The 115,343-nt window shown below is 56.2% G+C and carries 95 protein-coding genes, 2 tRNA genes, 3 rRNA genes, 2 pseudogenes and 1 other annotated feature (2 of these 103 cut by a window edge); of the genes and pseudogenes, 70 read left to right on the forward strand and 32 right to left on the reverse strand.

Features of this window, described 5'->3' with window-relative positions:
• Positions 1–488 carry the 5' portion of a regulatory sequestration protein YfiR gene (yfiR, locus tag EBL_RS04600; protein ID WP_002445493.1) on the reverse strand. 76 nt of this gene lie to the left of the window's left edge, so only the first 488 of its 564 coding nucleotides appear in the window; the start codon lies at positions 486–488; its stop codon lies off the left edge, out of view.
• A gap of 333 nt (positions 489–821) precedes the next feature.
• Here yfiR and aroF point away from each other — a divergent pair, with 333 nt between their 5' ends.
• Together aroF and tyrA are read left to right on the forward strand one after the other, a co-directional pair.
• Entirely contained in the window at positions 822–1,892 is a 1,071-nt protein-coding gene (gene aroF, locus EBL_RS04605) for a 3-deoxy-7-phosphoheptulonate synthase AroF (protein WP_002445491.1), read from the forward strand.
• A gap of 12 nt (positions 1,893–1,904) precedes the next feature.
• Positions 1,905–3,026, forward strand: coding sequence for a bifunctional chorismate mutase/prephenate dehydrogenase (gene tyrA, locus EBL_RS04610; protein ID WP_002445488.1), 1,122 nt, complete (start codon positions 1,905–1,907; stop codon positions 3,024–3,026).
• Between the two features lie 48 nt (positions 3,027–3,074).
• On the opposite strand, the gene pheA is transcribed toward tyrA, so the two are convergent.
• From pheA to bamD, 4 genes are all read right to left on the reverse strand, one after another.
• Entirely contained in the window at positions 3,075–4,238 is a 1,164-nt protein-coding gene (pheA, locus tag EBL_RS04615) for a bifunctional chorismate mutase/prephenate dehydratase (RefSeq protein ID WP_002445486.1), read from the reverse strand.
• Positions 4,239–4,275: 37 nt separating this feature from the next.
• Positions 4,276–4,401: a sequence feature (Phe leader region), on the reverse strand.
• Entirely contained in the window at positions 4,353–4,400 is a 48-nt protein-coding gene (gene pheL / locus EBL_RS20750) for a pheA operon leader peptide PheL (RefSeq protein WP_193364084.1), read from the reverse strand. It overlaps the preceding feature by 48 nt.
• Before the next feature lie 113 nt (positions 4,402–4,514).
• Positions 4,515–4,853, reverse strand: a complete 339-nt coding sequence (gene raiA, locus EBL_RS04620) for a ribosome-associated translation inhibitor RaiA (RefSeq protein ID WP_002445485.1) — start codon at positions 4,851–4,853, stop codon at positions 4,515–4,517.
• A 289-nt stretch (positions 4,854–5,142) separates the two neighbouring features.
• Positions 5,143–5,880, reverse strand: a complete 738-nt coding sequence (gene bamD / locus EBL_RS04625) for an outer membrane protein assembly factor BamD (protein ID WP_002445483.1) — start codon at positions 5,878–5,880, stop codon at positions 5,143–5,145.
• 130 nt (positions 5,881–6,010) lie between these two features.
• On the opposite strand from bamD, the gene rluD reads away from it, so the two are divergent.
• The 9 genes from rluD (at position 6,011) to EBL_RS04670 (ending at position 17,674) form a co-directional block, all read left to right on the forward strand.
• A complete protein-coding gene (gene rluD, locus EBL_RS04630; protein WP_002445481.1) occupies positions 6,011–6,991 on the forward strand; it encodes a 23S rRNA pseudouridine(1911/1915/1917) synthase RluD in 981 nt (326 codons plus the stop codon).
• Positions 6,988–7,719: a purine nucleoside phosphorylase YfiH gene (yfiH, locus tag EBL_RS04635; RefSeq protein WP_002445479.1), complete on the forward strand. Its 732-nt coding sequence runs from the start codon at positions 6,988–6,990 to the stop codon at positions 7,717–7,719. The genes rluD and yfiH overlap by 4 nt, the downstream gene beginning before the upstream one ends.
• 129 nt (positions 7,720–7,848) lie before the next feature.
• Complete coding sequence (gene clpB, locus EBL_RS04640; RefSeq protein WP_002445477.1) at positions 7,849–10,425, forward strand: ATP-dependent chaperone ClpB; 2,577 nt, start codon at positions 7,849–7,851, stop codon at positions 10,423–10,425.
• Between the two features lie 456 nt (positions 10,426–10,881).
• A 16S ribosomal RNA gene (locus tag EBL_RS04645) occupies positions 10,882–12,423 on the forward strand.
• Positions 12,424–12,494: 71 nt separating this feature from the next.
• Positions 12,495–12,571 (forward strand) — tRNA-Ile (locus tag EBL_RS04650).
• A gap of 106 nt (positions 12,572–12,677) precedes the next feature.
• Positions 12,678–12,753 (forward strand) — tRNA-Ala (locus tag EBL_RS04655).
• A 162-nt stretch (positions 12,754–12,915) separates the two neighbouring features.
• Positions 12,916–15,818 (forward strand): 23S ribosomal RNA (locus EBL_RS04660).
• Between the two features lie 211 nt (positions 15,819–16,029).
• A 5S ribosomal RNA gene (rrf, locus tag EBL_RS04665) occupies positions 16,030–16,145 on the forward strand.
• Together the 16S, 23S and 5S rRNA genes with 2 tRNA genes alongside form the textbook arrangement of a ribosomal RNA operon.
• 227 nt (positions 16,146–16,372) lie before the next feature.
• On the forward strand, positions 16,373–17,674 hold the full coding sequence (locus EBL_RS04670) for an MFS family transporter (RefSeq protein ID WP_002441462.1): 1,302 nt from the start codon (positions 16,373–16,375) through the stop codon (positions 17,672–17,674).
• A gap of 4 nt (positions 17,675–17,678) precedes the next feature.
• On the opposite strand, the gene EBL_RS04675 is transcribed toward EBL_RS04670, so the two are convergent.
• From EBL_RS04675 to trxC, 5 genes are all read right to left on the reverse strand, one after another.
• Positions 17,679–18,005, reverse strand: coding sequence for a YfiM family lipoprotein (locus tag EBL_RS04675; RefSeq protein ID WP_002441460.1), 327 nt, complete (start codon positions 18,003–18,005; stop codon positions 17,679–17,681).
• 55 nt (positions 18,006–18,060) lie between these two features.
• Positions 18,061–19,416 (reverse strand): CDP-diacylglycerol--serine O-phosphatidyltransferase, encoded by a 1,356-nt coding sequence (gene pssA / locus EBL_RS04680; RefSeq protein ID WP_002441458.1) that lies wholly within the window; start codon positions 19,414–19,416, stop codon positions 18,061–18,063.
• Between the two features lie 110 nt (positions 19,417–19,526).
• On the reverse strand, positions 19,527–22,193 hold the full coding sequence (locus EBL_RS04685) for a bifunctional acetate--CoA ligase family protein/GNAT family N-acetyltransferase (RefSeq protein WP_002441457.1): 2,667 nt from the start codon (positions 22,191–22,193) through the stop codon (positions 19,527–19,529).
• Positions 22,194–22,226: 33 nt separating this feature from the next.
• Complete coding sequence (locus EBL_RS04690) at positions 22,227–22,928, reverse strand: tRNA-uridine aminocarboxypropyltransferase (RefSeq protein ID WP_002441454.1); 702 nt, start codon at positions 22,926–22,928, stop codon at positions 22,227–22,229.
• A 73-nt stretch (positions 22,929–23,001) separates the two neighbouring features.
• Positions 23,002–23,421, reverse strand: coding sequence for a thioredoxin TrxC (gene trxC, locus EBL_RS04695; RefSeq protein WP_002441453.1), 420 nt, complete (start codon positions 23,419–23,421; stop codon positions 23,002–23,004).
• A gap of 210 nt (positions 23,422–23,631) precedes the next feature.
• On the opposite strand from trxC, the gene EBL_RS04700 reads away from it, so the two are divergent.
• On the forward strand, positions 23,632–24,663 hold the full coding sequence (locus EBL_RS04700) for a tRNA/rRNA methyltransferase (protein ID WP_002441450.1): 1,032 nt from the start codon (positions 23,632–23,634) through the stop codon (positions 24,661–24,663).
• Between the two features lie 45 nt (positions 24,664–24,708).
• Here the strand turns inward: EBL_RS04700 and EBL_RS04705 are convergent, their stop codons facing one another.
• Positions 24,709–27,672, reverse strand: coding sequence for a non-ribosomal peptide synthetase (locus EBL_RS04705; RefSeq protein WP_002441448.1), 2,964 nt, complete (start codon positions 27,670–27,672; stop codon positions 24,709–24,711).
• A 228-nt stretch (positions 27,673–27,900) separates the two neighbouring features.
• Positions 27,901–28,590, reverse strand: a complete 690-nt coding sequence (gene ung / locus EBL_RS04710; protein ID WP_002441445.1) for a uracil-DNA glycosylase — start codon at positions 28,588–28,590, stop codon at positions 27,901–27,903.
• 358 nt (positions 28,591–28,948) lie between these two features.
• Here ung and grcA point away from each other — a divergent pair, with 358 nt between their 5' ends.
• Entirely contained in the window at positions 28,949–29,332 is a 384-nt protein-coding gene (gene grcA, locus EBL_RS04715) for an autonomous glycyl radical cofactor GrcA (protein ID WP_002441444.1), read from the forward strand.
• Positions 29,333–29,447: 115 nt separating this feature from the next.
• On the opposite strand, the gene srmB is transcribed toward grcA, so the two are convergent.
• A complete protein-coding gene (gene srmB / locus EBL_RS04720; RefSeq protein ID WP_002441442.1) occupies positions 29,448–30,770 on the reverse strand; it encodes an ATP-dependent RNA helicase SrmB in 1,323 nt (440 codons plus the stop codon).
• Positions 30,771–30,900: 130 nt separating this feature from the next.
• On the opposite strand from srmB, the gene trmN reads away from it, so the two are divergent.
• Positions 30,901–31,638, forward strand: coding sequence for a tRNA(1)(Val) (adenine(37)-N(6))-methyltransferase TrmN (trmN, locus tag EBL_RS04725; protein ID WP_002441440.1), 738 nt, complete (start codon positions 30,901–30,903; stop codon positions 31,636–31,638).
• Here trmN and nadB read toward each other — a convergent pair.
• On the reverse strand, positions 31,623–33,242 hold the full coding sequence (gene nadB, locus EBL_RS04730; protein ID WP_002441438.1) for an L-aspartate oxidase: 1,620 nt from the start codon (positions 33,240–33,242) through the stop codon (positions 31,623–31,625). The genes trmN and nadB overlap by 16 nt on opposite strands.
• A gap of 417 nt (positions 33,243–33,659) precedes the next feature.
• Between nadB and rpoE the strand changes: the two genes are divergently transcribed.
• The 11 genes from rpoE (at position 33,660) to acpS (ending at position 42,978) form a co-directional block, all read left to right on the forward strand.
• Positions 33,660–34,235: an RNA polymerase sigma factor RpoE gene (gene rpoE, locus EBL_RS04735; protein ID WP_002441435.1), complete on the forward strand. Its 576-nt coding sequence runs from the start codon at positions 33,660–33,662 to the stop codon at positions 34,233–34,235.
• Between the two features lie 31 nt (positions 34,236–34,266).
• Positions 34,267–34,923, forward strand: a complete 657-nt coding sequence (gene rseA / locus EBL_RS04740; RefSeq protein WP_002441433.1) for an anti-sigma-E factor RseA — start codon at positions 34,267–34,269, stop codon at positions 34,921–34,923.
• A complete protein-coding gene (gene rseB, locus EBL_RS04745) occupies positions 34,923–35,888 on the forward strand; it encodes a sigma-E factor regulatory protein RseB (RefSeq protein WP_002441431.1) in 966 nt (321 codons plus the stop codon). The genes rseA and rseB overlap by 1 nt, the downstream gene beginning before the upstream one ends.
• Positions 35,885–36,355: a SoxR-reducing system protein RseC gene (gene rseC / locus EBL_RS04750; protein WP_002441429.1), complete on the forward strand. Its 471-nt coding sequence runs from the start codon at positions 35,885–35,887 to the stop codon at positions 36,353–36,355. The genes rseB and rseC overlap by 4 nt, the downstream gene beginning before the upstream one ends.
• A gap of 144 nt (positions 36,356–36,499) precedes the next feature.
• Positions 36,500–38,299 (forward strand): translation elongation factor 4, encoded by a 1,800-nt coding sequence (gene lepA, locus EBL_RS04755; protein WP_002441427.1) that lies wholly within the window; start codon positions 36,500–36,502, stop codon positions 38,297–38,299.
• A gap of 14 nt (positions 38,300–38,313) precedes the next feature.
• A complete protein-coding gene (lepB, locus tag EBL_RS04760; RefSeq protein WP_002441425.1) occupies positions 38,314–39,276 on the forward strand; it encodes a signal peptidase I in 963 nt (320 codons plus the stop codon).
• A gap of 174 nt (positions 39,277–39,450) precedes the next feature.
• Positions 39,451–40,131, forward strand: a complete 681-nt coding sequence (gene rnc, locus EBL_RS04765; protein ID WP_002441423.1) for a ribonuclease III — start codon at positions 39,451–39,453, stop codon at positions 40,129–40,131.
• Positions 40,128–41,033, forward strand: a complete 906-nt coding sequence (gene era, locus EBL_RS04770; protein WP_002441421.1) for a GTPase Era — start codon at positions 40,128–40,130, stop codon at positions 41,031–41,033. Before rnc ends, era begins: the two co-directional genes overlap by 4 nt.
• Before the next feature lie 12 nt (positions 41,034–41,045).
• Positions 41,046–41,783, forward strand: a complete 738-nt coding sequence (gene recO / locus EBL_RS04775; RefSeq protein WP_002441418.1) for a DNA repair protein RecO — start codon at positions 41,046–41,048, stop codon at positions 41,781–41,783.
• An 83-nt stretch (positions 41,784–41,866) separates the two neighbouring features.
• The gene (gene pdxJ / locus EBL_RS04780) at positions 41,867–42,598 is read left to right on the forward strand and encodes a pyridoxine 5'-phosphate synthase (RefSeq protein ID WP_002441416.1); all 732 of its coding nucleotides are present in this window, start codon (positions 41,867–41,869) and stop codon (positions 42,596–42,598) included.
• A complete protein-coding gene (gene acpS, locus EBL_RS04785) occupies positions 42,598–42,978 on the forward strand; it encodes a holo-ACP synthase (RefSeq protein WP_002441414.1) in 381 nt (126 codons plus the stop codon). Before pdxJ ends, acpS begins: the two co-directional genes overlap by 1 nt.
• Positions 42,979–42,987: 9 nt before the next feature.
• On the opposite strand, the gene EBL_RS04790 is transcribed toward acpS, so the two are convergent.
• Together EBL_RS04790 and EBL_RS04795 are read right to left on the reverse strand one after the other, a co-directional pair.
• The gene (locus tag EBL_RS04790; RefSeq protein WP_002441412.1) at positions 42,988–43,248 is read right to left on the reverse strand and encodes a YfhL family 4Fe-4S dicluster ferredoxin; all 261 of its coding nucleotides are present in this window, start codon (positions 43,246–43,248) and stop codon (positions 42,988–42,990) included.
• Between the two features lie 83 nt (positions 43,249–43,331).
• Positions 43,332–44,180, reverse strand: a complete 849-nt coding sequence (locus tag EBL_RS04795; protein ID WP_002441410.1) for a MurR/RpiR family transcriptional regulator — start codon at positions 44,178–44,180, stop codon at positions 43,332–43,334.
• A gap of 122 nt (positions 44,181–44,302) precedes the next feature.
• Between EBL_RS04795 and murQ the strand changes: the two genes are divergently transcribed.
• The 4 genes and pseudogenes from murQ to tadA all read left to right on the forward strand — a co-directional run.
• Positions 44,303–45,196, forward strand: coding sequence for an N-acetylmuramic acid 6-phosphate etherase (gene murQ / locus EBL_RS04800; RefSeq protein WP_002441408.1), 894 nt, complete (start codon positions 44,303–44,305; stop codon positions 45,194–45,196).
• 11 nt (positions 45,197–45,207) lie between these two features.
• Complete coding sequence (locus tag EBL_RS04805; RefSeq protein ID WP_002441406.1) at positions 45,208–46,572, forward strand: PTS transporter subunit EIIC; 1,365 nt, start codon at positions 45,208–45,210, stop codon at positions 46,570–46,572.
• A gap of 3 nt (positions 46,573–46,575) precedes the next feature.
• Complete coding sequence (gene yfhb / locus EBL_RS04810) at positions 46,576–47,211, forward strand: phosphatidylglycerophosphatase C (RefSeq protein ID WP_002441404.1); 636 nt, start codon at positions 46,576–46,578, stop codon at positions 47,209–47,211.
• 74 nt (positions 47,212–47,285) lie between these two features.
• Positions 47,286–47,795 (forward strand): annotated as a pseudogene (gene tadA / locus EBL_RS19675) (tRNA adenosine(34) deaminase TadA); the annotation flags it as partial.
• On the opposite strand, the gene mltF reads toward tadA, so the two are convergent.
• Positions 47,680–49,233 (reverse strand): membrane-bound lytic murein transglycosylase MltF, encoded by a 1,554-nt coding sequence (gene mltF, locus EBL_RS04815; protein ID WP_002441402.1) that lies wholly within the window; start codon positions 49,231–49,233, stop codon positions 47,680–47,682. The pseudogene tadA and the gene mltF sit on opposite strands and share 116 nt — an antisense overlap.
• 364 nt (positions 49,234–49,597) lie before the next feature.
• Between mltF and purL the strand changes: the two genes are divergently transcribed.
• The 5 genes from purL (at position 49,598) to glnB (ending at position 57,941) form a co-directional block, all read left to right on the forward strand.
• On the forward strand, positions 49,598–53,485 hold the full coding sequence (gene purL / locus EBL_RS04820; RefSeq protein WP_002441401.1) for a phosphoribosylformylglycinamidine synthase: 3,888 nt from the start codon (positions 49,598–49,600) through the stop codon (positions 53,483–53,485).
• Between the two features lie 523 nt (positions 53,486–54,008).
• On the forward strand, positions 54,009–55,442 hold the full coding sequence (locus EBL_RS04825; protein WP_126298291.1) for a sensor histidine kinase: 1,434 nt from the start codon (positions 54,009–54,011) through the stop codon (positions 55,440–55,442).
• A gap of 50 nt (positions 55,443–55,492) precedes the next feature.
• The gene (gene qseG, locus EBL_RS04830) at positions 55,493–56,179 is read left to right on the forward strand and encodes a two-component system QseEF-associated lipoprotein QseG (protein ID WP_002441396.1); all 687 of its coding nucleotides are present in this window, start codon (positions 55,493–55,495) and stop codon (positions 56,177–56,179) included.
• Positions 56,176–57,513, forward strand: a complete 1,338-nt coding sequence (gene glrR, locus EBL_RS04835; RefSeq protein ID WP_002441394.1) for a two-component system response regulator GlrR — start codon at positions 56,176–56,178, stop codon at positions 57,511–57,513. The genes qseG and glrR overlap by 4 nt, the downstream gene beginning before the upstream one ends.
• Positions 57,514–57,602: 89 nt before the next feature.
• Positions 57,603–57,941 (forward strand): nitrogen regulatory protein P-II, encoded by a 339-nt coding sequence (gene glnB / locus EBL_RS04840; protein ID WP_002441393.1) that lies wholly within the window; start codon positions 57,603–57,605, stop codon positions 57,939–57,941.
• A 50-nt stretch (positions 57,942–57,991) separates the two neighbouring features.
• Here glnB and hmpA read toward each other — a convergent pair whose 3' ends face one another.
• Entirely contained in the window at positions 57,992–59,182 is a 1,191-nt protein-coding gene (gene hmpA / locus EBL_RS04845) for an NO-inducible flavohemoprotein (RefSeq protein ID WP_002441391.1), read from the reverse strand.
• Between the two features lie 417 nt (positions 59,183–59,599).
• Between hmpA and glyA the strand changes: the two genes are divergently transcribed.
• Together glyA and EBL_RS04860 are read left to right on the forward strand one after the other, a co-directional pair.
• A complete protein-coding gene (glyA, locus tag EBL_RS04855; RefSeq protein WP_002441389.1) occupies positions 59,600–60,853 on the forward strand; it encodes a serine hydroxymethyltransferase in 1,254 nt (417 codons plus the stop codon).
• Between the two features lie 323 nt (positions 60,854–61,176).
• Positions 61,177–61,821: a response regulator gene (locus tag EBL_RS04860; RefSeq protein ID WP_002441388.1), complete on the forward strand. Its 645-nt coding sequence runs from the start codon at positions 61,177–61,179 to the stop codon at positions 61,819–61,821.
• Between the two features lie 57 nt (positions 61,822–61,878).
• Here the strand turns inward: EBL_RS04860 and EBL_RS04865 are convergent, their stop codons facing one another.
• Entirely contained in the window at positions 61,879–62,487 is a 609-nt protein-coding gene (locus EBL_RS04865) for a response regulator (RefSeq protein ID WP_002441385.1), read from the reverse strand.
• A gap of 342 nt (positions 62,488–62,829) precedes the next feature.
• Here EBL_RS04865 and EBL_RS04870 point away from each other — a divergent pair, with 342 nt between their 5' ends.
• Both EBL_RS04870 and EBL_RS04875 read left to right on the forward strand, forming a co-directional pair.
• Positions 62,830–63,585, forward strand: coding sequence for a YnfC family lipoprotein (locus tag EBL_RS04870; RefSeq protein ID WP_002441383.1), 756 nt, complete (start codon positions 62,830–62,832; stop codon positions 63,583–63,585).
• 172 nt (positions 63,586–63,757) lie between these two features.
• Positions 63,758–64,915 carry a 3-phenylpropionate MFS transporter gene (locus EBL_RS04875; RefSeq protein WP_002441381.1) on the forward strand — a complete coding sequence of 386 codons (1,158 nt, stop codon included), beginning with the start codon at positions 63,758–63,760 and terminating at the stop codon, positions 64,913–64,915.
• Here EBL_RS04875 and csiE read toward each other — a convergent pair.
• Positions 64,899–66,185, reverse strand: a complete 1,287-nt coding sequence (csiE, locus tag EBL_RS04880; RefSeq protein ID WP_002441379.1) for a stationary phase inducible protein CsiE — start codon at positions 66,183–66,185, stop codon at positions 64,899–64,901. The genes EBL_RS04875 and csiE overlap by 17 nt on opposite strands.
• 128 nt (positions 66,186–66,313) lie before the next feature.
• Here csiE and EBL_RS04885 point away from each other — a divergent pair, with 128 nt between their 5' ends.
• Together EBL_RS04885 and EBL_RS04890 are read left to right on the forward strand one after the other, a co-directional pair.
• Entirely contained in the window at positions 66,314–66,952 is a 639-nt protein-coding gene (locus tag EBL_RS04885; RefSeq protein WP_002441377.1) for a DUF1007 family protein, read from the forward strand.
• Complete coding sequence (locus EBL_RS04890) at positions 66,943–67,920, forward strand: nickel/cobalt transporter (protein WP_002441375.1); 978 nt, start codon at positions 66,943–66,945, stop codon at positions 67,918–67,920. The genes EBL_RS04885 and EBL_RS04890 overlap by 10 nt, the downstream gene beginning before the upstream one ends.
• A 758-nt stretch (positions 67,921–68,678) precedes the next feature.
• On the opposite strand, the gene suhB is transcribed toward EBL_RS04890, so the two are convergent.
• Positions 68,679–69,482, reverse strand: a complete 804-nt coding sequence (gene suhB, locus EBL_RS04895) for an inositol-1-monophosphatase (RefSeq protein ID WP_002441370.1) — start codon at positions 69,480–69,482, stop codon at positions 68,679–68,681.
• Positions 69,483–69,605: 123 nt separating this feature from the next.
• On the opposite strand from suhB, the gene trmJ reads away from it, so the two are divergent.
• The 11 genes from trmJ (at position 69,606) to sseB (ending at position 78,379) form a co-directional block, all read left to right on the forward strand.
• A complete protein-coding gene (gene trmJ, locus EBL_RS04900) occupies positions 69,606–70,343 on the forward strand; it encodes a tRNA (cytosine(32)/uridine(32)-2'-O)-methyltransferase TrmJ (protein ID WP_002441368.1) in 738 nt (245 codons plus the stop codon).
• A 236-nt stretch (positions 70,344–70,579) separates the two neighbouring features.
• Positions 70,580–71,068 carry a Fe-S cluster assembly transcriptional regulator IscR gene (gene iscR / locus EBL_RS04905; RefSeq protein WP_002441367.1) on the forward strand — a complete coding sequence of 163 codons (489 nt, stop codon included), beginning with the start codon at positions 70,580–70,582 and terminating at the stop codon, positions 71,066–71,068.
• 193 nt (positions 71,069–71,261) lie between these two features.
• Complete coding sequence (locus tag EBL_RS04910) at positions 71,262–72,476, forward strand: IscS subfamily cysteine desulfurase (protein WP_002441365.1); 1,215 nt, start codon at positions 71,262–71,264, stop codon at positions 72,474–72,476.
• A 27-nt stretch (positions 72,477–72,503) separates the two neighbouring features.
• Positions 72,504–72,890 carry a Fe-S cluster assembly scaffold IscU gene (gene iscU / locus EBL_RS04915; RefSeq protein WP_002441363.1) on the forward strand — a complete coding sequence of 129 codons (387 nt, stop codon included), beginning with the start codon at positions 72,504–72,506 and terminating at the stop codon, positions 72,888–72,890.
• 16 nt (positions 72,891–72,906) lie between these two features.
• Entirely contained in the window at positions 72,907–73,230 is a 324-nt protein-coding gene (gene iscA / locus EBL_RS04920; protein WP_002441361.1) for an iron-sulfur cluster assembly protein IscA, read from the forward strand.
• A gap of 76 nt (positions 73,231–73,306) precedes the next feature.
• Positions 73,307–73,822: a co-chaperone HscB gene (gene hscB, locus EBL_RS04925; RefSeq protein ID WP_002441359.1), complete on the forward strand. Its 516-nt coding sequence runs from the start codon at positions 73,307–73,309 to the stop codon at positions 73,820–73,822.
• A 14-nt stretch (positions 73,823–73,836) separates the two neighbouring features.
• Positions 73,837–75,687: a Fe-S protein assembly chaperone HscA gene (hscA, locus tag EBL_RS04930; protein WP_002441357.1), complete on the forward strand. Its 1,851-nt coding sequence runs from the start codon at positions 73,837–73,839 to the stop codon at positions 75,685–75,687.
• Between the two features lie 6 nt (positions 75,688–75,693).
• Entirely contained in the window at positions 75,694–76,029 is a 336-nt protein-coding gene (fdx, locus tag EBL_RS04935) for an ISC system 2Fe-2S type ferredoxin (protein ID WP_002441356.1), read from the forward strand.
• Positions 76,030–76,056: 27 nt separating this feature from the next.
• Positions 76,057–76,257 (forward strand): Fe-S cluster assembly protein IscX, encoded by a 201-nt coding sequence (gene iscX / locus EBL_RS04940; RefSeq protein WP_002441354.1) that lies wholly within the window; start codon positions 76,057–76,059, stop codon positions 76,255–76,257.
• Between the two features lie 65 nt (positions 76,258–76,322).
• Positions 76,323–77,609: an aminopeptidase PepB gene (pepB, locus tag EBL_RS04945; protein WP_002441352.1), complete on the forward strand. Its 1,287-nt coding sequence runs from the start codon at positions 76,323–76,325 to the stop codon at positions 77,607–77,609.
• Positions 77,610–77,614: 5 nt separating this feature from the next.
• On the forward strand, positions 77,615–78,379 hold the full coding sequence (gene sseB, locus EBL_RS04950; protein WP_002441350.1) for an enhanced serine sensitivity protein SseB: 765 nt from the start codon (positions 77,615–77,617) through the stop codon (positions 78,377–78,379).
• Positions 78,380–78,415: 36 nt separating this feature from the next.
• On the opposite strand, the gene sseA is transcribed toward sseB, so the two are convergent.
• Complete coding sequence (gene sseA / locus EBL_RS04955) at positions 78,416–79,261, reverse strand: 3-mercaptopyruvate sulfurtransferase (RefSeq protein WP_002441349.1); 846 nt, start codon at positions 79,259–79,261, stop codon at positions 78,416–78,418.
• A 373-nt stretch (positions 79,262–79,634) separates the two neighbouring features.
• On the opposite strand from sseA, the gene ndk reads away from it, so the two are divergent.
• The 8 genes from ndk (at position 79,635) to der (ending at position 88,770) form a co-directional block, all read left to right on the forward strand.
• Positions 79,635–80,066, forward strand: coding sequence for a nucleoside-diphosphate kinase (gene ndk, locus EBL_RS04960; protein WP_002441347.1), 432 nt, complete (start codon positions 79,635–79,637; stop codon positions 80,064–80,066).
• 179 nt (positions 80,067–80,245) lie between these two features.
• On the forward strand, positions 80,246–81,412 hold the full coding sequence (gene rlmN, locus EBL_RS04965) for a dual-specificity RNA methyltransferase RlmN (RefSeq protein ID WP_002441346.1): 1,167 nt from the start codon (positions 80,246–80,248) through the stop codon (positions 81,410–81,412).
• A 295-nt stretch (positions 81,413–81,707) separates the two neighbouring features.
• Positions 81,708–82,733, forward strand: coding sequence for a cytoskeleton protein RodZ (gene rodZ / locus EBL_RS04970; RefSeq protein ID WP_002441343.1), 1,026 nt, complete (start codon positions 81,708–81,710; stop codon positions 82,731–82,733).
• A gap of 26 nt (positions 82,734–82,759) precedes the next feature.
• Positions 82,760–83,878 carry a flavodoxin-dependent (E)-4-hydroxy-3-methylbut-2-enyl-diphosphate synthase gene (gene ispG / locus EBL_RS04975; RefSeq protein ID WP_002441341.1) on the forward strand — a complete coding sequence of 373 codons (1,119 nt, stop codon included), beginning with the start codon at positions 82,760–82,762 and terminating at the stop codon, positions 83,876–83,878.
• A 138-nt stretch (positions 83,879–84,016) separates the two neighbouring features.
• Entirely contained in the window at positions 84,017–85,291 is a 1,275-nt protein-coding gene (gene hisS, locus EBL_RS04980; RefSeq protein ID WP_002441339.1) for a histidine--tRNA ligase, read from the forward strand.
• A 39-nt stretch (positions 85,292–85,330) separates the two neighbouring features.
• Positions 85,331–85,951, forward strand: a complete 621-nt coding sequence (locus tag EBL_RS04985) for a YfgM family protein (RefSeq protein WP_002441337.1) — start codon at positions 85,331–85,333, stop codon at positions 85,949–85,951.
• 9 nt (positions 85,952–85,960) lie between these two features.
• Positions 85,961–87,142 (forward strand): outer membrane protein assembly factor BamB, encoded by a 1,182-nt coding sequence (bamB, locus tag EBL_RS04990; RefSeq protein ID WP_002441335.1) that lies wholly within the window; start codon positions 85,961–85,963, stop codon positions 87,140–87,142.
• Between the two features lie 143 nt (positions 87,143–87,285).
• Entirely contained in the window at positions 87,286–88,770 is a 1,485-nt protein-coding gene (gene der, locus EBL_RS04995) for a ribosome biogenesis GTPase Der (protein WP_002441333.1), read from the forward strand.
• Between the two features lie 44 nt (positions 88,771–88,814).
• Here der and dgcJ read toward each other — a convergent pair whose 3' ends face one another.
• Positions 88,815–90,335 carry a diguanylate cyclase DgcJ gene (dgcJ, locus tag EBL_RS05000; protein WP_002441331.1) on the reverse strand — a complete coding sequence of 507 codons (1,521 nt, stop codon included), beginning with the start codon at positions 90,333–90,335 and terminating at the stop codon, positions 88,815–88,817.
• 216 nt (positions 90,336–90,551) lie between these two features.
• Entirely contained in the window at positions 90,552–91,286 is a 735-nt protein-coding gene (locus tag EBL_RS05005) for an SDR family oxidoreductase (RefSeq protein ID WP_002441330.1), read from the reverse strand.
• Positions 91,287–91,394: 108 nt separating this feature from the next.
• Between EBL_RS05005 and EBL_RS05010 the strand changes: the two genes are divergently transcribed.
• The 3 genes and pseudogenes from EBL_RS05010 (at position 91,395) to EBL_RS05020 (ending at position 93,157) form a co-directional block, all read left to right on the forward strand.
• Complete coding sequence (locus EBL_RS05010; protein ID WP_002441328.1) at positions 91,395–92,225, forward strand: LysR family transcriptional regulator; 831 nt, start codon at positions 91,395–91,397, stop codon at positions 92,223–92,225.
• A 95-nt stretch (positions 92,226–92,320) separates the two neighbouring features.
• Positions 92,321–92,710, forward strand: a pseudogene (locus tag EBL_RS05015) (hypothetical protein); the annotation flags it as partial.
• Positions 92,711–92,932: 222 nt separating this feature from the next.
• Positions 92,933–93,157: a zinc ribbon domain-containing protein gene (locus tag EBL_RS05020; RefSeq protein WP_002441325.1), complete on the forward strand. Its 225-nt coding sequence runs from the start codon at positions 92,933–92,935 to the stop codon at positions 93,155–93,157.
• 3 nt (positions 93,158–93,160) lie between these two features.
• Here EBL_RS05020 and xseA read toward each other — a convergent pair whose 3' ends face one another.
• Positions 93,161–94,543 carry an exodeoxyribonuclease VII large subunit gene (gene xseA / locus EBL_RS05025; protein WP_002441323.1) on the reverse strand — a complete coding sequence of 461 codons (1,383 nt, stop codon included), beginning with the start codon at positions 94,541–94,543 and terminating at the stop codon, positions 93,161–93,163.
• Positions 94,544–94,711: 168 nt separating this feature from the next.
• On the opposite strand from xseA, the gene guaB reads away from it, so the two are divergent.
• From guaB to EBL_RS05045, 4 genes are all read left to right on the forward strand, one after another.
• Complete coding sequence (gene guaB, locus EBL_RS05030) at positions 94,712–96,178, forward strand: IMP dehydrogenase (protein ID WP_002441321.1); 1,467 nt, start codon at positions 94,712–94,714, stop codon at positions 96,176–96,178.
• A 69-nt stretch (positions 96,179–96,247) separates the two neighbouring features.
• The gene (gene guaA, locus EBL_RS05035) at positions 96,248–97,825 is read left to right on the forward strand and encodes a glutamine-hydrolyzing GMP synthase (protein ID WP_002441319.1); all 1,578 of its coding nucleotides are present in this window, start codon (positions 96,248–96,250) and stop codon (positions 97,823–97,825) included.
• Between the two features lie 385 nt (positions 97,826–98,210).
• Positions 98,211–99,491 carry a DUF262 domain-containing protein gene (locus EBL_RS05040; protein WP_002441316.1) on the forward strand — a complete coding sequence of 427 codons (1,281 nt, stop codon included), beginning with the start codon at positions 98,211–98,213 and terminating at the stop codon, positions 99,489–99,491.
• Complete coding sequence (locus EBL_RS05045; RefSeq protein ID WP_002441315.1) at positions 99,488–101,440, forward strand: DUF262 domain-containing protein; 1,953 nt, start codon at positions 99,488–99,490, stop codon at positions 101,438–101,440. The genes EBL_RS05040 and EBL_RS05045 overlap by 4 nt, the downstream gene beginning before the upstream one ends.
• A 432-nt stretch (positions 101,441–101,872) precedes the next feature.
• Here EBL_RS05045 and EBL_RS05050 read toward each other — a convergent pair whose 3' ends face one another.
• Entirely contained in the window at positions 101,873–102,058 is a 186-nt protein-coding gene (locus tag EBL_RS05050; protein WP_162138170.1) for a YfgG family protein, read from the reverse strand.
• Between the two features lie 396 nt (positions 102,059–102,454).
• Here EBL_RS05050 and EBL_RS05055 point away from each other — a divergent pair, with 396 nt between their 5' ends.
• The gene (locus EBL_RS05055; protein ID WP_002441311.1) at positions 102,455–104,668 is read left to right on the forward strand and encodes a sensor domain-containing phosphodiesterase; all 2,214 of its coding nucleotides are present in this window, start codon (positions 102,455–102,457) and stop codon (positions 104,666–104,668) included.
• A gap of 15 nt (positions 104,669–104,683) precedes the next feature.
• Here the strand turns inward: EBL_RS05055 and ppx are convergent, their stop codons facing one another.
• From ppx to purM, 4 genes are all read right to left on the reverse strand, one after another.
• Positions 104,684–106,225, reverse strand: a complete 1,542-nt coding sequence (ppx, locus tag EBL_RS05060; protein WP_002441309.1) for an exopolyphosphatase — start codon at positions 106,223–106,225, stop codon at positions 104,684–104,686.
• A gap of 6 nt (positions 106,226–106,231) precedes the next feature.
• Complete coding sequence (gene ppk1, locus EBL_RS05065) at positions 106,232–108,292, reverse strand: polyphosphate kinase 1 (protein ID WP_002441307.1); 2,061 nt, start codon at positions 108,290–108,292, stop codon at positions 106,232–106,234.
• 183 nt (positions 108,293–108,475) lie between these two features.
• The gene (gene purN, locus EBL_RS05070; protein ID WP_002441305.1) at positions 108,476–109,117 is read right to left on the reverse strand and encodes a phosphoribosylglycinamide formyltransferase; all 642 of its coding nucleotides are present in this window, start codon (positions 109,115–109,117) and stop codon (positions 108,476–108,478) included.
• Positions 109,118–110,155 (reverse strand): phosphoribosylformylglycinamidine cyclo-ligase, encoded by a 1,038-nt coding sequence (purM, locus tag EBL_RS05075; protein WP_002441303.1) that lies wholly within the window; start codon positions 110,153–110,155, stop codon positions 109,118–109,120.
• Positions 110,156–110,377: 222 nt separating this feature from the next.
• Between purM and upp the strand changes: the two genes are divergently transcribed.
• The 3 genes from upp (at position 110,378) to EBL_RS05090 (ending at position 113,145) form a co-directional block, all read left to right on the forward strand.
• Positions 110,378–111,004, forward strand: coding sequence for a uracil phosphoribosyltransferase (gene upp / locus EBL_RS05080; protein WP_002441301.1), 627 nt, complete (start codon positions 110,378–110,380; stop codon positions 111,002–111,004).
• Between the two features lie 74 nt (positions 111,005–111,078).
• On the forward strand, positions 111,079–112,359 hold the full coding sequence (uraA, locus tag EBL_RS05085; RefSeq protein WP_002441299.1) for a uracil permease: 1,281 nt from the start codon (positions 111,079–111,081) through the stop codon (positions 112,357–112,359).
• Between the two features lie 84 nt (positions 112,360–112,443).
• Positions 112,444–113,145, forward strand: a complete 702-nt coding sequence (locus EBL_RS05090) for a DnaA inactivator Hda (protein WP_217995385.1) — start codon at positions 112,444–112,446, stop codon at positions 113,143–113,145.
• A 903-nt stretch (positions 113,146–114,048) separates the two neighbouring features.
• On the opposite strand, the gene arsC is transcribed toward EBL_RS05090, so the two are convergent.
• Together arsC and bepA are read right to left on the reverse strand one after the other, a co-directional pair.
• On the reverse strand, positions 114,049–114,405 hold the full coding sequence (gene arsC, locus EBL_RS05095) for an arsenate reductase (glutaredoxin) (RefSeq protein WP_002441295.1): 357 nt from the start codon (positions 114,403–114,405) through the stop codon (positions 114,049–114,051).
• Positions 114,402–115,343, reverse strand: the 3' portion of a protein-coding gene (gene bepA, locus EBL_RS05100) for a beta-barrel assembly-enhancing protease (RefSeq protein ID WP_002441294.1). It continues 543 nt past the right edge of the window; only the last 942 of its 1,485 coding nucleotides appear in the window; its start codon lies beyond the right edge, outside the window; the stop codon is at positions 114,402–114,404. Before bepA ends, arsC begins: the two co-directional genes overlap by 4 nt.

Consider the following 115,343-nt stretch of genomic DNA (forward strand, 5'->3'; position numbering starts at 1 on the left):
GAATCAAGGTTGACGGAAAAACTGATCTTCTTATCCGTGATATTCAGGCAAAAAACGCTGCCTGCTGAACAATCGGGGTTTTGCTCGGCAATATAAAGCTGAGGTTTGCCATGGTACTGCTCTCTCAGCGCTATTTGCTGCTGCACACTCTCGTGACCGAAATAAACCGCGTCACAATTCTCCCGGAGTGCCTGATCGGTATTCGCCACAATCACGGGCGTAAATACGGGCCTGTTTTGTTCCCGGGCCAGCTGGCTGGCTGAGGTGGCGCTCGAAAAAATACACAATCTGGGCAGGCCATTTAACTGTGGCCAGCGGGTGTAGCTAATGATCCCGTTAACAATAGAGTTAACCGGGCTTAATGCTACCTCTGAGGGAGACTCTTCCCCCGGGCTGCGGGCAGGAAGCAGGAGCGCAGAGACGCCAAGCGCAAGGAGCATGCCCTTGCGCCAGTATAAAATGCTACCGGTAAAGCCCCTTTTTTTCACCTGTTATCCTGTTATTTCGCGACGGCCCGGGATTTTATCATTTCAGTGTCCCGGGTGTCATTATATCGGCCAGGGCTTATATTTTGTTGCGCGGCCAGATGGTCGTGGCTATTGCTGGAAGCGGCTTTTTTGTTGTGTAAAATTATTTGTACACTGTGTCGAGTGGGGTGTCATGCAATACATCCCGCTATATTTCAGATGCGTTGACTGGAATACTGCGGGTGTAAATTAAAATTTACGGATTGCGGATTGATTTCTTTACTGTCTCTGGTAAGGTATATCCCACCTGATACAGGTACGACTATCGACAGACGAGCTAACAGGATTTTAACCATGCAAAAAGACGCGCTGAACAATATTAATATCGCCGCTGAACAGGTAATGATTACCCCGGACCAGTTAAAGGCTGAATTCCCGTTAACCACAGCCCAGACACAGCAAATAGCGCAATCCCGTAAAACCATATCAGACATTATTGCCGGGCGCGATCCGCGCCTGCTGGTGGTGTGTGGACCTTGCTCAATCCACGATCCGCAAACAGCGCTGGAATATGCCCGTCGGTTTAAAACTCTGTCTGAACAGGTGAGTGATAGTCTCTACCTTGTTATGCGCGTCTATTTTGAAAAGCCCCGCACCACCGTTGGCTGGAAAGGGCTGATTAACGATCCTCATATGGATGGCTCGTTTGATATTGAAACCGGGCTGAAGACTGCCCGTAATCTGCTGGTGGAGCTGGTCAGCATGGGGCTGCCGCTGGCAACTGAGGCGCTGGATCCGAACAGCCCTCAGTACCTGGGCGATCTGTTCAGCTGGGCGGCCATTGGTGCCCGCACTACAGAATCCCAGACTCACCGGGAGATGGCCTCTGGCCTGTCAATGCCGGTTGGTTTTAAAAACGGGACCGACGGGAGCCTGGCGACCGCCATTAACGCCATGCGCGCAGCGGCAATGCCGCACCGTTTTGTGGGGATCAACCAGGCCGGGCAGGTGAGCCTGCTGCAAACCCGCGGTAATCCGGATGGTCATGTGATCCTGCGCGGCGGTAAAGCGCCCAATTACAGCCCGGCAGATGTTGAACAGTGTGAAAAAGAGATGTCCGGCGCTGGCCTGCGCCCGGCGCTGATGGTGGACTGCAGCCACGGCAACTCAAACAAAGATTACCGCCGCCAGCCTGCGGTTGCTGAGTCTGTTATTGCACAAATTAAGGATGGTAATCGCTCCATTATTGGCCTGATGATAGAGAGCAATATCCACGAAGGTAACCAGTCTTCAGAACAACCGCGCAGCCAGATGCAATACGGGGTTTCCGTGACCGATGCCTGCATCAGCTGGGAAACAACCCAGGCACTGTTAAGTGAAATTCATCAGGATTTATCTGCGCATCTGAAGGCGCGTCTGGCTTAAGAGGTTTTTGTTATGGTGGCTGAGTTGACCGCATTACGCGATCAAATCGATGAAGTAGACAAGGCGCTGCTGGGGTTGCTGGCGCGCCGCCTGGAGCTGGTGGCTGAGGTTGGCGAAGTTAAAAGCCGCTACGGGCTGCCGATCTACGTGCCGGAGCGAGAAGCGTCTATGCTGGCCTCCCGGCGAGCGGAGGCGGAAAAGCTGGGTGTCCCCCCGGAGCTTATCGAAGATGTGCTGCGCCGGGTGATGCGTGAATCCTACTCCAGTGAAAACGACAAAGGCTTTAAAACACTGCACCCTGAGCTGCGCCCGGTGGTGATTGTGGGGGGGCAGGGCCAGATGGGGCGGCTGTTCAGCAAAATGCTGGCGCTTTCCGGCTACCAGGTGCGCTCCCTGGAGCAGGAAGACTGGCCGCAGGCGGAAGAGATCTTAAAAGACGCCGGGATGGTGATAGTCAGTGTGCCCATTCATCTGACGGAGCAGGTGATAGCCCGGCTGCCACCGCTGCCGGAGGATTGCATTCTGGCGGATCTGGCATCCGTGAAAGCAGCACCGCTTGAGGCGATGCTGGCGGCGCACCCGGGGCCGGTGCTCGGGCTGCACCCGATGTTCGGGCCAGACAGCGGCAGCCTGGCAAAACAGGTTGTTGTGTGGTGCGATGGCCGCAAGCCGGAGGCCTATCAGTGGTTTCTGGAGCAGATTCAGGTCTGGGGGGCGCGGATCCACCGGATAAGCGCCGTAGAGCACGATCAGAATATGGCGTTTATCCAGGCGCTGCGCCACTTTGCCACCTTTGCCTACGGGCTGCACCTGGCGGAAGAAAATGTACAGCTGGAGCAGCTGCTGGCGCTCTCTTCCCCCATTTACCGCCTTGAGCTGGCAATGGTCGGGCGGCTATTTGCCCAGGATCCTCAGCTGTATGCCGATATTATTATGTCCTCGGAAGATAATCTGGCGCTGATTAAGCGCTACTACAGGCGCTTTGGTGAGGCGATAGGCCTGCTGGAGCAGGGTGATAAACAGGCGTTTATCGACAGTTTCCGCAAAGTAGAGCACTGGTTCGGGGATTATGCCCGCCGTTTCCAGAGCGAAAGCCGGACACTCTTACGCCAGGCGAACGACAGCCGGTTGTAATCCATGTGGTAAACGGGCAAGCCGGAGTGATACCGGCTTGCCGTGCTGTTACCGGGCCGGATCTACCGGCACCACATTCTCACTGGGGTAGCATCCCAGCACTTTCAGCGAGCGGGCGGTTTCGGTCATTTCACGCAGCGCCTGCTGCATGGCCGCATCCTGCACGTTGGCCTGAATATCCAGATAAAACATCTCTTCCCACGGGTTACCGTTGATCGGGCGTGATTCCAGTTTGGTCATGATCAGGTTGTGATTGCGCAGTACCAGCAGGGCTTCAACCAGTGAGCCCGCCTGCTGGCCGGTCGCCATCAGCAGGGTGGTTTTTGCCGGAACCTGGTCTGAGACATTCACCGCCTTGCGGGCCAGCACCAGGAAGCGGGTAATATTCTGTGTCTGGTTTGCCAGGTTGCGCTCCAGCACCTGCAGGCCATACAGGGCGCCACCGGCTTCACTGCCCAGTGCCGCCACCCGCGGCGAGTTTGCCTGTTTGACTTTTTCCATCGCGGCGGAGGTGCTTTCGCAGTATTCGATCTTCCAGTGCGGGTAGCGGGCAATAAAGTGGCTGCACTGCTGGAAGGGCTGCGGGTGGCTGTAAATCGTCTCTATCTGGTCGAGGGCGGTAGTGGTGGCAACCAGCACGCAGTGGTCGATAGGCACCGTCATTTCACCCACGATGGCCAGCGATGTGTGCTGCAGCAGGTCGTATACGTCGTTAATCGCCCCGGAGCTGGTGTTTTCAATCGGCACCACGGCGTAGTCTGCCTGGCCGGTCTCTACCTGGCTGAAGATATCACTAAAGCGCGTACAGCCGCTTTCCTGGAACTGCTCAAAGTGGCGCGCTGCGTACTGGCGGGCCGCAAGGTGTGAATAAGAGCCTTTCGGGCCGAGGAAGGCCACCCGGGCAGAGGCGGGGTTGGTCTGGTTCAGATGCTGTTGCAGCAGTGCCTGCTGGGTCAGTACGGAGTCTTCGATAATTAACTGGAATAGCCGGGTGATGTAGTGGGCGTCAAGATGGTGGGCTTTGCCCAGCGCTATCAGGCGCTCCAGGAGGTCTTTTTCCCGGTCGATGTCGCGCACGGGCCGGTGGGATGCCAGTTTTGCCTTACCCACTTCCACGGCCAGCTGGCGCCGTTTGCCGAGCAGCTCCAGTAACTGAGCGTCCAGGGCGCTGATTTTGTCTCGCAAGTCCAGTAACGGGTTTTCCGCTGTCATAGAGCTACCTTTTGTCATGTCTTTATTATTGCCGGAAATAAAAAAGGCCCCCCGGTTTGGGAGGCCCTGGTGTTCGTCTTCGCATTCTCTGTCACACGACGAATTGCCTCCCGTTCAGGGGAAGGTAAAAAAGAATGCGAAGAAAAACGGTTGCCGGGTCATATCAGATTCCTGTGGTGTCAGACAGTTAAAGTACCTGTACTCTTTTCGCTCTGTCAACAAAAACAAAAAACGCGCCCTGGGGCGCGTTTATCAGCGTGTTACCGGTGTCAGGCTTTATTCCTCTTCTTCGGCTGCCAGGGTGGTATCTTTCACTGATGTGGCGGCACGGCGTGCTTCGCCTTTGTGCTGCACTTTGTTCAGCTGGCGTTCCAGCTTGTTGATCAGTTCGTTGATTGCCGCATACATATCCACATTAGTGGCGCTGGCAATCAGCTGCCCGTTCGGGGTGTTGATGTTCGCATCGGCCACGTAGCCCTGTGGCTCTTTAGACAAGATAATATGCGGGTTGATCAGGTGAGTTTGCCATTTTTCCAGTTTGGTGAGACGGCTTTCGACATGCTGGCGGATGGCCGGGGTGATTTCCATTTGTTTGCTGGTAATGTTCACTGTCATAAATGTTACCTCTTGTCTTTACCGTCTTGGTGAATTCAGCATACCTCGCTGAATGTTAAAATGTGTGATTTTAATCACGTTATTTTGTCGGTTTTTGTCAGTCAGCTCTTTTTGTGAGACAGGGCATGATACCGCCAGATTTTTCTTGAGAAGTCACCAGACAGGGGCCATATTGAACAGGATCAGTCGCCGCTAAAGCGATTCAGTGGCGGCTAAAATTGCAACAGCAAACCGTATTTACAAAAAAAACGGCAACCCGCGGGTTGCCGTTTTTGCTGTCTGGCTGCGATCAGCTGTTGATGTTGTTCGCAGCGATAATTTTCGCCACTTTGTCTGCCTGTGCGTTCATCTGCAGCTCGCGGTAGGCGTTTTCCATCAGCGGCAGTGCGTCGCGGGTGGCTTTGGTATCCGGGTAGTTACGCAGCATACCCTCAACCCGGTTAACCACAGCGACCCAGGCACCGCGATCGGTGTAGTATTGCGCGACCGACAGCTCATACTTGGAGAGACGGTCTTTCAGGTAGACCAGGCGCTTGGTCGCGTCGGTGCTGTACTGGCTGTTCGGGTAGTTACGCACCAGACGGGAGAAGTCGTTAAATGCGTCGCGGGCGTGTTGCGGATCGCGATCGGAACGATCTACACCAAAGAAGCCCTGTAATGCGCTATCATCTAGCGCCATGTTGGTCAGCCCGCGCATGTAGACCACATAGTCGATGTTCGGGTGAGTCGGGTTCAGACGCATGAACCGGTCAATCGCCGCCTGCGCGAGAGGTAAATCGGCATTTTTGTAGTAGGCGTAGATCAGGTCCAGTTGCACCTGCTGGGAATAGGGGCCAAACGGATAGCGATTATCCAGTGCTTCCAGTTGCGTTATTGCCGCTTTCCAGTTACCGTCCTGCAGTTTTTGCTGTGCTGTCGCGTATATTTCAGAAGGCGGATTATCAGGAACCTCTTCTTTGGAACCGGAGCAACCAGCCAAGGCCAGGCTTAACGTGGCTGCGGCCACCAGATATTTCATGCGCGTCATGACGTTTTGACTTTCCTCAGAATGTTATTCCGGGAGGCTCTCCGTTAAGCTCCCGATAAAGACCAGCTACAATAGCACACTATATTAAACGGCAAAGCCGTAAAACCCAACGTTAACGAAGAAGCTGTCTATGGCACAACTAGTACAACTCACCGCAACGGTGTCCGAATCTCAACTCGGTCAACGCTTAGATCAGGCTTTGGCCGAATTGTTCCCGGATTATTCTCGTTCGCGCATAAAAGAATGGATTCTTGACCAGCGCGTACTGGTTAACGGCAACATTTGCAGCACCCCGAAGGAAAAAGTCTTCGGCGGGGAAAGCGTTGCCATCAATGCCGAGATCGACGAAAACATTCGCTTTGAACCTCAGGATATCCCCCTGGATATCGTCTATGAAGACGATGATATCATTGTTATTAATAAACCTCGCGGTCTGGTTGTTCACCCCGGGGCCGGGAACCCGGATGGCACCGTACTGAATGCACTGCTGCACTACTACCCGCCGATTGTCGATGTTCCCCGCGCCGGTATTGTTCACCGCCTGGATAAAGACACCACCGGTCTGATGGTCGTCGCCAAGACGGTACCGGCCCAGACACGGCTGGTTGAATCCCTGCAACTGCGCGAAATCACCCGTGAGTATGAAGCGGTCGCTATCGGCCATATGACCGCTGGCGGAACCGTCAGCGAGCCTATCAGCCGCCACCCGACTAAACGTACCCAGATGGCTGTCCACCCGATGGGGAAACCTGCAGTCACCCACTACCGTATTATGGAACATTTTCGCGTGCATACCCGGCTGCGGCTGCGCCTGGAAACCGGGCGTACGCACCAGATTCGTGTACACATGGCCCATATTACTCACCCGCTGGTGGGGGATCCGGTTTACGGTGGCCGTCCGCGTCCGCCGAAACACGCCTCTGATAAATTTATTGACGTGCTGCGCCGCTTTGACCGCCAGGCGCTGCACGCCACTATGCTGCGCTTATACCATCCGGTAAGTGGTATTCAGATGGAGTGGCATGCGCCAATTCCTGACGACATGGTGGAGCTTATCGCCGCGCTGCAGGAAGATTTTGAAGAGCATAAGGATGAGGTGGACTGGTTATGACGCAATTGATTATTCCTCAGTGGCCATTACCCGCTAACGTACGGGCCTGTAGCAGCACCCGCACAGGGGGGGTAAGCGAAGGCGCTTACCGGTCGATGAATCTGGGGGCACACTGTGGGGATAATCCTGCGCATGTGGAAGAGAACCGCCAGCGTTTGTATACGGCGGCCGGTATGCCCTCACGCCCGGTCTGGCTGGAGCAGGTCCACGGGAAAGCGGTACTCCAGCTGGATGGTGGCCCTTATACCTCTAAAAGGGCCGATGCCTCATGGACATGTAAACCGGCAACGGTTTGTGCTGTGATGACAGCAGATTGTTTACCGGTGCTATTCTGTAATAGCGCTGGTACTGAGATTGCTGCTGCTCATGCTGGCTGGCGCGGGCTATGTGAAGGTGTGCTGGAAGAGACAATCGCGTGCTTTGCGGATCAGCCTGAAAATATTATGGCCTGGCTGGGGCCCGCTATCGGCCCACAGGCTTTTGAGGTGGGGCCGGAAGTTCGCGAAGCGTTTATGGCGAAAGATGCGGCGGCCGGTGCGGCTTTTCGTCCGGCGGGGCTTAAGTATTACGCTGATATCTATCAGCTGGCCCGCCAGCGACTGGCGCGGGCCGGGGTTACCCGGATCTTTGGCGGTGAACACTGTACCTGGACTGAGTCTGATACGTTCTTTTCTTATCGTCGTGACAAGGTTACCGGCCGTATGGCAAGTTTCATCTGGCTGATATAACCTATAGAATCAAGACGATCCAGCGCGTATAGCTGCCTTCGCATATATTTATGGTCATTAACCTTGAATATTTGAGGGATGACCTCATTTAATCTCCAGTAGCAATTTTGACCTGTTATGGGAGGAGTTATGCGCCTGGATCGTCTTACTAATAAGTTCCAGCAAGCACTCGCCGATGCCCAGTCCCTCGCTCTCGGGCACGACAACCAATATATCGAACCTCTTCACCTGATGAGCGCTCTGCTCAGCCAGGAAGGGGGATCTGTTGCCCCGTTACTTACCACTGCCGGCGTGAATGTCGGGCAGTTACGTACCGCTATTGATGAAGCGCTGAAGCGCCTGCCCCAGGTTGAAGGGACCGGTGGTGATGTTCAGCCGTCTCAGGATCTGGTGCGAGCCTTAAATCTGTGCGACAAGCTGGCACAGAAACAGGGTGACAATTTTATTTCATCAGAGCTGTTTGTTCTGGCGGCGCTTGAGACCCGCGGGTCCCTGGCCGATTTACTGAAAAATGCCGGACTGACGACAGCCAACGTAACGCAGGCCATTGAGCAACTGCGTGGAGGCGAAAGCGTGAATGATCAGAATGCCGAGGATCAACGGCAGGCATTGAAAAAATTTACCGTGGATCTGACCGAGCGGGCCGAGCAGGGCAAGCTGGATCCCGTTATCGGGCGTGATGAAGAGATCCGCCGCACTATTCAGGTACTGCAGCGCCGGACCAAAAACAACCCGGTACTGATTGGTGAGCCTGGCGTGGGTAAAACCGCCATTGTGGAAGGGCTGGCCCAGCGTATTGTTAATGGCGAAGTGCCGGAAGGGCTGAAAGGCCGCCGGGTACTGGCGCTGGATATGGGGGCGCTGGTGGCCGGGGCGAAATACCGCGGTGAATTCGAAGAGCGCCTCAAAGGGGTGCTTAACGATCTGGCCAAACAGGAAGGCAATGTCATCCTGTTTATTGACGAGCTGCACACTATGGTGGGGGCAGGTAAAGCAGACGGCGCCATGGATGCCGGGAATATGCTGAAACCGGCGCTGGCCCGTGGTGAGCTGCACTGCGTGGGTGCCACCACACTGGATGAGTATCGACAGTATATTGAAAAAGACGCCGCCCTGGAGCGTCGTTTCCAGAAAGTATTTGTGGCGGAGCCGAGCGTTGAAGATACCATCGCGATTCTGCGTGGCCTGAAAGAGCGCTATGAATTGCACCACCATGTGCAAATCACGGACCCGGCAATCGTGGCGGCGGCAACGTTGTCCCACCGCTATATTGCTGACCGGCAGTTGCCGGATAAAGCCATCGACCTTATCGATGAAGCGGCGTCCAGCATCCGTATGCAGATAGACTCCAAACCCGAAGAGCTCGATCGTCTGGACCGGCGTATTATCCAGTTAAAACTGGAGCAGCAGGCCCTGCGTAAAGAAGCAGACGAAGCCAGTAAAAAACGGCTGGATATGCTGGAAGAAGAGCTCGCCGATAAAGAGCGCCAGTATTCCGTGCTGGAAGAAGAGTGGAAAGCGGAAAAAGCCTCGCTGTCCGGTACACAGACTATCAAAGCGGAGCTGGAGCAGGCGAAGATTGCCATTGAGCAGGCGCGCCGTAACGGCGACCTGGCCCGCATGTCTGAGCTGCAATACGGGAAAATCCCTGAACTGGAAAAACAGCTGGCGGCGGCCACCCAGTCTGAAGGGAAAACCATGCGTCTGCTGCGTAACAAAGTGACCGACGCGGAAATTGCGGAAGTGCTGGCTCGCTGGACCGGTATTCCGGTCTCCAGAATGATGGAGAGCGAGCGCGATAAACTGCTGCGTATGGAAGAGCAACTGCACGATCGTGTTATCGGCCAGAATGAAGCAGTTGAAGCGGTATCTAACGCGATTCGCCGTAGCCGTGCGGGCCTTGCGGATCCTAACCGGCCGATTGGCTCCTTCCTGTTCCTTGGGCCGACCGGGGTTGGTAAGACCGAATTGTGTAAGGCGCTGGCTAACTTTATGTTCGACAGCGACGACGCGATGATCCGTATCGACATGTCCGAGTTTATGGAGAAACACTCGGTATCGCGTCTGGTGGGGGCACCTCCGGGATATGTGGGTTATGAAGAAGGGGGCTACCTCACGGAAGCCGTGCGGCGGCGTCCTTATTCCGTCATCCTGCTGGATGAAGTGGAAAAAGCGCACCCGGATGTCTTTAATATCCTGCTGCAGGTGCTGGATGACGGGCGCCTGACAGACGGGCAGGGGAGAACGGTCGACTTTCGCAATACGGTCGTGATTATGACCTCTAACCTGGGGTCTGATCTTATTCAGGAGCGTTTTGGCGAGCTTAACTATGGCAGCATGAAAGACCTGGTTCTGGAGGTTGTCAGCCATAATTTCCGCCCGGAATTCATTAACCGTATTGATGAAGTGGTGGTATTCCACCCGCTGGGCCAGCAGCATATTGCTTCTATTGCCCAGATCCAGCTGCAGCGGTTGTACAAACGCCTGGAAGAGCGCGGCTACAGCGTGCATATCTCTGCCGAGGCGCTCAACCTGCTGAGTGAAAATGGCTTTGATCCGGTATATGGCGCGCGTCCGCTGAAACGCGCTATCCAGCAGCAGATTGAAAACCCGCTGGCTCAGCAGATCCTGTCTGGTGAACTGGTGCCGGGGAAAACCATCGAGCTGGTGGACAAAGACGGCACGATTGTGGCGACCCAGTCATAATTATTGCGAATGCTAAAGGCCCTGCGGGGCCTTTTTTGTTGCATAAACCACCAGAATGGCGGTGTTACATACAGTATTGCCTGGAAAATAATCACTCGGTAAAGTTTTTTAAAAACAGGGGTTGCCAGCGGCCAGGAACTCCCTATAATGCGCTCCCACTGACACGGCACAGCGGCTTCACGGTCCAGCCAGTCAGGCGAAGTAAAACGAATTATCAGTAGCGAATGGCGAAAATAAACGTTGACTTCGAAGCGGGGAGGCGTAATATGCACACCCCGCGCCGCAGAGAAAAACGCGCGGCACTGCTCTTTAACAATTTATCAGACAATCTGTGTGGGCACTCTAAGGCACTGATATCTTAACGTCGCAAGACGAAAAATGATTATCAAGTCTCAAGAGTGACTAACAGTTAATTCATTACGAATAAACAGTTTAATTCTTTGAGCATCAAACTTTGAATTGAAGAGTTTGATCATGGCTCAGATTGAACGCTGGCGGCAGGCTTAACACATGCAAGTCGAACGGTAACAGGAATCAGCTTGCTGATTCGCTGACGAGTGGCGGACGGGTGAGTAATGTCTGGGAAACTGCCTGATGGAGGGGGATAACTACTGGAAACGGTAGCTAATACCGCATAATGTCGCAAGACCAAAGTGGGGGACCTTCGGGCCTCATACCATCGGATGTGCCCAGATGGGATTAGCTAGTAGGTGGGGTAACGGCTCACCTAGGCGACGATCCCTAGCTGGTCTGAGAGGATGACCAGCCACACTGGAACTGAGACACGGTCCAGACTCCTACGGGAGGCAGCAGTGGGGAATATTGCACAATGGGCGCAAGCCTGATGCAGCCATGCCGCGTGTATGAAGAAGGCCTTCGGGTTGTAAAGTACTTTCAGCGGGGAGGAAGGTGTTGAGGTTAATAACCTCAGCAATTGACGTTACCCGCAGAAGAAGCACCGGCTAACTCCGTGCCAGCAGCCGCGGTAATACGGAGGGTGCAAGCGTTAATCGGAATTACTGGGCGTAAAGCGCACGCAGGCGGTTGATTAAGTCAGATGTGAAATCCCCGGGCTTAACCTGGGAACTGCATTTGAAACTGGTCAGCTTGAGTCTCGTAGAGGGGGGTAGAATTCCAGGTGTAGCGGTGAAATGCGTAGAGATCTGGAGGAATACCGGTGGCGAAGGCGGCCCCCTGGACGAAGACTGACGCTCAGGTGCGAAAGCGTGGGGAGCAAACAGGATTAGATACCCTGGTAGTCCACGCCGTAAACGATGTCAACTTGGAAGTTGTGGTCTTGAACCGTGGCTTCCGGAGCTAACGCGTTAAGTTGACCGCCTGGGGAGTACGGCCGCAAGGTTAAAACTCAAATGAATTGACGGGGGCCCGCACAAGCGGTGGAGCATGTGGTTTAATTCGATGCAACGCGAAGAACCTTACCTGGTCTTGACATCCATAGAACTTGGCAGAGATGCCTTGGTGCCTTCGGGAGCTATGAGACAGGTGCTGCATGGCTGTCGTCAGCTCGTGTTGTGAAATGTTGGGTTAAGTCCCGCAACGAGCGCAACCCCTATCCTCTGTTGCCAGCACTTCGGGTGGGAACTCAGGGGAGACTGCCAGTGATAAACTGGAGGAAGGTGGGGATGACGTCAAGTCATCATGGCCCTTACGACCAGGGCTACACACGTGCTACAATGGCGCATACAAAGAGAAGCGACCTCGCGAGAGCAAGCGGATCTCATAAAGTGCGTCGTAGTCCGGATTGGAGTCTGCAACTCGACTCCATGAAGTCGGAATCGCTAGTAATCGTGGATCAGAATGCCACGGTGAATACGTTCCCGGGCCTTGTACACACCGCCCGTCACACCATGGGAGTGGGTTGCAAAAGAAGTAGGTAGCTTAACCTTCGGGAGGGCGCTTACCACTTTGTGATTCATGACTGGGGTGAAGTCGTAACAAGGTAACCGTAGGGGAACCTGCGGTTGGATCACCTCCTTACCTTAAAGATACAACCTTTCAGTGCTCACACAGATTGTCTGATAGAAAATAACGAGCAGTAATACTCCGGCAGGCTTGTAGCTCAGGTGGTTAGAGCGCACCCCTGATAAGGGTGAGGTCGGTGGTTCGAGTCCACTCAGGCCTACCAATTTACTCCCTGACTTTGTTGTAGCAAAGCTCGCATACTTCAGTATGCTTCGCTTCACTACGCCGCGTCAGTCAGCAAATTAGGTTCACGGGGTTGTTGCTACGATGGGGCTATAGCTCAGCTGGGAGAGCGCCTGCTTTGCACGCAGGAGGTCTGCGGTTCGATCCCGCATAGCTCCACCATCGTCTGCTCGGAAATAAAAAAACTTCAGAACATACTGAATAAGTGTGTTGCGAAGTTTTGCTCTTTAAAAATCTGGAACAAGCTGAAAATTGAAACAATAAACGCGTAAGCGTTTATGAGTCTCTCAAATTATCACACCTGAAGACATCTTCGGGTTGTGAGGTTAAGCGACTAAGCGTACACGGTGGATGCCCTGGCAGTCAGAGGCGATGAAGGACGTGCTAATCTGCGAAAAGCGCCGGCGAGGTGATATGAACCTTTGACCCGGCGATGTCCGAATGGGGAAACCCAGTGTGTTTCGACACACTATCGTTAGCTGAATACATAGGCTAACGAGGCGAACCGGGGGAACTGAAACATCTAAGTACCCCGAGGAAAAGAAATCAACCGAGATTCCCCCAGTAGCGGCGAGCGAACGGGGAGCAGCCCAGAGTCTGAATCAGCGTGTGTGTTAGTGGAAGCGTCTGGAAAGTCGCGCGATACAGGGTGAAAGCCCCGTACACGAAAATGCACATGTTGTGAACTCGATGAGTAGGGCGGGACACGTGATATCCTGTCTGAAGATGGGGGGACCATCCTCCAAGGCTAAATACTCCTGACTGACCGATAGTGAACCAGTACCGTGAGGGAAAGGCGAAAAGAACCCCGGCGAGGGGAGTGAAAAAGAACCTGAAACCGTGTACGTACAAGCAGTGGGAGCATCCTTCGGGGTGTGACTGCGTACCTTTTGTATAATGGGTCAGCGACTTATATTCTGTAGCAAGGTTAACCGGATAGGGGAGCCGCAGGGAAACCGAGTCTTAACTGGGCGTTAAGTTGCAGGGTATAGACCCGAAACCCGGTGATCTAGCCATGGGCAGGTTGAAGGTTGGGTAACACTAACTGGAGGACCGAACCGACTAATGTTGAAAAATTAGCGGATGACTTGTGGCTGGGGGTGAAAGGCCAATCAAACCGGGAGATAGCTGGTTCTCCCCGAAAGCTATTTAGGTAGCGCCTCGTGAACTCATCTGTGGGGGTAGAGCACTGTTTCGGCTAGGGGGTCATCCCGACTTACCAACCCGATGCAAACTACGAATACCACAGAATGTTATCACGGGAGACACACGGCGGGTGCTAACGTCCGTCGTGAAGAGGGAAACAACCCAGACCGCCAGCTAAGGTCCCAAAGTCACAGTTAAGTGGGAAACGATGTGGGAAGGCCCAGACAGCCAGGATGTTGGCTTAGAAGCAGCCATCATTTAAAGAAAGCGTAATAGCTCACTGGTCGAGTCGGCCTGCGCGGAAGATGTAACGGGGCTAAACTGTGCACCGAAGCTGCGGCAGCGACACTGTGTGTTGTTGGGTAGGGGAGCGTTCTGTAAGCCGTTGAAGGTGGTCTGTGAGGGCTGCTGGAGGTATCAGAAGTGCGAATGCTGACATAAGTAACGATAATGCGGGTGAAAAACCCGCACGCCGGAAGACCAAGGGTTCCTGTCCAACGTTAATCGGGGCAGGGTGAGTCGACCCCTAAGGCGAGGCCGAAAGGCGTAGTCGATGGGAAACAGGTTAATATTCCTGTACTTGGTGTTACTGCGAAGGGGGGACGGAGAAGGCTATGTTATCCGGGCGACGGTCGTCCCGGTTTAAGCGTGTAGGTGTGTGGACCAGGCAAATCCGGTTCACTTTAACACTGAGGCGTGATGACGAGGCACTACGGTGCTGAAGTAACAAATGCCCTGCTTCCAGGAAAAGCCTCTAAGCATCAGGTAACATCAAATCGTACCCCAAACCGACACAGGTGGTCAGGTAGAGAATACCAAGGCGCTTGAGAGAACTCGGGTGAAGGAACTAGGCAAAATGGTGCCGTAACTTCGGGAGAAGGCACGCTGACATGTAGGTGAAGCCCCTGCGGGTGGAGCTGAAGTCAGTCGAAGATACCAGCTGGCTGCAACTGTTTATTAAAAACACAGCACTGTGCAAACACGAAAGTGGACGTATACGGTGTGACGCCTGCCCGGTGCCGGAAGGTTAATTGATGGGGTCAGCGCAAGCGAAGCTCCTGATCGAAGCCCCGGTAAACGGCGGCCGTAACTATAACGGTCCTAAGGTAGCGAAATTCCTTGTCGGGTAAGTTCCGACCTGCACGAATGGCGTAATGATGGCCAGGCTGTCTCCACCCGAGACTCAGTGAAATTGAACTCGCTGTGAAGATGCAGTGTACCCGCGGCAAGACGGAAAGACCCCGTGAACCTTTACTATAGCTTGACACTGAACATTGAGCCTTGATGTGTAGGATAGGTGGGAGGCTTTGAAGTGTGGACGCCAGTCTGCATGGAGCCAACCTTGAAATACCACCCTTTAATGTTTGATGTTCTAACGTAGACCCGTAATCCGGGTTGCGGACAGTGTCTGGTGGGTAGTTTGACTGGGGCGGTCTCCTCCCAAAGAGTAACGGAGGAGCACGAAGGTTAGCTAATCCTGGTCGGACATCAGGAGGTTAGTGCAAAGGCATAAGCTAGCTTGACTGCGAGAGTGACGGCTCGAGCAGGTGCGAAAGCAGGTCTTAGTGATCCGGTGGTTCTGAATGGAAGGGCCATCGCTCAACGGATAAAAGGTACTCCGGGGATAACAGGCTGATACCGCCCAAGAGTTCATATCGACGGCGGTGTTTGGCACCTCGATGTCGGCTCATCACATCCTGGGGCTGAAGTAGGTCCCAAGGGTATGGCTGTTCGCCATTTAAAGTGGTACGCGAGCTGGGTTTAGAACGTCGTGAGACAGTTCGGTCCCTATCTGCCGTGGGCGCTGGAGAACTGAGGGGGGCTGCTCCTAGTACGAGAGGACCGGAGTGGACGCATCACTGGTGTTCGGGTTGTCATGCCAATGGCATTGCCCGGTAGCTACATGCGGAAGAGATAAGTGCTGAAAGCATCTAAGCACGAAACTTGCCCCGAGATGAGTTCTCCCTGAGACTTAAAGTCTCCTGAAGGAACGTTGAAGACGACGACGTTGATAGGCCGGGTGTGTAAGTGCAGCGATGCATTGAGCTAACCGGTACTAATGAACCGTGAGGCTTAACCTTACAACGCCAAAGATGTTTTGGTGTGAAGAGAGAGACGATATTCAGCTTGTTACCGGATAGATGATGTAAGTCTTTTCGATTTTGTGCCACAGCAAGGCGGCAAGAGAACGAGACGACAGGAGCTTACTGAAGTAAGTGACTGTTGCGAGCGAGCGCAGCCAACGCGGGTGTGGTGCAAAAGAAAAAGACGGACATGAGCACAAAGAATATGCCTGGCGGCCGTAGCGCGGTGGTCCCACCTGACCCCATGCCGAACTCAGAAGTGAAACGCCGTAGCGCCGATGGTAGTGTGGGGTCTCCCCATGCGAGAGTAGGGAACTGCCAGGCTTTAATTAAACGAAAGAGCCCTGTCGGAAGACAGGGCTCTTTTGCGTCTGTGCACCGTACAAACCTGAGTGCGGCGGGCATCCTTCGGACTTTTCTGGCTTCCTGTCTGAAAACTTTATCTCCATCACAAATAACAAAAACATAAACTTCATAACACTTTATTTACAACGAGATCTGGCTCACTCTACGTCTTTCCCTCTATGGGTTGTCCTGGCAGGAGAGAAACAATGACTGAAGTAACAGCCGCAGAGCACAAGACGGCATACGGTAATAACAGTACCCGGCAACGGATATGGGCGATTGTTGGCGCCTCATCCGGGAATCTGGTTGAGTGGTTTGATTTTTATGTTTACTCATTCTGCTCGCTGTATTTTGCCCACATATTCTTCCCATCCGGTAATACCACCACCCAGTTGCTGCAAACCGCTGGCGTATTCGCTGCCGGCTTCCTGATGCGCCCCATTGGCGGCTGGCTATTTGGCCGCATTGCCGATAAGCACGGGCGGCGTCGCTCCATGCTTATCTCCGTGTGTATGATGTGCTTCGGCTCACTGGTTATCGCCTGCTTACCGGGCTATGCCGAAATTGGTACATGGGCTCCGGCATTACTGCTGCTGGCGCGCCTGTTTCAGGGGCTCTCTGTCGGGGGGGAGTATGGCACCAGCGCGACCTATATGAGCGAGGTCGCCATTGAAGGGCGCAAAGGCTTTTATGCCTCTTTCCAGTATGTCACGCTGATTGGCGGGCAACTGCTGGCCCTGCTGGTTGTGGTGATTTTGCAGCAGGTTCTCAGCGAAAGTGATTTGAGAGCCTGGGGCTGGCGTATTCCCTTTGTCCTTGGGGCTCTGCTGGCGGTTGTTGCCCTGTGGCTGCGCCGCTCCCTGAATGAGACCGCCCAGGCGGAAAGCCGCGCCTTAAAAGAAGCAGGCACCTTAAAAGGGCTGTGGCGGCATCGCCGGGCATTTATTATGGTGCTGGGCTTCACTGCGGCAGGCTCCCTGAGCTTCTATACCTTCACCACATATATGCAGAAATATCTGGTCAACACTGTGGGCATGCATGCAAAGCCCGCCAGTGCATTAATGACCGGGGCCCTGTTTATTTACATGCTGATGCAGCCTTTCTTTGGTGCCCTGTCTGACCGTATCGGCCGCCGCTCATCCATGCTCTGCTTTAGCCTGTTGCTGACGCTGTGCACGGTTCCGATTCTGACGGCGTTGCAGTATGTCACGTCGTCCTGGGCGGCTCTGGGGCTGGTGCTGATAGCGCTGCTGATTGTCAGCTTCTATACCTCTATCAGCGGCATTCTGAAGGCAGAAATGTTCCCGCCCCATATCCGGGCGCTGGGGGTCGGGCTGTCTTATGCGGTGGCGAATGCCCTGTTTGGTGGTTCGGCTGAATATGTGGCGTTAATGCTGAAGTCCATTGGCGCGGAAACCGTCTTCTTCTGGTATGTTTCGGCGATGGGGGTGATTGCTTTCCTGGTGTCGCTGATGCTGCACCGTAAAGGGGGCGGCAGCAAACTCTGATAAATCAGCGGGCCAGTTGCCAGAGCGTGTATCCGGTGGCTGCGCCCGCGACATCCCAGGCAAAATCCTTCCAGCTCCAGCCGCTTCCGGCAGGGCGGCTGTCCCAGAGCTCTTTTCCGGCACCGAGACTCGTTGAGAACATCAGCCCGAATGTGGCGCTGCGGTCATGACTCCAGCCCTGATGCTGGCCGTACTCATTACCGGCGGCAGAGAGCATGGCAGAGGCGATAAAATGCTGCGCTTTGTCCTGGCCTGTCCATGAGTCCTGCGCCTGGTGGCTACAGGCTGTTGTCAGCAAAGGAATAAGAAACGCGGTAACGGACAGTTTCATCTTACCTCCTTTGAAAAAGCCCCGTTAAACACGGGGCCAGACGGTAGCGCCGCAATTAAAGAATGCGGCTGATAAGCCTGTCGACCCGTATACGCCGTAAGCGACGGATCAGTTTGCGTACTTTGACCGGGTATTCGGCAATACTCTGCAGATCCCGGTAATGATGAACCACGGTGGTATGCTGGCGAATTGTCGCGAGCTCTTTTTCCCGGGTGGCGGCGAGCTGATGCTGCGGATCATGGATAAGAATCGCGTTTTCCAGATCCAGACGCCAGGCCCGGGGATTGAGGTTATTCCCCGTCAGCAGGATCCACTCGTCATCAACCCACATGCCTTTCAGGTGATAGCTGTTGTCGTCATCTTTCCACAGCCGGATGATCAATTGCCCGCTGTTGACATAATATTGCAGGCGGCTCATAAAACGGCGCAGATTAATTTCATACAGATAAGGCAGGGCGCCAATAATTTTAAACGGCTGATCCTGCGGAATATAGAAATCATTCGCGGTTTTATCGCCAACAATAATCTCGACCTGTTTCCCGTCGCGTAGCAGCTGGATAATGCTGCGCACCAGCACGGCAGGCAGGTTGAAGTAAGGCGTGCAGATAGTCAGCTTATGCTCGGTACAGGGCATAAGATGAAAAATCGCTTTATTCAGCGGGCTGGTCTTCCCAAGCCCCACTAACGGCGTGACCGCCAGCTCTTCGTTACCGGCATCGCCCTGGAAGTTATAGCTGCTGGAGCGCAGATCCTGGCGGTACTGGCGAATCTCATTTTTGATCTCCGGGCTTTTTGGCCGCGCGGGATCATCGAGCCGGTAAACGGCTTTGCCCTGAACCAGATTAAGCTGGATCCAGTCATACATAATATCGCTAAGCCGCGGGTTGCGGATCAGCTGATAGCGGTCATAGCGGTATTTATCATGCTGATGCAGATAGACATCATTGATACTGGCACCGCTGTAGAGCACGGCGTCATCGATGATAAAACCTTTAAAATGCAGAACGCCAAGCGCTTCCCGGGTATTGACCGGAACGCCATATACCGGCACCAGGACGTCCGGGTGCTCCTGGGCCATGCGACAGTACCAGTCTGCATTAGTATTGGCGGCTGTGTCACCAATGCGTCCCCGCTGAGCCCGGTGCCAGTCTACCAGCACGGATATCTCCAGCTCAGGGCGTTGCTTTTTGGCCTCATACAGCGCAGAAAGTATGGCGCGCCCGGCGTCATCCTGCTCCATATACAGTGCGACAATACAAATACGCCGGGTGGCAGAGGCGATTTTCTGCAGCAATATTTTCCGGCAATCCGCCGGTTCGAAAAAGACCGTAACATCATCAACGGACTGAGCAAGTTTCGGTAATAGTGCAAGGTGCTGTTGATGTTTGTTACGCTTAAATTTGGACAACATCACTGTGCTTATCTTCTCTATACATTTGATGGTTTTCTGCTCTGGTGGCTCGACAGAAGTGGTGGATAATACCACTACTGTTGCGCGTTGTGGGTAAGATTTCCAACACGTTACTCACGTTCCTGTTGTTTAGTCAGCGCCAGTGACAGGCTGACAATGCCATCCTCAAGCTGAATATCGACCCGGAACCCCAGTTTGCGGGCCAGGGCTATCATCCCCTGGTTGTTGGGCATGGTGATGCCGTTGAGTTTTTGCAGGCCGTATTCCCGGGTATAACCAATCAGTTTTTCCATCAGCTGGCGGCCCAGTCCAAGCCCTTTAAGATCAGAACGCACCAGCACGGCGAATTCGGCGTCGATATTATCCGGATCGGAGATAGCCCGGGTCACGCCGATAATCTCCTCTTTGCCGTCGGCTCCGGGGCGGACCGCCACGAATGCCATCTCCCGATCGTAATCGATCTGCGTCATATTGGCGAAATCATCATGGGTAAACTCATTAATTTCGCTGAAATAACGATAATAGAGATCTTCTCTGGTCACCCGGGAGATAAAACGCTGTAGCTGGGGTTCATCTTCAGGCAGGATCGGGCGGAACAGGCAGTGATCCCCGTTCTTCATGGTGACCTGCTGCTCAAGATGGTGCGGATACGGGCGGATCGCCAGGCGGCTTTCAGGATCCCCGCTAAAGGGGGCTAAATCCAGCGTAACGTCCAGCAGTGTAAATTCACTGCCGGATACCAGCAGCGGGTGAATATCCAGCCGGCGAATCTCCGGGCATTCAATGATCAGGTTTGACACCCTCACCAGCACCTGGCTGAGCCCGGTAATATCCAGCGGGCGCAGGGCGCTGCGTCCACGGATCTTGCGGCTTTTAATCGCCTGAATGATCAGATAGCGGGACAGGTTCATGTTCAGCGGCGGAAGGGCCACCGCCGCATGATCGCCGGACTGCCACTCCACGCTGCCTTCCCCCAGCATAATAAGCGGGCCGAAAATCGGATCGTGCTCCACAACAATACGCAACTCCTGGGCACCTGCACGGTTGGCCATGCTTTGCACCAGCAAACCCTGAACCCGGGCATGGGGCCAGGTCATGGCCACCCGGTCGAAAATGGCATCTGCCGCCTGTTGTACTTCGGCCGGGGTACGCAGATACAGCATCACCCCCTGAACCTCAGATTTATGGGGAATATCCGGCGAGCGCAGTTTCAGCGCTACCGGGTAGCCTATCTGCTCCGCAATGTGTACGGCCTCTGCGCTGTCCTCTGCAATCCAGGTGGGGAGCGTATTCAGGCCATAGCTTGCCAGCACCGGGCGCACTTCGTGGGTGTCCAGGGAGGTGATTCCCCGCTCCAGCGCCTGGCCGAGCAGTTCATGGGCGATAGCGGTATCCGCCTTCAGGTTGACCGGCAGGGCCGGTGTTTCCCGCAACTGCTTCTGGTTACGGTGATATTCCACCATGTGCATAAACGCGGTGATGGTGCCTTCCGGGGTGCGGTAAGTCGGGATCCCGGCATCGCTGAACAGGCGCCGGGCCTCGCGGGAGGAGAACTCGCCGCACCAGTTGGTGATCACGGTGACCATTTTGCCCCGCGGGTGGCGCTTTAACAGATCAATAATCTGCGCGGCATTGTCGGTTGCCGGGGCAACGGCGCTGGGGGCGTGGATGATCATCAGGGCATCCACTTCATGGCTGTCCAGCAGGATCTCCAGGGTTTGCAGATAACGCCCGGTTGAGGCGTCATCGTGGAGATCCAGCGGGTTACCTATCTCTGTTACCCCGCCGAGCAGCGCCTCCAGCCGCTGTTGCGTTTCGGGGCGGAATTCCGCCAGTTTGCCGTTTTTCTGCTCCAGCTCGTCCAGGGCAAGTGCCGCCGGGGCCGCCCCGTTACTGATAATGACCAGCTTCTCCCCCCGCAGGGCCCGCATATGGCTCAGGGTTTCTACGGCGGAGAACAGCTCATGGGTATCCCTGACACGCAACAAACCGGCACGCTGGATGGCCGCATCCCATGCGGCGTCCAGGCCCGGGCGGGTTTTCAGCAGGAGCTGGGCCCGGGTGCTGCGGCCGCTTTTAATGACCAGAACAGGCTTATTACGGGACGCACTACGGGCGGCGGACACAAACCGGCGGGCATCGCTTAACTGCTCAAGGTACAGCAGGATGGCGCTGGTGCGGGTATCCCTGGCGAGAAAGTCCAGCAGTTCATCCACATTAATATCGAGGCTGTCGCCAAGGGCGATAAAGAATGAAAAACCGATTTCCCGCTGCTGCGCCCAGTCAAGAATGGTGTTCGATACCGCGGCAGACTGGGAAATAAACGCCAGTTTGCCTTTTTTGATCGGCACGGGTGAGAAGCTGGCATTCAGCCCCTGCCAGGGGGCGAGTAACCCCAGGCTGTTTGGCCCCAGCAGCCGCATGTTCCAGCGGCGGGCAATGGCCAGCAATTCCGGGTGCTGTTCCGGCTGAGCGGAGAGGATAATACAGGTTTTGCAGCCCCGCAGGCCCAGAGACTCCAGTAATTCAGGGTTACGCCGGGCATGGGTGCAGAGTACGGCCAGATCCGGGGGAAAGGGCAGGCTGGCCACATCCGGCCAGGTCATCACACCGCATACCGCTTTCCAGGCCGGGGTCACCGGGAGCACCGGGCCGTTAAAGCCGCCCGCCAGCAGGTTGCGCATCATCAGGTAACCGGCGCGCTGGGGCTTCATGGATGCCCCAATCACCGCAATAGATTTTGGCCGTAATAGTGCTTCTAACCCGCGCTGGCTCATGGTGCTCTCCCTGAACAAAAAGTTAGCGTTAGTTTAAACGCTTTCTTCAGGTGCCGCTGTGATGACCTGCTGAAGGTTAGCCTTTCCCGCCAGATACCGCTCACGAAAAAGCATAAAATGATCGCTAAGCCCCCGGGCGGCCTGGCTGTCGCCTGCCTGCTCCAGTAACGCGCAGGCCACTTCTGCCGTGCAATACTGGCCATCGGCATGGACTTCGCGCAACTGATACGCAGAGGTTTTTGACAAATCCACGGAGATCAGCGGCAGGTTATCCAGCCACGGGCTTTTGCGGAACATTTTGCGCGCCTCAGGCCAGGTGCCGTCCAGCATGATAAACAGCGGTGGTTTACCGTGGTCAGGCGGCTGGCTGAGCACTTCGCGGTCTGCGTCAGCGTAGGAGGCCGGGAACACGACCATCGGCTGCCAGTCCGGGCTGTTGACCAGGGCGAGGAGTGCCTCTGGTGGCTCGGTGCGTGACCACTGAAAGGCGGTGGTGCCCGGCAGAATATCGGCAATCAGGCGCCCGGTATTGCTGGGTTTCATGGGCTCGGTGTCGTACATCACCAGGCAGAACTGGCTTCTTGCCGCCACCGGTTTAATGGTGGCGCACAGGCACTGGCGCAGGGGTAACAGGCAGCGCTGGCAGCGGCGCACCCGGTTGCCTCTGGCAAGAAAAGGGCGGGTCGCGCGGGCCAGGCGTTCGGCGCGGAGATGCAAAACGGCGTTATCAGTCATGGGAGCTTCAGGGGATAAAAACCGCTAGTTTACTGCACCCGGTAGGGCGGGCACCAGCAACGGTGCCCGGAGATCACAGGTTTTCGTCGATCCAGCCGTTAAATGGCGCTTTGGGCATGGCGCCGCTCAGGATGTCGACCATTTCGCCTTTTTTAAACATCATAATGGTCGGAATACTGCGGATACGGAAGCGGGCGCTCAGTTCGGGCTCGGCTTCGGTGTTGACTTTGACAAAGCGCACTTTGCCGCTGCGCTCTTCGGCGACATCGTCAAACACCGGGGCAAAGTTAACGCACGGGCCGCACCAGGGGGCCCAGAAATCGATCACTACCGGCAGGTCGTCTTTAAGCAGGGTGTCGAGCGTACTGCTGGTGGCATGAATGACTTCGCCGTCAAACAACGCGTGTCCGCAGCGTCCGCATTTTGCGCCCTCCTGAGTATGTCCGTCAGGCAGGCGATTAATGGCGTGGCAGGAGGCACAAACGGTATTCATAACAAACCTCGGATCAGTAGGGTAGGGCTGGGGATAGCGCAGTTAACTGTTGTGTAATTGTTAAATATTATCCGCATAAAAAAATCATCCGACAATCTGGTTTATTCAATGGGTACAATAGATAGTAGCTTTTGGATAAAGATAATGGCTTAGCGCCGGGACATCAGGTAATCTGCGCCCTTCGCGCAGAGCTAGCTGGTGGAGAAAAGCATGAACGACGAATTAAAAGGTAAGAGCGGCAAGGTCAAAGTGATGTATGTCCGCAGTGATGACGAATCCGAAACACGCGGCCATAACCCACGTACCGGAAAGGGCGGCGGACGTAATACGCCTCGCCAGGAAGGGGGCCGCCGCGGTTCTCGCGATGATAAATCAGCCGGACGTGACCGTAAACGTGAGACCTCTCCGTGGCGCACCGTTTCCCGGGCTCCGGGTGACGAGGCCAACGACACCCCGGATCACGGCGGCATCAGTGGTAAAAGCTATATTGATCCCGAGATTCTGCGCCGCCAGCGCGCGGAAGAGACGCGGGTATATGGCGAAAATGCCTGCCAGTCACTGTTTCGTAACCGTCCGGAATCCATTGTTCGCGCCTGGTTTATCCAGAGTGTGACCCCGCGCTTTAAAGAAGCACTGCGCTGGATGGCCGCCAACCGCAAAGCCTACCACGTGGTGGATGACGCTGAACTGGCCAAAGCCTCCGGCACCGAGCGCCACGGCGGCGTATGCTTCCTGATCAAAAAGCGCAATGGCATGGCGGTTGAGCAGTGGATTGACAATGCCCCGGCCGATGACTGTGTACTGGCGCTGGAAGATATCGGCAACCCGCATAATGTGGGGGCAATGCTGCGCACCTGTGCACACTTCGGCGCGAAGGGCGTATTAGTGCCCGATGCAGCGGTGCTGGAGTCCGGTGCGGCGGTGCGTACTGCCGAAGGCGGCGCGGAGCATGTGCAGGCGATTACCGGAGCCAGCTTTGCCGCGGCGCTGGATCAGTTCCGCGAGGCGGGCTATACGGTGGTAAGTACTGTTACCGGTGCCGGGCTGCCGCTGTTTAAAACCCAGCTGCCGCAGAAGATGGTGCTGGTGCCGGGTTTTGAGCGTGAAGAGCAAGAGTCTGACGCGTTGAACCACAGCGATATGCTGGTGTCGGTGAATGGCACCGGTGATGTGGATGGCCTGAATGTCTCGGTGGCGACCGGTGTTGTGCTGGCCGAGTGGTGGCGACAGCATAAAGCCTGATACCCGGACAAACAAAAACGCCTGCGGATGCAGGCGTTTTTGTTTTTACAGACCGGCATACCCGATAGAGTGCTGCAGGTAGCGGGCCAGTAATTCACGGGTGAAGACGGGCTCCCGGATACCACTGTTGTGCAGGAAGCGTTTCACGTTACTGCAGTCCCACTTGTAGGTATTCTGATACAGCTGCACGGTGGATTGCCCGGCCACCATATTGTCCTTAAACAGGCTGAGCAGCGGGTACAGGGGGGCGGTCATGTCGTTCTCCCACTGGGCGCACCAGTGCGCAAAGGGGAGGCGGCGGAACGTAAACCCGAAGTGTGTCTCAAGCAGGTTGAAAAACGCGTTCAGTGTCAGGTTATTTTGCTGTTCGTGGATCAGGTTAAATTTATGGCCCAGAGCCTGTGGATTACGGGAGATCCAGGCAATGGCATTCGTCATGTAGTCCACGGTTGTCAGCCCTTCACGTAAGTTTTGCAGTTCCGGAACCGTGCCGGAATCAAGACAGGTTTTGACCAGCCGCCCCCACCACTGGTAATCGGCGCTGACACCGGTCTGGCTGTGAGTGGTGGCATAACCCAGGCGGAATGTCATCAGCGGCAGGCCACGGGAGGCGGCCAGGTCGGCAATTTTCTCCATCACCCACTTACTGCGAACGTATCCGATATCGGTAATAACCGCAGGCAGGTTCTGATCAATATCATCATGCTCATGCATCACCTCCTTACCCGTATGGAGATGCCCCCAGCTGTACACGGAAATGGTGGAAAGCAGGATTAACGGCGCGGTTTTGCCGGTACAGGCGAAGCGAATAATTTCCCGCAGACCCTGCACATTATCGCGCTTCATCCAGGAGTAGGGCTGGATAAAATTAACCGCACTGGCAGAGTGATAGACGATATCGCATGTCTGGCATAGCTGCTGGTACAGGGTGTTTTCGAGGGCGAAACCGGGCTCGGCCACATCACCGGCTAGCGGGCGGATACGCTGGCGCACCTCCCGGGAAAGGGAGATGGAGTAACGGGCCAGGGTCGCGTCTATTTTCTGCGCTGCCCGGGCGGGTGTTCTGGCGCGCACCAGGCAGTAAATCACCGCCTGGGTTGTCTGCAGCAGATCAGCCAGCAGGTGTGAACCGATAAACCCCGTCGCCCCGGTCAGAAAGATGGTACGCGGCGCGCGGATCTGCTGCTCATCAATCTGCCCACAGGCAGGCAGATCCTGCGGCAGGAAAATATCGTCCTGCAGTATGCGCAGCGGCTCGTTATCGGCCACGGCAGGCTCTGCGTGGCTGCGCTCTTCCAGCAGTGTGGCGAGGGTTCTTATTGTGGGGGCATCATAGATATCGCGCACATAGGCGCGAACCTGTGTCTGTGCGGTGATAGCCGATGCCAGTCTGGCTGCCAGCAGCGAGTGTCCGCCGAGATCGAAAAAGTTATCATCAGGGCCGGGAATGGGGCGGTCTAACAACGTTTCCCAGATGCGGGCCAGTTCAGATTCCCGCCCGCGGAATGCCGCACCAGGCTGTGCCACAGTGTGGGCCTGATATGCCGCTAACAGGGCCTGTTTATCGGTTTTCCCGTTGGGGGTTTGCGGCAGGCCCGGCAGGATAAGGATATCGGCCGGCATACACCAGGCTGGCAGATCCCCGGCTAGCCTGTTACGCAGCGTTTCCCGGCTGACGTTCCCGGTAACAACAAAAGCCAGTATTTTCTTTTCTTCTGTAGCACTGCCTGTAGTGAGCAGCACGACAGCGCTTTTTACGCCAGCTTCGCGCATCAGTACGTTTTCAATCTCGGCCAGCTCTATCCGGTTGCCCCTGATTTTTACCTGATCATCCAGGCGGCCAAGGTACTGGATCCGCCCGTCGGCCAGCCAGCGGGCGCGGTCGCCGCTGCGGTACAGGCGCTTTCCCGGGGCAAAAGGAAGGGTCAGAAACTTTTCCCGGGTCTGTTGCGGATTGTTCAGGTAGCCGCGGGCTAAGCCCGGCCCGGAAATAAAAATCTCCCCGGGTTCATCCCCGCAAATGGGGCGGAGCTGCTCATCAAGAATAAATATCTCAGCACCGGCGACGGGCCTTCCAATACTGGGCTCCGGGTTCTGGCTGGCACAGATAACCGGGTTACAGGTCGTAAAAATGGTGGCTTCGGTTGGACCATAGTAATCAATCAGCCGGTAGCGGATCTTGCCCAGTACCACAGGGTTGAGTTTCTCCCCGGCGGTAAAAAGATAACGCAGTGCCAGAGTATCTGGCTGGGGCTGGCGGATAAACTCCGCCACCAGAACGGTGGGAATAAAAGCGTGGGTGATATTGCGGGCCGCGAAGAAATGCATCAGGGATTCCGCCTGTAAACGAATGTCTTCGTTATCCGGCAGGATAAGCGTAGCGCCGCAAATTAACGGTGACCAGATTTCCCATTGCGCCACATCGAAACTAATACCGGCGATCAGTGTGCTGCGGGTCTGGTCGGTGACATCAAACTGCCCATTATGCCAGGCGATAAGGTTATAGAGTGACGCGTGGGATACCATCACCCCTTTGGGAATACCGGTTGTGCCGGAGGTGAAAATCACATAGGCCGTATCTTCAGGGGCGGGGGCCGTGACAGGGGCCGGTGTGACATCATCGTCGGGGATATCATCAATGGCAATAATATGTTTTGTCGTTTCCCCTGCGGCCCCGGTAAAAGCCCGGTGGCTGATTAAAATAACCGGGGAACCACTTTGTTCGGTTATTTGTTTAATACGTTTTTGGGGGTAGTGAATATCCACCGGAATGTAACTGGCGCCGGATTTTATAATAGCAAGTATGCCAATAATATATTCTGGCGCGCGCAGCGTAATCAGGGGGATAACATCCCCCGGTGAGACTCCGGCCTGCTGTAGCTGGTGGCACAGACGATCGCTTTGCTGCTCAACATACTGGTATGTCAGTGTTTTATTGTTGTGAATAATGGCAATATTATCAGGGTGCTGCCGGGCCTGTTGGCGAAATGCGGTTAAAACATTTTGCATGAGTATACCCTATGGCTTGACAGAATACGGAGAGATGTATTTAACGCTGAAAGCCTTAAGTATAGTTTTTAATATATTAAACGGTGTTAAATTAGCGGTGGAGAATGGTAAATAAAAATAAATGAAAAATCATCTTTATATTCATAAAGATAAAATGAGATCTACGATAAATATTATTTCTGTTACCGGTTCAGGCGGCAGCGTGGTTTTTGCGCTGCCGCCGGAGGGTTACGCCTGTGGCCCGGGCAGTACGGGGGTCCAGTCGATAACCGGCTGCCCCTGTTCGGCAAGCCAGCTGTTGGTCCGGGTAAAGTGGCCGCAGCCAAAGAACCCGCGATGCGCAGAAAGCGGTGACGGGTGCGGCGCCTGGAGCACAACATGGCGCTGGCGGTCAATAATGCGCCCCTTCTTCTGGGCATGGGCGCCCCAGAGTAAAAACACCACCCCCTGGCGGTGTTCGTTAATCAGGCTGATAACTTTATCGGTAAAGGTTTCCCAGCCCAGATTAGCGTGGGAGTGGGCCTGGCCTGCTTCTACTGTGAGCACTGTGTTGAGCAGCAGCACCCCCTGGCGGGCCCAGCTTTCCAGATACCCATGCTGCGGGCGTACAAACCCCGGGACTGAGCCTTCCAGCTCTTTATACATATTTAATAAAGAAGGGGGGATGGCGATTCCGGGCTGTACAGAAAAAGCCAGACCGTGTGCCTGCCCGGCACCGTGGTAAGGATCCTGGCCGAGGATCACCACCCGGACATCCGCCAGTTCGGTATAGCGAAACGCGTTAAAAACATCCTTTTGCGGGGGGTATACGGTAACGCCTTCAGCCCGGCGCTGCGCAACGGCCTGCAGGGTATGAATAAAGTAAGGTTGTTGTTTTTCGTCCGCCAGCACATCGTGCCAGGTGAGAGGTGTGCCCATCTCGCGCTCCTGAAGAATTGTTTAGCCGTAGCTTAACTGCTTATCAGACAAGAATAAAATCGGGCGTGCGGCGAAAAGGTGTATGGTCAAAAAATAGCCAATAATTTACAAAATAAACGGCAGGCGGCGATCTGGCTAAGTTGATGTAAAACAAATAAATGAATTTTCGGTGCTTTGGTGTCCTGGGTTTTTATTGATTTTAATCAAAGAATGACGCCCGTACGACTGGTATATAAACAACATCGAAACAATGGTTTTACCAATTGGCCAGAAGTGGCCGGGAATGGTTACCCCACCGCCGTGAGCATTCAGGCGACGACCGGTGAGGGAACACAGCATAAGCCTTAGGGAGGCATTTATGATTACTGGTATTCAGATTACTAAAGCAGCAAACGACGATCTTCTGAACTCTTTCTGGCTGCTGGACAGCGAGAAAAACGAAGCGCGCTGCATCTGTGCAAAAGGTGGTTTTGCTGAAGATGAAATTGTTCCGGTCAGCAAACTGGGCCAGATTGAATACCGTGAAGTTCCGATGGATATCAAACCGGAAGTGCGTGTTGAAGGTGGCCAGCACCTGAACGTAAACGTGCTGCGCCGTGAAACACTGGAAGACGCAGTAAAACATCCGGAAAAATACCCGCAGCTGACCATCCGTGTTTCCGGCTATGCGGTGCGCTTCAACTCTCTGACTCCGGAGCAGCAGCGCGACGTTATCGCCCGTACCTTTACTGAAAGCCTGTAATATTCCGGGCTGATTCAGCAGACAAAAAACCGCCGGAGACGGCGGTTTTTTTATGGGCGGAAGCGGGCAAAAGGGTAAAAAAACGCCGGTTTCCCGGCGTTCTGATGATAAGGTTTTATTCTGTTACCGGCCCGGTTGCGCTGGGTTTGCGGCGCTTGCCGATATTTTTCTTCACCCGGTGGCGGTCTTTGGTCCGGTGCTGGTCTTTTTCCTGCGCTTTTTTCTTTTCTTCCCGTTTTGCCAGCGTTTTTTTGGAAGGCTTGCCTTTGAGTTTGACACTCGGGGCGCGGGTGGTGGGGCGCAGCTCGTCGATTACGCGGGCTTTCAGCGGCTCCTGAATATAGCGGCCGATCTTTTCCAGCAGCAGGTAGTCGTGGGCTTCAACCAGCGAGATTGCCGTTCCTTTACGACCAGCGCGGCCGGTACGGCCAATCCGGTGCAGATAGGTATCACCACTGCGCGGCATGTCGAAGTTAAACACATGGCTGACATCCGCAATATCAATGCCGCGGGCGGCAACATCCGTCGCAACCAGCACATTAACCCGGCCATCGGTCAGGCGTTTGATGGCTTCGTTGCGCTTCGCCTGCACCATTTCCCCTTCCAGGTAGCAGCACTCGATACCGGCTTCACGCAGCCACTGGGCCACTTCATGCACCCGCTCGCGTTTGCGCACAAAGACAATAGAGCGGCTCATCTCCGGCTGTTTTAGCATATGCACCAGCAGAGCGGTTTTGTGCTCGGTGGTGTCTGCCCGGTAGTACCACTGGTGGATTTTCTTCCGCTCGCGGGTGGATGGGGTAGCAGAAACCTGTACCGGATCCTCCAGCAGGCGCTGTGAGAAGTCGATAATCGCGCTGCCTTCCAGCGTGGCGGAGAACAGCATCGTCTGTTTGCGCCAGCGGGTTTCACCGGCAATATGTTCGATATCCTGCGCAAAACCCATGTCCAGCATGCGGTCTGCTTCGTCAAGGATCAGCGTTTCTACTGCCCGGCAGTCAAAGTTTTCTTCTTTTATGTACTGCAGCAGACGGCCCGTTGTTGCCACCACGATATCCTGGTTTTCACTGAAAACCTCCGCGTGGTTCATATAGGCCACCCCCCCGGTGATGGTGGCAATATCCAGATGGGTATTTTTTGCCAGCTCACGGGCATGGTCAGCCACCTGCATTGCCAGCTCACGGGTTGGCGTCAGGATAAGAATGCGTGGTGGCCCGGACTTTTTGCGAGGGAAATCGAGCAGATGCTGTAACGCAGGCAGCAAATAAGCGGCAGTTTTCCCGGTTCCGGTTGGCGCGGAGCCTAAAACGTCACGCCCTTCCAGGGCAGGGGGAATAGCGGCGGCCTGAATAGCCGTGGGGCGAGTGAACCCCTTGTCCTGCAATGCGTCCAGCAGGCTATCGTCAAGTTCGAGTTCGGAAAAAGTGGTTACAGTCATGATCTACCTCTGTGTGGGGCGCAGATTATAGACGCTTCGTGATAAATCTTCATCTGTTTGTCGCATGATGCCCTTGGAGAGCGCGCGGCTTTACCCTATGCTACGACGAATTCTCTGGTGAGCTGTCGATATGCCATTACAAAAAAAACCACTGCCGCGCAATGGCTTTACCTTCAAACAATTTTTTGTCGCCCATGATCGCTGCGCCATGAAAGTGGGCACCGACGGGATCCTGCTCGGGGCCTGGGCCCCGGTAACCCACCCGCGCCGCATACTGGATATTGGCACCGGGAGTGGCCTGCTGGCCCTGATGCTGGCCCAGCGGGCGCAGCCCGGCGTGCAGATTGATGCGGTTGAGCTGGATGCCAGCGCCGCACAACAGGCCCGGGAGAATGTGGCCGCCTCTCCCTGGGCCGGGCAGATCCACATCCACGAGGATGACATTGATCACTGGAGCCGCCAGCAACAGTCGCGTTACGATTTGATAATCAGCAACCCTCCTTATTATGAGCCGGGAGTAGCCTGCGCAACAGATGCCAGAGAGATGGCGCGCTATACCGGCTCCCTGGATTATGCGGCACTGCTGCGCTGTGCGGCCCGGAACATCACCGAAGAGGGCTTTTTTTGTGTGGTATTACCCCAGTTGCAGGGGGAGCAGTTTATTGCCCTGGCCTGCGAGCAGGGCTGGCACTTACGGCTTCGTACCGATGTCTGTGAAATGGAAGAGCGCCCCTCACACCGGGTATTGCTGGGGGTATCACCCGCCGGTGGTGAATGCTTCCACGACCGGCTGGTGATCCGTGGGCCAAACCAGCAGTATTCGCCGGAATTCTGCGCCCTGACCGGGGGGTTCTATCTGTTTATGTAGTTTTCCGGGGCCAGAATCGTAGGCCCTGACTGGGCCTGCGCCCGGGGGTAGTCCAGCGTAAAGTGCAGCCCGCGGCTCTCTTTGCGGGCCTGAGCACAGGCGACCATCAGCCCGGCAACCTGAATCAGGTTACGCAGCTCCAGCAGGCGGGGGGTCATGTGCCGGTGACTGTAGTAGCGGGAATACTCCTGCTCCAGCAGCGTAATGCGCCGCACGGCGCGCTCCAGGCGGCTGGTGGTGCGGACAATCCCCATATAGTCCCACATACACTGGCGCAGCTCCTGGCTGTTATGCAGGATCACGGCGTCTTCATTCGGGCTCAGCTCGCTGCCCTGCTGCCAGCCGGGCAATGCGGGTGGGGGCGCAATATCGTCAATACGCTGGCGGATATCCTCAGCGGCAGACCAGCCGTACACCACACACTCCAGCAATGAGTTAGACGCCAGACGGTTTGCACCGTGCAGGCCGGTGTAGCTCACCTCGCCGACGGCATACAGGCCGGGGAGATCGGTCTGGCCGTTATCGTCGACCATCACGCCGCCGCAGGTGTAATGGGCCGCCGGCACAATGGGGATCGGCTCCCGGGTAATATCAATCCCCAGGCCGAGCAGTTTTTCATAAATGGTCGGGAAATGGTGGCGGATAAATTCAGCCGGTTTATGGCTGATATCCAGATACATACACTCCGCGCCAAGGCGTTTGATTTCATGATCAATCGCCCGGGCGACAATGTCCCTTGGGGCAAGCTCAGCCCGGGGGTCAATGTCCGGCATAAAGCGTGTGCCGTCCGGGCGGGTGAGCCACGCGCCTTCCCCGCGCAGCGCCTCGGTCAGTAAAAAATTACGCGCCCCGTAGTGGTGCAGTGCCGTCGGGTGGAACTGGTTAAACTCCAGGTTTGCCACCCGGCACCCGGCGCGCCAGGCCATGGCAACGCCATCGCCGCAGGCGATTTCCGGGTTGGTTGTATAGGGGTATACCCGGGCGGCTCCTCCGGTTGCCAGCACGACAACCTTCGCCCGGCAGGGCTGAATATCCCCGCTCTGATTATCGAGGATCCATGCCCCCTGAACCTGGCGACTGCCTGGCTGCCCGGTATGTTCCGTGGTGATCAGGTCCACCGCGCTGCGGTGCTCCATAATCCGGATCCCCGGGTGGTTTTTCGCCAGGCTGACGAGGGTGGTTTCTACGGTTTTACCGGTGGCATCTGCCGCGTGAAGGATACGACGGTGGCTGTGCCCGCCCTCCCGGGTGAGGTGGTAGCATTCATTGCCCTGCGCGTCTGGCTGGGTGTCAAACAGGACCCCCTGGTCTATCAGCCACTCCACACAGTGGCGGGCGTGGCTGGCGACAAAGCGCACCGCATGGGGATCGCAAATTCCCGCCCCGGCGACCAGCGTATCATCAACATGTAAATCAATACTGTCAGACTCATCAAAGACAGCCGCAATGCCGCCCTGGGCATAGAAGGTAGAGCCTTCTGCCAGCGGGCCTTTACTGAGCACTATCACATTCCGGGTTTCGGCAAGACGCAGAGCGACGGAAAGACCCGCAGCACCGCTGCCAATGATCAACACATCGCAGGAGAGTTGAGAAGCTGTGTTCATGATGTTGTGTTTAATTTACTAAACAATGTTTGCTGAGCATAGCACCTGAATCGTGCAAATAGCACGTTTTTTTGTCTCTTGTTTAGCAGCCACTAAACAAACGGTGGCGGGGTGGTGTGGGGTAAAAAATGGGAAACCCGGACAGGAGTGTTATTTGGTGATGAAAAACCGCGATGCATGCGATACTCTGCATGATGTACATTTAACAATGCGTTAGAGTAACTGTGTTAGCCTCACGGGCCGCGAAACGAACAACGACACAAAAATGAGCATTTCGCGAAATCTATCGGCAAAACTAAAAGCGTAAATGAACTTTACCAGCAATCGAGACTCATATACCTGCTTGCTCATGATGGCGCAGGGTTAAGTGGTAGTTCAATTACGCGTGGCAATTGGTTTGGGGAGACTTTACCTCGGATGAGCGAGCAGTTAACGGATCAGGTTCTTGTTGAGCGGGTCCAGAAGGGAGATCAGAAATCGTTCAACCTACTGGTAGTCCGCTATCAGAATAAAGTGGCGAGTCTGGTTTCCCGCTATGTGCCTTCAGGAGACGTGCCTGACGTGGTTCAGGAGTCTTTTATCAAGGCTTATCGGGCGCTGGATTCGTTCCGCGGCGATAGTGCGTTTTACACCTGGCTGTATCGTATTGCTGTCAATACGGCAAAAAATTACCTGGTTGCTCAGGGGCGTCGTCCGCCAGCAAGTGATGTTGATGCCAATGAGGCTGAAAACTTTGAAAGTGGCGGGGCACTGAAAGAAATTTCGAACCCTGAGAATTTAATGTTGTCAGAGGAACTGAGACAAATCGTTTTCCGTACAATTGAGTCCCTCCCGGAAGATTTACGTATGGCAATTACCCTACGGGAGCTTGATGGTTTAAGCTATGAAGAGATAGCAGCCATTATGGACTGCCCGGTGGGAACAGTGCGCTCCCGCATTTTCCGGGCGCGGGAAGCGATTGATAATAAAGTTCAACCGCTTATCCGGCGTTGACGATAGCGGGATACTGGAAAAGGTATTAGGTATGCAGAAAGAGAAACTTTCCGCTTTAATGGATGGAGAAAACCTCGACCCTGAACTGCTGAATGCGCTGTCTGAAGACGCGTCGCTCCAGCAATCGTGGGCGAGTTACCACCTGATCCGCGATACAATGCGGGGTGATACCGGCGATGTTATCCATCTTGATATCTCGGCCAATGTGATGGCCGCTATCCAGGATGAGCCAAAACACCGGGTTTCCCCGGTCATTCCTGAGCAGCAACCCGCACCGCATCAGTGGCAAAAAATGCCGTTCTGGCAGAAAATTCGCCCGTGGGCCAGTCAGATTACCCAGATTGGCGTCGCGGCCTGTGTGTCGCTGGCAGTCATTGTGGGGGTCCAGCACTACAACGCCCCGGCCGGTTCTGCCGCACAGTCTGATACACCCGCCTTTAACACCATGCCTATGATGGGCAAAGCCAGCCCGGTTAGCCTTGGGGTACCGGTAGATGGCACGGCTACGGCCGCAGCAGGGAATCAGCAGCAACTTCAGGAACAGCGGCGTAGAATTAATGCTATGTTGCAGGACTATGAATTGCAGCGTCGCCTCCACGCAGAGCAGCTGCAGATAGAGAACGCACAAACGCAGCAGGCCGCGCTCCAGGTACCAGGAAATCAGACTTTAGGAACCATATCGCAGTAATGAAGCAACTTTGGTGTGCCGTCTCCTTACTCGCTGGCAGCCTGTTCTTCTCAAGTAACGCCCCGGCAGATACGATTTCATCCGGGGCGTTATTGCAGCAGATGAACGTGGCAAGCCAGTCGCTCAACTATGAACTGGCGTTCATCAGCATCAATAAACAGGGGGTTGAATCCCTGCGTTATCGTCATGCCCGCCTGGCAAGCAAAACCTATGCGCAGTTACTGCAAATGGACGGGCCGCGCCGGGAAGTGGTGCAGCGCGGTGGCGAGATAAGCTACTTTGAACCCGGGCTCGAGCCGTTTACGCTGACCGGCGACTACATTGTCGATTCGCTGCCTTCTGTGGTTTACGCAGATTTTAAAAAACTCTCCTCCTCCTATGATTTTATCGCTGTGGGCCGCACCCGCATTGCCGACCGGCTGTGTGAAGTGATCCGCGTGGTCTCCCGGGACGGCACGCGCTACAGCTATATCGTATGGATGGACACGGAAACCAAACTGCCGCTGCGGGTGGACTTACTGGATCGCGACGGTGAAACCCTGGAGCAGTTCCGGGTTATCTCTTTTGCCGTTAACCAGATGAACCCCTCCATCCAGGCGCTGGAGAAAGCCAACCTGCCACCGCTACTGGCGGTGCCGGATGATAAAAACGTGAATTTCGCCTGGGCGCCGTCCTGGCTCCCACAGGGCTTTAAAGCCGTCTCAAGCAGCAAACGCCCGCTGCCCGGTATGGAGCTGCCGGTTGAATCCCGCCTGTATACAGACGGGCTGTTCAGCTTCTCGGTTAATGTCAGCCGCGCCGGTACAGCGGGAGCCACCAGCAGCGGTGAGCAACTGCTGCGTAATGGCCGCCGCACGGTAAGCACCGAAGTGCGCGACAATATGGAAATAACCGTGGTGGGCGAGCTTCCGCCGCAGACGGCAAAACGTATTGCCGACAGCGTAACCTCCAGGGCTACCCGATGATGCGCGAATGGGCCACGGTGGTGTCGTGGCAAAATGGTGAAGCGCTGGTGCGTTGCGATGTCAAAACCGCTTGCAACAGCTGTGCGTCACGTTCCGGTTGCGGAACCCGGGTGCTGAATAAACTGGGGCCCGAAACTGAACACACCATCGCCGTGCGCTGGGATTCCCCCCTGGCGGCAGGCCAGAAAGTGGAGCTTGGGATCACCGAATCAAGCCTGCTGGGCTCTGCAATGCTGGTCTATTTATCGCCGCTACTGGGGTTGTTCCTGGTCGCGGGCCTGTTCCAGCTCTGTTTTGGTAGCGATGCCGCTGCATTTTGCGGTGCGCTGCTGGGCGGGGTAGGTGGTTTTCTGGTTGCCAGAGGGTTTTCTGCACGGGTCGCCGCGCGGGAGAGCTGGCAACCGGTGATTCTTAATGTGGCGCTCACCGCCGATCAGCTACAGGTCGACGATGTCAGCAGCCGCTGACGACAATGAACATCTGCTGACTCAACCTCTTGTACAGTGTAATATGCTCGCCATTATTAATGGATGGCGTGTCAACAAGGGGTTCCCTTCACGGCGCGCCATTCCCACGTAATTTACGGACAGTGATCCAATAACTTATTAAATATGAAGAATATACGAAATTTCTCTATCATTGCCCACATTGACCACGGTAAGTCCACACTCTCTGACCGTATCATCCAGATTTGCGGTGGCCTGTCCGATCGCGAAATGGCAGCCCAGGTGCTTGACTCCATGGACCTGGAGCGCGAGCGCGGTATCACTATCAAAGCACAGAGTGTGACCCTGGATTACAAAGCCTCCGACGGGGAGACATACCAGCTTAACTTTATCGACACCCCGGGCCACGTTGACTTCTCTTATGAAGTGTCCCGCTCTCTGGCGGCCTGCGAAGGGGCGCTGCTGGTGGTGGATGCCGGCCAGGGTGTAGAAGCCCAGACCGTGGCGAACTGCTATACCGCCATTGAGATGGATCTGGAAGTGGTGCCGGTACTCAATAAAATCGACCTGCCTGCTGCCGATCCGGAGCGGGTGAGCGAAGAGATTGAAGATATCGTCGGGATCGACGCCACCGATGCGGTGCGCTGCTCGGCGAAAACCGGCATTGGCGTGCAGGATGTGCTTGAGCGCCTGGTGCGCGACATCCCGCCGCCGGAAGGGGATCCGGACGCACCGCTGCAGGCGCTGATTATTGACTCCTGGTTTGATAACTACCTCGGGGTTGTCTCTCTGGTGCGAATCAAAAACGGCACGCTGCGCAAAGGTGACAAAATCAAAGTGATGAGCACCGGGCAGGTGTATAACGCCGATCGCCTGGGGATCTTCACTCCGAAACAGATAGACCGGGATGTGCTGAACTGCGGCGAAGTTGGCTGGCTGGTGTGTGCGATTAAAGACATCCTCGGGGCCCCGGTGGGGGATACGCTGACCCTGTCCCGCAACCCGGCACAAAGCCCGCTGCCCGGCTTTAAGAAAGTTAAACCTCAGGTTTATGCGGGCCTGTTCCCGGTCAGCTCTGATGACTACGAAGGCTTTCGCGACGCACTGGGCAAACTGAGCCTTAACGACGCCTCGCTGTTCTACGAGCCGGAGAGCTCCTCTGCGCTGGGCTTTGGCTTCCGCTGTGGCTTCCTTGGCCTGCTGCATATGGAAATCATCCAGGAGCGCCTGGAGCGCGAATATGATCTGGATCTTATCACCACTGCGCCAACGGTAATTTACGAAGTGGCGACCACGGCCGGGGAGGTGATTTACGTTGACAGCCCGTCTAAGTTACCTGCGGTAAACAATATTGCGGAATTACGCGAGCCGATTGCCGAGTGCCATATGCTGCTGCCTCAGGAGTTTCTGGGCAACGTTATCACCCTGTGTATCGAGAAGCGTGGCGTGCAGACCAATATGGTGTACCACGGTAACCAGGTCGCGCTGACCTACGAGATCCCCATGGCGGAAGTGGTGCTCGACTTCTTCGACCGGCTGAAGTCCACCTCCCGTGGTTATGCGTCGCTGGATTATAACTTCAAGCGTTTCCAGGCCTCTAAAATGGTGCGCGTGGATATTCTGATCAACGGTGAGCGGGTCGATGCGCTGGCTCTGATCACCCACAGCGATAACGCACCGTATCGCGGGCGCGAGCTGGTTGAGAAGATGAAAGAGCTTATCCCGCGCCAGATGTTTGATATTGCCATTCAGGCGGCTATCGGCACCCATGTGATTGCGCGCTCCACAGTGAAACAGCTGCGTAAAAACGTACTGGCCAAATGTTACGGCGGCGATATCAGCCGTAAGAAAAAGCTGCTGCAGAAGCAGAAAGAGGGTAAGAAACGCATGAAACAGGTGGGCAACGTTGAGCTGCCGCAGGAAGCGTTCCTGGCCATTCTGCACGTCGGTAAAGACGGTAAATAACTAAAGGAATCGTTATGGCTAATATGTTTGCCCTTATCCTGGTCATTGCCACCCTGGTCACCGGGGTGCTGTGGTGCCTGGATAAATTTGTCTTCGCGGCAAAGCGTCGTGAAAAACGCGCCGCCGCGCAGGCAGCAGCCGGGAACAGCCTGGACAAAGCCGCACTGGCCAGAGTGGGGGCGAAACCTGGCTTGCTGGAGACGACCGCATCGGTCTTTCCGGTGCTGGCGGTGGTGCTGATTGTCCGCTCATTTATTTTTGAGCCCTTTCAGATCCCCTCCGGCTCCATGATGCCGACCCTGCTCATTGGCGATTTCATTCTGGTTGAGAAATATGCCTACGGCATTAAAGATCCGGTCTACCAGAAAACCCTTATCGAAACGGGCCACCCTGAGCGCGGGGATATCGCGGTATTTAAATACCCCGGTGATCCGCAGCTGGACTACATCAAGCGGGTGGTGGGGCTGCCTGGCGATCGGGTGAGCTACGATCCCATCGCCAAAGAAGTGACCGTTGAGCCGAATTGCAGCTCAGGCCAGGCCTGTGATGACCCACTGCCGATCACCTACTCAAATATTGAACCCAGTGTATTTGAACAAGTGATCCCGAGTTATTACAACGCGGAAGCCGCCAGCGGTTTCTACCAGGTGCCCCTGGACCAGAGCATGGACGGTGCCGAGCGTATGCAGCAGCGTAGCGAAACGCTGGGCAAGGTGGCGCATCAGATCCTGATTCTGCCCATTGCCAGCGACCGCGTCTCTGAGTATTACCACAATACGCACACCTGGATTGTGCCGCCGGGACACTATTTTATGATGGGTGATAACCGCGACAACAGCGCCGACAGCCGCTACTGGGGCTTTGTGCCTGAGCAAAATCTGGTCGGTAAAGCGGTGGCTATCTGGATGAGCTTTGAAAAACAGCAGGGTGAATGGCCAACCGGTGTGCGTTTAAACCGTATTGGCGGAATTCATTAATAAATTATCCCTAATCACTAACGACATCCCCTGTCGTTGTGTATAGAATATTTCCCCGAGTTTTGGCTGGCTCCCGTAAGGGAGCCACAGCACACGAAACAGTGTTGAATCATCGGAGCCTGTCAGGTCTGTTCCGTGTGCTGAATTTTTGACGCATTCACATATTGGTATCGCATGAACCCCATAGTAATTAACCGTCTCCAGCGTAAGCTGGGCTACACTTTTCAACATCAGGATTTGTTGCAACAGGCATTGACCCACCGTAGCGCCAGCAGCAAACATAATGAACGACTGGAGTTTCTGGGTGACTCCATTCTCAGCTTCGTGATTGCCAATGCGCTGTATCACCGCTTCCCGCGTGTGGACGAGGGCGATATGAGCCGGATGCGCGCCACGCTGGTTCGCGGTAACACGCTGGCAGAAATTGCCCGCGAGTTCGAACTGGGTGAATGCCTGCGCCTGGGGCCTGGCGAGCTGAAAAGCGGCGGGTTCCGCCGTGAGTCAATTCTGGCCGATACCGTAGAGGCGCTGATTGGCGGGATCTTCCTGGATAGCGATATCCAGAACATTGAGCGGCTGATCCTCACCTGGTATCAGACCCGTCTTGACGAGATCAGCCCGGGCGATAAGCAAAAAGATCCGAAAACCCGCCTGCAGGAGTATCTGCAGGGCAGACACCTGCCGCTGCCGTCCTATCTGGTTGTTCAGGTTCGCGGTGAGGCCCATGATCAAGAATTTACTATCCATTGTCAGGTAAGTGGCCTGAGTGAACCTGTTATTGGTATAGGTTCCAGCCGCCGTAAAGCGGAGCAGGCAGCCGCTGAAATGGCGCTGAAAAAGCTGGAGCTGGAATGAGTGAAGAGAAGAGTTACTGTGGATTTGTGGCGATTGTCGGGCGACCGAACGTCGGGAAATCCACCCTGCTGAACCAGCTACTGGGGCAGAAGATATCCATTACCTCGCGCAAGGCGCAGACCACCCGGCACCGGATTGTGGGCATCCACACGGAAGGGCCTTACCAGGCCATTTATGTGGATACCCCGGGGCTGCACATGGAAGAAAAGCGCGCCATCAACCGCCTGATGAACCGCGCCGCCAGCAGCTCGATTGGCGATGTTGAGCTGGTTATCTTCGTGGTGGAAGGCACCCGCTGGACCGCCGATGACGAAATGGTGCTCAACAAACTGCGTGACGGCAAAGCCCCGGTAATTCTGGCGGTCAACAAAGTGGATAACATCCAGGAAAAAGCCGACCTGCTGCCGCACCTGCAGTTCCTGGGCAGCCAGATGAACTTCCTGGATATTGTGCCCATGTCCGCAGAGACCGGGCTGAATGTTGATACTATCGCCGGAATTGTGCGCAAGCACCTGCCGGAGGCGATTCACCACTTCCCGGAAGACTACATTACGGACCGCTCCCAGCGCTTTATGGCCTCCGAAATTATCCGCGAAAAGCTGATGCGTTTCCTCGGGGCGGAGCTGCCCTATTCGGTGACCGTGGAAATTGAACGCTTCGTGAGCAATGAGCGCGGCGGTTACGATATTAACGGTCTGATTCTGGTTGAGCGTGAAGGCCAGAAAAAGATGGTTATCGGCAACAAAGGCTCGAAGATCAAAACCATCGGTATTGAAGCCCGCCGGGATATGGAAGAGATGTTCGAAGCTAAAGTTCACCTTGAGCTGTGGGTGAAAGTGAAATCTGGCTGGGCGGATGACGAACGTGCGCTGCGCAGCCTGGGCTACGGCGAAGATCTGTAACAGGGCTCCCTGATGGAAGGCTGGCAGCGGGCATTTGTACTGCATAGTCGCCCCTGGAGCGAAACCAGCCTGCTGCTCGATCTGTTCAGCGAAACCTCAGGGCGCGTGCGCCTGGTTGCTAAAGGCGCGCGGGCCCGGCGTTCAACCCTGAAAGGCACGCTACAGCCATTTACCCCTCTGCTGGTGCGCTGGGGGGGGCGGGGTGAGGTTAAAACCCTGCGTAACGCCGAAGCCGTCTCTCTGGCATTACCGCTGAGCGGTATCCCCTTATACAGCGGTCTTTATGTGAACGAGCTCCTGTCGCGGGTTCTGGAACAAGAGATCAGCTTCTCTGAACTGTTCTTTGATTATCTTTACTGCCTGCAGGCACTGGCCGGGACCTCCGGCTCGCCTGAGCCGGCCCTGCGCCGCTTTGAGCTGGCGCTGCTGGGCCACCTTGGCTACGGGGTGGATTTTCTGCACTGTGCCGGTAGCGGTGAAGAGGTTGCCGATACCATGACCTACCGCTACCGGGAAGAGAAAGGCTTTATTGCCAGCCTGGTGGTGGATAACCGCAGCTTTACCGGCCGCCAGTTGCGCGCCCTGTATGCCCGGGAGTTCCCGGACCAGGAGACACTGCGGGCCGCCAAACGCTTTACCCGCATCGCCCTGAAGCCCTACCTGGGGGGGAAACCGCTGAAAAGCCGCGAGCTCTTCCGCCAGTTTATTCCGCGTAAAAGCCTGCCGCCCGCCGGGGAAGGGGAACAGTAATACACGAATTTCTCTGCCGTACAGGCAGTTTTTTCCGTAGCGGTGTAAACTGCTGTCACTTTGTTTTCTGACCGAGGAATATCATGGCTGGTTTACTTTTAGGGGTTAATATCGATCATATCGCGACCCTGCGTAATGCGCGCGGCACGGCATACCCGGATCCGGTGCAGGCAGCGTTTATTGCCGAGCAGGCCGGGGCAGACGGTATCACTGTTCATCTGCGTGAAGACCGCCGCCATATCACCGATCGCGACGTGCGCATTCTGCGCCAGACCCTGCACACCCGCATGAACCTGGAAATGGCGGTGACCGATGAAATGGTCGCCATTGCCTGTGAAACCCGGCCGCATTTTTGCTGCCTGGTACCGGAAAAACGCCAGGAAGTCACCACCGAAGGCGGGCTGGATGTGGCCGGCCAGCTGGAGAAAATGCACGCCGCCTGCCAGAAACTGGCTGCGGCCGGTATCCAGGTGTCACTGTTTATTGATCCGCAAGAGCAGCAAATCGATGCGGCCGTTGCCGTGGGGGCGCCCTATATTGAGCTGCACACCGGCTGCTACGCCGATGCCCCCGACGAGGCGACCCAGCGTGCCGAGCTGGCGCGCATTGCTCACGCCGCCCGCTATGCGGTCAGCAAGGGGCTGAAAGTGAATGCCGGTCACGGCCTGAACTACCATAACGTGCAGGCCATTGCCGCACTGCCTGAGATGCACGAGCTGAATATCGGCCACGCTATCATTGGCCGGGCGGTGATGTCCGGGCTGAAAGAGGCGGTAGCAGAAATGAAACGCCTGATGCTGGAAGGCCGCGGCTAATGGCTATCCTTGGCCTTGGCACGGACATTGTTGAAATCGCCCGCATTGAGGCCGTTGTTGCCCGTTCCGGTGAGCGTCTTGCCCGCCGGATCCTCAGCGACAACGAATGGCTACAGTATCAGCAACACCAGCAGCCGGTCCGCTTTCTGGCAAAACGCTTTGCGGTAAAAGAAGCCGCGGCGAAAGCGCTGGGAACCGGTATCCGCAACGGTCTGGCGTTTAACCAGTTTGAAGTGGGTAACAATCCGTTAGGAAAGCCGGAGCTATTTTTTCACGGTGTGGCCCGGCAAATGGCGGACCAGCTGGGGGTTGCCTCAGTACATGTGACCCTGGCAGATGAGCGGCACTACGCCTGCGCCACGGTGATTATTGAAGGGTAGCTTTGGGGATCAGATTTTATCTGCATGGTGCAGCTGAACAAACTTATCCCACAGCTGCTCTTCGCTCTCGGTATGCGCGGGATCCTTAATAATCGTATTCGGGATAGGGCAGACCTTCTGGCAGGTTGGCGTCTCATAGTGGCCGATGCACTCCGTGCAGCGCGCACTGTTTATCTCATAAATCGCATCCCCCATGGAAATCGCTTCATTCGGGCACTCGGGCTCGCACATATCGCAATTAATACATTTTTTGGTAATCAGTAGTGCCATGGGGGTATCTCGGTAAAGCGGAACAGGGGCGGCATTATACGCGCCTTTTGCCCCCGGAGCACCCCCCAGGTCGCCTGTGCGGTTCAGGTCAGCTTTTTCATCAGGGCTTCGCTCTGGCGAATGCGCTCCGGCGCATGTTCAAGATCCTGCTGGATCAACGCCATAAAGAGCAGATCTGTCAGCATCATCTGCGCGCTGGTTGACGAGATAGCCGCGCTGCGCGTGGCCTGCTCTTCGGCAATGGTGTACAGGCAGTGGCTGGCCCGCTGCTGCAAAGCATTGGGGTGAAAACCGGTTAACGCCAGGATCTGTGCCCCTGCGCGCCGGGCTTCATCGGCGGCGAGGTTTATCTCCCGCCGCTCACCGCTGTAGGAGATAGCCAGCAGCACATCGCTGGTGCTCATCGCCTGCACGGTTGCCAGCAGGGCGTGCATATCCTGCTCCGCCACGGCGTTAAAACCAATTTTCATGAGTTTCCATGAGAAGTTCTTAGCCACCAGCCCGGAAGCCCCGATCCCGACCAGCAAAATGCGCCGGGCGTTACGCAGCATCGCCACACTGTGCAGCAGTTTATCCTCACTATTAACATCCAGGGTGGCGCGCATAGCGGCCAGATTCTCTTTGATGAGCTTCTCACCCACCATGCGCAGCGGGTCGTCGCCCAGAATCGCATTATGCACGGATACCGACTGGGGCGACGGGGTGCTGGCCAGCGCTTCGCTTAGGGCGATTTTCAGCATCGGGTAGCCTTTGTAGCCCAGCTTCTGGGAAAACTTCACCACGCTGGACTGGCTGACCCCGGCGGCAGCGGCCAGCTGCTGGGAGCTCATATGGAGTGCCTGGGCCGGATTATCCAGAATGTATTTCGCCAGTTTGCGGTCGCTCTGGGCCAGTGAGGGATAGCGCTGGCGGATGCGTGTCAGGCAGTTCATCTCATTCTCCGGAAATTAAGTAATGTGATCCTGATGGCTGGCTGGCGCAAATGTTCTCGCCATAACTAATTTTATATTCCATCATACGTCCTGATTATGAATTAAATATTCAAAGGTGCAAAATGAATCTCGGCTCACTGATCTCTGAAACCCGTAACCCAGACACAATGGATCTCGACGCGCTGCCCACCCTGGCGCTGGTGGAGCGCTTTAACCAGCAGGACGCGCTGGTTGCTGAAGCGGTAAAAGCCACCCTGCCGGATGTTGCCCGTGCGGTGGATGCTGCGGCCCTGGCCCTGAAGCAGGGCGGGCGCCTGATTTATATGGGGGCCGGTACCAGCGGGCGCCTGGGCGTGCTGGATGCCTCTGAATGCCCGCCCACTTTCGGGGTGCCGCACGGCCTGGTTATCGGGCTGATTGCCGGAGGCCCGGGGGCGATGCTCAAAGCGGTTGAAGGGGCGGAAGATAGCGAAGCGCTCGGGGAGCAGGACTTACGGGATTTGCAGCTCAGCGACCGGGATCTGGTGGTGGGGCTGGCGGCATCCGGGCGCACGCCTTATGTGGCAGGCGGCCTGAAATTTGCCCGCGCGACCGGCTGCACCACGGTGGCCGTCTCCTGTAATCCGGACTCGGTCATCGCCCGGCTGGCAGACATTGCGATTTCTCCGCTGGTCGGCCCCGAAGCGCTGACCGGATCCACCCGGATGAAAAGCGGCACCGCCCAGAAGCTGGTACTGAACATGATCTCCACCGGGGCGATGGTGAAGTGCGGCAAGGTGTACCAGAACCTGATGGTGGATATGCAGGCCACCAACGTGAAGCTGGTGGATCGCGCCTGCCGTATGGTGGTTGAGGCCACCGGAGTGAGCCGCGAAGAGGCGGAAAACGCGCTGAAGCAGACCAGCTTCGCTGTGAAACCCGCCATTCTGATGGTGTTAACCGGGCTGGATGCCGATGCGGCGCGCGCGCGTCTGGCACAGCATGATGGCTTCCTGCGCGCGGCAATCACGGGGTAAAGGAGCAGGGCATGGGGAAAAACACAACGCTTGCGGGCGATATTCTGCGGGGCGTGGGCGGCAGCGCTAATATTCGCCGCCTGGAAAATTGCATGACCCGGGTGCGGGTAGAGCTGGCGGACGAATCACAGCTGGATGTGGCGCAGCTCAGGGCGTTGCCCGGCATCAGCGGTTATGTTAAACAGGGCGAACAGCACCAGTTTATTGTCGGCCCGGGTAAAGCGGCAAAAGTGGTGGATGATATGCGCGCGCTGGTCGCAAAAGCGCCCCCTTCCGGGGCCGTACCGGATGCAGAACAGGTCCGCACCGCCGCGAAGGCCCGCTATAAAGCGCCGCTGAGTGACGGGCTGCGTAAGCTGGCGAATGTGTTTATCCCGCTTATCCCGGCGTTTATTGCCTCGGGCTTAATTACCGGTATTGTGAATCTGCTGAGCCGGCCGGATGTGGTGGGGGATTTCGCGACCGCCTACCCGAACGCGCTCGGGCTGCTGGGGATTTTTGGCAGCGCCGTCTTCGCCATTATGAATATCCTGGTCGGGGTGAATACCGCCAAAGTGTTTGGCGGCTCCCTGGCTATGGGGGGTGTGATGGCGGGCATTTTATCCAGCCCGCAGCTGGCTTCGGTTACCCTGTTTGGTGAAGCGCTCCAGCCCGGGCGCGGCGGGGTCATTGCCGTGCTGCTGGTGGTGGCGCTGATGTGCTATATCGAGCAGTGGCTGCGCCGGGTGCTGCCGGAATCACTGGAGCTTATCCTTAACCCGTTGCTGACCACGCTTATCACCGCATCACTGGCGATTGTGGTATTACAACCGCTGGGGGGCTGGATTTCGGACGCCATCGCCCATGGGGCGAACCTGGCTATTGATCAGGGCGGGGCGGTCATGGGGGCGGTGCTGTCGGCGGTTTTCCTGCCTCTGGTACTGACGGGGCTGCATCAGGGGCTGGTGCCTATCCACGTGGAGCTGGTTCAGGCCCACGGTATGAACCCGCTGTTGCCGATCCTCGCCATGGCCGGTGTGGGGCAGATTGGCGCGGCGCTGGCGGTGCTGGTCAAAACCCGCAATGCCCGGTTGAAAACCGTGATTAAAGGCGCGCTGCCGGTCGGGCTGCTGGGAATTGGCGAGCCGCTGATTTTTGGCGTGACCTTACCGCTGGGCAAGCCGTTTATTGCCGCCTGCCTTGGCGGGGCGGTCGGGGGCGCGCTGGTGTGTTACTGGAAGGTGGCCACGGTGATTACTTTCGGGCTTTCCGGGCTGCCCCTGGCGCTGACCATGATAGCCGGGAAAGTTATCCCCTATCTGCTGGGGTATCTGGCCGCGGTGATTGCCGGGTTTATTTTTACATGGGGTCTGGGGTTTACCGATCCGCAGGAGTAGCCGTTGACACAACAGACACGACGCGTGGTTTTTTTTGATCTGGATGGCACCTTACATCGCCAGGATATGCTGGGCGCATTTATCTGGTGGCTGCTGCGGCGCTCACCCCTGAACGGGGTGCTGGTTCTGCTGCTGTTACCGGTGGTGATAGCGGGCCTGCTGATCCGCGGGGTGTCTGCCCGCTGGCCGATCAGCCTGCTGCTGTGGGCCACAACAGCAGGCCACAGCGAGGCGTGGCTTAACGCCCGCCAGGCGGCATTTATTGCCTGGTTTCGGGCGCGGGTTGTTGTCTTCCCGGCGGTAGAGCAGCGCCTGAACCAGTACCTGTCCAGTGCCGATGTGGATGTCTGGCTGATTACCGGCTCCCCGGAGTCGCTGGTCAGAGGGGTATACCAGGATGCCCCCTGGCTGGCGCAGGTGAATATCATCACCAGCCAGATGTCCCGCTATAATGGCGGCTGGATCCTGCCGCTGCGCTGTTTTGGTCAGGTGAAGGTGGCTGAGCTGGCCCGGCGGATCGGCGCGCCGCTGCGCCTGTACAGCGGCTACAGCGACAGCGACCACGATAATCCGTTACTGGCCTGCTGTGAGCACTGCTGGCGGGTAACACCCGGCGGCGAATTAAAACAGACGAAATAACCCCTGCTACTATTTTACCGGGCCGGGTATATAATGCGCGGCCCCGTAAGTCTTATCTGCCGAGAGTAATCAACGTGACAACACCAGCCCTGACCCATGAATACTGGATGAACTATGCCCTTACCCTGGCCCGCCGCGCCTGGGATGAAGGCGAAGTCCCGGTCGGGGCGGTGCTGGTTTACGACAACCGGGTCATTGGCGAAGGCTGGAACCGGTCAATAGGTAAACACGACCCGACAGCCCACGCGGAAATTATGGCACTGCGCCAGGGGGGCATGGTGCAGCAAAACTACCGCCTGCTGGATACAACCCTCTATGTGACCCTGGAGCCGTGCGTAATGTGCGCCGGGGCGATGATCCACAGCCGCATCGGGACACTGGTGTTCGGCGCCCGGGATGCCAAAACCGGTGCCGTGGGATCACAGATGGATATTCTGAACCACCCGGGAATGAACCATCAGGTGCAGATTATTGAGGGTGTGCTGGCGCCGCAGTGTTCCGCGCTGCTGAGTGATTTTTTCCGAATGCGACGTAAGGAGAAAAAAGCACTGAAAATAGCGAGCCGCGATCCTCACCCAGCAGCTCCTCAGCGTTGACGACCGGATAACTTCCGGCCAGTTGCCGGCTGGCGGCGGCTTTCTTCTGGCGCTCCTGCAGGTAGCCCACCAGGCTCTGGTGATACTTACGGATATTTTCCACATAGGCATAGGCTTCGTGGCCCCGGGCATACCCGTATGTGGTCTTGCTGTACCACTTTTTCTGGCTCAGTAATGGCAGGCGGTTTTTGACATCGGCCCAGCTGTCCGGGTTGCCTTTCTGTTTTGCCGTCAGGGCTCTGGCGTCCAGCATATGGGCATAGCCCATGTTATAGGCGGCCAGGGCGAACCAGATACGCTCACCTTCCGGGACGGTTTCCGGCACTTTGCTTATCATCTCCTGTAAATACTGCGCGCCGCCGCGAATGCTTTGTTCTGCATCCAGCCGGTCAGAAACGCCAAGGCTCTGGGCCGTATTACGGGTCAGCATCATCAGCCCGCGCACCCCGGTGGGGGAGGAGGCCTGCGCATCCCAGTGGGACTCCTGGTACGACACGGCAGCCAGCATGTGCCAGTCAAAATGGGCGGCATATTTTTCAAACAGGGGCTGCAGCTCCGGCAATACGCTGTCTACCGAGCGCAGGAAGGTGCGGGTATCCACATAATCGAACCCGCCCACATGGCCGAGGTATTTCTCTTCCAGCCGGGCGAGCACGCCGCTACCGTTAACGTTGTTAAAGAACCCGAGTAATGCCGCGCTCAGACTGTCGTCATTATCCCGGCGGCTAAACCAGGTCACGGGCTGCTCATCGGTAATGTCCATAGCCACGGCAATTTGCGGGTGAATGCGCTGGAAGATGGCAATGGCAACGGAATCGGCGATGGTGTAGTCCAGCTCGCCATCCGCCACCTGGCGCAGTAAATGGCTGCTGGCACCAGCGGAGAGGACCTGCCAGCTCAGCGCGGGATAGCGGGTGGCTTTCAGGTGCTCCAGCTGGCTGATGGCGGAGGTACCGGGGGCAACCGCCAGCTGGCCTGGCGCGATGTCTTCCAGGGTGCGGGGGCGCTTATTACCAACCCGGTACACCACCTGCTGGGATACAGAGTAAAACGCCGGGCCCGGGCGATACGACTGGCTGCGTTCGTGGTTATAGACCAGCCCCGCCGCCAGCAGATCTGCCCGGTCGCTGTCCAGATCGTCGAACACCTGTGAAATATTGTCGCGCACGGTGACGCGCAGCTTCACCCCCAGCCAGGCGGCAAAGCGGCGGGCCAGTTCATAGTCCAGCCCGCCGGTTTCGCCACTGGCCTGGCGGGACCAGGTCAGCGGGGTACTGACGGTGCTGATGCGTAACTCCCCCCGGGACTGGATAGCGGCAATCCGGTTATCGTCCGGGCTCATCCAGGAGACAGCAGGCCAGAGCGCCAGCGCCAGCAGCGCCGCGACAATAGCGGTCAGCAGATAATTAACTTTCAGTTTTTTCACTTAATGTCATCTCTGTCTGGCAAATTACGGGGAGGAAGAGCCGTGTCTACTGCACTACAGGGGAACGAATCAGGTGGCAAAGCGTACCTGTCATGGGGAAATCAGCAATGCTGATAACCGCCAAATCAGCGGTGCGTTGACCAAACTTGTATTTTGCCAGCCCGGGGAATCACGTGGGTACTGGCCTGAATGGCCGGCATTTTGCTTAATTTTGCGACATCTGGCAACTGTCTGGCGCAATGAGTGCACAGATAGCTTAACGTGCGGGGGCGGTTTTATTTCTACGCAAACGGTTTCGTCGCGGCGCGGTATTCTCTATAATGGCGCTCGTTTTCCCCCTTGCGCCCTGAAGACGAGAGATCTGATGATGGAAATTCTGCGTGGTTCGCCCGCTTTGTCTGCCTTCCGTATTAATAAGCTGCTGGCCGGTTTTCAGGCGGCCAGCCTTCCGGTAAACGCGATTTATGCGGAGTATGTTCACTTTGCCGGGCTGGATGGTGCCCTGACACAGGAAGAGCACACCCGGCTCCAGCGGCTGCTGAAATATGGCCCGAGCCTGGCCGAACACACACCGGCCGGAAAACTGATTCTGGTCACCCCCCGTCCGGGTACTATCTCCCCCTGGTCTTCTAAAGCGACGGATATCGCCCACAACTGCGGCCTGGTGCAGATCCAGCGTCTTGAGCGCGGCGTTGCCTGGTATGTGGATGCCCCGCAACTGACCGACGGGCAGTGGCAGCAGGTGAGTGCGATGCTGCATGACCGGATGATGGAAACCGTATTTAGCGACATGGCCCAGGCAGAGCAGCTGTTCCGCCACCGGGAGCCTGCGCCGGTGCAGAGTGTGGATATTCAGGGAGAGGGGCGCCAGGCACTGGTTGAGGCAAACCTGCGCCTGGGGCTGGCGCTGGCGGATGATGAAATCGACTACCTGCTGGATGCCTTTACCACCCTGGGCCGCAACCCTAACGATATTGAGCTGTATATGTTCGCCCAGGCGAACTCTGAACACTGCCGGCATAAAATCTTTAACGCCGACTGGGTGATCGACGGCCAGCAACAGCCTAAGTCGCTGTTCAAAATGATTAAGAATACGTTTGAGAAAACACCGGACCACGTGTTGTCTGCCTATAAAGACAACGCCGCGGTGATGGAAGGCTCAGACGTTGGCCGCTTCTTTGCCAGCCACGACGGGCAGCACTATGACTACCACCAGGAAGCGGCGCATATCCTGATGAAAGTCGAAACCCACAACCACCCGACCGCCATATCACCGTGGCCGGGGGCGGCGACCGGTTCCGGCGGCGAAATCCGTGACGAAGGCGCCACCGGCCGCGGGGCGAAGCCGAAAGCCGGGCTGGTGGGCTTCTCCGTGTCTAACCTGCGGATCCCGGGCTTTGAGCAGCCCTGGGAAGAGGACTTCGGAAAGCCGGATCGCATTGTGTCCGCACTGGACATCATGACGGAAGGCCCGCTGGGGGGCGCTGCGTTTAACAACGAATTTGGCCGCCCGGCACTGACCGGCTATTTCCGTACCTATGAAGAGCGGGTGGATAGCCATAACGGCCACGAGCTGCGCGGTTATCACAAGCCAATTATGCTGGCGGGTGGTATCGGCAATATCCGGGCAGAGCACGTACAGAAAGGCGAGATCCCGGCCGGTGCAAAACTGATTGTGCTGGGTGGCCCGGCGATGAATATCGGCCTGGGTGGCGGTGCCGCCTCGTCGATGGCGTCCGGCCAGTCTGATGCGGATCTGGATTTTGCCTCCGTACAGCGGGATAACCCGGAAATGGAGCGCCGTTGCCAGGAGGTGATTGACCGCTGCTGGCAGCTGGGTGAAGCCAACCCGATTCTGTTTATCCACGACGTGGGAGCAGGCGGTTTGTCGAACGCGATGCCTGAACTGGTCAGCGATGGCGGGCGCGGCGGGCGTTTTGAACTGCGCGATATTCTCAGCGACGAGCCGGGAATGAGCCCCCTGGAAGTGTGGTGTAACGAATCACAAGAGCGCTATGTGCTGGCCGTAGCACCAGAGCAGCTGGCGCTGTTTGACGCCCTGTGCCGCCGGGAGCGCGCCCCTTATGCGGTGATCGGTGAAGCCACCGAAGCACAGCACCTGACCCTTAACGACAGCTACTTCAATAACCAGCCCATTGATATGCCGCTGGATGTGTTGCTGGGCAAAACACCGAAAATGACCCGCGACGTGACGCGCCTGCAGGCCAAAGGGCAGCCGCTTGATCGTGCAGATATTACGCTCAAAGACGCCGTAAACCGGGTGCTGCATTTACCGGCGGTGGCGGAAAAAACCTTCCTGATAACCATTGGCGATCGCAGCGTGACCGGGATGGTGGCGCGGGATCAGATGGTCGGGCCCTGGCAGATCCCGGTGGCAGACTGCGCGGTAACCACCGCAAGCCTGGACAGCTACTACGGTGAGGCGATGGCCATTGGCGAGCGCGCACCGGTTGCGCTGCTTGATTTCGCCGCCTCTGCGCGCCTGGCGGTGGGGGAAGCGTTAACCAACATCGCCGCCACCCGGATTGGCGATATTAAGCAGATTAAGCTGTCGGCAAACTGGATGGCGGCAGCCGGACACCCGGGGGAAGATGCCGGGCTCTATGAGGCGGTTAAGGCCATCGGTGAGGAGCTGTGCCCGCAACTGGGGCTGACTATCCCGGTGGGCAAAGACTCTATGTCGATGAAAACCCGCTGGCAGCAGGGCGAAGAGCAGCGCGAGATGACCTCGCCCCTGTCGCTGGTTATCTCTGCCTTTGCCCGGGTGGAAGATGCCCGCCATACCGTGACGCCGCAGCTTTCCGTTGATGACAACGCACTGCTGCTGATTGATCTGGGCAAAGGCCACAATGGGCTGGGCGCCACCGCGCTGGCCCAGGTCTACCGCCAGTTAGGGGATAAACCCGCCGACGTGCGCGATGTGGCGCAGCTGAAAGGCTTTTACGATGCCATCCAGGCCCTGGTGGCCCAGCAGAAACTGCTGGCTTACCACGACCGTGGCGATGGCGGCCTGCTGGTGACCCTGGCGGAAATGGCTTTTGCCGGTCACTGCGCTGTTGATGTGGATATCGCAGCGCTGGGAGAGGACCATCTGGCTGCTCTGTTTAACGAAGAGCTGGGGGCCGTTATCCAGGTGGCGGCGCAGGATCAGGACGCGGTCATGAGCATTCTGCAGGCCCACGGGCTTGGCGACTGCTGCCACTGGCTGGGCCGTGCGCTGCCCGGCGACAGCTTCACCCTGCGTGCCGGTGAACAGACACTGTTTAACGAGCCGCGCAGTACGCTGCGCCTGTGGTGGGCGGAAACCACCTGGCAGATGCAGCGCCTGCGCGACAACCCGGAGTGTGCCGATCAGGAGCACGACGCGAAGAAAGACGAGCAGGATCCGGGGCTCAATGTGGTGCTGAGCTACGATATCGGGGCGGATATTGCCGCGCCGTTTATCGCCACCGGCGCACGCCCGAAAGTTGCCGTCCTGCGCGAGCAGGGGGTGAACTCTCATGTGGAGATGGCGGCGGCGTTCCACCGGGCCGGTTTTGACGCAATCGACGTCCATATGAGTGATTTGCTGGCCGGTCAGCGCGGGCTGGCGGAGTTCCAGGCGCTGGTTGCCTGTGGCGGCTTCTCCTACGGGGATGTGCTGGGTGCCGGTGAAGGGTGGGCGAAGTCTATTCTGTTTAACTCACGGGTACGCGATGAGTTTGCGGCCTTCTTCAGCCGCCCGCAGACGCTGGCCCTCGGGGTATGTAATGGCTGCCAGATGATGTCTAACCTGCGGGAGCTTATCCCGGGCAGTGAGCTGTGGCCGCGCTTTGTGCGTAATACCTCCGACCGTTTTGAAGCCCGCTTCAGCCTGGTGGAAGTGGCGGCAAGCCCGTCCCTGCTGTTACAGGGGATGGAAGGCTCACGGATGCCGATCGCCGTTTCTCACGGGGAAGGGCGGGTCGAAGTGCGCGACGCCGCGCATCTGGCGGCGCTGGAAAGCCAGGGGCTGGTGGCGCTGCGCTATATGGATAACCACGGCCAGGCGACCGAACGCTACCCGGCCAACCCGAACGGCTCGCCAAACGGTATTACGGCGGTCACATCTCAGGGCGGCAGGGTAACGATTATGATGCCGCACCCGGAGCGGGTATTCCGCACTGTGAGTAACTCCTGGCACCCGGCGCAGTGGGGCGAGGATAGCCCGTGGATGCGCATCTTCCGCAACGCCCGTAAACAACTGGGCTGACCGGTAACCTGAGCAGGCGCGCCGTGGTGTGCCTGCTCAGGGGATGGCCGGTGTCTGGCAGTGACGACAGTCCGTCATATGAATGTCTCCATATGGCGACACTTAACCCCATGAAATAGCGTGAGTTATATTTTTATGAGTGTAGTTGTCTCTGTATGGCGACAGTTTCCCGCCCGCGCTATCCGCACTGGCTGAGTAATGCATTTAAAAACAGAGAGTTAAAAAACTGGCACGCAATGTGCTATATCCTGAACAGTGGCTCATTCACCCAATTATGTCAGCCCCGGATCTTCCGGCTGTTGCTACATAAAACACCGAATGACGCACTCAAAGGTGCCTGCCGTCCAGCTTCTGATAAGCGATTTATCAGCCATCGGGCGAAACGTTGAGTAAGGCACCGCCTGTTTCCACAATAAAGGCAGCGCCCGGGCGCTGCCTTTATTGTTTCTGTATTGTTTCTGCGCTTTTCTCTTCCCGGTCACTCAGTTAGCATCGTCCTGTCTGAATTGCTGAGGCTCCGATGTTGAAACGCTGGTCGCTCTTCCCCCGTTCGTTACGCCAGATGGTGATGATGGCGTTCATCCTGGTGCTGGCCCCTTTACTGGTGCTGGCCTGGCAGGCATGGCAAAGCCTGAATACCCTGAGCGATCAGGCGGCCCGGACCAACCGGATGACCCTGGTCGAGGCCCGGCGTAGTGAGGCCATGACCAACGCGGCACTGGAAATGGAGCGCAGCTACCGCCAGTTCTGTGTGCTGGATGACGCGACCTTTGCCAAAGTCTACCAGGATCAGCGCCGCCGCTACGGGCAGATGCTGGATGCCCAGGCGGGCATGCTGCCCGATAACCGCATCTGGCAGACGCTGCGTGACAACCTGGATAATCTGGCGGAGCTGAAGTGTGTTAACAGCGGGCCCACGGCTGCCGCCTCCGCCCAGCTGGAGCAGTTTGCCGCCACCAACGTGCAAATGGTCCAGGCGATGCGGGCGGTGGTGTACTCACACGGCCAGCAGCTACAGCAGGCGATTGCCCAACGCGGGCAATTTTTTGGCTGGCAGGCGCTGGTACTGTTTCTGATAACCCTCGGCCTGATGATGCTGTTTACCCGGATGATCACCGGCCCGGTTAAGGCCATTGAGTCGATGATTAACCGGCTGGGGGAGGGGGAGTCCCTGGGGCAGAATATCCATTTTAAAGGGCCCAGAGAGCTGAGATCGGTAGGGAAGCGTATTATCTGGCTGGGGGAGCGCCTGGCCTGGCTCGAATCCCAGCGCCACCAGTTTTTACGCCATATTTCCCATGAGCTGAAAACCCCGCTGGCCAGCATGCGTGAAGGCACCGAGCTGCTGCTGGACCAGGTGGTGGGGCCACTGACGCTGGAACAAAAAGAGGTGGTGACGATTCTGGACGACAGCAGCCGCAATCTGCAAAAGCTGATTGAGCAACTGCTGGACTATAATCGCAAGCTGGCTAATGGGGCCGTGCAACTGGAGCCGGTGGCGTTAGCCCCCCTGGTGGAGCAGGTGATTGCCGCCAATAGCCTTCCGGCGCGGGCAAAAGCCATGCAGACCCACTGCAATCTGGCGCAACAGCCTTGTCTGGCGCAGCCGCAGCTATTACTGAGCGTGCTGGATAATCTCTACTCTAACGCGGTGCACTATGGCAGTGAATCCGGTACTATCGGCATCCGCAGTCAGGTGGTGGATAACCAGTTGCAAATCGATATAACAAACACCGGTAATCCTGTCTCTGCGGCAGAAAGAGAAATGATTTTTGAGCCTTTTTTCCAGGGAAGCCAACAACGTAAAGGGGCAGTGAAAGGAAGTGGCCTGGGGCTGAGTATTGCCCGGGACTGTGTGCGGCGTATGCACGGCACGCTCGCCCTGGTGGATGTCGATGATGCTGACGTCTGTTTCCGGATCCTGCTACCCGTTTACCTCGGGAATAAAACGAAATGATACCCATATTTACTGTTTTGTCGCGCGCTTGCCGGGCGTGGCGGCGAATGATGACCTGCGGGGCGGTGGTGATTGCGTCATCCCTGGCAGGCGGCTGTGTGCCTGACAGCGTTCACAGCGTGATTCACCCTAAAGACGAGCTACCGCAGCCCCGCCAGCAGCTGGATGACTATTTAACCGTCGGCTGTACCCGGATCTGGCAATTAGCGGAGCCTGCTTCAGAAAATAATCCGCTGTACTGGCTGCGGGCGATGGATTGCGCTCGCTCGCTCTCCCCGGCGGAGGCGCGGGTCATTGCCCACCGCCACGAAGAGCCGACCTGGCAGGAGGCATTCCGGCGGGGGATCCTGCTGGCCGATGCCCGGATCACGCCCCAGGAGCGTCAGCGCTATATGACCACCCTGGACGCCACCGCAGACAGCGTTCCCCCCCATGTGCAGCCGCTCTACCAGGTGTGGCGGGCCGGGCAGCAGTTGCAGCTGAAGCTGGTTGCCGAACGGGGGCGCTACAATAAGCTGCGCCAGACCACGGATACCGAGCTGGAAGGCATGCGCGTACAGCAAACCCATTTGCAAAGCCAGCTGGAGGCCACCACCCGGAAGCTAAAAAGCCTGACCGATATTGAGCGCCAGCTCTCTACCCGCAAACCCTCCGCAGGCTACTTGCCTGACGCCAGCCAGGTCAGCAGCGAGGGCGCCGCCGCCCCTGACAGCCACTCAGTGAAGGAGAAACAATGACCACTGCCAAATCAGCCCGTCTGCTGCTGGTAGATGATGATCCGGGGTTGCTTAAACTGCTGGGGCTGCGCCTGACCAGCGAAGGCTACCTGGTGACCACCGCCCCCAGCGGCCACGATGCCTTGCGGGCACTGGGCAGGGAGCAAATTGATCTGGTTATCAGCGATCTGCGTATGGATGAGATGGACGGCATGCAGCTTTTTAGCGAGATCCAGAAGCTGCAACCCGGCCTGCCGGTGATTATCCTCACGGCTCACGGTTCGATACCCGATGCGGTCGCCGCGACACAGCAGGGGGTGTTTGGCTTTCTGACCAAACCGGTCGATAAAGACGCCCTGTACAGCGCCATTAATGATGCGCTGGCCCATTCGGCCACCGGGGGGGATGAACAGTGGCACGGCAGTATCGTCACCCGCAGCCCGGTAATGCTGCGCCTGCTGGAGCAGGCGCGGCTGGTGGCCCAGTCGGATGTCAGCGTGCTGATTAACGGCGCCAGCGGCACCGGTAAAGAGGTGCTGGCCCGGGCCATTCATAACGCCAGCCCGCGCAGTAAAAAGCCGTTTGTGGCGATAAACTGCGGGGCGCTGCCTGAGCAGCTACTGGAGTCGGAGCTGTTTGGCCACGCCCGGGGAGCATTTACCGGGGCGGTCAGCAGCCGTGAGGGGCTGTTTCAGGCCGCCCAGGGCGGCACGCTGTTTCTGGATGAGATAGGCGATATGCCCGCCCCGCTTCAGGTTAAGCTGCTGCGGGTGCTGCAGGAGCGCAAAGTGCGCCCGCTGGGGAGCAATAACGATATCGACATTGATGTGCGGGTGATTTCGGCCACCCACCGGGATCTGCCTAAAGCCATGGCGCGCAATGAATTCCGGGAAGATCTCTACTACCGGCTCAATGTTGTCAGCCTGAAACTCCCGGCATTACAGGAGCGGGCAGAGGATATCCCGCTGCTGGCAAACTACCTGCTGCGCCAGACGGCCGATCGCAGTAAGCCCCAGGTGCGCAGCTTTTCCACCGATGCGATGAAACGGCTGATGACCGCCTCCTGGCCGGGTAATGTTCGCCAACTGGTCAACGTGATAGAGCAGTGCGTGGCGCTGACCTCAGCCCCGGTGATTAATGATGCCCTGGTCGAGCAGGCGCTGGACGGGGAAAATACCGTATTGCCCACCTTCGCTGAGGCAAGAAACCAGTTTGAACTCAATTATTTAAGAAAGATTTTACAGATAACCAAAGGGAATGTGACCCAGGCGGCGAGAATGGCCGGGCGTAACCGCACCGAGTTCTATAAACTGTTAGGGCGTCACGAACTGGATGCCAACGACTTTAAAGAGTAGTTTGTTGCCGCAATGACGGGAAGAATATGGTAATTTGTGCGCCCAGAGCTGCGTTCTTCTGCCCCGCGGGCAGTTTTTAAGGATCCACCATGAAAAAAATTGATGCGATAATTAAGCCTTTCAAACTGGATGATGTGCGCGAAGCGCTTGCGGAAGTTGGCATTACCGGGATGACGGTAACGGAAGTTAAGGGTTTTGGTCGCCAGAAAGGGCATACCGAACTCTACCGTGGTGCGGAGTATATGGTGGATTTTCTGCCGAAGGTGAAGATTGAAATTGTCGTGCCTGACGACATTATGGATATCTGTGTCGACACCATTATCCGCACGGCCCAGACCGGGAAAATCGGCGACGGGAAAATCTTCGTGTTTGATGTGGCCCGGGTTGTCAGAATCCGTACCGGTGAAGAGGACGACGCGGCCATTTAAGCCACGGCAGACAGAACGAAAAAAGGCGGGAAATCCCGCCTTTTTTGCGTTTACATCACCTTGTGAGGGCCAAAGCACTCATAGTGAATGCGTGTGGGCTCCACGCCTGCTGCCGTTAACTGCTGTGCCACCATCTGCATAAATGGCAGCGGGCCGCACATCCAGTATTGCATATCCGGATCCCGGAGCTGCTCGCCAAGGCTGGTAACGTCCATCAGCCCCTGATGGGTGTAGCGCGGGCTGAGCCTGTCCTGCTCGTCGGGCTGCCGGTACCAGATTTTGCTGGTAAAGTGCGCAAGCCTGGCGCCTTGCTCTGCCACTTCACTGGCGAAGGCATGGGCCGCGCCGTTTTCTGCCGCGTGCAGCCAGTTGACCTGCCCCTGGTGCCCGCTGCTGGCCAGCGTATCCAGCATGGCCAGCATGGGTGTCTGGCCCACACCGGCTGAAATCAGCGTCACTGGCGTGTTGCTCTCCACCTGCATAAAGAAATCCCCGGCCGGTGCAACCAGGCTCACCACATCACCCACATTTGCGCTATCGTGCAGCCAGCCTGAGACCAGGCCGCCATTTTCCCGTTTTACGGCGATCCGGTAGCCTTTGCCATCCGGCTTGCGGGTCAGTGAATACTGGCGAATCTCCTGCCAGGCGAAGTTTTCCGGTTTGATCCAGATCCCCAGATACTGGCCCGGCTGGTAATCCGCTACCGCAAGGCCATCTACCGGCTCGAACTCGAAGCTGGTAATCACGCTGCTGCGGGCGGTTTTTTTCGCCAGGCGGAAAGGGCGGGTGCCGCGCCAGCCGCCGGTTTTCTCCGCAGAGGCCTGGTAGATGTCTGCTTCCCGGTTAATAAAGATATCCGCCAGTACGCCATAGGCTTTTCCCCAGGCATCCAGCACCTCCTGCCCCGGGTGGTACAGTTCATCCAGAGTAGCCAGTAAATGCTTACCAACAATCTGATACTGCTCAGGTTTTATCTGAAAACTGGTGTGTTTCTGGGCGATTTTTTCAACGGCCGGCAGCAGCGCCGGAAGGTTATCAATATTGCCGGCATAAGCGGCGATGGCGTTAAACAGAGCTTCGCGCTGGTCGCCATTGCGCTGGTTGCTCATATTGAAAATGTCCTGCAGTTCCGGGTTATACCGGAACATGCGATCATAAAAATGTGCGGTCAGTTTCGGCCCGGTGGCGGCCAGTAACGGCAGAGTGGATTTTACTGTTGCGATGGTCTGGGGATCTAACATAGCGCTTACCTTCTTACGGATTTTACATAAATTTAATGATGTATTTTAAATGCATCTTATTTGTTTAACATTATCCTGTAAATGGTTTTTATCTTTAACATTTGGCTGTTTTGTAAGCCTATGAATAAACCGCATGATAATCATGAAAAAATGTCGCTCCAGCTCGTAATGATAAACGGGTATAAATTCAGTAATAGCAGCAAGCCAAACGTTTGCGTAAAAACCTTTGGCAACAGCAGGCTTCCCGGTTTACACTGTGGCCCGCTGAATAATTTCATACCATGATCCCGCAGGTAGCGCGCCGTTTTTGCCGTGATGTATTGAAAAATCAATATGATAAGCAAAAAAAGCGCAGTCAGTGCGATCGCCGGGGTATAAATTGCGTCAATTTACTGTTAGCTGAGCCAGGAGATGCGGATGTTAAAGCGAGAAATGAACATAGCCGATTATGATGCCGAACTGTGGCAGGCCATGGAGCAAGAAAAAGTACGTCAGGAAGAGCACATCGAACTGATCGCCTCCGAAAACTACACCAGCCCGCGCGTTATGCAGGCTCAGGGTTCTCAGCTGACCAATAAGTATGCTGAAGGTTACCCGGGTAAGCGCTATTACGGCGGCTGCGAATATGTGGATATCGTTGAACAGCTGGCAATTGATCGGGCTAAAGCGTTGTTTGGTGCCGATTACGCTAACGTTCAGCCGCATTCCGGTTCCCAGGCTAACTTTGCCGTGTATACCGCGCTGCTGGAGCCGGGTGATACCGTGCTGGGTATGAACCTGGCCCACGGTGGCCACCTGACCCACGGCTCCCCGGTGAACTTCTCCGGCAAGCTGTACAACATCGTCCCTTACGGGATTGATGAAAGCGGCCACATCGATTATGACGATCTGGAAAAACAGGCGAAAGCGCATCGTCCGAAAATGATCATCGGCGGCTTCTCTGCCTATTCCGGTGTGGTTGACTGGGCAAAAATGCGTGAAATCGCAGACAGCATTGGTGCTTATCTGTTTGTGGACATGGCCCACGTTGCCGGTCTGATTGCGGCTGGTGTGTACCCTAACCCGGTTCCTCACGCCCATGTCGTGACCACCACCACCCACAAAACGCTGGCGGGCCCGCGTGGCGGCCTGATTCTGGCGAAAGACGGCAGCGAAGAGCTGTATAAAAAACTGAACTCTGCCGTGTTCCCGGGTGGGCAGGGCGGCCCGCTGATGCACGTTATCGCCGGTAAAGCGGTAGCGCTGAAAGAAGCCATGGAGCCGGAATTTAAAATCTACCAGCAGCAGGTTGCGAAAAACGCCAAAGCGATGGTGGATGTGTTCCTGAATCGTGGCTATAAAGTGGTCTCTGGCGGTACAGACAACCACCTGTTCCTGCTGGATCTGGTTGACAAAAACCTGACCGGTAAAGAAGCAGATGCGGCCCTGGGCCGGGCCAATATCACGGTGAACAAAAACAGCGTGCCAAACGATCCTAAGAGCCCGTTTGTCACTTCCGGTATCCGTGTCGGGACCCCGGCAATCACCCGTCGCGGTTTCAAAGAAGCGGAAGCGCGCCAGCTGGCAGGCTGGATGTGTGATGTGCTGGACAACATCAATGATGATGCCACCATTGAACGCATTAAAGGCAATGTGCTGGATATCTGCGCCCGTTACCCGGTATACGCATAAACCACGGCGCCGTGCTGTGGCACGGCAAGCCTGAACATCAAAACCGCTGCGCTCTCCGTAGCGGTTTTTTTGTTGGTGGCGGCAGTTGCGGCTGAAAGCCTTACAAATATCGTTTTTTGTCATCCTTATCTGACATGGCAAAAAGGCTAGTGACGGGCAGAAGGGGGGGCATTCTGATATGCAGCCCCTAACGCTGGGCATACTATGCTCCTTGTTAGATTAATTTCTATTTTCTGTATTTTATATTCATCTCCGCGAGCGATTAGCTGGAAGTCTTTATGAAATAAAACAATCACAGATTGTGTTTTATATAGGATAAGGTCATGAAAGATAAATGGACGATATCAATCTCATCTGAAAATGCATATATTCTTGACTCACTTGAGAAAACGTTTTCATCCGCCGCTGAGTTCCAGGTGGTAAATGTTACGAACTCTGGCGATGTGCTGATGAAATGCCTGCAATTACGCCAGCCGGATATTATTATTGCTGATTTTTCGGTAAATACTGTGGATCGTAATCTTACCGGGTTTACCAATCTGACAATTCTGCGTAAAAAATATCCTGACATTAAAGTTATTGTGCTTACTTCGTTAAAGAATGCCGGTATTTTTAAAATGCTGCTTGAGCATGGCGCGATGGCGGTAATCAGTAAAAATGATCCGGTGAAAGAGACGGAAAAAGCCTGCTTTACCGTAATGGAACAGAAGAAAATATATTTATCACCGGGTATTCAGACAATACTGGATAATAGCGACAATAGCCCGAAGTCCAGCATGCTGACGGCGAAAGAGCTGGAAGTTGTGCGCCTGTTTGCGTCTGGTTATACGCTTTCCCAGATTGCCGATCGCCAGAACCGGACTATCAGCACCGTCTCTACACAGAAATGGAGCGCCATGCGTCGCCTGGGGATCACCACCAATAGCGAGCTTATCCGCTATGCGTTCTCTCAGGGTATTATTGTCTGAACCGGCCAGCGGACTGATGTAACGTGGAGGTGAGCCTCCACGAATATCGGGTGCGGGTTAATCAATATTATGGCGGCGGGCAAAGTTGATAAGCTCCGTTGTCTGGCTGACGGCCAGCTTCTGCAGCAGCCGGCCTTTGTAGGTGCTGACAGTCTTGGTGCTGATATGCATGCGCCCGGCAATGTCGACCAGCTTCATGCCGCGCGCCAGATACGTTAATACCTGGAACTCCCGGCCCGACAGCATGGTGAGCATATCCTCTTCCGGGTTGTTTTTATAACCGGCGGTAAACGGGAAGTAGGCGTAGTCCCGCAGTATCGCTCTGACCGCGTCGGTGAGCTGCTCAAGGTTATTGCGCTTACTTAAGAAGCCATTGGCGCCCGCCTGGCGGCAGCGGCTAATGTAGTGCCAGGCATCCCGGGAGCTGAATACCAGCACGCGCCCGGTGTATCCCTGGTGGCGTAACCGCTCGGTTAAATCGATACCGTTAAGTGAGTGGATATCAATATCGACAATAACAATATCTGGCTGCTGCTGGCGAATCGTCAGCAGCCCCTGCAGGCCGTCGCCGCCCTCAGCAATAACCTGGTGCCCTGCATCATCCAGTAATTTACGGATAGCGAAGCGTGCCACAGGATGATCGTCCAGTATCATAACGGTTGCCATAATTAGTTCACTCTGCTGGTTAGTGGCGGCCCGGGGTCACCGTGCCCGGCCTGTTGTGTCGTCAGTAGAACGTCATCCTTGCGTTTTCTGACGAATTATTACTACTGAAGTCTTATTTATTTTTATCTTGTCTTCTCATCTACTCTCATCTTATATCTGCTGTGGCGCTCTGCTGGCCGTACCGGTGGCGATCACAATGTTGTGTCAGCGTGTGAGACGCCAGGGCCAGTATCAACACCTGTGATGTCGGGAAAGCGATTATAATGACGCTATGTCGGGCGGTGGCTGTTGCCGTTCTGTGAAGGTGGGGCGCGGTCTCGCCGGTGATAAAAGGAAGAGGACATGAGAGCGACTCCGGACATCTTACGGGGGATTATTACGGGGCTGCTGGCGTTGTCTGTGGCCCTTCCGGCCGCTGCCGTGCTTAAGCCTGAGCCCTTCAGCCCCGTGATGGCGAGCTTCTCAAATGAACTGGAGTTTGATGCGCTGCGCGGCAAAGTGAAGAGCTTTGAACAGGCGCTGTATGACAGTGGCGATACACCGGTGATGCTTGCCCGGGGGGAGTTCGATACCCGGGGATGCCTGATGCGTTATGAGAAAATCGACGGCGTGAATAACGGGAAAATAAAACTCACCCGCAATGTGGCAGACAACACGCTGATATCTGCTTACGATAAGCAGCGGGTTATTCACCTGAATGATCGCTGCGAAGTGGTCAGCACGGATGCGAAGGGCGATGATGCAAAAGATTATATTTATGACGCCCGGGGTTTTCTGGTGAAGGTGAAAGGCCATAAAGATGCCTGGGTTTATAAAGAATATTTTTATACACCGGAAGGCATGCCAAAGAGTGTGGTTTATTACGGGGATGAAAAAGATTTCCTGATAATTACCGAGCCGAAGAAAAAATTAAGCGAGCAGTGGGATTTTATTACCGAAGGGCTGGATGACGGTAAACCGGTTTTTCAGTCAGTGAAAAAGTGTCTGTATGATGATCGCTATAACCCGACTGTCTGCTACCTGATAACGGCCGTCGTGGAAAACGGCGTTCAGAAAAAGCGCGTAGAGCAGATCCACTATATTGTGAAATATTACTGAATAATCAACGGTGAAAATATTCCACCGTCAGTGTATTGCTCCCGATCGCGTTGCCCGTGGTAAATTATTTTTAATACCAGGCGGTATGAGGTGATAATATCCCGCAGTTCGCAACATTATCACCCTATTGCCGCTCACCGGGATATAAAACAAGCCGGCTAATGAGGAAAACATGGTACTGCAGTCCACGCGCTGGCTGGCGTTAAGTTATTTTACCTATTTTTTCAGTTATGGCATTTTCCTGCCCTTCTGGAGTGTCTGGCTGGCGGGAAATGGCCTGCCTCCGGAAACCCTCGGGCTGTTGTTAGGCGTGGGCCTGGTGGCCCGTTTCCTTGGCAGCCTGCTGCTGGCTCCCCGCATCACGGATCCTTCCCGTCTGATTCAGGCTCTGCGCCTGCTGGCCTTGCTGACCCTGTTGTTCGCTGCCGGGTTCTGGGCCGGGCACTCCACCGTCTGGCTGCTGGTGGTGATGGTGGGGTTCAACCTGTTTTTCTCACCCCTGGTGCCGCTGACCGATGCGCTGGCGGGCACCTGGCAGCGCCAGATAACGCTGGACTACGGGCGGGTACGGCTGTGGGGCTCCCTGGCGTTTGTTATCTCATCCGCCCTGACGGGCAAACTGGTGACCCTGTTTGGCTATCAGTCTGTGCTGGTTATCCTGACCCTCGGCGTGGCCGCCATGCTCCTTGGGATGTTACTGCGCCCCTCGGTGATGCCCGCCGGTGAGATTCACCAACGCCAGGGGGCAGGGTGGCCCGCGTGGCGCCAGCTGCTGGTGACCCACTGGCGCTTTCTGGGCTGTGTGTCTTTGTTGCAGGGGGCCCACGCCGCTTATTACGGTTTCAGCGCTATCTACTGGCAGGGGGCCGGGTATGCGGCATCCACAGTCGGTTACCTGTGGTCCCTGGGGGTAGTGGCAGAAATTGTGATTTTCGCCCTGAGCAACCGGTTATTTCGCCGCTGGACCGCCAGAGATCTGCTGCTGCTTTCTGCCCTGTGCGGCGTGGTGCGCTGGGGGCTGATGGGCTGGACGACAGGGCTTCCCTGGCTGATTGTTATCCAGATCCTGCACTGTGGCTCTTTTACGGTCTGCCATCTGGCGGCCATGCGCTATATTTCTGCCCGGCACGGCAGTGAGATTATCCGCCTGCAGTCCGTTTACTCGGCGGTTGCGATGGGGGGCAGTATCGCACTGATGACCATGCTGTGCGGCTACCTGTACCAGCATCTGGCAGGCGGGCTGTTTACGGTGATGGCGCTGGTGGCATTACCGGCATTGTTCCTGCGCCCGGCAAGGCAGACTGCCGGGCAGGTTAACGTTCAAGAATAGCGCGAATACAGCGCTGCTGGTGCTCCGCCAGCGGCAGGCTTGCGTGGATCAGCGGTGGCGCAAACAGTAACGGAAGCGTCGTGGCATAGGGGGTCACAATCAGGGCCGCGTCTCTGGGGGCTCCTTCGCGCTGGAAGGTGTGCAGCGTCAGGTATTTTATATTAAGGGGCAGCAGCGTCAGCTCGCGGATCTGCTGCTCAAGCGCCTGTTCAATCTGGCTGTTGTTCCCGGTCAGCATCACGACTTGTTTCTCGTGCAGATCTTTTTCCTGCATCAGCCAGGCACCGAAAATCACCGCAATCAGCCCCAGCTCGCACTCCGGAAAGGAGACGCCATAGTGCTGTTCAAATGGCCGCATCGCCTCGCGGGTGGTACGAATCAGCCGCGGGTAGAGACGCCGGATATCCTCCTGGAGCGGGTTATCGATACCAATGCCGAACTGCCGTCGGTGCAGCGCCTGGCTAAGGTGGGTGTATAGCTGGTTCGCCAGCCCCTGTTCATCACTGAATGACATGGCCGAGAGCTGGCGGAAATGGTCCACCAGTCGCTGTATTGCGCGGGTCAGGCGCCGGGCCTGTAGCTGTGTGTCGCGCCGGGGATCCGGCGTGTGCAGCAGCATCAGCAGTACGGTTAAAAACAGGTGCTCTTCCTGCTCATACTGCGGGTCGACCGCGCGCCGTCGCCAGTGGCGGACAATATCGGCCGCGGCGCTGAACTCTTCGTGGGTCCGGGCCCAGCGTTGCTGATTATCAGAAAACTGTGGCACCAGGCCGGACTGATGCTGCAACAGGCAGTATTGCAGATACAGCGCGAGGAACTGGCTGTCGCGCTGGTCGAAGCGGCGCGCCAGGCGCTGGGAACAGAGGTTGATAAGCGCCCGCAGATTGGTATCGTCATACAGCACGGTGGCGATACGCTGGCGTTTAAGTTCAGTTTTCAGTGTCGGTATAAACTGCTGGCTGACAAAGTGCGGGCACAGGCGAATCGCCCGCCGCAGCCAGTGGAACAGGCACAGGCGATTATCCAGTGGGCTACCTTCCAGGCGGTAGCTGCCATCCTGCTGGGTAACAATACTGAGCCGGTGGAAGCGCTGGATTTCCTGCGCGGTTTCGGCAATATCTTTCCTGGCAAGATCGTCGTCTACGCCGTTCACGCGCCCGATAACTTCCGGTGTTACTGTTTGCCCCGGCAAATAGAGTAGCAATAGCAGGTGGCAGCGTCGTTGCGGGCTGGAAAGCGCAGATGGTGTAGGGCTGAGCACTGTCATCATCCGGGATCCCATAAAGGTTTTAAGTAAAGAATAGCTAATACATTGTGCTGTGTTTGTTGCCCTGATCGCTTTAATTACGTAATTCCGGCTGGCTCACACAATTTATTATCCTCAGGAAGGGGGCGAAAATGATGTGCAGATTCAGGCACTGGCTGACCGCCGCAGGGCTTATCTGTAGCGCGGCTGCCGGTGCCCATCCCCACAGTTTTATTGCGCTGAAAACGCAACTGGTGGTTGAAAACGGGCAACTGACAGGCCTGGCAATGGCGTGGACCATGGATGAGCTGACCTCGGCAGATTTACTCTACGACGCCGCAGATGCGCAGGCTGACTCTCCGGTCTGGAAGAAACTCGCCGCTGAGGTGATGGCAAACGTGATAGCCCAGCACTATTTTACGGAGTTCTGGCGCGGCAGTGAGAAAGTGACATTTACCCCCCGTCCGCCGCAGTACAGCCTGGCGCGCAGCGGGCACCAGGCCGTGCTTCGTTTTGTACTGCCGCTGGCCCATCCTCAGCCCCTGGCCGGGCAGCGCTACCGCTTTGCGACTTTTGACCCCAGCTACTTTGTGGATATGCACTACGCGCAGGACAGCGATCTGAGCCTGCCAGCCCAGGTGCCACCGGGGTGCAAAATCACCCTGACGACGCCAGAGCCCACAGCGGAGCTGCTGGCGTATGCGCAGGCGCTGGATAAAACCGATACGCCCGACCGGGAGATGAACCTCGGCGAGCAGTTTGCTCAACAGGTGGTGCTGCAATGTCCGTGATGACCTCCCCTGTAAAACATCGCTGGATAGCGTTCTGGCCGCTGGCGGCCCTGCTGGTACTCACGGTGGCAGGGGGGCTGGCCCTGTGGCAGTACTGGCCCCGGGTGATGCTGGAAAGCCACCAGTGGCAGCGCCAGATCAACGGGCAGTTAACCCGGCTGCTGCGTGCGGTTGCCAGCGATCCGCTCTCTGCCGGTGGGCCGTTGTTAATTTTTAGCCTGGTTTACGGGGTGCTGCACGCCCTGGGGCCGGGGCATGGCAAAGTGGTGATTACCACCTGGCTTGCCACTCGTCCGGCCCGGCTGCGGGAAAGCCTGTGCCTGACATTTGCCGCCTCGTTACTTCAGGGGATGGTGGCCATTGTGCTGGTGGCCGTGGTGCTGACACTGCTGCAACTGCCCGCCAGGCAGCTGCACCTCAGCAGTTACTGGCTGGAAAAGGGCAGTTATCTGCTGGTGGGGGGGCTTGGCGCCCTGTTGTGCTGGCGGGCGCAAAAACGGCTGCGCCCGCTGCTGAGACGCCCGGCCGTATTTCACCGCTTTACGCCGGTGCACGTTCACAGCGCCACCTGCGGGTGCGGGCACCACCATGTGCCGCAGGCCCGTGAGCTGGAGGCCGCCGCAGACTGGCGCAGTAAACTGATGCTGGTCCTGGCCATGGGGATGCGCCCCTGCTCCGGGGCAATTATGGTGCTGCTGTTCAGTAAGGTGGTGGGGATTTTTGCCTGGGGGATGGCCGCGGTGCTGGCTATGTCGGCCGGAACTTCGCTGACCATCTCCGGGTTTGCCGTGCTGGTGCACAGTTTCCGCCGGGTGGCAGAACGCCTGGCGAGCCAGCGCACGCCGCCGCTCTGGCGCCGGGTTATGTGGCCGGTACTGGCAATGGCTGGCGGGATATTTCTGATGGCAGTCGCCACAGTGATGTGGAGCAGTACGCCGCTACCGGTTCGTGGGCTGAGGCCTTTTTAAAGCTAAAAGTGGAGGGGAGAATAGCGATTCTCGCCCGCTTCAGGTTCAGACATATGAACGCCCGATGAACGGGTTCCGCTCCCTGACGATGGGCACTCATATGTTGTGTGCGGAACCTGGTCGCGTTCCAGGAGGGGGGGCCGGCCCCCTCCTGGAGACCTCGCCGGCCCGCGGTCAATCGCCGCTGCGCGGTTCGCTGCAACTCCGGCTTGCTCTGGCGGACCAGTCAGGATTCGGCATCCATGCCTCAACCTTCCTTCTGGCTGCCATCCTGGCAGCCAGTCCTTGAGCTGCACCTGCGTTTTCGCCGATTGCCTTTATGCGGGGATTTAACACCCTCGCGGTCATTAACTGACATTCAGCGGCATTTCAGCCGCTGAAACCGTGTTGTTGTACCGCAGGGGTTTTCCAGTCCCGCGTAAAAGAAACTGGCGGCGCGCAGCCGAAAAGACCAGGGGTGGCGGCCAGGACGGCCGCTACAGGGAGGGGTGAGACAGGATGTCGAATCCCGACCGGACCGCAGGATTGAAGCGCAGCAGAGCGTATCGCGTCAGCGACAGTTTCCCCGCGGGCCGGGGGTATCCCTAAAGGGGAATCGGCATTCCCCTTTAGGACGCGACCAGGTCCAGGTGCAACAAAGAAATGCCGGGGGGGCGGGGAGCGGAACCGGCTCCCCGAACGAACATATTCCGGATCATATTGCCAGCACTAAAGCCACTATCGGCATCGCCAGGCCAGCCTGAATCGCCGGATTCTACTTAGCGTTTTAACGCTTCGCTCAGCTCGTCACGCATGCCGGACAGCATCGCTTTCACCACACGCGGGTTACCGGCCACAATATTGCCGTTCAGCATGTAGTTATGGCCACCGGTAAAGTCACATACCAGGGAGCCGGCTTCGCGGGCAATCAGTTCACCAGCGGCAAAGTCCCAGGGGCGCAGGCCAATTTCAAAGTAACCGTCAACGCGGCCAGCGGCAACGTAGCACAGATCCAGCGCGGCGGAGCCGGTGCGGCGGAAATCGGCACACTGGGTAAACAGCTTGCCGAGGATGTTCATATAAGCGGCAGAGTGCTGTTTGGCTTTGAACGGGAAACCGGTCGCAAGGATAGTTCCGTCCAGATCGCGGGCATTGCTGCCGCGCAGGCGGTAGCCGTTAAGCTGGGCGCCCTGGCCGCGGGTGGCGGTGAACAGTTCGTTGCGCATCGGATCGTAAACCACGGCCACTTCAGTGCGGCCTTTAATGCGCACGGCAATGGAAACGGAGAAATGAGGTAAACGTTTTACGAAGTTGGTGGTGCCATCCAGCGGATCAATAACCCATTGAATATCTTTATCTTCACCGGCCAGTTCGCCGGATTCTTCGGTGATAATGCTGTGCTGAGGATAAGATTTGCGAATGACATCGATAATCACGCGCTCTGCGTCTTTATCTACGTTGGTAACGAAATCATTAGTGCCTTTCTGGCTGGTTTCTACGGCGTCCGGCGTTTCGTAGTTTTTAGCGATAATATTGCCGGCCTTACGCGCAGCGCGAACGGCGATGTTCAGCATCGGATGCATGGGTTACTCTCACTGGATGTTAAAGAACGGGGGAAATCGGCGCGGAGTATATCAGAGCATTCGGACTCTGTCTCGGGAATATGGTATCATCGGCCGATATTCTTCCTGTCGTTGTAGTGAGCTATGCTAGAAAATATTCGCATTGTGCTGGTCGAAACCTCTCATACCGGCAATATGGGCTCCGTTGCCCGCGCCATGAAAACCATGGGGCTGACCAATCTGTGGCTGGTTAACCCGCTGGTCAAACCGGACTCTCAGGCTATCGCGCTGGCCGCTGGCGCCAGTGATGTTATCGGTAATGCGCAGATTGTTGACTCGCTCGATGAAGCCATTTCCGGCTGCAGCCTGGTGGTTGGCACCAGCGCCCGTTCCCGCACGCTCCCCTGGCCGATGCTCGACCCCCGTGAATGCGGGCTGAAAAGTGTGGCTGAAGGTGCCCATGCCCCGGTGGCGATTGTCTTTGGCCGCGAGCGGGTTGGCCTGACGAATGACGAGCTGCAAAAATGCCATTATCACGTCGCCATCGCGGCAAATCCGGAGTACAGCTCGCTTAATCTGGCCATGGCGGTGCAGGTTATCACGTATGAAGTGCGTATGGCGTGGCTGGCGGCTCAGGAGCAGGGTGAGACTCACCAGGATGAGGAACACCACTACCCGCTGGTAGACGATCTGGAGCGCTTTTACGGGCACCTGGAGCAAACCCTGCTGGGCACCGGGTTTATCCGCCCCGGCAACCCGGGCCAGGTGATGAGTAAACTGCGGCGTCTGTTTACCCGGGCCCGCCCGGAAAGCGCCGAGCTTAATATTTTGCGCGGCATTCTGGCGTCGATTGATCACCAGGACTCGCAGGGTAAAAAATAGTTGAGTAAAATGCCGGGTTAAATAGTTGACCAATTTACTCAGGAATGTCAGACTTGCCGCTGCTATGTAAATGATATTGCAATCCCGAGCTTTCATCTGCGGCTGTTGTCGCAATTGTCCGGAACACGACAGAAAGTTACCTGCATGATTCTGGCCTGCGCTATCGCGGTAGCCAGAATCAACGGGACAACACACTAAACCCCCGGCACGAGGGGAGAGTAGAGGTTAAGTAAGACATGAGACTGACATCAAAAGGGCGCTACGCGGTCACTGCTATGCTGGACGTTGCTCTTAATTCTGAGGCGGGCCCGGTACCACTGGCTGACATCTCTGAACGCCAGGGGATTTCTCTTTCCTATCTTGAACAGCTGTTTTCTCGCCTGCGTAAAAACGGCCTGGTCGCCAGCGTGCGCGGCCCGGGCGGCGGTTATTTGCTGGGCAAAGATGCTGACGACATCGCTGTTGGCGAAGTTATCAGCGCGGTTGATGAGTCTGTAGACGCCACCCGTTGCCAGGGTAAGGGTGGATGTCAGGGCGGCGACAAATGCCTGACCCACGCCCTGTGGCGCGATCTGAGCGATCGGCTGACCGGGTTTTTAAATAACATTACCCTGGGTGAACTGGTGAATAACCAGGAAGTGCTGGATGTGTCTGACCGTCAGCATACGGATCCTCAGCGCGCGCCGCGCGTACAGGATGCCATTGATGTAAAACTGCGCGCATAAATACCAGAACCTCTTCACCTTCGGCGGCAGAAGGGCTGGTCAGTACCGGCGTTGTGCTTCTGCTGACCTTATAACAGAGAAGAGGGGATTCTTTTTCAGGATCAGGCGGGGGGTATCCCCTGAACGCTGAGGCGTACATCGAGTCGTTGGCCTGATTCCGTAGCATTGAGTGATGTACGGAGCTTAAAGAGCAATGAAATTACCGATTTATCTTGATTACTCTGCAACCACGCCCGTTGATCCGCGCGTTGCTGAGAAGATGATGCAGTGTTTAACTCTGGACGGGACCTTTGGTAACCCCGCATCCCGTTCACACCGTTATGGCTGGCAGGCTGAAGAGGCGGTTGATATCGCCCGTAATCAGATTGCCGAGCTGGTAGGTGCCGACCCGCGTGAAATCGTCTTCACCTCCGGCGCTACGGAATCAGACAACCTGGCTATCAAAGGTGCGGCCAATTTCTACCAGAAGAAAGGCAAGCACATCATCACCAGCAAAACCGAGCATAAAGCGGTTCTGGATACCTGCCGCCAGCTGGAGCGTGAAGGCTTCGAGGTGACTTATCTCTCCCCTGAGTCTAATGGCCTTATCGATCTGAAAAAGCTGGAAGCCGCCATGCGTGATGACACCATTCTGGTTTCCATCATGCACGTTAACAATGAAATCGGCATTGTGCAGGATATCGCGGCCATCGGCGAAATGTGTCGCGCCCGCGGGATTGTCTACCACGTAGACGCCACCCAGAGCGTGGGCAAACTGCCTATCGACCTGAACACCCTGAAAGTGGATCTGATGTCCTTCTCCGGCCACAAAATTTACGGCCCGAAAGGCATTGGTGCTCTGTATGTGCGCCGTAAGCCGCGGATCCGTATTGAAGCCCAGATGCACGGTGGCGGCCATGAGCGCGGCATGCGTTCCGGTACTCTGCCGGTACACCAGATTGTCGGTATGGGCGAAGCCTACCGCATTGCGAAAGAAGAGATGTCGACCGAAGTGGCGCGTCTGGCTGCCCTGCGCGACCGTCTGTGGAATGGCGTGAAAGATATCGAAGAAGTGTATCTTAACGGCGATCTGGAGCATGGCGCACCGAACATCCTTAACGTCAGCTTTAACTACGTTGAAGGCGAGTCCCTCATCATGGCGCTCAAAGATCTGGCGGTTTCCTCCGGCTCTGCCTGTACGTCTGCAAGCCTTGAGCCCTCCTATGTGCTGCGTGCACTGGGGCTGAATGATGAGCTGGCTCACAGCTCTATCCGTTTCTCTTTAGGTCGTTTTACTACCGAAGAAGAGATTGACTATGCCATCGACCTGGTGCGCAAATCCATTGGCCGTCTGCGTGAGCTCTCCCCCCTGTGGGAAATGCACAAAGACGGTGTGGATCTGAACTCCATCGAATGGTCGCATCATTAATCGGTAAGGCAATAAGGAGAATTCACCATGGCATATAGCGAAAAAGTTATCGATCACTATGAGAACCCGCGTAACGTTGGTTCTTTTGACAACAGCGACGAAAACGTCGGTAGCGGCATGGTCGGGGCCCCGGCCTGCGGCGACGTGATGAAGTTGCAGATTAAAGTCAACAATGACGGTATTATTGAAGACGCGCGCTTTAAAACCTACGGCTGTGGCTCTGCCATTGCCTCCAGCTCCCTGGTGACCGAGTGGGTCAAAGGGAAGTCTCTGGACGAAGCGCAGGCGATTAAAAATACCGACATCGCCGAAGAGCTGGAGTTACCGCCGGTAAAAATCCACTGCTCGATTCTGGCGGAAGATGCCATTAAGGCCGCCATTGCGGATTATAAAAGCAAACGTGAAGCGAAATAATTATTGAGGTTGTTGTATGTCGATTACCCTTAGCGACAGTGCTGCCGCGCGTGTAAGTACCTTCCTGGCAAACCGGGGAAAAGGTTTTGGTCTGCGCCTTGGTGTGCGTACATCCGGATGCTCCGGCATGGCGTATGTACTGGAGTTTGTTGATGAGCCTGCGGCCGATGACACCGTCTTCGAAGACAAAGGCGTCAAAGTGGTTATCGATGGCAAGAGCCTGCGCTTCCTGGACGGCACTCAGCTTGACTTCGTAAAAGAAGGTCTGAACGAAGGGTTTAAATTTACCAACCCGAACGTCAAAGATGAGTGCGGCTGCGGCGAAAGTTTCAACGTGTAATGCCGTCTGCGTAAAAACCCCACCGGCCACGTGTCCGCGTGGGGTTTTCCTTTATATTGCTAACCACGGGGCTGTTATGGACTACTTCACCCTTTTTGGGCTACCGGAAAGCTACCAGCTTGACGTTAACCAACTTGCGGCCCGTTACCAGGACCTGCAACGCCAGTATCACCCGGATAAATACGCCAGCCGCCCGCAAGCAGAGCAGCTGGCCGCAGTACAGCAGTCCGCCACGATTAACCAGGGCTGGCAAACGCTGCGCCACCCCCTGTCCCGGGCGGAATATTTGCTGTCACTCCACGGTTTTGATCTGGCGTCTGAGCAGCACACGGTGCGCGATACCGCCTTTTTGATGGAACAACTGGAATTGCGCGAAGAGCTGGATGATATTGAACAGCAGCGTGATGAATCCCGCCTGGCGTCATTTTCCACGCGTGTTGATGGCATGATCTCTTCCCGCACCCGCACCATGGTGAGCGAGCTGGATGCCCGGCAGTGGGAACCGGCCGCCGACACGGTACGTAAATTACGTTTTCTCGATAAACTGCGCAGTCAAATAGAACAACTCGAAGAAAAACTGCTCGATTTTTGATTCTGGAAGCATACATGGCCTTATTACAAATTAGCGAGCCCGGTCTGAGTGCCGCGCCCCATCAGCGTAAGCTGGCGGTGGGGATCGACCTGGGCACCACCAATTCTCTGGTGGCCACTGTACGCAGTGGTAAAGCCGAAACACTGGCGGACCACGAAGGGCGTCACCTGCTGCCTTCGGTGGTGAATTACCGCAGCGACGGGCGCATCACCGGCTGGGAGGCACGCGCCATCGCCGCCAGCGATCCGGTGAATACCATCAGCTCCGTTAAACGGCTGATGGGCCGCTCCCTGGCGGATATTCAGCACCGTTACCCCCATTTACCCTACCAGCTACAGGCCAGTGAAAACGGCCTGCCGATGATTAACACCCCTGCAGGTCTGCTCAACCCGGTGCGGGTTTCTGCCGACATTCTGCAAAGCCTGGCTGAGCGCGCCCGGGAAAGCCTCGGTGGCGAGCTTGATGGCGTGGTGATTACGGTGCCGGCCTATTTTGATGATGCCCAGCGCCAGGGCACGAAAGACGCAGCCCGGCTTGCCGGTCTGCATGTTCTGCGCCTGCTGAATGAACCTACCGCGGCGGCTATCGCCTACGGGCTGGATTCAGGCCAGGAAGGGGTGATTGCCGTGTACGATCTGGGCGGCGGCACCTTTGATATTTCTATTCTGCGCCTGAGCCGCGGGATCTTTGAAGTGCTGGCCACCGGCGGGGATTCTGCCCTCGGGGGTGACGATTTTGACAACCTGCTGGCGGAGTGGATCCGCGAGCAGGCAGGGATAAGCGACCGTGACGACACCCGTCTGCAGCGCCAGCTGCTGGACGCGGCTATCGCCGCCAAGATAACCCTCAGCGATGCCCGGGACGCCGCAATTAATGTGGGCGGCTGGCAGGGCACCATTACCCGGGAACAGTTCAGTGCGCTGATTGCCCCGCTGGTAAAACGCACGCTGCTCTCCTGCCGCAGAGCCCTGAAAGATGCCGGGGTGGATGCCAGTGAGGTGCTGGACGTTGTGATGGTCGGCGGCTCTACCCGGGTGCCGGTTGTCCGCGAGCGGGTGGGCGAGTTCTTTGGCCGCACCCCGCTGACATCTATCGATCCGGACAAGGTCGTGGCCATTGGTGCCGCTATCCAGGCTGATATTCTGGTGGGGAATAAACCGGACAGCGACATGCTGCTGCTGGACGTGCTGCCGCTCTCTCTGGGGCTGGAAACCATGGGCGGTCTGGTTGAGAAAGTTATCCCGCGTAACACCACCATTCCGGTGGCCCGCGCCCAGGATTTCACCACCTTTAAAGACGGCCAGACAGCAATGGCTATCCATGTGATGCAGGGCGAGCGTGAGCTGGTGCAGGATTGCCGCTCCCTGGCGCGCTTTGTGCTGCGCGGTATTCCGCCGCTGCCTGCGGGCGGTGCGCATATTCGGGTAACCTTCCAGGTGGATGCCGATGGTTTACTGAGTGTCAGCGCTATGGAGAAATCCACCGGGGTTGCCTCCTCGATTCAGGTGAAGCCGTCATACGGCCTTACCGAGGGCGAAATTGCCGCGATGATCCAGGCGTCGATGACCTTTGCCGATGATGATGTTCAGGCCCGTATGCTGGCAGAGCAACAGGTCGAAGCGGCCCGGGTGCTGGAGAGTCTGGAAAGTGCCCTTGCCAGTGACGGGGCGCTGCTGAGTGAAGAAGAGCGGGCCGCGGTAGATACGGTCGCCCTTGAGCTGCGCGCAGTAATGCACGGCAGCGATATCGAATCCATTAAGCAAGCCATTAAAAACGTAGACAAACAAACCCAGGAATTTGCCGCACGCCGCATGGATAACTCAATCCGTCAGGCGCTGAAAGGGCAATCCGTGGACGAGGTTTAATTTACTATGCCTAAGATTGTATTTTTGCCCCACCAGGGCCTGTGCCCGGATGGTGCCGTTCTGGAAGCTGAGACTGGCGAAACGATCCTCGACGTTGCCCTGCGCAACGGTATTGAAATCGAACACGCCTGTGAAAAATCCTGTGCCTGTACGACCTGCCACTGCATCGTTCGTGAGGGGTTTGACTCCCTGGCGGAAAGCAGTGAAGAGGAAGACGACATGCTGGACAAGGCCTGGGGCCTGGAGCCGGACAGCCGCCTGAGCTGCCAGGCGAAAGTGGCGGATGAAGATCTGGTGGTTGAGATCCCGCGCTATACCATTAACCACGCCCGCGAACACTAACCGGCACCAGCCACAAGGGAGAAACCCATGGGACTGAAATGGACCGACAGCCGCGAAATCGGCGAAGCGCTGTACGACGCCTACCCGGATACCGATCCGAAGACGGTACGCTTTACAGATATGCACCAGTGGATCTGTGAGCTGGACGACTTCGATGATGATCCGCAGGCCTCAAGCGAGAAAATTCTTGAAGCCATTTTACTGGTATGGCTTGATGAAGCGGATTAACTGAACAGGCTGCCTGCGGGCAGCTTTTTTGTATCATCTGACACGGTGAAGATAAGGAAACCACAATGACAACCGACGCGATGAAAATTACCCTCAGCACCACACCTGCCGACGCCCGCTGGGGGGAGAATGCCATTTACAGCATTAATAATGACGGGGTGACCATCCACCTGACCGGCAACGATGTGCCGGGGCTTATCCAGCGCGCCGGGCGCAAGCTGGACAACCAGGGCTTTAAACATGTGCAGCTGGCCGGTGACGGCTGGGACGTGGAGAAAAGCTGGGCCTTCTGGCAGGGCTATCGCGGGCCAAAAGGCAGCCGCAAAGTGGAGTGGGCCGCCCTTGATGACGCCCAGCAACAGGAGCTGGAAAATCGCCTGACTATCATCGACTGGGTGCGCGATGTGATTAATGCCCCGGCAGAAGATTTAGGGCCAGAGCAACTGGCCCAGCGCGCCGTTGATCTGCTGTGCGCAACCGGCGGTGAGCACGTGACATACCGGATCACCAAAGGTGAGGATCTGCGCGAGCAGAACTACCTTGGGATCCATACGGTCGGGCGCGGATCGGATCGTTCCCCGGTGCTGCTGGCGCTGGACTATAACCCGACCGGCATACCGGAAGCACCGGTATACGCCTGCCTGGTGGGCAAAGGCATTACGTTTGACTCCGGCGGCTACAGCCTGAAGCAGAGCGCGTTTATGGATTCCATGAAATCCGATATGGGCGGCGCGGCGCTGGTCACCGGCGCACTGGCTTTTGCCATCACCCGCGGCCTGAATAAACGCGTAAAACTCTACCTGTGCTGCGCCGATAACCTGGTCAGCGGTAACGCCTTTAAACTGGGGGATATTATCCGCTACCGTAACGGTAAAAATGTTGAGGTGATGAACACCGACGCGGAAGGCCGCCTGGTCCTGGCAGACGGGCTGATTGACGCCAGTGCCCAGAAGCCGGAGCTGCTGATTGACTGCGCCACCCTGACCGGGGCGGCAAAAACCGCGCTTGGGAATGACTACCACGCCCTGTTCAGCTTTGACGACGGGCTGGCAGCCCGTCTGCTGGAAAGCGCTGCGGCGGAAAATGAACCCTTCTGGCGCCTGCCGCTGGCGGAGTTCCACCGCCATCAGTTGCCGTCGAACTTTGCCGAGCTGAACAACACCTCGAACGCTTCGTTCCCGGCCGGGGCCAGCACTGCCGCCGGTTTCCTGTCCCACTTTGTGGAAAATTATCACCAGGGCTGGCTGCACATTGACTGTTCCGCCACCTACCGCAAAGGGGCGGTTGAGCAGTGGTCTGCCGGGGCAACGGGCCTTGGCGTGCGGACACTGGCTAACCTGCTGACGCGCTGATCGCCATGACCGAAAATCAACCGACCCTTGAAACGCTGCTGGAGCAGGCAGCAACAGAGCCGGCGCACCGTCCGGCCTTTTTCCGCCAGTTATTACAGGCAACCGTCTGGGTGCCTGGCCGCCGCTACGGGGATAACGCCGGGGAGATTGAGCTTGATCACTGGGAGCGGGATAACGACCGCGACGTGATCCCCTTTTTCACCTCGGTCCGGGCGCTGGCTCAGGCCGCAGGCGACGGGCAGCAGTGGGTTATGCTGCCTGCCCGGGAGCTGTTTGAGATGACGGCCGGAGAAACGCTGTTCCTCAATGCAAAGTTACCGACAGGTAAAGAGTTCACCCCCGGTGAAATTCACCACCTGCTCGGGCACGGGGGGGACGCGCTCAGCCAGCAGGTGGTGATGGAGGGTGACAGCCAGCTGTTGCTGTCTGCACTTGAGCAGCCTCCTGCAGTGCTGGTGGAGTCCCTGAGTGTGCTGTTTGCCTCGCTCAACACCGTAAAGCGCGCCTGGCTGTGTACGGTGAAAGGGCCGGGGGATGAGACACCAAACCTGATGATTGCGCTGGAGGTTGCCGGGGAACACGAAGAGGTGATTCAGGCCACCGGCAGTGTGGCAACCGATGTGTTGCCCGGTGATGAGCCCGTCGATGTTTGCCTGGTCAGCGCCGGTGAGCCGGGGGTAAGCCACTTTGTCCAGGCGCACCTGACACCCTTCTATGAGCGCCGCTGGGGAAGTTTCCTGCGCGACTATAAAACCGGGCGCATTCTGTAATGAAATCTGGCCGGGTAACCGGCCAGACCTAACGGCTCAGGCGTCGGGCTCGACGGGTAAATCCGCCCGGGCTCCCCATTCGCTCCAGGAGCCGTCATACAGGGCCACATCATCCAGCCCGAGGGTTGCCAGCGCCAGGGCGAGTACCGCAGCGGTCACCCCGGAGCCACAGCTGACGATAATCGGCTGATTAAACCGCACCCCGTGGCTGGCAAAAATAAAGCGCAGATCGTCGGTGGTTTTTAACTGGCCGTTTTCCACAAGCTCCGTCCAGGGCACGTTATGGGCACCGGGAATATGACCCCGGCGCAGGCCCGGGCGCGGCTCGTCGGCCTGGGCATTAAAACGGGCGGCCGGGCGGGCATCCACCAGCTGGGCGGTCCCTTCATGGCTGGCGACCAGGACATCAGTCAGGCGGCGGATGGCCTGAGCATTAAATTTCACCTCGAACTCGCCCTCCCGGGGCCGGGGCTCACCGGACTCCAGGGCCAGATCTTCGCGTAACCAGTCGGCCATCCCCCCGGCGAGAATAGAGACATTCTCCACGCCAAAGCATTTCAGCATCCACCAGGCGCGGGGCGCTGAAAACAGGTTGCCGTCGTCGTAAATCACCAGGTGCTTGTGGCCGGAGATCCCCAGCTCACGCATGGCCACGGCGAAGGTTTCCGGGCGCGGCATCATGTGGGGCAGGGCAGTGGTGGTGTCTGACAGGGCCTCGATATCGAAGCGCCGGGCACCGGGAATGTGCCCGGCCAGGTATTCTGCGTTGACATCCCGGTCCTGTTGCGTGGGTTGTGCCATTCGCGCATCCAGGATCTGGATCTGTGGATCGTCAATATGTTCGGCAAGCCAGTCGCCAGCGACGAAGAAAGTGGTGGACATGGTGGGTTCCTTGTCATGAGCAATAGCATAATTGTCGACGTTTTTCCCCGGAGTCTCAAGGTGACGGGGGAGGGGAAAGGCACAAATCATGGCATTAAGCGGCCTGGATCGCGTCAGCCCTGGTGTTATCGCGTTACCGATTGAAATAAAAGGCCGATTGGGGCCAGCGCCGGAGTTTGCTATGGTAGCGGCACGGGCTTACCCCCCATGCCCGGGACGGGGAAACAGCAGTATAGACGCAATGTTATCTGATCTCGTATTTTTTTAAAAAAATGTTAACCAGATCGATAGTCAATAACAGCGTCTCTCTTTATAATCCGCGCCAGGTTATCCCGGAAAGCCGGGATCCATAAAACACATTACAGAGGTAAACATGGCTATCGAGCGTACTTTCTCCATCATTAAGCCCAATGCAGTGGCAAAAAACGTTATTGGTAATATTTTTGCGCGTTTTGAAACCGCTGGCCTGAAAATTGTTGCCACCAAAATGGTGCACCTCTCTTCTGAGCAGGCTCAGGGCTTCTACGCAGAACACGCCGGTAAGCCGTTCTTCGACGGCCTGGTTGCCTTTATGACCTCCGGCCCGATTGTGGTCTCTGCACTGGAAGGTGAAGACGCGGTGCGCCGCCACCGTGAAATCCTCGGGGCGACTAACCCGGCAAACGCACTGGCCGGTACGCTGCGTGCTGACTACGCCGATAGCCTGACCGAAAACGGCACCCACGGCTCTGACTCTGTTGAATCTGCGGCCCGTGAAATCGCCTACTTCTTCGCCGAAGGCGAAGTGTGCCCGCGCACCCGCTAATCCGGTAACGCAGTAAACGGCACTTACATTTTATTTTGCCGTGCTCACCACAGAGCATGGCGCTGTTGCCGCAGAATTTGTACAATGTCGCGCCCCCTGATGCCATACTTCACGGGGCGCTTCTTTTTTCTTAAACCTACCTGGGGCCATAACGTGTAACAACGAGGCCGGAAACGAATATGTCAGATCAAATTATCATCCCCGAGACGTCACCTGTTGCCGTTTCTCCTAAAGCCGAAAAAATCAACCTGCTGGATCTGAACCGCCCGCAAATGCGCGAGTTCTTTAAATCCATGGGGGAAAAGCCGTTCCGTGCCGATCAGGTCATGAAGTGGATCTATCACTACTGCTGTGATGACTTCGACGAGATGACGGATATCAATAAGGTGCTGCGCGCCCGGCTAAAAGAGATTGCTGAAATCCGTGCCCCGGAAGTGGTGGAGGAGCAGCGCTCATCCGACGGGACTATCAAGTGGGCGATAGCGGTGGGCGATCAGCGCGTTGAAACGGTCTATATCCCGGAAGATGACCGCGCCACGCTGTGTGTCTCCTCCCAGGTAGGCTGCGCGCTGGAGTGTAAGTTCTGCTCCACGGCTCAGCAGGGCTTTAACCGTAACCTGCGGGTGTCGGAAATTATCGGCCAGGTGTGGCGGGCGGCGAAAATTGTTGGCGCGGCGAAAATCACCGGCCAGCGCCCCATCACTAACGTGGTGATGATGGGGATGGGCGAACCGCTGCTGAACCTGACAAACGTGGTTCCGGCGATGGAAATCATGCTGGATGATTTCGGTTTCGGCCTGTCAAAACGCCGCGTTACCCTGTCCACTTCCGGTGTGGTACCGGCGCTGGACAAGCTCGGGGATATGATTGACGTGGCGCTGGCTATCTCGCTGCACGCGCCGAACGATACCATCCGTGATGAGATAGTCCCCATCAACCGCAAATATAATATTGAGACATTCCTGGCGGCGGTACGCCGGTATCTGGAGAAATCCAATGCCAACCAGGGGCGGGTGACCATCGAATACGTGATGCTGGACCACATTAACGACGGTGTTGAGCATGCTCATCAGCTGGCGGAATGCCTGAAAGACACCCCGTGCAAAATTAACCTGATCCCGTGGAACCCCTTCCCGGGGGCACCTTATGGCCGCAGCTCAAACAGCCGTATCGATCGCTTCTCCAAAACCCTGATGGAGTACGGCTTTACGACGATTGTGCGTAAAACGCGCGGTGATGATATTGATGCCGCCTGCGGGCAGCTGGCCGGGGAAGTGATTGACCGCACCAAGCGGACAATGCGCAAGCGGATGCAGGGCGAAGCTATTGCGGTAAAATCTGTCTGATTGACACCTGCGGGCCGCCGGGGCTGAGTATCCGGCGGTGTTGCGCAGGTCAGATTATGTGTAAACCTGGCTTTTCACCTTGTGGAATCTGCCTGAACGGTAATAATTACGGTGCGTTTTTTCGCGCTTTAAGGCAGTATGTAGCGGCGCAACAACATGTTAGCGGTGCCGCATCAGGCAGGACACTGTCGCGCTGTTGTACAAGATATATTCGTGGCACAGGCCAGCGCCCCTTAACGGGCAGGCGGCCGGTGTCTGGTTCCTAAATTCACACAGTACCAGCAGTTGTAAGCTAATGAATACTGAAGCCAATCAAGAACAGAAAACAGCACAGACCACGGGCGAGCGTTTACGCCAGGCCCGCGAAAAACTCGGTCTTAGCCAGCAAGTTGTTGCTGAACGTTTGTGCCTGAAGGTCTCCACCGTCCGGGATATCGAAGAGGACAAAGCGCCAGCCGATTTGGCTTCCACCTTTTTGCGCGGTTATATTCGCTCTTATGCCCGGCTGGTCCATGTACCTGAGGACGAACTGCTGCCGATGATGGCGAAGCAGACACCGCTGAAGGCGAGCAAAGTGCAGCCGATGCAGAGTTTTTCTCTGGGTAAGCGGCGCAAAAAGCGCGATGGCTGGCTGATGAGTATCACCTGGCTGGTGCTTTTTGTGGTGGTCGGCCTGACGGGGGCCTGGTGGTGGCAAAACCATAAAGCCCAGCAGGAAGAGATAACCACCATGGCGGATCAGTCCTCGGCCGAGCTGGGCAACACCGGCAGCGGCCAGTCCGTTGCGCTGGATACCGGCGCGGCCAGCACATCTGCCCCGGCACAGACCAGTACAGCGGCACCGGTGGTGGACAACAGCGCACCGGCAACCGCCCCTGCGACACCGGCACCGGCTGACAGCCTGGCGACGGCGGCAACGCCTGCGCCTCAGAGCACTGAACAGCAGCCTGCGGTAGTGGCCCCGAGCCAGACCCCGGTAGATACCGCCAACCCGGCGGCCACCGCTGTACCGGGCCAGTTGCCGACCGATCCGGCACAGAATACCCCGGCCGTTGCCGATCCGAACGCGCTGGTGATGAACTTCTCCGCTGACTGCTGGCTGGAAGTGAGCGACGCGACCGGCAAAAAACTGTTCAGCGGCCTGCAGCATAAGGGCGGTAACCTGAATCTGGTAGGCCAGACCCCGTACAAACTGAAGATCGGTGCGCCTGCCGCGGTACAGGTTCAGTTCCAGGGTAAACCTGTTGATCTGAGCCGTTTTATCCGGACGAATCAGGTAGCACGCCTGACTGTTAATGCTGAGCCGGCCACGGCCCAGTAATTGACGGTTTTTTGGAGAATGTAGTTATGCATAACGAAGCGCCCATTCAACGCAGAAAATCCACGCGGATTTATGTCGGGAATGTGCCCATCGGGGACGGCGCACCTGTCGCCGTCCAGTCAATGACCAATACCCGCACGACCGATGTGGATGCCACCGTTAACCAGATCAAAGCGCTGGAGCGGGTCGGGGCGGATATTGTGCGCGTCTCTGTTCCGACCATGGACGCGGCAGAAGCCTTCCGCCTGATCAAGCAGCAGGTGAACGTGCCGCTGGTGGCCGATATCCACTTTGACTACCGTATCGCCCTGAAAGTGGCGGAATATGGTGTGGACTGCCTGCGGATCAACCCGGGCAACATCGGTAACGAAGAGCGCATCCGCCAGGTGGTGGATTGCGCCCGGGATAAAAACATTCCGATCCGCATTGGCGTTAACGCGGGCTCCCTGGAAAAAGATCTGCAGGAAAAATACGGCGAGCCGACCCCGCAGGCGCTGCTGGAATCAGCCATGCGCCATGTGGATCATCTGGATCGCCTGAATTTCGACCAGTTTAAAGTGAGCGTAAAAGCCTCTGATGTCTTCCTGGCGGTGGAAGCCTACCGCTTGCTGGCGAAAGCCATTGATCAGCCGCTGCACCTGGGGATCACCGAAGCCGGTGGCGCCCGCAGCGGTGCGGTTAAATCGGCCATTGGCCTGGGGCTGCTGCTGTCAGAAGGGATCGGCGACACGCTGCGTGTCTCTCTGGCGGCCGATCCGGTGGAAGAGATCAAAGTGGGTTTCGATATTCTGAAATCCTTACGCATCCGCTCACGCGGGATTAACTTTATCGCCTGTCCCACATGCTCCCGCCAGGAGTTTGACGTGATAGGCACCGTTAATGCCCTGGAGCAGCGCCTGGAAGATATCATTACGCCGATGGACGTATCGATTATCGGGTGCGTAGTGAATGGCCCGGGGGAGGCGTTAGTCTCCACCCTTGGCGTGACCGGCGGCAATAAGAAAAGCGGCCTCTATGAAGACGGGGTGCGCAAAGATCGTCTCGACAATAACGATATGATCGATCAGCTGGAAGCGCGCATCCGGGCGAAAGCCGCATTGCTGGATGAAAACCGGCGCATTGAGGTGCAACAACTGGAAAAATAACGCCAGTCCCGATAAGGTGCGGGTGCCAGGCACTTCGCAAATACCGGTGGACAGGGTTATTTCGTCCCATAAATGCCTGGACCCGTCAGGCACTGCCAGACGGGTTCATTTTTTTGTATCAGACAATAGAGAATAATCGTGGCAAAGAATATTCAAGCCATTCGCGGCATGAACGATTATCTGCCGGGTGAAACCGCAATCTGGCAGCGTATTGAAGGCATCCTGAAACAGGTACTTGGTAGCTACGGCTACAGCGAAATCCGCTTACCGATTGTAGAGCAGACCCCGTTATTCAAACGCGCCATCGGCGAAGTGACCGATGTCGTGGAAAAAGAGATGTACACCTTCGAGGACCGCAACGGCGACAGCCTGACCCTGCGCCCTGAAGGGACTGCTGGCTGCGTGCGCGCCGGTATTGAGCATGGTCTGCTGTACAATCAGGAACAGCGCTTGTGGTACATCGGCCCGATGTTCCGTCACGAGCGCCCGCAGAAAGGTCGCTACCGCCAGTTCCACCAGCTGGGGCTGGAAGTGTTTGGCCTGCAGGGGCCCGATATTGACGCGGAGCTGATCATGCTGACCGCCCGCTGGTGGCGTGAGCTGGGGATCAGCCAGCATGTGAACCTGGAGCTGAACTCCATCGGCTCACTGGAAGCGCGCGCCAGTTATCGCGATGCTCTGGTGGCCTTCCTTGAGCAGCATAAAGACAAGCTGGACGAAGACTGCCAGCGCCGGATGTACAGCAACCCGCTGCGGGTGCTGGACTCCAAAAACCCGGAAGTGCAGGCGCTGCTGAACGACGCACCGGCACTGGGTGACTATCTGGATGAGGCTTCCCGCGAACACTTTGCGGGCCTGTGCGCCCTGCTGGATGCCGCCGGGATCAAATACACCGTGAATCAACGCCTGGTGCGCGGCCTGGATTACTACAACCGTACCGTGTTTGAATGGGTGACCAGCGCGCTGGGTGCTCAGGGAACCGTGTGTGCCGGTGGCCGTTACGATGGCCTGGTGGAACAACTGGGCGGGCGCGCTACGCCGTCCGTTGGTTTTGCCATGGGGCTTGAGCGCCTTGTCCTGCTGGTGCAGTCAGTGAATCCGGAATTAAAACCGGAATCCGCTGTCGATATATACCTGATCTCCTCCGGCACCGGCACCCAGTGTGCGGCTATGCTGCTGGCAGAGCAGATTCGCGATCGACTGCCGGGTGTAAAACTGATGACGAACTACGGCGGCGGTAATTTCAAGAAACAGTTTGCCCGTGCCGATAAATGGGGCGCCCGCATTGCGCTGGTGCTTGGCGAAGATGAAGTGGCAAACCACCAGGTGGTTGTGAAGGATTTGCGCTCCGGAGAGCAGGAAGCCGTAGCACAGGATGCGGTAGCTGAACGCCTGCGGGCGCTGCTGGGCTGATAACTTCCCCGGTAATATTTCGTTAAGGAGAAGGACTGCGTGGAAATGTACGACAACGAAAACGACCAGATCGATGCGGTAAAACGCTTTTTTGCCGAAAACGGCAAAGCGCTGGTCGTTGGGGTAGTGTTAGGGATTGGTGCGCTGGTAGGGTGGCGTTACTGGAATGGTCACCAGAGCGATACCGCAAGGGCCTCTTCCCTGGCGTATGAGCAGGTGACAACGGCTATTCAGGCTGACAAGCCAGAAACCCTGGCCGCGGCGCAAAAATTTGCCGCCGATACCCGGGATACCTACGGTGCGCTGGCCGCCATGCAGGTGGCTCAGCATTTTGTAGACAGCGAGCAGCTGGATAAAGCCGCCGCTGAGCTACAGCAGGGCGCGGGCGATGCCAAAGACCCGCAACTTCAGTCCCTGATTAATCTTCGCCTGGCGCGTATTCAGATCCAGCAAAAACAGGCAGATGCCGCGCTGAAAACGCTGGATACGGTAAAAGGCGAGGGCTGGTCAGCGATTGTGGCCGATATTCGCGGTGAAGCGTTACTGAGCAAAGGCGACAAGCAAGGGGCTCGTGATGCATGGAGTAAAGGCGTCGCCAGCGATGCTTCTCCGGCACTGCGCGAAATGATGCAGATGAAAATTAATAATTTGTCCAGCTAAGAGGGATCCATGCAATTGCGTAAATTACTTGTGCCAGGGCTGATTTCTCTGACGCTGCTCAGCGGGTGTTCACTCTTTAGCGGTGAAGAGGATGTGGTAAAAATGTCTCCGTTACCGGAGGTAGAAAACCAGTTTACACCCAACACCGTCTGGAGCAGCTCTGTGGGCAGCGGTATTGGTGACTTTTACTCTAACCTCCACCCGGCCTGGCAGGATGGCAATGTCTATGCCGCCGATCGTCGCGGTACGGTAAAAGCCATGAGCGCCAGCGATGGTCAGGAGATCTGGAAAGTTGACCTGTCTGAAAACCGCGGGCTCCTCAGCCGCAATGCCCCGGCACTGCTGTCTGGTGGGGTAACGGTGTCCGGCGGGCACGTCTATGTGGGCAGTGAAAAGGCCCAGATCTACGCGCTGAATATTGTCGATGGCGCAATTGCCTGGCAGACCACAGTAGCCGGTGAAGCCGTTTCACGCCCGGTTGCCAGCGATGGCCTGTTACTGGTTCACACCAGTAACGGCATGCTGCAGGCGCTGGATGAAGCCAGCGGCGCTATCAAGTGGACGGCGAACCTCGATATCCCGGCTCTGTCATTGCGTGGTGAATCTGCACCGGCAACGGCCTATGGCGCGGCGATTGTGGGCGGCGACAACGGGCGCGTAAGCGCGGTGCTGATGCAGCAGGGGCAGATAATCTGGCAGCAGCGTGTCTCCCAGGCGACTGGCCCGACAGAGATTGACCGCCTGAGCGATGTGGACACCACCCCGGTGATCGATAACGGTGTGGTCTATGCCCTGGCCTATAACGGTAACCTGACCGCGCTGGATCTGCGCTCTGGTCAGATCCTGTGGAAACGCGAGCTGGGCTCGGTAAATAACTTTATCGTTGATGCTGGCCGTATCTTCCTGGTTGATCAGAGTGATCGGGTACTGTCGCTGACCACTGACGGTGGCGTTACCATGTGGACCCAGGAAAAACTGCTGCACCGTAATCTGACGGCTCCGGTTCTGTTTAACGGCTATCTGGTCGTGGCGGACAGCGAAGGGTATATGCACTGGATGAACGCGGATGATGGCCGCTTTGTTGCCCAGCAGAAAGTGGACAGCTCTGGCTTCCAGACCGATCCGGTCGTTGCCGGTGATCGGGTGCTGATCCAGGCGAAAGACGGTACACTGTACTCTATCAGCCGTTAACTGGCTCAGTCAGTGAGTTTTAAAAACGGCCCCTGTTTATCAGGGGCCGTTTGTTGTTTATAAAAAACGATGCGGCCCGGGCGATGCCCGGGGAAGTCTGGCGTCGGTTATTCGTTAATTTTTTGAGTGATGAGGCTTTTATCATGGTACCTGTGATCGCGCTGGTCGGGCGCCCGAACGTGGGTAAGTCCACGTTATTTAACCGTTTAACTCGCACCCGTGATGCGCTGGTGGCGGATTTCCCGGGGCTGACACGCGATCGTAAATATGGTCGTGCGGAAGTTGAAGGACGTGAATTTATCTGTATCGATACCGGTGGTATTGACGGTACAGAAGAGGGGGTCGAAACCCGGATGGCCGAGCAGTCGCTGCTGGCGATTGAAGAGGCGGACGTGGTGCTGTTTATGGTGGATGCCCGCGCGGGCCTGATGCCGGCAGATATCGCGATTGCCAAACATCTGCGCTCCCGTGAGAAACCCACATTTCTGGTGGCTAACAAAACGGACGGCCTTGACCCCGATCAGGCCATGTCGGACTTCTGGTCCCTGGGGCTTGGGGACATTCACCCGATCGCGGCCTCCCATGGCCGTGGGGTAACCACCCTGCTGGAGCAGGTGCTGATGCCGTGGATGGACGAAGTCAGCCCGCCGGAAGAGGTGGACGAAGACGCCGAATACTGGGCGCAGGTGGCGGCCGAAAACGGCGAAACGCCGGAAGGGGAGCCCCTGGAAGAAGAGACATTCAACCCCCAGGATCTGCCAATTAAACTGGCGATTGTCGGGCGGCCTAATGTGGGTAAGTCCACACTGACTAACCGTATTCTCGGTGAAGATCGGGTCGTGGTTTACGATATGCCCGGCACCACCCGCGACAGTATCTATATTCCGATGGAGCGCGATGAACGTGAGTACGTACTTATCGACACCGCCGGGGTACGTAAGCGCGGGAAGATTACCGATACGGTAGAAAAATTCTCGGTCATTAAAACGTTGCAGGCCATTGAAGACGCGAACGTTGTCATGCTGGTGATTGATGCCCGTGAGGGGATCTCTGATCAGGATTTGTCCCTGCTGGGATTTATTCTCAACAGCGGGCGTTCGCTGGTTATCGTGGTGAATAAATGGGATGGTCTCACCCAGGAAGATAAAGAGCAGGTGAAAGAGGCGCTGGACTACCGTCTGGGCTTTATCGACTTTGCCCGGGTGCATTTTATCTCCGCACTGCACGGCAGCGGGGTGGGCAACCTGTTTGAGTCAATTCGTGAAGCCTATGACAGTGCGACCCGTCGCGTCAGCACCGCGATGCTGACCCGGATTATGAACATGGCAACCGAAGATCACCAGCCACCGCTGGTACGCGGGCGCCGGGTGAAACTGAAATATGCCCACGCCGGTGGCTATAACCCGCCGATTGTGGTTATCCACGGTAACCAGGTGAAGGATCTGCCGGACTCTTACAAACGGTATCTGATGAACTACTTCCGCAAATCGCTGGAAGTGATGGGTACACCGATTCGTATCCAGTTTAAAGAGGGGGAAAACCCGTTTGCGAATAAGCGCAACACCCTGACCCCGAACCAGATCCGCAAACGCCAGCGCCTGATGAAGCACATCAAGAAAAACAAATAAGCCCAACCCGAAGGCCCGCTATTGCCGGGCCTTCGGGGACCGGTTCAGCCATTGCGCTGGGCGTTTTTGCGCCGTTTATTCTGATAGAGCAGCTCATCCGCTTTGCGCAGGGCATGCTCCAGTGTGTCACCCGGGGCCAACTGGTAGCAGCCGTAGGAAAACTTCACGATATTGTGGCTGTCGGTCTCACACAACCTCTGTATGATGCGCCGGATCACCGCATCCGCTTCCGGCAGGCTGTTTCCCATCAGGATTATCAGGAACTCATCGCCGCCGAGACGCACCCCGTAGTCGGCTTTGCGGATCGAATGTAAAATCGCCTGCCCCAGTATTTCAATGGCATAATCGCCCATATGGTGGCCAAGGGTATCGTTAATTTTTTTCAGCCCGTCGCTGTCGATGGCTATCGTGGTGATGGGGATATTTTTCCCCGTCAGGCTGGCGATGGTTTTTTCCAGCGCTGATGAGAATATCCTGCGATTATAGAGCCCGGTCATCGCGTCGGTTATGCTTTCCCGGGCCAGCAGATGCTGGCGGATCAGATGGTTTTTGGTGTAGGCGCACAGCAGGCAGGTCGCCAGGATATACAGGATAAATATCCAGATATTGTTGATAATAAAATACTGCATATCGATGCCGATATGCAGCGTATAGTATTTTGTTATGCTGGTCTGGTAGTGGCTAACGTCGAATATTTTTAACGATGGCTGGTGGAAATCAATGATTTTACCGGCATGGTTATCTTTTACATACAGGGTAATAAACTTCCATAAAAATGGCCGGTCGTGGGTATAGAAGGCGGTTGTCAGATCAGAGATATTGATATCAGTAATAATAATGCCCTTAATATCGCCGGAGGAAAACACCGGCATCAGCAGGCTGATAATATTACCCTGGGTGTCCCCGTCATTGTATATGTGCGAGACAATACTCTCGCCATTTTCCAGATCATCAAGGGCATTTTCATCAATATCAATGGTGTGAACGCTGGTTCGGATATCGATGTTATTTCGTTTTTTAATCAGCCAGTTGCTGAAGATATACTTTCTGTAATCAAATATTTTATTAATATAAATGTAGTTTTTCTTCAGGTCGATATAGTAGCGCGTGTTATTAAAAAGGTAGCCGGTATAGTTAGAAAAACTGTACTTTGACGAGATCGAACCAATCTTTTTATTAAAGAACAGAAGGTCCGGAACATCTCCCGCCCAGTCGTTACAGTTGGGGTTTTTCGTCTGTAAGGTGCCCGGCAGTGGCTGAAAGGCGTGATCGTTCAGATTAAGGCCGTAAATATCCCCGTTTCTCTCCTGCTTCTGGCATATTCTGGCTGGGGTAAGTGTTGATGTATCCTTGCCGGAAAATGAGTGGCTCAGGTGCAGTGATATTTTCTGATTAATGTATTCTTCATGGAAGAGTGCGGATTTGCCATTTTCTGCAATATACCGGGTGTACTTATTTAAGTTATCCAGTTCATGGTAGATGAATATGGAGAAAACCAGAGTGGTTAATGCGGTAATAATGACCGTTGCTTTGGTATGTGAGGTCCGTCTCAACACGGTTTGCATCTGCTCCACCTTACAAAGTATCGGAGATTCACCCGTTTTTACCGGGCTGAATATCGGTGATACGCACAGATACTATCACCAAATCTGGATAATTAGCGATAAATCACTGCAGTTTGTGACCAATAAGGGCGGAAAGTGGCTGTACCGGGAAGGGGGTTGCCGCAACACCAGGGGGCGGATACTGCGGCGGTTAAGCGGGGAGGATTGCGGTGTGGCTTATGCCTGCTGGCGGGTCGCCGCCAGGACAATTTCCCGGATGCAGACATGCTGCGGCTGGTCGTAGGCAAACTGAATGCTGCCGGCCACATCTTCAGCGGAAAGCACAACGCCGCCCATCTCCTGCTTCCATGCCTGGTAGCCGGTTTTTATCTCTTCGTCGCTGGTGTGGCTCAGCAGTTCGGTTTCCACGGCACCCGGGGCGATGGTGATAACCCGGACCCCATAAGGAGAGAGCTCTTCACGCAGGTTTTCTGAAATACCGTGTACCGCGAACTTGGTGCCCACATAAGCCACATGGTTCGGGAAGGTTTTACGCCCGGCAATGGAGCTGATGTTGATAATCGTTCCCTGCTTTCTGGCGACCATACCGGCGGTTACGGCGTGGATCCCGTTCAGTAACCCTTTGACGTTGGTATCCAGCATCCGGTCCCACTCGGCGGGATCCTGGGTTGCCATATGGCCCAGCAGCATGACCCCGGCGTTATTGATCAGCGCATCGACCGGGCCAAATTTTTGCTCGGCCTCATTTACCGCGTTCATGAATGCTTCGCGATCGGTCACATCGACTGCCTTACACAGGGTGTCCGGCAGGTTGAGCTGCTCCATCGGTGCGGTGCGGCGGGCAAGTAACAGCAGCGAGTGCCCGGCTGCGGACAGCCGTTTCGCCGTAGCCATACCGATACCGGAGCTGGCGCCGGTGATAACGACCAGGGGTTTCTTTGAATTACTCATCTTTCGGCCTCATAATAAAATGTGATATCGGTTGCGATGCGGATACTCTAGTCCGCCATGCTGCCGGGTAAAAATGGTTTATTTTTTTCACAGGCATCAAAAATTATTATGGATTACCGGCAACTGAAATGCTTTATCGCCGTGTTTGAGGAGCGCAATATCACCAGCGCCGCCCGGCGAATGTTTCTTACTCAGCCTGCGCTTTCGGCAACGATTAAAGCGCTGGAGCAGGAGCTGGAGGTCGCGCTCTTTGACCGGCTCCCCAGAGGGGTAGAGGTCACGGCAGACGCCCGGGTGCTCTACCCGCAGGCCCGGCGCATGGTGGCCGAGGCCGACGCCCTGGCCCGCAGCTTTCGCAAAGAACAAAACCGCCAGCAGGTGGTTATCGGTATTGAGAGCGATATCGCCACCAGCCATGTGGAGCAGGTCCTGCGGGCGGTACAGCAGAAGGAGTACCCTCTGCTCATCACGCTGGAACCGGATTGTACCGGGGAGATCCGCTTTGGTAGTGAAGATCAGCGCTGTGAAGATGAATTATTCCTGCCGCTCTTTACCGAACCCTATGTACTGGCCCTGGCGGATGACCACCCGCTGGGCCGCAGTGAGCAGCTTACCGCGGCGGATCTGCAGGATATTGACTGGATCCAGTGCCCGGGCCATGACTCTCACCAGCGGCTGCTCCCCTTGTACGGGGCCCGTGCCGCCAGCCCGGCGGCCAATGCCGGTAACCTGACACTGGCGCTGCACCTGGTGCAGTCTGGTATGGGGGCCGCGATCGTGCCTGAATCGCTGGCACAAGCCCGGTGCAATGTTATTACCCGCGCGCTCCCCGAGCAGCCCCTGGTGAGGCGCACCGGGATTTGCTATGCCGCACAAACCCAGGCTATCCCTTCTGTGGCCTGGTTACTGGAGCATCTGCGCCAGGTATTCGCCGGGTGAGTGAATCATGTGGTTGTTTTATTCCGGTTTATTCTTAAGGCACAGCATGGTCTTTTTATGCCATGCTTAAGATTCATTGCTGAGAGGAGAAAACGATGAACAAGACGATTATTGCACTCTCTACCTTTTTACTGACTGCACCTGTTTTTGCCAATACCGTCAGCCACGCGACTGATGAAACCGTGGCTCAGGCTCATAAAACAGCCGATACCGCGAAAGAAAAACTGCATCAGGCCCAGGATCACGGCAAAGAACTTAAGCTGAAATCCGAGCACGCGGCGCAGGGCAAAAGCGATGATCTGAGCAGTAAGGTCAGCGAGGGCTCACAAAAGGCCTGGAATAAGACGAAGCAGGGAACCGAAAAAGCCTGGGATAAAACCAAACAGGGTTCAGAGAAAGCCTGGGATAAAACCAAACAGGGTTCTGAAAAAGCCTGGGATAAAACCAAAGAGGGCTCAGAAAAAGCCTGGGATAAAACTAAAGAGGGCACCAGCAAAGCCTGGGACGCCACTAAAGAAGGCGCCAAAGATCTGAAAGACAAGGTTGCCAACTAAGGTTTCCAACTAAAGAAATCGTGACGCAAACGGCTTCGCCTTTGGTCACCAGCCTGAGCCCGCACCCTGTGTGGGCTCTTTTGTTTCTGGTGACCGGCCAGCGCAGGGTGATATGCTGGTGGTTTGTTTGCGGTATTTTAGTGGAGTCACAGCATGGATATTCTTTGCCCGGCGTGCCAGGCACACCTTGAACAACAAGGCCTGCAGGGGCACTGCCCGTCGTGCCAGCATGATTACGCATTGCTCCCCTGCTGCCCGGAGTGCCACCAGCCCCTGGAGGTGCTGAAAGCCTGCGGCGCGGTGGATTATTTTTGCCAGCATGGTCACGGGCTGATTTCCCGCAAGCGGGTTGAATTTGTTCCGCAGCCTTCTTGCTGAGGCTTATTCCGGCGCTGTTTTAGCGGTACTTTTGCGCCGGCGCTGCTTTTTCACCCCGGTGACCTGGCTCTCTACCCAGCCGTCTGACAGGCGGGTGGTCAGTGTATCGCCGGTTTTGACCTGGCGGGTCTGTTTGAGTAACTCCCCTTGCTCCAGGGTGGTGACGTTATAACCCCGGGCCAGGGTGGCCAGCGGGCTGACCGCCTCAAGGTGGGTGAGGGCGGTGCCAAAGCGGGCGCGGGTGGTGTTCAGCTGCTCGCGCACGGACTGGACCAGGCGGTACTCCAGCTGCCGGGTGAGGCTCCGGGCCTGATGAATACGCCAGGCGGGCTGCTGCTGGTGCAGCCGCCGTGCCAGCCGCTCATTGCGCTCCCGGGCCTGGCGCAGGCGCTGCTCAATGGCACCGGCCATACGCTGGCGGAGCTGGGTCAGCACGGCGCGCTGGCGCAGCAGGCGTAACTGCGGGTGCTGCTGTTGCAGGCGGTGGCTGAGCTGGGAAAAGCGCCGGTTCTGGTGGGCCAGATAGTAGTCCATAGCCATCTCCAGCCGCTGCTGCTGCCCCTGTAGCTGGCGCTGTAGCTCCAGCTGGTTGCGGCTGACCATTTCCGCCGCTGCAGACGGTGTAGGGGCGCGGAGATCGGCCACAAAGTCGGCAATGGTCACATCGGTTTCATGCCCCACTGCGCTGACGACCGGGATAGCACTGGCAAATATCGCCCTGGCGACCCGCTCGTCGTTAAAACTCCATAAATCCTCAAGTGAGCCGCCGCCGCGCCCGACGATTAACACGTCACACTCTGCCCGCTGGTTGGCCAGCTCAATTGCGCGGATAATTTGCCCGGGTGCCTCCGCCCCCTGGACGGCGCACGGGTAAATCACCACCGGCAGGGAGGGATCCCGGCGCTGCAAAATATGCAGAATATCGTGCAGGGCCGCCCCGGTGCGGGAAGTGATCACGCCAACGCAGCGTGCCGGTGTCGGCAGGGGCTGTTTATATTGCTGGGCAAACAGCCCTTCAGCCGACAACCGCTGCCTGAGCTGTTCATACTGCTGTTGCAGTAAGCCTTCGCCCGCCGGCTGCATGCTCTCGGCAATGATCTGGTAGTCACCGCGCGGCTCGTACAGGGTAATGTTGGCCCGGACCAGCACCTGCTGGCCATGCTGAGGGCGAAAGGTGACCCGGCGGTTGCTGTTGCGAAACATCGCGCAGCGCACCTGAGCGGTATCGTCTTTCAGGGTGAAGTACCAGTGGCCGGACGCCGGCTGGGTGAAGTTAGAGATTTCACCGCTGATCCACACCTGTCCCATCTCCTGCTCAAGCAGCAGACGAACGGTCTGATTCAGGCGGCTGACACTGTAAATAGCAGGGGGATTTGTTGGCGACATGTGAGCTGGATCAAATTTTAAATCAGCAGGTTATTCCGTCGATAATAACCCGGTGAGCCTCTCAGGCAAGCTGTTTTTGAAAAAAATGTAGCGGCAATCGCATACGCTCTGTATAATGCCGCGGCAATATTTTATCTGTTCTCATTCACCCCAGGTTGAGATATTGCCATGCTACGTATCGCTAAAGAAGCACTCACTTTTGACGACGTTCTGCTCGTCCCCGCACACTCTACCGTTCTGCCGAATACTGCTGATCTTGGTACTCAGCTGACCAAAACTATTCGTCTTAATATTCCTATGTTATCCGCCGCGATGGATACCGTGACTGAGGCGCGCCTGGCAATTGCGCTGGCTCAGGAAGGTGGCATCGGTTTTATTCACAAGAATATGTCCATTGAGCGCCAGGCCGAACAGGTTATGCGCGTCAAAAAACATGAAAGCGGCGTGGTAACCGATCCGCAAACCGTTCTGCCGACCACCACCCTGCGCGAAGTGAAAGAGCTGACCGAGCGTAACGGCTTTGCCGGTTACCCGGTGGTGACCCACGATAACGAGCTGGTGGGGATTATTACTGGCCGTGACGTGCGCTTTGTGACCGATCTTAACCAGCCGGTAACGGCATATATGACGCCGAAAGCGCGCCTGGTGACCGTTCACGAAGGCGAAGCCCGTGATGTGGTCTTTGCCAAGATGCACGAAAAGCGCGTTGAAAAAGCCCTGGTGGTGGATGACGGTTTCCACCTGCGCGGCATGATCACGGTAAAAGACTTCCTGAAAGCCGAACGTAAACCTAACGCCTGTAAAGACGAACATGGCCGTCTGCGTGTAGGGGCCGCTGTGGGTGCCGGTGCCGGTAACGAAGAGCGTGTTGATGCCCTGGTGGCTGCCGGTGTTGACGTGCTGCTGATTGACTCCTCCCACGGGCATTCCGAAGGGGTGTTGCAGCGTATTCGTGAAACCCGCGCCAAATACCCGGATCTGCAGATCATCGGCGGTAACGTGGCAACGGCCGCAGGCGCCCGTGCTCTGGCAGAAGCCGGTTGCAGCGCGGTTAAAGTGGGTATCGGCCCGGGCTCCATCTGTACTACCCGTATCGTGACCGGTGTGGGTGTACCGCAGATTACTGCCGTATCTGATGCGGTAGAAGCGCTGGAAGGCACCGGGATTCCGGTTATCGCCGATGGCGGTATCCGTTTCTCCGGCGATATTGCCAAGGCGATTGCTGCCGGTGCTGCGGCGGTGATGGTGGGCTCTATGCTGGCCGGTACTGAAGAATCCCCGGGTGAAATCGAACTCTACCAGGGCCGCTCTTTCAAATCCTACCGCGGTATGGGCTCCCTGGGGGCGATGGCAAAAGGCTCTTCTGACCGTTACTTCCAGAGCGATAACGCTGCCGACAAGCTGGTGCCGGAAGGTATCGAAGGCCGCGTACCTTACAAAGGTCGCCTGAAAGAGATTGTGCACCAGCAGATGGGCGGCCTGCGCTCCTGTATGGGCCTGACGGGCTGTGGTACTATTGACGAGCTGCGAACCAAAGCGGAGTTTGTTCGCATCAGTGGTGCCGGTATTCAGGAGAGCCACGTACACGATGTGACCATCACTAAAGAGTCCCCGAACTACCGTCTGGGCTCCTGATAAAACTTCCGCGCCCGGCTTTATGCCGGGCGTTCTGATTTTGTTCTACTTGCCTCGGAATTAGCGTCAATGACGGAAAATATTCATAAACATCGCATTCTCATCCTTGATTTCGGCTCTCAGTATACTCAGCTGGTGGCGCGCCGCGTGCGCGAACTGGGGGTGTATTGTGAACTGTGGGCGTGGGATGTTACTGAAGCTCAGATTCGTGAGTTTAATCCCAGCGGGATAATTCTTTCCGGCGGCCCGGAAAGCACCACAGAGGCGAACAGCCCGCGTGCGCCTGAGTATGTCTTCGAAGCCGGTGTGCCGGTATTTGGTGTGTGCTACGGCATGCAGACCATGGCAATGCAGCTGGGCGGCCACGTAGAGGGCTCCAGCGAGCGTGAATTCGGTTATGCGCAGGTAGAAGTGCAGACCGACAGCGCGCTTATCCACGGTATTGAAGATGCCATGAGCCCTAACGGTAAGCCGCTGCTGGACGTATGGATGAGCCACGGCGATAAAGTCACCGCTATCCCGTCTGACTTTGTCACCGTTGCCAGCACCGACAACTGCCCGTTTGCCATTATGGCCAACGAAGAAAAACGTTTCTACGGTGTGCAGTTCCACCCGGAAGTGACCCACACCCGCCAGGGGATGCGGATGCTGGAGCGTTTCGTGCTCGACATCTGTAAGTGTGAAGCCCTGTGGACCCCGGCTAAAATTATCGACGATGCGGTAGAGCGCCTGCGCAAACAGGTGGGCGAAGATAAAGTTATCCTCGGCCTGTCTGGTGGTGTGGACTCCTCCGTGACCGCGATGCTGCTGCACCGGGCCATTGGCGATCGTCTGACCTGCGTATTTGTGGATAACGGCCTGCTGCGCCTTAACGAAGCCGAGCAGGTGATGGATATGTTTGGCGATCGTTTTGGTCTGAACATTGTCCACGTTCCGGCAGAAGATCGCTTCCTGAAAGCCCTTGCCGGGATCAACGATCCGGAAGCCAAGCGTAAAACCATCGGCCGCGTTTTCGTTGAAGTCTTCGACGAAGAAGCCCTGAAACTGGAAGACGTGAAGTGGCTGGCCCAGGGGACTATCTACCCTGACGTTATCGAATCTGCCGCTTCCGCCACCGGCAAAGCGCACGTGATTAAATCTCACCATAACGTGGGCGGCCTGCCAAAAGAGATGAAAATGGGCCTGGTTGAGCCGCTCAAAGAGCTGTTCAAAGACGAAGTGCGCAAAATTGGCCTGGAGCTGGGCCTGCCGTATGACATGCTGTATCGTCATCCGTTCCCGGGGCCGGGCCTTGGGGTGCGCGTGCTGGGCGAAGTGAAGAAAGAATACTGCGACCTGCTGCGCCGTGCAGACGCTATCTTCATCGAAGAGCTGCGTAAAGCCGAGCTGTATGACAAAGTCAGCCAGGCCTTTACCGTATTCCTGCCGGTGCGCTCCGTTGGTGTGATGGGCGATGGCCGTAAGTATGACTGGGTTGTATCCCTGCGTGCGGTGGAAACCATCGACTTTATGACCGCGCACTGGGCTCACCTGCCTTATGACTTCCTGGGCCGCGTCTCTAACCGCATTATCAACGAAGTTAACGGCATTTCCCGGGTTGTTTATGATATCTCCGGTAAACCGCCAGCCACCATTGAGTGGGAGTGAGGCTATTATTTAACCTATTGTTTTATTTGATTTAGTGAGTGCCATTGATGATATTGACTGCATTATCAATGGCATTTTTCATGGTATAAGGCCGACACTGAATCGAAGATATAGCAAATACCATGTGACCGTATCAGCAAATGCCATGGTATCGACAACCGGGTGCATTGCAGCGCTGTGCTGATGCCATCGATGCCCGCTTTTGGTCAGAATCGCTCTCTCGACCCAAGCCTCCAGATCGTTAAATGTGCTCCAGAGGAGCACCTCGTGATCGAAATTGTGAACAAGACAGCCGCCGCTCGGAATCGAAGTCTCCATATGGGTGAATAAAGTTTGCGGAAAACACGCTGAGAAAATAGAAAAGCGTCAATGACGGGACATAGCAATGGCGATTAACGGAGAGGACGGTGTTAGTGCAGTCACCGTGGATGAACTACTCAAGCAAGGCCTTCGGATACCGAACTATCAACGCCCATACAGTTGGGAAGTATCGACCGCTCTACAACTGGTGGATGATCTCAGCGAAGCTCTTCGAGATACCGAACGAAAAGATATTCCCTATGTTTTGGGTGCAATCATTCTTCACGATGATGGTGAGTATCTCAATGTAGTCGACGGACAGCAACGTCTGCTGACTTTGCGAATGATTCTTGCGGCCTTAGATCCGATAAATCATCAGATTTCGGTGTCTGGTAACAGCGAAACCCCTGTCTCCCTGGTTTGGATGGAGCTTCAAAGGCGCCTGTCGCAGTTGGAAGATAAAAAAGAATTTTTGGATTTTATCTGTCACAAATGTCAGTTGGTGCGTATTGTGACGGACGATATTGATGAGGCATTTCGTGTCTTTGATTCCCAGAACTATCGCGGCAAACCGCTTGCCCCTCACGACTTGCTCAAAGCACACCATCTGCGCGAAATGCACGATGAGTCCGCTGCTATGAAAGTGGCTGTCATTGAGGCTTGGGAAGCCGTAAAAGATGAGGATCTGGACAGGCTTTTTTCTACTTTTTTATACCGGATATCCAAGTGGTCACGAGGCGAAAGCTCGCTCGAATTTACTATTCGGGACATCGGCATGTTCAAGGGAATTTCATCACGATCCCACAGATCATTTTCGCCAAATCTGCGATATCACCTTGCAGCACAAGCCGCTATGCCACTTCTAAGTGCATGGGCGGTGTCCTCTACACATGATGCACGAAATGCCGGGCGCAGCCGCTTTCAGCTTGATGCCCCGATAATCGCTGGGCGCTCATTTTTCGAGATGGTGACATTCATGCTTGACGAATTGAAGATACTGGAGAAAGAGGTTATCGACAGAGGTTTCAAAAACTTTGGCCCATCTCAAAGTCGCTACCGCTACGTGTACGAATTGTTCATTGCCGCGCTGCTTTGCTATACAAACAAGTTTGGCGATGAAGATGTGGATGAAGTGCGAAATAGGTTATTCGCGTGGGCATATGCCTTGCGGGTCGAGTTACTTCGTGTGCAATTTGTATCTGCTGACAACCGAGCGCGAGGTAAAAACGATGCAAATAAATCGCCTTTTGTTTTGCTACGCAATGCGATGACTGGAAGTGTTGTCCGCAAACTTCCAATAGCATGTCAGCCATACAACGATAACCACGAAAAGGAACTCGTTGCTTTTATCAAGGGGCTGCAATGAGCAAGAAGGAGTTGAAACCCGAACTGCTAACAGTAGGCAAGCTATTCACGGACAATTATCTGATTCCTGTTTATCAACGAAACTATGCTTGGCGGGCCGAACAGATTGAGCAACTTATCAGCGATATTCAAGACTCGGTGGTTGGGGGCCAGGACGACTATTTTCTTGGGAACCTTGTTGTAATCAAGCGGGGTAGAGAGGACGAGTTCGAGGTCATAGATGGACAACAACGACTTACAACCCTCTATCTGCTTCTGACCTTCCTGGAACAGGACGGAGAGGGTGAGAAGCCGTCGGTTGGTCATGCAGGCCACTTGCAATATGAGTCGCGCGCACGGGCAACGGAAGCCCTGCGGCGAATAGCACAGGAGGCGGCTAAGGAGCACGTCCGACCGCAGGCCTCCACGAGTAATGCAGATGCTGGCATCCATGAAGGCTACAGCGTCATCAATCAGTTCTTCAAACAAAATGAAACCCTTAATCGCTCACGCGAAAAATTCTCCGATTTCTTGCTAACGAAGGTGACTGTCGTCCGTGCCTCACTGCCACCCAATACCGACCTCAATCGCTACTTCGAGATCATGAACACTCGTGGGCAGCAACTCAGGCAGGTTGATATTGTTAAGGCTCGCCTGATGAGCAAGTTGCCCAATCAATATGAACGCGAATGCTTCGCGTGGGTTTGGGATGCCTGTGCTGACATGGATTCTTATGTCCAGATGTCTCTGACCCGTGGTGACACCAGTTTGCGAAACAAAGTATTTGGCGATGAATGGTCCTGGCTGGAGGTGACCAGCTTCGCGTCGCTAATGGAAAGTCGTCCGCAATCCGGCATCAATTCATCAAGGCAATCCTCCGAAGGGGTATCGTTGTCCCTGGATGAGGCGTTGTCAAAATACGCTAAAGAGATCGAGTCAAATTCCACTGAAGACGAGGGCAACGAGCGGTTTCGTTCGACAATTGAGTTTCCGGCCTTTCTGCTACACGTTCTAAGAATTATGAAAGGCGATGAGGTCGAAGACGAAGGCCTGCTTGACGACAAGCGCCTCATCAAGTCATTTGACGACGCCGTAAATAATGTACCCGATGCTAAAGCCGATTGGGTGCGTAGCTTTGCATTCATGCTTCTCAAGTGCCGCAACCTCTTCGATGGCTTCATCTTGAAGCGTCAATTCACGGCGAACATCGGTGACGATGGCGATTGGTCTCTCCAGCGATTGAAGAAAGGCGGCGCGGACAAGAAGCCAACCCCGACGTACATCCATGTTTTCTCGGCCAGCAATGGAAACTTAGAGGAGGACGGCGGTGCTGACCCACATACCCGAGATGTGTTGCTGCTTCAGTCCATGCTTCGGATTACCTACACTTCTCCGCGAACGATGCACTGGATTACCAAAGTTCTTCGCTGGCTATCCGTTAAAGCCCCTCAAGACGCGAAACATGCGGATCTTGCCGATTTGTTGAAGGGGTATGCCCGCAGCAAGGTCAAAGAGGCATTCCCCTTTGAGGAAGATCAGCAACCACAAGGGTTTGGTATCAGCCGTATCGTCTTTTCGTATCTCGACTATCTTCTGTTGAGCGATTCCTCAAAACGAGATTTCAAATTTCAGTTCAGAACTTCCATTGAGCACTTTTATCCACAGCATCCGGACAAAGAACAGTCGGGCGCGGTTGTTTCAGGTTCTAGCCTTAACCTGCTTGGCAACCTTGCGCTCGTAAGCGTCAGCGCGAACTCAAAATTCAGCAATAGCCTTCCCAGAGCGAAAGCCGAAAATTTCAAGGATACGATTGAACGTCAAAGTCCCAAGCTCAAGAGAATGGCGGAAATCACTCGAAATACAGGCTGGGACGATCAGCAGATAACAGCACATCATGAAGAGATGGTGACATTGCTTCGTGATGATGTAAGTCTGGTGGAGGCAAGCGGAAGATCCTACCCGGGGCGTTGACTTCTTTGAATAACCGCTTTTGGACGAATGTCCCTTGTGGAGTGCAGGTTGTCAGTCTAAAAGCGTTTTGTGTCGGGCGACGCGATCAGTACAGCTCCCAGGTTTTCTTACCATGGTATTTTGTGTGGTATTGACATGTAAAAATAATTCTACATTATTGATTTTATGGTGTTTTTATGCAGCATTAATCATCGAGTGGGAATAATTTCGCGTCCGGCAACAGCCGGCACGTAAAGCAGTAAACTATATCTGAGCCCGCGTAACAGCGGGTTTTTTTATTTTTGGGCAGGGGGTTCTGGTTGTGATATCCGGAAAAGCCGGATGAAGGATGGGTTCTTAACGGTGGGGTATAGCATATCCTGCCCGGGATGCGGTGCACGCATCAGGCATTGATTCTGACTGGCTGAGGGTTAACGAAAGCGTTGCGTAGGGCTATTCCCTGTCCGCCGGGCTGATGCTCAGGCTGGATTGCTGCTGGGTTTGCTGTTGCTGGACTTTGTCCTGGTGGTGATGCCAGGCCCCGATGGAGGAGTAAATCAGACGACCGAAGAAGAACAGAAAACTGATGAGGAGAACGATACGAGTCATGCGGCTGTTAAATCGGTGTCGCTTACGCAGTGGGGTGCCGGGTTTTCGTATAGCAGATGCCTGTGTCACGCAATTATCCTTCAGGTATGCCCGCAGTGGGGCGACCCGCCCATTTAGTCATAGCGGGGGGGAGGGGTCAACAAATTTGTTGGGAAAAAGTGCGGTCGGACAGTTGATGGATAATTGTTATATAAATGAAATATTACCCAGAATAATTCGGCAAAAATTGCTGGAGAGTTCGAAAAAATAGAAATGTATCCAGAGTGTGGGGCTGTAAATTGACTTATGTCAAAAAATACCCAATAAAACCCATTACACTTTCTCATCCATTCTGATTTGCACTTAGTAAGTGATCAGGTAATTGTACTGGATGGATGCCGGTCTAATATAAACCATTTTGGATGTTGGTTTTTGGACGATAACTGGATGCATAAGCTAAGCTGGTATCACAAAAATAAAAACCAGTGGTGGTTTCTGCCATTAATATTACCTACGGTATTATTGCCGATAGCCGCATGGTGTAATTCCGGGACAGTCCTGGAAGGCTCACCGGTGGTGCTTTATTATTTGTCACCTGCGGTAATGATTTCTATTATGTTATTATTTGGCTGGAGTGCGCTGCCCGGTATTGTACTGGCGGTTTTTCTGCGCACGCTGGTACGTAGCGACATATTCGATGCAATTACTGCCGTATTCCACTACCTGGTCCCGCTCACTGTCAGCTGGGTGGGGTATCAGTGTTTTACTCCCCGGCACAACAGAGGCAGCTTTGGCGACAGCAACCTGACGTTTCAGCGTATGCTGTGGCTGGTGTTCTGTAACGCGATTCTGTTTTTCCTGTTTTATCAGTTTGCTATATTTTTCGGGCTGTATAATTATCAGAGTTATCTTTTTGGCAGTGACCCCTTTCGGATCACCACATTACTTAATTTTCAGGCGGTACTGGTAGGGTGTCTTACCGGGTTGCCGGTCAGTTATTTTATCATTCGCACTATTCGTAACCCACGTTACTTTTATACCTTAAAATCCAGAATGCGTGCGCAGTTTCATAGCGGAACGTCGCGGATTGAGATTGTATCCTGGTGTGCGATTATGGTTACTTTGCTGGCGCTGTTATTATTACCGCTCAGCGAAAACAGCACTATTTTTAACACAAATTATACTTTTACGCTTATATTGCCTGTGATGCTGTGGGGGGCGATGCGTTTTGGTTATTTATTTATAATGACCATCTGGACGGTGATTGTTATTATCTTAAGTCACTATTTTTACCGTTATATTCCCCATGATACTGATTATAAACTGCAACTGGCGATAACCTCATCGTGCTATCTGGTTTTTTCTTTTTGTATCTGTCTGATGGCCATTATTACCACGCGCCAGCGGGCTGACTCCGCGCTGGAGCGCCGCTTGTCGCTGATTGACCCGATGATCCAGCTGCCGAACTTACGCGCCTTATCCCTGGATTTAGGCAAATATCCCTCATCTGTTGTCTGTTTTTTGCGCATTCCGGGCCTGGAGCTGCTGGGCCGCAATTACGGCGTCTCGCTGCGCCTTAACTATAAGCAGCAGTTATCGGTGCTGTTGCGCCAGGAGATCGCAGACAACGAGCTGGTTTATCAGTTATCGGGCCATGAACTGGCGATGCGGCTGAATGGCGACGCCACCGCAGAGCGTATTGCCAGCCTGCACGACAAGGTAAAAGCGTTCCGCTTCCTGTGGGACGGGATGCCGCTGCAGCCGCAGGTCGGGCTCAGCTACTGTTATGTGCGCTACCCGGTGGATTATCTGCCGCTGCTGATGGGCGAGCTCAGCACTATGGCGGACCATTCGCTGATGACGAACCGCCCGGAGAGCGTACAGCTGCGCGGAGCAAGGCATGTTCAGAATTCGGTGAAGCGCAAAGTGGATATGCTAAACCAGCTCCAGCACGCGCTGGATAACGATAAGTTCCTGCTTCAGGCCCAGCGGGTTCAGGGGGCGCGGGGCGATCACTATTACGAAATCCAGCTGCAGATGCAGGGCGATGACGTGATTTATTTCCCGAGCCAGTTCTTATCTGTGGCGCAGGAGTTCGGGTTATCGTCGAAAATGGATTTATGGGCCCTGCACGCCACGCTGCGGTTTATTGATAAACACCGGGAAAGCCGACCGGGGATGCGCTGCGCGCTGAGCCTGACACCGGCATCCCTGTGCCGCACCCACTTCCCCCAGGAGGCCGCCGAGCTGTTCAGTCAGTATCACGTGGAGCCGTGGCAGCTGATTTTTGAGGTGACCGGTAATCAGGCGTCGTCCACGTTTGCGCTGGCGGATACTACCCTGCGGGGGCTGCGCGCCATGGGCTGCCGGGTCTGCATTACGGATTTTGGCAGCAACGGGGCAAGCTATCTGAGCCTGCGGGATATGAATGCCGATATGATGAAAATCGACGGCAGCTTTATCCGTAATCTGCCGGTCAGCAGTATGGATTACCAGATTGTGGTCTCCATCTGCCAGCTGGCCCGGGCCAGGGGGCTGCAAATTGTGGCGGGCTATGTGGAGACCGGTGAACTGCGCACCCTGGTAGAAAAGATGGGGATTGATTATCTCCAGGGCTCGGCCATTGCCCGGCCAGTGCCGCTGGTGCAGATAGCGGCCTGACAGCAGAAGGGCGGCTTATGCCGCCGCTTCCGGGGCGTCTTCCTCTTCGAGGGTGAGCTTCCAGCCCGGAATGCTTTCCCAGTATTGCTGTTCCCGTTCCAGATCCAGCATCACCAGGGCATTCTGGCGCAGCCAGTTATGGGGGAAACGCAGCGTCCAGTGGTTGTTGTCTGTGCTCAGGTGGAGTGTTTCGGGCCGGGTCGTGGCCTGGCGCTGGTTGTTGAGCAGCAGCCCCAGGCGCAGCATTTTCATCAGCGGCAGCACATGCTTTTTACGAAATACCGTAAACCGCGGCAGCTCGCTGAGCTTAATGGCTTTGCGGCTGAATCTGACCAGCGCCGCCATTAATAACTGCTGCTCCTGGGTAAAGCCCGGTAAGTTACTGTGCTGCAGAATATAGGCCGAGTGGCGATGCATGCCGCTGTGGCTGATGCTGATCCCCACTTCATGCAGCATGGCTGCCCACTTCAGCAGCGCTTCCGTTTGCGCGGTGGCGTGCTTCGGGCACTGCTGCTGCCACTGATCGTAAATACGCAGGGTGGTGTCCAGCACCCGGCGGGCCTGATCACCATCAATATGGTACTGGTGTGCCAGGCTCTGGGCGGTGCGGCTGCGAATATCCTGGTGGCGGAAGCGGCCTTCCATCTCATACAGCACCCCTTCGCGCAGGGCGCCTTCGGACAGGCGCAGCTCGCGAATTTTCAGCGCATCGAAAATACCGCATAAAATCGCCAGCCCGGGCACAAATACCGCTTTGCGCTCGTCTGAAAGCCCCGGCAGGCTGAGTGCGTTAAGGGTATTAAAGCGCAGCACGCGATCAACGAGTTTCTCAAGGCGCTCCGGGGTGATGATGCCGTCTTCGTCGCCCATCTGGATCAGTATCTCACGGGCGGCCTTAATGGTGCCGGAGGCCCCCAGCGCCACGTTCCAGCCGTGCAGGCGATACTGCCAGGAAAGGCATTCCAGCTTTTGCACTGCCGCCAGGCGGGCGCGGTTAAAAATCTTGCGGCTGAGCTCGCCGCTGGCGAAAAACAGCTGATTAAAGCTGACACAGCCCATGCGGCGGCTTTCAATCAGCTGGGGTTCAAAATCCTCCCCAATCACCAGTTCAGTGGAGCCACCACCGATATCTATCACCAGTTTGCGGCCCTTTTCCGGCTGGGTATGCTCAACGCCCATAAAAATCAGGCGCGCCTCTTCATTGCCGGAGATAACATCAATCGGGTAGGGGAGGAACGCCTCCGCCCGGCGGACAAACTCCGCCAGGTTCGCGGCCTGGCGCAGGGCGTGGGTGCCAACGATGGCGACATTATCCGCCGGAAAGCCCTGCAGGCGCTCGGCAAACAGCGCCAGGCAGGCCAGCCCGCGCGCCATTGCTTCTTCGGTCAGATTGTTGTTGTCATCCAGCCCTTCGGCAAGGTAGACCCGCTGTTTCAGGCGGCCAATGATTTGCAGCGCGCCATCCACCACGCGGGCAATGACCATATGGAAGCTGTTAGAGCCAAGATCGACGGCCGCAAACTCTTGCGGCCGGGGTATCTGTCTGGTTATCGGCATAATCGGTTATTCGGGCTGTTCCAGGGATTTTATATAGTCGTAAATCGCCATCTGGGCGCGAACCTTGCGGCGATTTCCGCGCGGAACATAACAGTTACTCAGTTCTTTGTCGATAATCCGCGCTTTGACCGTATCGCTGAATAAAATCTCGATAATATCCAGCACCTGCTGTTTGAGGCGCGGATCCAGCAGCGCCACGCCCACTTCGATGCGGTAATCGATGTTGCGGGTCATCCAGTCGGCGGAGGACAAAAAGACCTTTTTGTCGCCGCCGTTTTCAAAGATATATACCCGGTCATGCTCAAGGAAGCGATCAACAATACTGATAACCCGGATATTGTCGCTGATGCCCTCCAGCTGCGGGATAAGCGAGCACATGCCGCGGACCAGCAGCCGGATCGGCACCCCCGCGCAGGAGGCCGCATACAGGCGGTCGATCAGGCCGTTATCCACCAGGTTGTTCAGTTTGAGCGTGATCCCGCAGGGCTGGTCGTTGCGGGCGGCGGCGATCTCTTTATCCACCAGCGAGTACAGCAGGCGCCGGGAGTTCTGGGGGGAGACCAGCAGATGGTCGAAGGTGACCGGCCGGTAGGGGTTTTCAATAAAGTTAAAGACCCGGCGCACCTCATTGGTGATGCGGGCATCGGCCGTGAGCAGCGAGTAGTCGGTATAGATGCGCGCGGTTTTTTCGTTAAAGTTACCGGTGCCGATATGGGCATAGCGGATGATTTCGTCGTTTTCACGCCGGGAGATAAGAAACAGCTTGGCGTGGATCTTCAGCCCGGGGGCGGAGAAGATCACGTGAACCCCCGCTTCGGTCAGGCGTTTCGCCCAGTGAATGTTGGCTTCTTCGTCAAAACGGGCCTGGAGCTCAACCACCACGGTAACCTTTTTCCCGTTGTGGGCGGCGTGGATCATGGAGTTGATAATGCGCGAGTCCTTGGCGACCCGGTAAATATTGATTTTGATAGACAGCACGCTCGGGTCGAAGGAGGCCTGGCGCAGCAGCTCCAGGACATGCTCGAAGGTGTGATACGGATAGTAGAGCAGCACGTCCCGCTCGCGGATGGCATCAAACCCGTTACGGAACTTATCAAACCAGATATGGCGCAAACGCGGCAGCGGTTTGTTTACCAGGTTGGCTTTGCCCACATTGGGGAACTTAATAAAATCTTTAAAGTTATGGTAGCGGCCGCCGGGCACAATCGAATCATAGCGCGAGATGCTGAGCTTCTCGCGCAGGGTCTCGACCAGCGCGTCCGGCATATCGCGCTGGTAAACAAAGCGCACCGGCTCTGCGGTAAGGCGCTGTTTCAGGCTGGATGACATCAGCTCCAGCAGGCTGGATTCCATCTCGTTGACCAGGTCATATTCCGCATCCCGGGTCATTTTCATGGAGTAGGCGTTGAGGGCGTCGTAATCGAAGAAGCCCTTAAAAATATCATCAAGGCAGTAGCGCATGATGTTATCCAGCAGGATCATCGGCTTGCGCCGCCGCGGGATTTCCGGCGGCAGGTTAACGAAGCGCGGCACCTTGTCCGACGGGATCTCCAGCAGGGCGTAATGGGTACTGTCGGCGCGGATAATCTCTACCGCCAGGTAGGTGTAGTCATCTTTGAGAAACTGAACCAGATCCGTCTCCCGGGTTATCAGGATCGGCGTAATGTGCTGGCGCAGATAGTGTTTAAAGTAGTCACGCAGCCATAACTGCTGGTTGGGGGAGAGCTGGCGCTCGTTGATCAGGAAGATCTGGTTACGGGCCATCTCCAGCAGCAGCTCGTTGTACAGTGCATCGAACTCCTGGTCAGCTTTCAGCACCTTGCTCTGGATCTTACTCAGCAGGTGCCGGGAATGGGCGTTAGATCCCTGTTCTTCACTAATCAGAATGCGGCTTTTCAGCTCAGCAAAGCGGACTTTATAGAACTCATCCAGGTTATTCGAATAGATCCCCAGAAAGCGCATCCGCTCGATAAGCGGGTTGGTTTTATCGGCGGCTTCCTGCAGAACGCGTTCGTTAAACGACAACCAGCTCAGTTCTTTTTCGATGTAAAGTTTATCCTGACCCATTACCACTAGACTCCGGTTACTGACTTCTGGATGTGGAAAATCCTCTCACCCGCTGATTATTATGGCGAGCTTTTCAGTAATATGTCCAACCTGATGAGAAGACAAGAAAAATCGCTGTGAAAGGCGGGGAACAGGGCAAATAACGTGGCGCAGTTCGCGCAGAACCGCGCCACGAAAGAGGAGTCAGTTATCGGCGGCGTAGCCTTCCGGCGGCAGGGGGGCGCCGTCCAGCCAGGCTTTACCGTCGCGCATGACCAGGCGCTTGCTGGCAAACCAGCTGATGACCAGCGGGTAGATGGTGTGCTCCTGGTGCTGCACCCGGGCGGCGACGATATCTTCGTCATCTTCCGGGAATACCGGCACTTTGGCCTGTAACACCAGCGGCCCGCCATCGAGCTCCTCGGTAACAAAATGCACGGAGGTGCCATGCTCCCGGTCGCCGTTTTCCAGCGCCCGGCGGTGGGTGTGCAGCCCCGGGTATTTCGGCAGCAGGGAAGGGTGGATATTCAGCATCCGCCCCTGATAGTGCTGCACAAACCCGGCGCTGAGGATACGCATATACCCCGCCAGCACCACCAGATCCGGCTGCCAGGCGTCTATCTGCGCCATCAGCTGGTTATCAAACTCCTCGCGGCTGGCACTGGCCGCCGGCAGGACCACCCGGGCCGGGATCCCGGCCATCTCCGCCCGTTGCAGCCCGTAAGCATCCGCTTTATTGCTGAATACCGCACAGATATTCCCGGCAATTTTGCCCTGCTGGCAGGCGTCGATAATCGCCTGCAGGTTGCTGCCGTTGCCGGAAATCAGCACTATGATGCGCGTCATTTATGCGATAACCACAGGTTGCCCGGCGTCGGAGGCGTTAATCGAGCCGATAACCCACGCGGTCTCGCCAAGCCCGTTAAGCAGCTCAACGGCCCCCGCAGCCTGATCTGCCGGCAGGGCGATAACCATCCCTACCCCGCAGTTGAAGGTGCGGTACATTTCGTGGCGACTGACATTACCCGCCTGCTGCATCCAGGTGAAGATGGCCGGCCACTGCCAGCTGGACTCATCAATCACCGCCTGGGTGTTGTCTGGCAGTACGCGGGGGATATTCTCCCAGAAGCCGCCGCCGGTCAGGTGGGCGATGGCGTGAACATCGGCGTTCGCAATCAGCTCCAGCACCGGTTTAACATAGATACGGGTGGGCGCCAGCAGGTGGTCTGCCAGGGATTTGCCCTCCAGCATGTCAGCCAGCGGATCGGCACCGCTGACTTCAAGAATTTTGCGCACCAGCGAGTAGCCATTAGAGTGGGGGCCACTGGAGGCCAGCGCCACCAGAACATCGCCGTCGGCCACTTTACTGCCGTCGATGATGTCAGCCTTCTCAACCACGCCAACACAAAAGCCCGCCACGTCGTAATCTTCACCGTGATACATGCCCGGCATTTCGGCGGTTTCGCCACCCACCAGCGCACAGCCGGACTGCAGGCAACCTTCGGCGATACCGGTTATCACGCTGGCGGCGGTGTCCACGTCCAGCTTCCCGGTGGCGTAGTAATCAAGGAAAAACAGCGGTTCGGCCCCCTGAACCACCAGGTCGTTCACGCACATGGCCACCAGATCAATGCCAATGGTGTCATGGCGCTGTAAATCCATCGCCAGGCGCAGCTTGGTGCCTACCCCGTCGGTGCCGGAAACCAGCACCGGCTCGCGGTATTTTTGCGGTAACGCACACAGGGCACCGAACCCGCCCAGACCCCCCATGACTTCCGGACGACGGGTTTTTTTTACAACGCCTTTAATTCGGTCAACCAGCGCATTCCCTGCATCAATATCAACACCGGCATCTTTATAGCTAAGAGAGGTTTTATCGGTCACGGCTCAAGTCCCCACGGGTGGTATAGAGAAGAAAACGGCGCAATTCTATCAGTCAGGGCAAACGTTTGCGAGCCTCTTATAAGCGGGATATGAATTATTATTAACGTGGGCTCTTTGCCATTCCGTTGATCCAGATCAGGCACCTTAGATATGGCGCTGCGCAAAAAAAGCGGTATAATCCGGCGATTTTTTTTGCGGTTGCCGCTTTTTAGGAGAATGAGTATGAAGATCGTGGAAGTGAAACACCCACTCGTTAAACATAAGCTGGGCCTGATGCGTGAGCACGACATCAGCACCAAACGCTTTCGTGAACTCGCCTCTGAAGTTGGTAGCCTGCTGACCTACGAAGCGACTGCCGATCTTGAGACAGAAAAAGTCACCATTGAGGGCTGGAACGGCCCGGTTGAGATTGAACAGATCAAGGGTAAGAAAATTACTGTTGTGCCGATTCTGCGCGCAGGTCTGGGCATGATGGAAGGGGTGCTGGAGCATGTTCCCAGCGCCCGTATCAGTGTGGTCGGGATCTACCGTAATGAAGAGACCCTTGAGCCGGTTCCTTACTTCCAGAAACTGGTCTCCAACATTGATGAGCGCATGGCGCTGGTGGTTGACCCGATGCTGGCAACCGGCGGCTCGATGATAGCCACTATCGATTTACTGAAAAAAGCCGGCTGCAACAGCATTAAGGTGCTGGTGCTGGTGGCCGCGCCGGAAGGGATTGCCGCACTGGAAAAAGCGCACCCGGATGTTGAGCTGTATACGGCGTCGGTTGACCAGGGGCTCAATGAGCACGGGTACATCATTCCTGGCCTCGGCGATGCGGGCGATAAGATATTTGGTACTAAATAACAATTTGAGCCGACTTGATAGTCGGCTTTTTTTTGGTTCGTTCCACTGAAAAAAACAATACTGAGGAAAATACTATGACACGCCGGGCCATCGGGGTAAGCGAAAGACCACCATTACTACAAACTATCCCGCTCAGTCTGCAACACCTGTTTGCGATGTTTGGCGCAACGGTCCTGGTGCCGATTATGTTTCATATTAACCCGGCCACCGTGTTGCTGTTTAACGGTATCGGGACACTGCTGTATCTGTTTATCTGTAAGGGGAAGATCCCCGCCTATCTTGGCTCCAGCTTTGCGTTTATCTCCCCGGTATTGTTACTGCTGCCCCTGGGGTATGAAGTGGCCCTCGGCGGTTTTATTATGTGCGGCGTGCTGTTTTGCCTGGTGGCGCTGATTGTTAAAAAGGCCGGCACCGGCTGGCTGGATGTGATGTTCCCCCCGGCGGCCATGGGCGCAATCGTTGCCGTTATCGGTCTGGAGCTGGCGGGCGTGGCGGCCAATATGGCGGGCCTGCTGCCGGCAGACGGCACCACGCCGGATACCAAAGCGATCACCGTCTCCCTGGTGACCCTGGCGGTAACGATTTTCGGCTCGGTGCTGTTTCGCGGCTTCCTGGCGATTATCCCTATCCTGATTGGTGTGCTGGTGGGCTATGCGCTCTCTTTTGCCATGGGCATGGTGGATATTACCCCGATCCGCGATGCGCACTGGTTTGCACTGCCGACCTTCTATACCCCGCGTTTTGAGTGGTTTGCGATTTTCACCATTCTGCCTGCGGCGCTGGTGGTGATTGCTGAGCACGTTGGCCACCTGGTGGTCACGGCGAATATTGTGAAAAGAGATCTGCTGCGCGATCCGGGCCTGCACCGCTCCATGTTTGCAAACGGCTTTTCAACCATTGTTTCCGGCTTCTTCGGCTCCACGCCGAACACCACCTACGGTGAGAACATTGGCGTGATGGCTATCACCCGGGTATACAGCACCTGGGTCATTGGCGGGGCGGCGATTTTCGCTATCCTGCTCTCCTGTGTGGGCAAGCTGGCGGCGGCTATCCAGATTATCCCGGTGCCGGTAATGGGCGGGGTGTCTCTGCTGCTGTACGGGGTTATCGGTGCGTCCGGTATCCGTGTGCTGATTGAGTCAAAAGTGGACTACAGCAAAGCCCAGAACCTGATCCTGACGTCCGTTATTCTGATTATCGGTGTCAGCGGCGCGAAGGTGCATATTGGCGCTGCGGAACTCAAGGGGATGGCGCTGGCGACCATCGTCGGGGTTGGCCTGAGCCTTATCTTTAAAGTGATAAGCCTGGTTCGCCCGGAAGAGGAAATACAGGAGAGCGACGAAAAGCGCGCCTGATGCCGGGCCGGGCGGAGAGTTCCGCCCGGTTATGGTTTTGTGGTAAACTCACCCCGTTTTTACGCCATACCTGAAGAGGTTCCTCTGAATACACCGGCACAGCTCTCTTTGCCCCTCTACTTACCTGACGATGAAACCTTCGCGAGTTTCTGGCCAGGGGATAACGCCTCCTTATTAGCGGCCCTGCAAAATGTGTTGCGTCAGGAGCACAGCGGGTACATCTATCTGTGGGGCCGGGAAGGTGCCGGTCGCAGCCATTTGCTGCACGCGGCCTGTGCGGAGCTTTCCCAGCGTGGCGATGCGGTCGGCTATGTGCCGCTGGATAAGCGCACGTGGTTTGTTCCGGAAGTGCTGGACGGTATGGAGCAACTGGCGCTGGTGTGCATTGATAATATTGAGTGTGTCGCCGGGGATGACCCGTGGGAAATGGGCATTTTCAATCTCTATAACCGCATTCTGGAATCCGGAAAGACCCGGTTACTGATTACCGGCGATCGCCCTCCGCGCCAGCTGAATCTGCACCTGCCGGATCTCTCCTCGCGCCTTGACTGGGGGCAGATTTACAAACTCCAGCCCCTGTCTGACGACGACAAGCTCCAGGCGCTACAGCTGCGTGCCCGGCTGCGCGGGTTTGAGCTACCGGAAGATGTGGGGCGCTTTTTGCTCAAGCGGCTGGACCGGGAGATGCGCACGCTGTTTATGACCCTCGACCAGCTGGATCACGCCTCGATTACGGCGCAGCGCAAATTAACCATTCCGTTCGTTAAAGAGATCCTTCATCTCTAGTTTCCCTGGCCCGGCGAACCTGCTAATGGCCGTTTTGGGGGATGGAACACAGTAACACGATTCGGAACATGTTCGTTCAGTGAGCCTGTTCCGCTCCCCGACCCCCGGTATTCCTTTGTTGCACCCGAACCTGGTCGCGTCCTAAAGGGGAATGCCGATTCCCCTTTAGGGATACCCCCGGCCCGCGGGGAAACTGTCGCTGCGCGATACGCTCTGCTGCGCTTCAATCCTGCGGTCCGGTCGGGATTATTCGCCTCATCCATGAGGCTCACCCCTCCGGGGCCAGCGCAAGCGCTGTTTAACATTGTTCCTGACAATGTTAAACGACATCCTGTCTCAGCCCTCCCTGTGGCGGCCATCCGGGCCGCCACCCCTGGTCTTTTCAGCTTCGCGCCGCCAGTTTCTTTTACGCGGGACTGGAAAACCCCTGCGGTAAAACAACACAGTTTCAGCGGCTGAAATGCCGCTGAACGTTTGTTAATAGCCGCGAGGGTGTTAAACCCCCGCATAAAGGCAATCGGCGGAAACGCAGGTGCGGCTCAAGGACTGGCTGCCAGGATGGCAGCCAGAAGGAAGGTTGAGGCATGGATGCCGCATAACATTGTCAGGAACAATGTTAAACAGCGCTTGCGCTGGCCCCGGAGGGGTGAGCCTCATGGATGAGGCGAATAATCCTGACTGGTCCGCCAGAGCAAGCCGGAGTTGCAGCGAACCGCGCAGCGGCGATTGACCGCGGGCCGGCGAGGTCTCCAGGAGGGGGCCGGTTCCCCCTCCTGGAACGCGACCAGGTTCCGCACACAACATATGAGTGTCCATCGTCGGGGAGCGGAACCCGTTCACCGGGCGTTCATATGTCTGAACCTGATGTGGGTGAGAAAAAAAACGCTAGCGGGCGCTAAGCGCTCAGAGTATCTCCAGCACCTGCTCTGGCGGGCGGCCAATGCGCGCCTGGCCGTGGCTTACGACTATCGGGCGCTCTATCAGCTTCGGGTGGGTAACCATGGCGTCAAGCAGGGCGTCTTCACTAAGATTGGTATCGGCCAGATTCAGGCTCTTATACAGATCTTCTTTATGGCGCATTAACTCCCGGGCGCTGTGCATCCCCAGCATACTGAGCAACTGTTGCAGCGTGGCTTTGTCGGGCGGGGTCTCCAGGTAGAGCACCACCTGGGGGCTGACCCCGTGGGCCTGCAACAGCGCCAGCGTTTCGCGGCTTTTGGAACAGCGGGGGTTATGATAAATGGTCACGTCTGAACTCATCGGGATTCCTTAACGTTTTTCATATAGGGGCGGAAGCGTTGCTGTAACGTGCGGAACTGATCAATACGCGCATCGTAGCGCGCCTGCTGCAGGCTCCCCAGTTTGACCTGGTTGCTGGCACTGCTCAGCAGCGATATGGCCTGATCCAGATTACCAATCAGCCCCATCACCTCAGCCCTGGCGGCCAGCTCCTGATCCCGGTTCCCCAGTGCAGACTGGGCCTGGGCCAGCAGATCCCAGCCGTTGGTGTCGTCCGGGTGGCTGAAGGTATAGCGGTTGAGCAGGGTAACGGCACCTGCCGGTTGCCCCCCCTCGACCATGGCGTTGGCGAGGTTCAGCTGCAATACCGGATTTGTGCGCGAGCCCGGAGCGGCCTGCAGGCGTTTAATGGCGTCGGCGGCTTTATTCTGGCCAAGGTCGATATCGGTCATCAGATCCAGATACCAGGGGTTGTCCGGGTGGGCGCTGAGCAGGGGCTGAAGCTCCCGGGCGGCACCGGCGAAGTCTTTGTTTTGCATCGCCACCACGGCCCGGCCGTAGCGGGCGGCTGTCTGTTCGCGGCTGTTGCCGTTTGACCAGTTAGCCAGCATGTCGGTCACCAGCCCTTTCTGGTTTTCCGGCCCGTACATGCCCATCATCCTGGCCCGGGCCAGATAGAACTCTTCAGAAGACTGCACCACCACCGGGCGCATCTGGCTGGCGCGGTTGCGGGCATCCGACAGGCGGCTTTCCGGCAGGGGGTGGGTGAGCAGAATTTCCGGTGGCCGGGTCGCATAACGGGACTGGTCGAGCAGCTTCTCCATAAAGGCGGGCATGGCCTGGGGATCAAACCCGGCCCGTTGCAGCACCTGAATGCCGATGCGGTCCGCCTCCTGCTCATTTTGCTGGGTAAAGCTGATCATCCCCTGCTGGGTGCCCGCCATTGTGCCGGTCAGGGC

The sequence above is a fragment of the Shimwellia blattae DSM 4481 = NBRC 105725 genome, assembly GCF_000262305.1.
Classification (GTDB): domain Bacteria; phylum Pseudomonadota; class Gammaproteobacteria; order Enterobacterales; family Enterobacteriaceae; genus Shimwellia; species Shimwellia blattae.

Excerpts from the sequence above, each read along its gene's own strand:
- aroF (WP_002445491.1), top strand. The coding sequence starts at position 822 with ATGCAAAAAGACGCGCTGAACAATATTAATATCGCCGCTGAACAGGTA.
- tyrA (WP_002445488.1), top strand. The coding sequence starts at position 1,905 with ATGGTGGCTGAGTTGACCGCATTACGCGATCAAATCGATGAAGTAGAC.
- pheA (WP_002445486.1), bottom strand. The coding sequence starts at position 4,238 with ATGACAGCGGAAAACCCGTTACTGGACTTGCGAGACAAAATCAGCGCC.
- raiA (WP_002445485.1), bottom strand. The coding sequence starts at position 4,853 with ATGACAGTGAACATTACCAGCAAACAAATGGAAATCACCCCGGCCATC.
- bamD (WP_002445483.1), bottom strand. The coding sequence starts at position 5,880 with ATGACGCGCATGAAATATCTGGTGGCCGCAGCCACGTTAAGCCTGGCC.
- rluD (WP_002445481.1), top strand. The coding sequence starts at position 6,011 with ATGGCACAACTAGTACAACTCACCGCAACGGTGTCCGAATCTCAACTC.
- yfiH (WP_002445479.1), top strand. The coding sequence starts at position 6,988 with ATGACGCAATTGATTATTCCTCAGTGGCCATTACCCGCTAACGTACGG.
- clpB (WP_002445477.1), top strand. The coding sequence starts at position 7,849 with ATGCGCCTGGATCGTCTTACTAATAAGTTCCAGCAAGCACTCGCCGAT.
- EBL_RS04670 (WP_002441462.1), top strand. The coding sequence starts at position 16,373 with ATGACTGAAGTAACAGCCGCAGAGCACAAGACGGCATACGGTAATAAC.
- EBL_RS04675 (WP_002441460.1), bottom strand. The coding sequence starts at position 18,005 with ATGAAACTGTCCGTTACCGCGTTTCTTATTCCTTTGCTGACAACAGCC.
- pssA (WP_002441458.1), bottom strand. The coding sequence starts at position 19,416 with ATGTTGTCCAAATTTAAGCGTAACAAACATCAACAGCACCTTGCACTA.
- EBL_RS04685 (WP_002441457.1), bottom strand. The coding sequence starts at position 22,193 with ATGAGCCAGCGCGGGTTAGAAGCACTATTACGGCCAAAATCTATTGCG.
- EBL_RS04690 (WP_002441454.1), bottom strand. The coding sequence starts at position 22,928 with ATGACTGATAACGCCGTTTTGCATCTCCGCGCCGAACGCCTGGCCCGC.
- trxC (WP_002441453.1), bottom strand. The coding sequence starts at position 23,421 with ATGAATACCGTTTGTGCCTCCTGCCACGCCATTAATCGCCTGCCTGAC.
- EBL_RS04700 (WP_002441450.1), top strand. The coding sequence starts at position 23,632 with ATGAACGACGAATTAAAAGGTAAGAGCGGCAAGGTCAAAGTGATGTAT.
- EBL_RS04705 (WP_002441448.1), bottom strand. The coding sequence starts at position 27,672 with ATGCAAAATGTTTTAACCGCATTTCGCCAACAGGCCCGGCAGCACCCT.
- ung (WP_002441445.1), bottom strand. The coding sequence starts at position 28,590 with ATGGGCACACCTCTCACCTGGCACGATGTGCTGGCGGACGAAAAACAA.
- grcA (WP_002441444.1), top strand. The coding sequence starts at position 28,949 with ATGATTACTGGTATTCAGATTACTAAAGCAGCAAACGACGATCTTCTG.
- srmB (WP_002441442.1), bottom strand. The coding sequence starts at position 30,770 with ATGACTGTAACCACTTTTTCCGAACTCGAACTTGACGATAGCCTGCTG.
- trmN (WP_002441440.1), top strand. The coding sequence starts at position 30,901 with ATGCCATTACAAAAAAAACCACTGCCGCGCAATGGCTTTACCTTCAAA.
- nadB (WP_002441438.1), bottom strand. The coding sequence starts at position 33,242 with ATGAACACAGCTTCTCAACTCTCCTGCGATGTGTTGATCATTGGCAGC.
- rpoE (WP_002441435.1), top strand. The coding sequence starts at position 33,660 with ATGAGCGAGCAGTTAACGGATCAGGTTCTTGTTGAGCGGGTCCAGAAG.
- rseA (WP_002441433.1), top strand. The coding sequence starts at position 34,267 with ATGCAGAAAGAGAAACTTTCCGCTTTAATGGATGGAGAAAACCTCGAC.
- rseB (WP_002441431.1), top strand. The coding sequence starts at position 34,923 with ATGAAGCAACTTTGGTGTGCCGTCTCCTTACTCGCTGGCAGCCTGTTC.
- rseC (WP_002441429.1), top strand. The coding sequence starts at position 35,885 with ATGATGCGCGAATGGGCCACGGTGGTGTCGTGGCAAAATGGTGAAGCG.
- lepA (WP_002441427.1), top strand. The coding sequence starts at position 36,500 with ATGAAGAATATACGAAATTTCTCTATCATTGCCCACATTGACCACGGT.
- lepB (WP_002441425.1), top strand. The coding sequence starts at position 38,314 with ATGGCTAATATGTTTGCCCTTATCCTGGTCATTGCCACCCTGGTCACC.
- rnc (WP_002441423.1), top strand. The coding sequence starts at position 39,451 with ATGAACCCCATAGTAATTAACCGTCTCCAGCGTAAGCTGGGCTACACT.
- era (WP_002441421.1), top strand. The coding sequence starts at position 40,128 with ATGAGTGAAGAGAAGAGTTACTGTGGATTTGTGGCGATTGTCGGGCGA.
- recO (WP_002441418.1), top strand. The coding sequence starts at position 41,046 with ATGGAAGGCTGGCAGCGGGCATTTGTACTGCATAGTCGCCCCTGGAGC.
- pdxJ (WP_002441416.1), top strand. The coding sequence starts at position 41,867 with ATGGCTGGTTTACTTTTAGGGGTTAATATCGATCATATCGCGACCCTG.
- acpS (WP_002441414.1), top strand. The coding sequence starts at position 42,598 with ATGGCTATCCTTGGCCTTGGCACGGACATTGTTGAAATCGCCCGCATT.
- EBL_RS04790 (WP_002441412.1), bottom strand. The coding sequence starts at position 43,248 with ATGGCACTACTGATTACCAAAAAATGTATTAATTGCGATATGTGCGAG.
- EBL_RS04795 (WP_002441410.1), bottom strand. The coding sequence starts at position 44,180 with ATGAACTGCCTGACACGCATCCGCCAGCGCTATCCCTCACTGGCCCAG.
- murQ (WP_002441408.1), top strand. The coding sequence starts at position 44,303 with ATGAATCTCGGCTCACTGATCTCTGAAACCCGTAACCCAGACACAATG.
- EBL_RS04805 (WP_002441406.1), top strand. The coding sequence starts at position 45,208 with ATGGGGAAAAACACAACGCTTGCGGGCGATATTCTGCGGGGCGTGGGC.
- purL (WP_002441401.1), top strand. The coding sequence starts at position 49,598 with ATGATGGAAATTCTGCGTGGTTCGCCCGCTTTGTCTGCCTTCCGTATT.
- qseG (WP_002441396.1), top strand. The coding sequence starts at position 55,493 with ATGACCTGCGGGGCGGTGGTGATTGCGTCATCCCTGGCAGGCGGCTGT.
- glrR (WP_002441394.1), top strand. The coding sequence starts at position 56,176 with ATGACCACTGCCAAATCAGCCCGTCTGCTGCTGGTAGATGATGATCCG.
- glnB (WP_002441393.1), top strand. The coding sequence starts at position 57,603 with ATGAAAAAAATTGATGCGATAATTAAGCCTTTCAAACTGGATGATGTG.
- hmpA (WP_002441391.1), bottom strand. The coding sequence starts at position 59,182 with ATGTTAGATCCCCAGACCATCGCAACAGTAAAATCCACTCTGCCGTTA.
- glyA (WP_002441389.1), top strand. The coding sequence starts at position 59,600 with ATGTTAAAGCGAGAAATGAACATAGCCGATTATGATGCCGAACTGTGG.
- EBL_RS04860 (WP_002441388.1), top strand. The coding sequence starts at position 61,177 with ATGAAAGATAAATGGACGATATCAATCTCATCTGAAAATGCATATATT.
- EBL_RS04865 (WP_002441385.1), bottom strand. The coding sequence starts at position 62,487 with ATGGCAACCGTTATGATACTGGACGATCATCCTGTGGCACGCTTCGCT.
- EBL_RS04870 (WP_002441383.1), top strand. The coding sequence starts at position 62,830 with ATGAGAGCGACTCCGGACATCTTACGGGGGATTATTACGGGGCTGCTG.
- EBL_RS04875 (WP_002441381.1), top strand. The coding sequence starts at position 63,758 with ATGGTACTGCAGTCCACGCGCTGGCTGGCGTTAAGTTATTTTACCTAT.
- csiE (WP_002441379.1), bottom strand. The coding sequence starts at position 66,185 with ATGATGACAGTGCTCAGCCCTACACCATCTGCGCTTTCCAGCCCGCAA.
- EBL_RS04885 (WP_002441377.1), top strand. The coding sequence starts at position 66,314 with ATGATGTGCAGATTCAGGCACTGGCTGACCGCCGCAGGGCTTATCTGT.
- EBL_RS04890 (WP_002441375.1), top strand. The coding sequence starts at position 66,943 with ATGTCCGTGATGACCTCCCCTGTAAAACATCGCTGGATAGCGTTCTGG.
- suhB (WP_002441370.1), bottom strand. The coding sequence starts at position 69,482 with ATGCATCCGATGCTGAACATCGCCGTTCGCGCTGCGCGTAAGGCCGGC.
- trmJ (WP_002441368.1), top strand. The coding sequence starts at position 69,606 with ATGCTAGAAAATATTCGCATTGTGCTGGTCGAAACCTCTCATACCGGC.
- iscR (WP_002441367.1), top strand. The coding sequence starts at position 70,580 with ATGAGACTGACATCAAAAGGGCGCTACGCGGTCACTGCTATGCTGGAC.
- EBL_RS04910 (WP_002441365.1), top strand. The coding sequence starts at position 71,262 with ATGAAATTACCGATTTATCTTGATTACTCTGCAACCACGCCCGTTGAT.
- iscU (WP_002441363.1), top strand. The coding sequence starts at position 72,504 with ATGGCATATAGCGAAAAAGTTATCGATCACTATGAGAACCCGCGTAAC.
- iscA (WP_002441361.1), top strand. The coding sequence starts at position 72,907 with ATGTCGATTACCCTTAGCGACAGTGCTGCCGCGCGTGTAAGTACCTTC.
- hscB (WP_002441359.1), top strand. The coding sequence starts at position 73,307 with ATGGACTACTTCACCCTTTTTGGGCTACCGGAAAGCTACCAGCTTGAC.
- hscA (WP_002441357.1), top strand. The coding sequence starts at position 73,837 with ATGGCCTTATTACAAATTAGCGAGCCCGGTCTGAGTGCCGCGCCCCAT.
- fdx (WP_002441356.1), top strand. The coding sequence starts at position 75,694 with ATGCCTAAGATTGTATTTTTGCCCCACCAGGGCCTGTGCCCGGATGGT.
- iscX (WP_002441354.1), top strand. The coding sequence starts at position 76,057 with ATGGGACTGAAATGGACCGACAGCCGCGAAATCGGCGAAGCGCTGTAC.
- pepB (WP_002441352.1), top strand. The coding sequence starts at position 76,323 with ATGACAACCGACGCGATGAAAATTACCCTCAGCACCACACCTGCCGAC.
- sseB (WP_002441350.1), top strand. The coding sequence starts at position 77,615 with ATGACCGAAAATCAACCGACCCTTGAAACGCTGCTGGAGCAGGCAGCA.
- sseA (WP_002441349.1), bottom strand. The coding sequence starts at position 79,261 with ATGTCCACCACTTTCTTCGTCGCTGGCGACTGGCTTGCCGAACATATT.
- ndk (WP_002441347.1), top strand. The coding sequence starts at position 79,635 with ATGGCTATCGAGCGTACTTTCTCCATCATTAAGCCCAATGCAGTGGCA.
- rlmN (WP_002441346.1), top strand. The coding sequence starts at position 80,246 with ATGTCAGATCAAATTATCATCCCCGAGACGTCACCTGTTGCCGTTTCT.
- rodZ (WP_002441343.1), top strand. The coding sequence starts at position 81,708 with ATGAATACTGAAGCCAATCAAGAACAGAAAACAGCACAGACCACGGGC.
- ispG (WP_002441341.1), top strand. The coding sequence starts at position 82,760 with ATGCATAACGAAGCGCCCATTCAACGCAGAAAATCCACGCGGATTTAT.
- bamB (WP_002441335.1), top strand. The coding sequence starts at position 85,961 with ATGCAATTGCGTAAATTACTTGTGCCAGGGCTGATTTCTCTGACGCTG.
- der (WP_002441333.1), top strand. The coding sequence starts at position 87,286 with ATGGTACCTGTGATCGCGCTGGTCGGGCGCCCGAACGTGGGTAAGTCC.
- dgcJ (WP_002441331.1), bottom strand. The coding sequence starts at position 90,335 with ATGCAAACCGTGTTGAGACGGACCTCACATACCAAAGCAACGGTCATT.
- EBL_RS05005 (WP_002441330.1), bottom strand. The coding sequence starts at position 91,286 with ATGAGTAATTCAAAGAAACCCCTGGTCGTTATCACCGGCGCCAGCTCC.
- EBL_RS05010 (WP_002441328.1), top strand. The coding sequence starts at position 91,395 with ATGGATTACCGGCAACTGAAATGCTTTATCGCCGTGTTTGAGGAGCGC.
- EBL_RS05020 (WP_002441325.1), top strand. The coding sequence starts at position 92,933 with ATGGATATTCTTTGCCCGGCGTGCCAGGCACACCTTGAACAACAAGGC.
- xseA (WP_002441323.1), bottom strand. The coding sequence starts at position 94,543 with ATGTCGCCAACAAATCCCCCTGCTATTTACAGTGTCAGCCGCCTGAAT.
- guaB (WP_002441321.1), top strand. The coding sequence starts at position 94,712 with ATGCTACGTATCGCTAAAGAAGCACTCACTTTTGACGACGTTCTGCTC.
- guaA (WP_002441319.1), top strand. The coding sequence starts at position 96,248 with ATGACGGAAAATATTCATAAACATCGCATTCTCATCCTTGATTTCGGC.
- EBL_RS05040 (WP_002441316.1), top strand. The coding sequence starts at position 98,211 with ATGGCGATTAACGGAGAGGACGGTGTTAGTGCAGTCACCGTGGATGAA.
- EBL_RS05045 (WP_002441315.1), top strand. The coding sequence starts at position 99,488 with ATGAGCAAGAAGGAGTTGAAACCCGAACTGCTAACAGTAGGCAAGCTA.
- EBL_RS05055 (WP_002441311.1), top strand. The coding sequence starts at position 102,455 with ATGCATAAGCTAAGCTGGTATCACAAAAATAAAAACCAGTGGTGGTTT.
- ppx (WP_002441309.1), bottom strand. The coding sequence starts at position 106,225 with ATGCCGATAACCAGACAGATACCCCGGCCGCAAGAGTTTGCGGCCGTC.
- ppk1 (WP_002441307.1), bottom strand. The coding sequence starts at position 108,292 with ATGGGTCAGGATAAACTTTACATCGAAAAAGAACTGAGCTGGTTGTCG.
- purN (WP_002441305.1), bottom strand. The coding sequence starts at position 109,117 with ATGACGCGCATCATAGTGCTGATTTCCGGCAACGGCAGCAACCTGCAG.
- upp (WP_002441301.1), top strand. The coding sequence starts at position 110,378 with ATGAAGATCGTGGAAGTGAAACACCCACTCGTTAAACATAAGCTGGGC.
- uraA (WP_002441299.1), top strand. The coding sequence starts at position 111,079 with ATGACACGCCGGGCCATCGGGGTAAGCGAAAGACCACCATTACTACAA.
- arsC (WP_002441295.1), bottom strand. The coding sequence starts at position 114,405 with ATGAGTTCAGACGTGACCATTTATCATAACCCCCGCTGTTCCAAAAGC.